This is a genomic window from Flavobacterium erciyesense (assembly GCF_018069925.1).
Lineage (GTDB): Bacteria > Bacteroidota > Bacteroidia > Flavobacteriales > Flavobacteriaceae > Flavobacterium > Flavobacterium erciyesense.
Genome location: NZ_JAGPXB010000001.1, coordinates 573,462 through 658,422, shown reverse-complemented (window position 1 = coordinate 658,422; position 84,961 = coordinate 573,462). Strand labels below are relative to the sequence as shown.

General features: G+C 36.0%; 77 protein-coding genes and 2 pseudogenes. 48 read left to right on the top strand and 31 right to left on the bottom strand.

Features of this window, described 5'->3' with window-relative positions; all coding sequences use genetic code 11:
* A pseudogene (locus KBJ98_RS03030) lies at positions 1 to 270 on the top strand (serine hydrolase); the annotation flags it as partial.
* A 66-nt stretch (positions 271 to 336) separates the two neighbouring features.
* On the opposite strand, the gene sufD reads toward KBJ98_RS03030, so the two are convergent.
* The 6 genes and pseudogenes from sufD to KBJ98_RS03000 form a co-directional block, all read right to left on the bottom strand.
* On the bottom strand, positions 337 to 1,653 hold the full coding sequence (gene sufD, locus KBJ98_RS03025) for a Fe-S cluster assembly protein SufD (RefSeq protein WP_210788194.1): 1,317 nt from the start codon (positions 1,651 to 1,653) through the stop codon (positions 337 to 339).
* Between the two features lie 81 nt (positions 1,654 to 1,734).
* Positions 1,735 to 2,487 (bottom strand): Fe-S cluster assembly ATPase SufC, encoded by a 753-nt coding sequence (gene sufC, locus KBJ98_RS03020; protein ID WP_210788193.1) that lies wholly within the window; start codon positions 2,485 to 2,487, stop codon positions 1,735 to 1,737.
* A 40-nt stretch (positions 2,488 to 2,527) separates the two neighbouring features.
* Positions 2,528 to 2,918, bottom strand: a pseudogene (locus KBJ98_RS03015) (four helix bundle protein).
* 70 nt (positions 2,919 to 2,988) lie between these two features.
* A complete protein-coding gene (sufB, locus tag KBJ98_RS03010; RefSeq protein ID WP_210788192.1) occupies positions 2,989 to 4,437 on the bottom strand; it encodes a Fe-S cluster assembly protein SufB in 1,449 nt (482 codons plus the stop codon).
* Between the two features lie 43 nt (positions 4,438 to 4,480).
* Positions 4,481 to 4,849 carry a four helix bundle protein gene (locus KBJ98_RS03005; RefSeq protein WP_166132708.1) on the bottom strand — a complete coding sequence of 123 codons (369 nt, stop codon included), beginning with the start codon at positions 4,847 to 4,849 and terminating at the stop codon, positions 4,481 to 4,483.
* Positions 4,850 to 4,885: 36 nt separating this feature from the next.
* Complete coding sequence (locus KBJ98_RS03000; protein WP_166132709.1) at positions 4,886 to 5,215, bottom strand: HesB/IscA family protein; 330 nt, start codon at positions 5,213 to 5,215, stop codon at positions 4,886 to 4,888.
* A gap of 175 nt (positions 5,216 to 5,390) precedes the next feature.
* On the opposite strand from KBJ98_RS03000, the gene KBJ98_RS02995 reads away from it, so the two are divergent.
* The 6 genes from KBJ98_RS02995 to KBJ98_RS02970 all read left to right on the top strand — a co-directional run bounded on the left by KBJ98_RS02995 (position 5,391) and on the right by KBJ98_RS02970 (position 12,460).
* Positions 5,391 to 6,350, top strand: coding sequence for a YjgN family protein (locus KBJ98_RS02995; protein WP_210788191.1), 960 nt, complete (start codon positions 5,391 to 5,393; stop codon positions 6,348 to 6,350).
* Positions 6,351 to 6,353: 3 nt separating this feature from the next.
* Positions 6,354 to 7,424 (top strand): M48 family metallopeptidase, encoded by a 1,071-nt coding sequence (locus KBJ98_RS02990; protein ID WP_210788190.1) that lies wholly within the window; start codon positions 6,354 to 6,356, stop codon positions 7,422 to 7,424.
* 131 nt (positions 7,425 to 7,555) lie between these two features.
* Positions 7,556 to 8,416: an MBL fold metallo-hydrolase gene (locus KBJ98_RS02985; protein WP_210788189.1), complete on the top strand. Its 861-nt coding sequence runs from the start codon at positions 7,556 to 7,558 to the stop codon at positions 8,414 to 8,416.
* Between the two features lie 77 nt (positions 8,417 to 8,493).
* Entirely contained in the window at positions 8,494 to 10,122 is a 1,629-nt protein-coding gene (locus KBJ98_RS02980; protein ID WP_210788188.1) for a S8 family peptidase, read from the top strand.
* 62 nt (positions 10,123 to 10,184) lie between these two features.
* Positions 10,185 to 12,056, top strand: coding sequence for a M1 family metallopeptidase (locus KBJ98_RS02975; RefSeq protein ID WP_210788187.1), 1,872 nt, complete (start codon positions 10,185 to 10,187; stop codon positions 12,054 to 12,056).
* Positions 12,057 to 12,067: 11 nt separating this feature from the next.
* On the top strand, positions 12,068 to 12,460 hold the full coding sequence (locus KBJ98_RS02970; RefSeq protein ID WP_210788186.1) for a hypothetical protein: 393 nt from the start codon (positions 12,068 to 12,070) through the stop codon (positions 12,458 to 12,460).
* A gap of 77 nt (positions 12,461 to 12,537) precedes the next feature.
* Here KBJ98_RS02970 and KBJ98_RS02965 read toward each other — a convergent pair whose 3' ends face one another.
* Positions 12,538 to 13,743 (bottom strand): NAD(P)/FAD-dependent oxidoreductase, encoded by a 1,206-nt coding sequence (locus tag KBJ98_RS02965; protein WP_210788185.1) that lies wholly within the window; start codon positions 13,741 to 13,743, stop codon positions 12,538 to 12,540.
* Between the two features lie 273 nt (positions 13,744 to 14,016).
* On the opposite strand from KBJ98_RS02965, the gene KBJ98_RS02960 reads away from it, so the two are divergent.
* From KBJ98_RS02960 to KBJ98_RS02935, 6 genes are all read left to right on the top strand, one after another.
* Complete coding sequence (locus KBJ98_RS02960; protein ID WP_210788184.1) at positions 14,017 to 15,354, top strand: hypothetical protein; 1,338 nt, start codon at positions 14,017 to 14,019, stop codon at positions 15,352 to 15,354.
* A 6-nt stretch (positions 15,355 to 15,360) separates the two neighbouring features.
* Entirely contained in the window at positions 15,361 to 15,813 is a 453-nt protein-coding gene (locus KBJ98_RS02955) for a hypothetical protein (protein ID WP_210788183.1), read from the top strand.
* Between the two features lie 196 nt (positions 15,814 to 16,009).
* Positions 16,010 to 16,186, top strand: a complete 177-nt coding sequence (locus KBJ98_RS02950; RefSeq protein WP_210788182.1) for a hypothetical protein — start codon at positions 16,010 to 16,012, stop codon at positions 16,184 to 16,186.
* Between the two features lie 154 nt (positions 16,187 to 16,340).
* Complete coding sequence (locus tag KBJ98_RS02945; protein WP_210788181.1) at positions 16,341 to 17,081, top strand: hypothetical protein; 741 nt, start codon at positions 16,341 to 16,343, stop codon at positions 17,079 to 17,081.
* Positions 17,082 to 17,086: 5 nt separating this feature from the next.
* On the top strand, positions 17,087 to 17,674 hold the full coding sequence (locus KBJ98_RS02940; protein ID WP_210788180.1) for a hypothetical protein: 588 nt from the start codon (positions 17,087 to 17,089) through the stop codon (positions 17,672 to 17,674).
* A gap of 25 nt (positions 17,675 to 17,699) precedes the next feature.
* Positions 17,700 to 18,269, top strand: a complete 570-nt coding sequence (locus KBJ98_RS02935) for a hypothetical protein (RefSeq protein ID WP_210788179.1) — start codon at positions 17,700 to 17,702, stop codon at positions 18,267 to 18,269.
* A gap of 112 nt (positions 18,270 to 18,381) precedes the next feature.
* Here KBJ98_RS02935 and KBJ98_RS02930 read toward each other — a convergent pair whose 3' ends face one another.
* The gene (locus tag KBJ98_RS02930) at positions 18,382 to 19,320 is read right to left on the bottom strand and encodes an L-threonine 3-dehydrogenase (RefSeq protein WP_210788178.1); all 939 of its coding nucleotides are present in this window, start codon (positions 19,318 to 19,320) and stop codon (positions 18,382 to 18,384) included.
* A 350-nt stretch (positions 19,321 to 19,670) separates the two neighbouring features.
* On the opposite strand from KBJ98_RS02930, the gene KBJ98_RS02925 reads away from it, so the two are divergent.
* Together KBJ98_RS02925 and mfd are read left to right on the top strand one after the other, a co-directional pair.
* Entirely contained in the window at positions 19,671 to 20,276 is a 606-nt protein-coding gene (locus KBJ98_RS02925) for a hypothetical protein (protein ID WP_210788177.1), read from the top strand.
* Positions 20,269 to 23,637 (top strand): transcription-repair coupling factor, encoded by a 3,369-nt coding sequence (gene mfd, locus KBJ98_RS02920; RefSeq protein WP_210788176.1) that lies wholly within the window; start codon positions 20,269 to 20,271, stop codon positions 23,635 to 23,637. The genes KBJ98_RS02925 and mfd overlap by 8 nt, the downstream gene beginning before the upstream one ends.
* Before the next feature lie 60 nt (positions 23,638 to 23,697).
* Here mfd and KBJ98_RS02915 read toward each other — a convergent pair whose 3' ends face one another.
* The 3 genes from KBJ98_RS02915 to KBJ98_RS02905 all read right to left on the bottom strand — a co-directional run bounded on the left by KBJ98_RS02915 (position 23,698) and on the right by KBJ98_RS02905 (position 25,981).
* Positions 23,698 to 24,354 (bottom strand): aspartate kinase, encoded by a 657-nt coding sequence (locus KBJ98_RS02915; RefSeq protein ID WP_166132728.1) that lies wholly within the window; start codon positions 24,352 to 24,354, stop codon positions 23,698 to 23,700.
* Between the two features lie 109 nt (positions 24,355 to 24,463).
* Positions 24,464 to 24,823 (bottom strand): YraN family protein, encoded by a 360-nt coding sequence (locus tag KBJ98_RS02910; RefSeq protein ID WP_166132729.1) that lies wholly within the window; start codon positions 24,821 to 24,823, stop codon positions 24,464 to 24,466.
* A 156-nt stretch (positions 24,824 to 24,979) separates the two neighbouring features.
* On the bottom strand, positions 24,980 to 25,981 hold the full coding sequence (locus KBJ98_RS02905) for a S66 peptidase family protein (protein ID WP_394369360.1): 1,002 nt from the start codon (positions 25,979 to 25,981) through the stop codon (positions 24,980 to 24,982).
* Between the two features lie 142 nt (positions 25,982 to 26,123).
* Here KBJ98_RS02905 and KBJ98_RS02900 point away from each other — a divergent pair, with 142 nt between their 5' ends.
* The 3 genes from KBJ98_RS02900 (at position 26,124) to amaB (ending at position 29,613) form a co-directional block, all read left to right on the top strand.
* Complete coding sequence (locus KBJ98_RS02900; RefSeq protein WP_210788175.1) at positions 26,124 to 27,224, top strand: endonuclease/exonuclease/phosphatase family protein; 1,101 nt, start codon at positions 26,124 to 26,126, stop codon at positions 27,222 to 27,224.
* A gap of 98 nt (positions 27,225 to 27,322) precedes the next feature.
* Positions 27,323 to 27,862, top strand: coding sequence for a 3-hydroxyanthranilate 3,4-dioxygenase (locus KBJ98_RS02895; protein WP_210788174.1), 540 nt, complete (start codon positions 27,323 to 27,325; stop codon positions 27,860 to 27,862).
* Between the two features lie 197 nt (positions 27,863 to 28,059).
* Entirely contained in the window at positions 28,060 to 29,613 is a 1,554-nt protein-coding gene (gene amaB / locus KBJ98_RS02890) for an L-piperidine-6-carboxylate dehydrogenase (protein WP_210788173.1), read from the top strand.
* Positions 29,614 to 29,689: 76 nt separating this feature from the next.
* On the opposite strand, the gene KBJ98_RS02885 is transcribed toward amaB, so the two are convergent.
* From KBJ98_RS02885 to KBJ98_RS02865, 5 genes are all read right to left on the bottom strand, one after another.
* On the bottom strand, positions 29,690 to 30,190 hold the full coding sequence (locus KBJ98_RS02885; protein WP_210788172.1) for a DUF6646 family protein: 501 nt from the start codon (positions 30,188 to 30,190) through the stop codon (positions 29,690 to 29,692).
* Between the two features lie 42 nt (positions 30,191 to 30,232).
* Positions 30,233 to 30,958, bottom strand: a complete 726-nt coding sequence (locus tag KBJ98_RS02880) for a metallophosphoesterase (protein ID WP_210788171.1) — start codon at positions 30,956 to 30,958, stop codon at positions 30,233 to 30,235.
* A 491-nt stretch (positions 30,959 to 31,449) separates the two neighbouring features.
* Positions 31,450 to 32,586 (bottom strand): ATP-binding protein, encoded by a 1,137-nt coding sequence (locus KBJ98_RS02875; RefSeq protein WP_210788170.1) that lies wholly within the window; start codon positions 32,584 to 32,586, stop codon positions 31,450 to 31,452.
* Positions 32,587 to 32,745: 159 nt separating this feature from the next.
* Entirely contained in the window at positions 32,746 to 33,498 is a 753-nt protein-coding gene (locus KBJ98_RS02870) for an SDR family NAD(P)-dependent oxidoreductase (RefSeq protein WP_210788169.1), read from the bottom strand.
* Positions 33,499 to 33,538: 40 nt separating this feature from the next.
* Complete coding sequence (locus tag KBJ98_RS02865) at positions 33,539 to 34,411, bottom strand: aldo/keto reductase (RefSeq protein WP_210788168.1); 873 nt, start codon at positions 34,409 to 34,411, stop codon at positions 33,539 to 33,541.
* Between the two features lie 212 nt (positions 34,412 to 34,623).
* On the opposite strand from KBJ98_RS02865, the gene KBJ98_RS02860 reads away from it, so the two are divergent.
* The 8 genes from KBJ98_RS02860 to KBJ98_RS02825 all read left to right on the top strand — a co-directional run bounded on the left by KBJ98_RS02860 (position 34,624) and on the right by KBJ98_RS02825 (position 43,737).
* The gene (locus KBJ98_RS02860; RefSeq protein ID WP_210788167.1) at positions 34,624 to 35,628 is read left to right on the top strand and encodes an AAA family ATPase; all 1,005 of its coding nucleotides are present in this window, start codon (positions 34,624 to 34,626) and stop codon (positions 35,626 to 35,628) included.
* An 83-nt stretch (positions 35,629 to 35,711) separates the two neighbouring features.
* On the top strand, positions 35,712 to 36,575 hold the full coding sequence (locus KBJ98_RS02855; RefSeq protein ID WP_210788166.1) for a DUF58 domain-containing protein: 864 nt from the start codon (positions 35,712 to 35,714) through the stop codon (positions 36,573 to 36,575).
* 71 nt (positions 36,576 to 36,646) lie between these two features.
* Positions 36,647 to 38,278, top strand: a complete 1,632-nt coding sequence (locus KBJ98_RS02850; RefSeq protein WP_210788165.1) for a hypothetical protein — start codon at positions 36,647 to 36,649, stop codon at positions 38,276 to 38,278.
* On the top strand, positions 38,278 to 39,279 hold the full coding sequence (locus KBJ98_RS02845; protein WP_210788164.1) for a vWA domain-containing protein: 1,002 nt from the start codon (positions 38,278 to 38,280) through the stop codon (positions 39,277 to 39,279). The genes KBJ98_RS02850 and KBJ98_RS02845 overlap by 1 nt, the downstream gene beginning before the upstream one ends.
* Positions 39,280 to 39,327: 48 nt before the next feature.
* Positions 39,328 to 40,368, top strand: a complete 1,041-nt coding sequence (locus KBJ98_RS02840) for a VWA domain-containing protein (RefSeq protein ID WP_210788163.1) — start codon at positions 39,328 to 39,330, stop codon at positions 40,366 to 40,368.
* Positions 40,369 to 40,398: 30 nt separating this feature from the next.
* A complete protein-coding gene (locus KBJ98_RS02835; RefSeq protein WP_210788162.1) occupies positions 40,399 to 41,157 on the top strand; it encodes a tetratricopeptide repeat protein in 759 nt (252 codons plus the stop codon).
* 20 nt (positions 41,158 to 41,177) lie between these two features.
* A complete protein-coding gene (locus KBJ98_RS02830; protein WP_210788161.1) occupies positions 41,178 to 42,926 on the top strand; it encodes a BatD family protein in 1,749 nt (582 codons plus the stop codon).
* 64 nt (positions 42,927 to 42,990) lie between these two features.
* Positions 42,991 to 43,737 (top strand): tetratricopeptide repeat protein, encoded by a 747-nt coding sequence (locus KBJ98_RS02825; RefSeq protein ID WP_210788160.1) that lies wholly within the window; start codon positions 42,991 to 42,993, stop codon positions 43,735 to 43,737.
* Here KBJ98_RS02825 and KBJ98_RS02820 read toward each other — a convergent pair.
* Positions 43,734 to 44,333: a CvpA family protein gene (locus tag KBJ98_RS02820; protein ID WP_317192471.1), complete on the bottom strand. Its 600-nt coding sequence runs from the start codon at positions 44,331 to 44,333 to the stop codon at positions 43,734 to 43,736. The genes KBJ98_RS02825 and KBJ98_RS02820 overlap by 4 nt on opposite strands.
* 76 nt (positions 44,334 to 44,409) lie before the next feature.
* Between KBJ98_RS02820 and KBJ98_RS02815 the strand changes: the two genes are divergently transcribed.
* From KBJ98_RS02815 to KBJ98_RS02805, 3 genes are all read left to right on the top strand, one after another.
* Complete coding sequence (locus KBJ98_RS02815; protein WP_210788159.1) at positions 44,410 to 44,766, top strand: hypothetical protein; 357 nt, start codon at positions 44,410 to 44,412, stop codon at positions 44,764 to 44,766.
* A 101-nt stretch (positions 44,767 to 44,867) separates the two neighbouring features.
* The gene (pheS, locus tag KBJ98_RS02810) at positions 44,868 to 45,887 is read left to right on the top strand and encodes a phenylalanine--tRNA ligase subunit alpha (RefSeq protein WP_210788158.1); all 1,020 of its coding nucleotides are present in this window, start codon (positions 44,868 to 44,870) and stop codon (positions 45,885 to 45,887) included.
* A gap of 85 nt (positions 45,888 to 45,972) precedes the next feature.
* On the top strand, positions 45,973 to 46,380 hold the full coding sequence (locus KBJ98_RS02805) for a hypothetical protein (protein ID WP_166132749.1): 408 nt from the start codon (positions 45,973 to 45,975) through the stop codon (positions 46,378 to 46,380).
* Between the two features lie 201 nt (positions 46,381 to 46,581).
* On the opposite strand, the gene KBJ98_RS02800 is transcribed toward KBJ98_RS02805, so the two are convergent.
* The 4 genes from KBJ98_RS02800 to KBJ98_RS02785 all read right to left on the bottom strand — a co-directional run bounded on the left by KBJ98_RS02800 (position 46,582) and on the right by KBJ98_RS02785 (position 50,142).
* The gene (locus tag KBJ98_RS02800) at positions 46,582 to 46,794 is read right to left on the bottom strand and encodes a hypothetical protein (RefSeq protein ID WP_210788157.1); all 213 of its coding nucleotides are present in this window, start codon (positions 46,792 to 46,794) and stop codon (positions 46,582 to 46,584) included.
* A 34-nt stretch (positions 46,795 to 46,828) separates the two neighbouring features.
* A complete protein-coding gene (locus KBJ98_RS02795; protein ID WP_210788156.1) occupies positions 46,829 to 47,824 on the bottom strand; it encodes an NAD(P)H-dependent glycerol-3-phosphate dehydrogenase in 996 nt (331 codons plus the stop codon).
* Between the two features lie 290 nt (positions 47,825 to 48,114).
* The gene (locus tag KBJ98_RS02790) at positions 48,115 to 49,278 is read right to left on the bottom strand and encodes an iron-containing alcohol dehydrogenase (RefSeq protein WP_210788155.1); all 1,164 of its coding nucleotides are present in this window, start codon (positions 49,276 to 49,278) and stop codon (positions 48,115 to 48,117) included.
* Between the two features lie 93 nt (positions 49,279 to 49,371).
* A complete protein-coding gene (locus KBJ98_RS02785) occupies positions 49,372 to 50,142 on the bottom strand; it encodes a type 1 glutamine amidotransferase domain-containing protein (protein WP_210788154.1) in 771 nt (256 codons plus the stop codon).
* Between KBJ98_RS02785 and KBJ98_RS02780 the strand changes: the two genes are divergently transcribed.
* Positions 50,127 to 51,122, top strand: coding sequence for a LysR family transcriptional regulator (locus tag KBJ98_RS02780; protein WP_225899046.1), 996 nt, complete (start codon positions 50,127 to 50,129; stop codon positions 51,120 to 51,122). The genes KBJ98_RS02785 and KBJ98_RS02780 overlap by 16 nt on opposite strands.
* Before the next feature lie 2 nt (positions 51,123 to 51,124).
* On the opposite strand, the gene nadD is transcribed toward KBJ98_RS02780, so the two are convergent.
* The 6 genes from nadD to KBJ98_RS02750 form a co-directional block, all read right to left on the bottom strand.
* On the bottom strand, positions 51,125 to 51,706 hold the full coding sequence (gene nadD / locus KBJ98_RS02775; RefSeq protein WP_210788153.1) for a nicotinate (nicotinamide) nucleotide adenylyltransferase: 582 nt from the start codon (positions 51,704 to 51,706) through the stop codon (positions 51,125 to 51,127).
* A 145-nt stretch (positions 51,707 to 51,851) separates the two neighbouring features.
* The gene (locus KBJ98_RS02770) at positions 51,852 to 52,214 is read right to left on the bottom strand and encodes a four helix bundle protein (protein ID WP_210788152.1); all 363 of its coding nucleotides are present in this window, start codon (positions 52,212 to 52,214) and stop codon (positions 51,852 to 51,854) included.
* 100 nt (positions 52,215 to 52,314) lie between these two features.
* Complete coding sequence (gmk, locus tag KBJ98_RS02765) at positions 52,315 to 52,887, bottom strand: guanylate kinase (RefSeq protein ID WP_210788151.1); 573 nt, start codon at positions 52,885 to 52,887, stop codon at positions 52,315 to 52,317.
* Between the two features lie 84 nt (positions 52,888 to 52,971).
* Positions 52,972 to 53,832 carry a YicC/YloC family endoribonuclease gene (locus KBJ98_RS02760; RefSeq protein ID WP_166132756.1) on the bottom strand — a complete coding sequence of 287 codons (861 nt, stop codon included), beginning with the start codon at positions 53,830 to 53,832 and terminating at the stop codon, positions 52,972 to 52,974.
* Between the two features lie 185 nt (positions 53,833 to 54,017).
* The gene (locus KBJ98_RS02755; RefSeq protein WP_210788150.1) at positions 54,018 to 54,899 is read right to left on the bottom strand and encodes a DMT family transporter; all 882 of its coding nucleotides are present in this window, start codon (positions 54,897 to 54,899) and stop codon (positions 54,018 to 54,020) included.
* Positions 54,892 to 55,248 (bottom strand): arsenate reductase family protein, encoded by a 357-nt coding sequence (locus KBJ98_RS02750; protein WP_210788149.1) that lies wholly within the window; start codon positions 55,246 to 55,248, stop codon positions 54,892 to 54,894. Before KBJ98_RS02750 ends, KBJ98_RS02755 begins: the two co-directional genes overlap by 8 nt.
* A gap of 77 nt (positions 55,249 to 55,325) precedes the next feature.
* Here KBJ98_RS02750 and KBJ98_RS02745 point away from each other — a divergent pair, with 77 nt between their 5' ends.
* On the top strand, positions 55,326 to 55,784 hold the full coding sequence (locus KBJ98_RS02745) for a DinB family protein (protein ID WP_210788148.1): 459 nt from the start codon (positions 55,326 to 55,328) through the stop codon (positions 55,782 to 55,784).
* Between the two features lie 190 nt (positions 55,785 to 55,974).
* On the opposite strand, the gene KBJ98_RS02740 is transcribed toward KBJ98_RS02745, so the two are convergent.
* The gene (locus KBJ98_RS02740; protein WP_210788147.1) at positions 55,975 to 56,718 is read right to left on the bottom strand and encodes a DUF3298 and DUF4163 domain-containing protein; all 744 of its coding nucleotides are present in this window, start codon (positions 56,716 to 56,718) and stop codon (positions 55,975 to 55,977) included.
* A 138-nt stretch (positions 56,719 to 56,856) separates the two neighbouring features.
* Here KBJ98_RS02740 and KBJ98_RS02735 point away from each other — a divergent pair, with 138 nt between their 5' ends.
* Positions 56,857 to 58,032 (top strand): cystathionine gamma-synthase, encoded by a 1,176-nt coding sequence (locus tag KBJ98_RS02735; RefSeq protein WP_317192473.1) that lies wholly within the window; start codon positions 56,857 to 56,859, stop codon positions 58,030 to 58,032.
* A gap of 64 nt (positions 58,033 to 58,096) precedes the next feature.
* On the opposite strand, the gene KBJ98_RS02730 is transcribed toward KBJ98_RS02735, so the two are convergent.
* Positions 58,097 to 58,903: a THC0290_0291 family protein gene (locus KBJ98_RS02730; protein ID WP_210788145.1), complete on the bottom strand. Its 807-nt coding sequence runs from the start codon at positions 58,901 to 58,903 to the stop codon at positions 58,097 to 58,099.
* Positions 58,904 to 59,180: 277 nt separating this feature from the next.
* On the opposite strand from KBJ98_RS02730, the gene gdhA reads away from it, so the two are divergent.
* The 8 genes from gdhA (at position 59,181) to KBJ98_RS02690 (ending at position 70,991) form a co-directional block, all read left to right on the top strand.
* Entirely contained in the window at positions 59,181 to 60,524 is a 1,344-nt protein-coding gene (gene gdhA, locus KBJ98_RS02725; RefSeq protein WP_210788144.1) for an NADP-specific glutamate dehydrogenase, read from the top strand.
* Positions 60,525 to 60,643: 119 nt separating this feature from the next.
* Positions 60,644 to 62,932 (top strand): type IX secretion system anionic LPS delivery protein PorZ, encoded by a 2,289-nt coding sequence (gene porZ / locus KBJ98_RS02720; protein WP_210788143.1) that lies wholly within the window; start codon positions 60,644 to 60,646, stop codon positions 62,930 to 62,932.
* 106 nt (positions 62,933 to 63,038) lie between these two features.
* Positions 63,039 to 63,764, top strand: coding sequence for a DNA repair protein RecO (recO, locus tag KBJ98_RS02715; RefSeq protein ID WP_210788142.1), 726 nt, complete (start codon positions 63,039 to 63,041; stop codon positions 63,762 to 63,764).
* Between the two features lie 307 nt (positions 63,765 to 64,071).
* Positions 64,072 to 65,520, top strand: coding sequence for a DUF4041 domain-containing protein (locus KBJ98_RS02710; protein WP_210788141.1), 1,449 nt, complete (start codon positions 64,072 to 64,074; stop codon positions 65,518 to 65,520).
* Between the two features lie 168 nt (positions 65,521 to 65,688).
* On the top strand, positions 65,689 to 66,207 hold the full coding sequence (locus KBJ98_RS02705; protein ID WP_210788140.1) for a hypothetical protein: 519 nt from the start codon (positions 65,689 to 65,691) through the stop codon (positions 66,205 to 66,207).
* Between the two features lie 261 nt (positions 66,208 to 66,468).
* Positions 66,469 to 69,888 carry an isoleucine--tRNA ligase gene (gene ileS / locus KBJ98_RS02700; RefSeq protein ID WP_210788139.1) on the top strand — a complete coding sequence of 1,140 codons (3,420 nt, stop codon included), beginning with the start codon at positions 66,469 to 66,471 and terminating at the stop codon, positions 69,886 to 69,888.
* A gap of 9 nt (positions 69,889 to 69,897) precedes the next feature.
* Positions 69,898 to 70,278, top strand: coding sequence for a TraR/DksA family transcriptional regulator (locus KBJ98_RS02695; protein WP_166132771.1), 381 nt, complete (start codon positions 69,898 to 69,900; stop codon positions 70,276 to 70,278).
* A gap of 116 nt (positions 70,279 to 70,394) precedes the next feature.
* A complete protein-coding gene (locus tag KBJ98_RS02690; protein WP_210788138.1) occupies positions 70,395 to 70,991 on the top strand; it encodes a lipoprotein signal peptidase in 597 nt (198 codons plus the stop codon).
* 139 nt (positions 70,992 to 71,130) lie between these two features.
* Here the strand turns inward: KBJ98_RS02690 and KBJ98_RS02685 are convergent, their stop codons facing one another.
* Both KBJ98_RS02685 and KBJ98_RS02680 read right to left on the bottom strand, forming a co-directional pair.
* The gene (locus KBJ98_RS02685; RefSeq protein WP_210788137.1) at positions 71,131 to 71,694 is read right to left on the bottom strand and encodes a 5-formyltetrahydrofolate cyclo-ligase; all 564 of its coding nucleotides are present in this window, start codon (positions 71,692 to 71,694) and stop codon (positions 71,131 to 71,133) included.
* Between the two features lie 9 nt (positions 71,695 to 71,703).
* Positions 71,704 to 72,681, bottom strand: coding sequence for a succinylglutamate desuccinylase/aspartoacylase family protein (locus KBJ98_RS02680; RefSeq protein ID WP_210788136.1), 978 nt, complete (start codon positions 72,679 to 72,681; stop codon positions 71,704 to 71,706).
* A gap of 136 nt (positions 72,682 to 72,817) precedes the next feature.
* Here KBJ98_RS02680 and uvrC point away from each other — a divergent pair, with 136 nt between their 5' ends.
* From uvrC to pgi, 8 genes are all read left to right on the top strand, one after another.
* Positions 72,818 to 74,614: an excinuclease ABC subunit UvrC gene (gene uvrC / locus KBJ98_RS02675; protein WP_210788135.1), complete on the top strand. Its 1,797-nt coding sequence runs from the start codon at positions 72,818 to 72,820 to the stop codon at positions 74,612 to 74,614.
* Between the two features lie 7 nt (positions 74,615 to 74,621).
* Complete coding sequence (locus tag KBJ98_RS02670; protein ID WP_210788134.1) at positions 74,622 to 76,976, top strand: patatin-like phospholipase family protein; 2,355 nt, start codon at positions 74,622 to 74,624, stop codon at positions 76,974 to 76,976.
* Between the two features lie 183 nt (positions 76,977 to 77,159).
* Complete coding sequence (locus KBJ98_RS02665; protein WP_210788133.1) at positions 77,160 to 78,317, top strand: homogentisate 1,2-dioxygenase; 1,158 nt, start codon at positions 77,160 to 77,162, stop codon at positions 78,315 to 78,317.
* A 193-nt stretch (positions 78,318 to 78,510) separates the two neighbouring features.
* Positions 78,511 to 79,671 carry a 4-hydroxyphenylpyruvate dioxygenase gene (gene hppD, locus KBJ98_RS02660; RefSeq protein WP_210788213.1) on the top strand — a complete coding sequence of 387 codons (1,161 nt, stop codon included), beginning with the start codon at positions 78,511 to 78,513 and terminating at the stop codon, positions 79,669 to 79,671.
* A 287-nt stretch (positions 79,672 to 79,958) separates the two neighbouring features.
* The gene (locus KBJ98_RS02655) at positions 79,959 to 80,729 is read left to right on the top strand and encodes a DUF3108 domain-containing protein (RefSeq protein ID WP_210788132.1); all 771 of its coding nucleotides are present in this window, start codon (positions 79,959 to 79,961) and stop codon (positions 80,727 to 80,729) included.
* Positions 80,729 to 81,664 (top strand): tryptophan 2,3-dioxygenase family protein, encoded by a 936-nt coding sequence (locus tag KBJ98_RS02650; protein WP_210788131.1) that lies wholly within the window; start codon positions 80,729 to 80,731, stop codon positions 81,662 to 81,664. The genes KBJ98_RS02655 and KBJ98_RS02650 overlap by 1 nt, the downstream gene beginning before the upstream one ends.
* A gap of 59 nt (positions 81,665 to 81,723) precedes the next feature.
* A complete protein-coding gene (locus KBJ98_RS02645) occupies positions 81,724 to 82,905 on the top strand; it encodes a M23 family metallopeptidase (RefSeq protein ID WP_370637573.1) in 1,182 nt (393 codons plus the stop codon).
* A 158-nt stretch (positions 82,906 to 83,063) separates the two neighbouring features.
* Entirely contained in the window at positions 83,064 to 84,716 is a 1,653-nt protein-coding gene (gene pgi / locus KBJ98_RS02640) for a glucose-6-phosphate isomerase (protein WP_210788129.1), read from the top strand.
* Positions 84,717 to 84,961: the final 245 nt, after the last annotated feature.

Here is an 84,961-nt window from a genome sequence, read left to right as displayed (position 1 = left end):
ATTTTTAATGAAGGTTGGGCAAAATACACCGCAACACCTACGAATACCTCAGATGGAAAATATGGTGCTCATTTTTGGCTTAATGCTAGTGGCACCTTTCAAGATGTTCCAAGGGATATGTATTTTTGTAGTGGCTATCAAGGTCAAATGATTTTGATTATTCCGTCACTTGACTTAGTTGTGGTGCGAATGGGTTTAAAAGAATCTCCAGAATTTAATTTTAATGAAATCATGAAGGGGATAATTTCATCTATTAATCACAAGAAGTAAAAATAGAAAGGGCGCAAAGTTGTAAAACTCTGCGCCCTTTGTGTATAGCGAAGCTTGTGGTTAAAACTACAAATCAAATCCCATTTTTACACCAAGTTTGTTGGCAATGATTTTGGTGATGCGTTGTTTTAATTCTGGTATTTTAATGCTTTCGATTACTGCATTAGAGAATGCGTACATCAATAAAGCTTTGGCTTCTTTAACAGGAATTCCGCGTTGTTGCATATAGAACAATGCTGTTTCATCTAATTGCCCGATGGTGCAACCATGAGAACATTTCACATCATCAGCAAAAATTTCTAGTTGCGGTTTAGCATTGATGGTAGCCTTGTCGCTCAATAAAATATTATTGCTTTTTTGAAAAGCATTTGTTTTTTGAGCTTCTTTTTCTACAAAGATTTTTCCGTTAAATACACCAGTCGATTTATCATTAAAAATTCCTTTATAATCTTGATGGCTTTCACAGTTAGGAGTAGCGTGGTGAACCAATGTGTAGTGATCTACGTGCTGTTTATCGCCAATAATGGTAATTCCGTTCAAGTAGCTTACGATATGCTCTCCGAAATGGTAAAAATTAAGATTATTACGAGTCATGTTTCCTCCAAAACTGAAGGTATTTACAGCAACACTGCTTTCTTCTTGCTGAGATACATATGTGTTATCAACTAAATTAGCAGCTTCGTTATCGTTTTGAATTTTATAAACATCTACAAAGGCTCTTTTTTGTGCAAAAATCTCAGTAACCGAATTGGTTAATACTGCATTTTCGTTCAAGCTTTGATGACGCTCTATGATTTGCACTTGCGCGTTCTCGCCCACAACAATCAAGTTACGCGGTTGTACTAGCATTGCCGCTTCATTACCAGTCGATAAATACATGATTTCGATCGGTTTGTCTGCCACTTTTCCTTTCGGAATGTTGATGTACGCTCCTTCATTGGCGAAAGCCGTGTTTAATGAAGTCAACGTTTCTTCTTTGTTGACAACTTGATTAAAATACGCGTCAATAACGGTTTTGTATTTTGGTTTTGTCAAAGCAGAAGAAAGTAAGCAAACATCAATTCCTTCGTGAGTTGTAGCTGATAAATGCGAACTAAAAACACCATCAATAAAAACTACTTTGTAGGTATCTACTTCATGTAAAAAGTATTTTTTTACATCAGAATATTGTACTGCGTTTTCCTGTTTTGGAAAAACGGTAAAGTCATTTTTAAGAATTGCGTTAAGCGATGTATATTTCCATGCTTCCTCTTTTTTAGTTGGGAAACCTTTGGTTTCAAAGTTCTTTAGGGCAGCGGTACGCAAGTCGTGTAGTTCAGTGTGAACATCAACGCGCTCCTCAAAAGCCATAAAAGACGATATTAATTTTTCTTTTAAATCCATTTTTATATTGTTTAAAGTTTAAGGTTTAAAAGTTTAAAGTTATCATGAGGCAACTTTAAACTTTAAACTTCAAACAAAATTTTAAGCTTCTTGTTCTTGTTTAATCCAGTCGTACCCTTTTTCTTCTAGCTCGTGCGCCAATTCTTTACCGCCAGATTTTACAATTTTTCCGTTGTACAGAACGTGAACAAAATCAGGAACGATGTAATCAAGTAATCTTTGGTAATGCGTGATCACCACTATAGCATTTTTATCGCTTTTTAGTTTGTTAACACCATTGGCAACAATTCTCAAAGCATCAATATCTAGTCCAGAATCGGTTTCGTCAAGGATGGCTAATTTTGGTTCTAGCATAGCCATTTGAAAAATTTCATTACGCTTTTTTTCTCCACCCGAAAAACCTTCGTTTAAAGAACGTGACAAAAATTTACGGTCAATTTCTAGTAATTCTGATTTTTCACGAATCACTTTCAGCATTTCGTTGGCAGGCATTTCTTCCTGACCGTTTGCTTTACGCGTTTCGTTGATAGCTGTTCTCATGAAGTTAGTTACTGAAACACCCGGGATTTCAACAGGATATTGAAACGAAAGGAAAACACCTTTGTGTGCTCTTTCTTCTGGAGCCAATTCTGAAATGTCTTCGTTATCCAAAAAGATTTCTCCTTCGGTCACTTCATAATTTTCATTTCCTGCAATAATCGCCGAAAGGGTACTTTTTCCAGCACCGTTTGGTCCCATTATCGCGTGAATTTCTCCCGCTTTTACTTCAAGGTTAATTCCCTTTAATATTTCTTTGTCACCTATTGAGGCGTGTAAATTTTTTATACTTAACATGTTTTTTTTGTTTAAGGTTTAAAGTTTAAAGTTCTCGTGTTTACTGAAACTTGGTGCCTTTAAAATCTTTCTTGTTTAAATATGATATAAAATTGTTTATTTTTCCACTTAAATTTTCGAAGTCAGTTTTTAAAATTTCAAACTTTTCTTCACTGATTATAATTATAATCCAAAACGCGGTATAATTGAGATCGTGTTTCTACAGCGGATCCTTTTGCGATAGATAAAAATTGTCTAAATTCTAAATTTCCGTTTCTTTCAAAACCTTCAGCAATATTGTCCATTACTGAGCCAGATGATGCTTTTATTTGATCCTTAAATCTGAAATCATTTTTTAAATCTGATTCTACAGCAATAATATGAATTTCTTTGGCCAGTCGTCGAGCCTCTTTCCAAATTTCTAAATCTTCAAACCTAGTTATTGTCGCCATTCATTTTTGTTTAAGGTTTAAAGTTAGTGATAAGTTGCTCAACTTTAAACCTTAAACTTTAAACATTTTCTTATCCCACCGAACCTTCAAGAGAAATTTCCAATAATTTTTGTGCTTCTACCGCAAATTCCATTGGCAACTTATTCAATACATCTTTACTGAAACCGTTTACAATTAATGCAATTGCTTTTTCAGTTGGAATACCACGTTGGTTGCAATAAAAAACTTGGTCTTCACCAATTTTACTTGTCGTAGCCTCGTGTTCAATTTTCGCCGTTGGATTTTTACTCTCAATGTACGGAAATGTATGTGCTCCACACTTGTTCCCCATTAATAAAGAGTCGCATTGCGAGAAATTACGAGCATTTTCGGCATTGGCACTAATTCGAACCAAACCACGGTAACTGTTTTGTGATTTTCCAGCTGAAATTCCTTTCGAGATAATAGTCGATTTAGTGTTTTTACCAAGGTGAACCATTTTAGTACCCGTATCAGCTTGCTGGAAATTATTAGTTACCGCAATTGAATAAAACTCACCAACTGAATTATCCCCTTTTAAAACTACCGATGGATATTTCCAAGTTACTGCTGAGCCAGTTTCTACTTGTGTCCAAGAAATTTTTGCGTTTTTCTCGCAAATTCCTCTTTTAGTTACAAAATTATACACACCACCTTTTCCTTCTTTGTTACCAGGATACCAGTTTTGTACGGTTGAATATTTTATTTCGGCATCGTCAAGAGCAATCAGCTCAACTACTGCAGCGTGTAATTGGTTTTCATCACGACTAGGAGCAGTACAACCTTCAAGGTATGATACGTAGCTTCCTTCATCAGCAATAAGTAAGGTTCTTTCAAATTGTCCGGTACCGGCTTGATTGATACGGAAATAAGTAGAAAGTTCCATTGGGCAACGAACGCCTTTTGGGATGTAACAAAAAGATCCATCAGAGAATACGGCCGAGTTTAAGGCAGCGTAAAAGTTGTCTTTTTGTGGCACTACAGTTCCTAAATATTTGCGAACTAATTCTGGATATTCTTTAATGGCTTCAGAAATACTCATGAAAATAATTCCTTTTTCGCCTAATGTTTTCTTGAATGTTGTTGCAACTGATACCGAGTCAACTACGATATCCATGGCCACATTATTCATCATTTTTTGCTCATCAACAGAGATACCTAACTTTTTGTACATTTCCAAAAGTTCCGGATCTACATCATCTAATGTTTTGTTAGGATCAACTGCTTTTGGTGCAGAGTAGTATGATATGGCTTGAAAATCTGGTTTTTCATAACGTACGTTAGCCCATTCTGGTTCTACCATTTGCTCCCAAGCACGAAAAGCCTCAAGGCGCCAATCGGTCATCCATTGTGGTTCTTCTTTTTTAAGTGAAATGGCACGAACAATATCTTCATTTAAACCAATAGGAAACGTTTCGGCTTCCAACTCGGTATAAAATCCGTATTCGTATTCTTTATTTTCGAGTTCGATTTTTAAATCGTCTTCTGTGTATTTACTCATTGTGATTTAAAGATTTAAAGATTTAAAGATTCAAAATTGAACATTAACCTTTATTATTTGTGTCTAAATATTTAATAAAATTAGAAAGGTTTTGAGAAATTTCAATTGTTAAATTATAACCTATCTGAATCTCCTCTTGATTGCAAAAACCTAACTCTCTTGCTAATATCAACATATTTCTAACCTCAGCGCAACTGCCTTTGGAGATTTTTAAATATCTTGTAAATTGTCTATTACTGTTGTATTCTGAACCTTCGGCAATATTATTTGTAATCGAAACTACAGCTCTTTTTATTTGGTCTTTAAAACCAAATTCCTTTTCTAAAGATTTATTATTTAATAATTGAAAAACTAATTTGGTCAAGACAACACCTTTTTTATGAACATCAAATTCTTCAAATGATTTTGCCATGCTTTCATTAATCTTTTAATTTTTCAATCTTTAAATTTAAAGAGAGAAACTCTCGCCACAACCGCAAGTTCTTGTTGCATTCGGATTGTTAAATACAAAACCTTTTCCGTTTAATCCACCAGAAAACTCTAAAATAGTTCCTGCTAGGTATAGAAAAGATTTTTTTTCAACCGCTATAGTTATGTCGTTGTCAATGAATATTTTATCATCGTCTCCTTTGTTTTTGTCAAATTTTAAATCATATGACAATCCAGAGCAGCCGCCGCTTTTTACACCTACTCGTACATAATCTGTAGCAGCATTAAAACCATCGTCTTGCATTAAGTCGATAATTTTCTTTTTGGCAGTGTCAGATACCTTTATCATGTTTATATTGATTTTGTCTAAATTAAACGCAAAGATAGTGTTTAAAATACTTTTTCCATAATTGATAACATTATTATAACTAATGCAAAAATAGAATTTAGTTATTTGCGCATTTTAATTTTATTATATTACTTTTAACGCTTTATAACTTACAAACAAACAAAAAAAACTATTTATGGAAGAAAATGTACCAAGCAAAATGCACTATCAACTCGATTTTAAAGGAAAAGGGGAGACTTTTTTCGGTATCGTAATTGTCAATTGGCTCTTAACTATCGTTACTTTAGGACTTTATTATCCATGGGCTAAGGCCAAAACGCTACAATTTTTATTCGGTCAAACCACTTTAAATGATGATGCCTTTGCTTTTCATGGAACGGGTAAAGAGATGTTCAAAGGATTTTTAAAAGCTTTATTAGTCTTTGCTGTTTTGTTTGGAATAATGGGTGCACTTACCTACTTAGGTCATCAAGGTATTGGTATTTTGGTTCTTTATTTAGGGATTTTTGCTATTATGCCATTGGCCATTCACGGATCGTACCGTTACAGAATGTCCCGCACCACATGGAGAGGAATTCGTTTTGGTTACCGAGGTGATCAAGCAGAATTAGTTAAACTTTTTTTCAAGTGGGTTTTCTTTACAATTATTACTTTGGGGATATACAGCTCGTGGTTTCAAATGAATTTACGCAGATACGTTATCGGTAATATTCGTTTTGGTGATGCCGAGATGAATTATGATGGAGATGGTGGCGATTATTTATTAATGAATATCAAAGGATATTTTTTGACAATTTTTACTTTCGGAATTTACTCCTTCTGGTGGCAAAAAGAAATTTTTGAATACTATGTGAACAATTTGTCTTTGCATAAAGATGATAAACGTATCGAGTTTACATCGACTGCTAGTGGTGCTGATTTTATTGGCCTGATCGTAATTAATATGTTGCTAATTGTGTTTACATTAGGATTGGGTTACTCTTGGGTTGTGACGCGTACCATGAAATTTATTTTTGACCACATTCAATTAGACGGTAACATTGATTTGAATACATTACACCAAACCGAAGAAAACTATAAAGATGCTACCGGCGAAGACGTGAGTGACTTTTTAGATATGGATTTTATCGTTTAAAATATGAACCAAGAAGCCGCAGGAATTTATTTTGATGGCAAGTCAGCCGCCCCGCAAGCAGTAACTATTGTTTTGAACACACTAAATGGTGTTCTTCAGTTTCAAACCGAAACAGCTACAGTAGAGCGCTGGTTGCTGGGTGAACTGAGTTTTGAAAACGTGGGCACAACCCTACAATTGCAAAAACAGCAACCAGACGGCATAGCAATTTTAAAAATCACAGACTCTACATTTGCAGCTGCTATTTTAAAATTTCGTAAAGAAAACAAGCAAATAGGTTGGTACGAAAAAATGCTAGCATCGGGCATGAAATTTCATCTTGTTTTGGGACTTGTGATTTTGGGTTTAATTGGCCTGACCTATGTTTACGCGATTCCGTGGGTGGGCGAAAAATCAGTAGCGCTAATTCCTGAGAGTTTTGATGATACCATGAGCGGAACGTTTATCAGCGATAATTTACTGTTCTCAGATGTAGCTTCGGATAAATCTAAAGTCTTAAACGCTTTCGCAAAAGAGTTACAACTGAACAATAAAAAGAAATTGAAATTCATTTTTGTTGAAGAGGATATTGTAAACGCTTTTGCTTTGCCTGATGGTACCATTGTGGTATATTCCGGAATTGTAGACAAGATGCAAAATTACGATGAGTTAGTTGCACTTTTAGGCCACGAAGCCGCGCACGTTAACAATCGCCATTCGATGAAAATGCTTTGTCGCAACTTGTCTGGTTATTTGTTTATCTCCGCAATTTTAGGTGATGCCAATGGAATCATGGCTACAATAGGTGATAACGTAAATAGTTTTCAATCATTGTCGTTTTCTCGTGAGTTCGAACAAGAAGCTGATCGTGAAGGTTTCGCGATTGTTGTCAAAAACAAAGTAGATCCAAACGGAATGTTGAATTTATTTAAAAGACTACAAGACGAAGGTGATTCTATTATCCCAGAATTTTTAAGTTCGCACCCTGTTACAAAGCAGCGCATTGCAACCACTAGACAGTTGGTTAAATCTACTCCGCAGCAAGTTGAGGCAAACAGTAAGCTGCAACAGTTATTTCAACAATTAAAAAAATAATCTAAAATCAAATTGCATTTAAACCATTGCGCATCAGTTGTGTATTGGTTTGGGTGCAATTTGTTTTTACATACTTTTAGTTCGGTATCAATAAATATGCTTAATTTTAGAGCTTACAATTTTGATACATTATGAAACTATATCCAATAGAAACGGGTAATTTTAAATTAGATGGCGGTGCTATGTTTGGCGTGGTTCCCAAAACCATCTGGAACAAAACCAATCCTGCTGATGCCAATAACCTCATTGATATTGCGGCACGTTGTTTACTAATTGAAGAGGAAAATCGCTTGATTTTGATAGACACCGGAATGGGAAACAAACAATCTGATAAGTTTTTCGGATACTATTCTTTATGGGGTTCTCATTCTTTAGATAAATCTTTGGCAAAATACGGTTTTCACCGCGACGATATTACGGATGTGTTTATGACGCATTTGCATTTTGACCATTGTGGTGGAAGTGTACAATGGAATAAAGACAAAACGGGTTACGAACCAGCCTTTAAAAACGCTAAATTTTGGACCAACGAAAATCATTGGGAATGGGCTACAAAACCAAACCCGAGGGAGAAAGCTTCGTTTTTGTCTGAGAATATCTTGCCCATGCAAGAAAGTGGTCAATTGCATTTTATAAAAAGACCTGAAGGTGATTTTCTTGAAAAATCTGAATTAGGATTTGGAATCTTTTTTGTAGATGGACATACCGAAAAACAGATGATTCCGCACATTCAATATAAAGGTAAAACCATCGTTTTTTGCGCCGATTTATTGGCTACAGCCGGGCATATTCCAATTCCGTATGTGATGGGATATGATACCAGACCATTATTGACAATGCCGGAAAAGAGTAAATTATTGACTACAGCCGCAAACCAAGAATACTATTTGTTTTTAGAGCATGATGCCCACAATGAAATAGTTACTGTAGTACAAACTGAAAAAGGAGTTCGACTACAACAAGTTTATAGTTGTGATGAAATCTTAACGTAGTGTTAATCCTTTTATTTGTGTAACAAAATCAATTATTTTAGACCAATATTTTATAAAATTTTTAAAAGTAAATATCCATGAATACCATCAAACCTATCTACATTTCTGCTTTTGCCATGCTTGCTTTAGTAGGATGTGGCGCTGCAAAACAAGTTTCGAGTACTGCGACAGCTAATTTGGCTCCAATTTCTGCACCGTTAAATGTACAGAAGAAAGCGGCTTTAACAGAAAACGAATTGAAACGTTGGAGTCACCTTGATATTGTAAGCGACACCATTCCTGGAATGAGTGTTGATAAAGCTTATGCTGAATTGTTAAAAGGTAAAAAAGGAGTACCTGTTATTGTAGGTATTGTAGACTCAGGTGTTGATATCGAGCATGAAGATTTAAAATCGGTTTTGTGGACCAATGCTAAGGAAATTGCAGGAAACGGAATCGACGACGATAAAAATGGTTACGTAGATGATATTCACGGTTGGAATTTCTTGGGTGATATCACCAAAGAAAATGTTGAATACGAAAGAATCATTAGAGACAAAAATTTGGTTGACGAAAAAACATTTCAAGAAGCCAAAGCAGTAAATGATAAAAAAGTAGCCGAAGCAGCAACAATAAAAGCACGCTCGGAGCAAATGATTAGCACATTAACCACAAGCGATGCTGCAATTGCGAAGCATTTAGGTAAAGCTGTTTATACCGCAGAAGAGGTAAAAGCAATTACAACTCAAGATGCTGATTTACTAAAAAGCAAAACTACAATGCAACAAATGTTGGGTTATGGTTTACCAGTTGCTGAGTTGAAAGTTGCAGTTCAAAAACAAAAAGATGCTCAAGATGCACTTATTAATGGTGACAACCTGAAAACGGATTATCGTAAGGTGGTTGGCGACAATCCAAACGATATTACTGATACCAAGTACGGGAACAACAACGTAATGGGTCCAGATAAAAGCGAAATTTTGCATGGTACACACGTTGCCGGAATTGTGGCTCAAGTTAGAGGTAACAATTTAGGTGGAGATGGTGTAGCAAACAATGTTCAAATTTTAACGGTTCGTGCCGTACCAGACGGAGATGAGTACGATAAAGATATTGCATTAGGTATTCGTTATGCTGTTGATAATGGCGCGAAAGTAATCAACGGAAGTTTTGGTAAGGCTTTTTCACCTCACAAGCAGTGGGTGTATGACGCGATCAAATATGCAGAGAAAAAAGACGTGCTTTTTGTACACGCAGCCGGAAACGATGCGAAAGATATTGACTTTGCCGAAAATTTCCCGAACGATTCTGATGATAAAGTAAAAGAGTTTGCTTCAAACGTAATTACAATTGGAGCATTGAATTATGAGTACGGAGAAAAAGTAGTCGCTCGTTTTTCTAACATTGGTAAATTAAATGTAGACGTTTTTGCACCAGGAGTAAAAATTTATGCAACCACTCCAAATAACGAATACCAATATTTACAAGGAACTTCAATGGCTGCACCAAACACAGCAGGAGTTGCAGCATTGATTCGTTCATACTATCCAAAATTATCAGCGAAACAAGTAAAACAAATCTTGATGGATTCAGGAGTTGCGATAACTACTGAAGTAATTGTAGGCGGAAAACCAACAGACAAACGTTCGTTTACCACACTATCACAATCAGGTAAAATTGTAAATGCTTACAATGCATTATTGATGGCTGAGAGAATGTCAAAATAACTAATAGAAACTTAATTTTATGGAAGGACAAATCGTCCTTCCATTTTTTATTTTAACCACTTATGAAAAAACTATTTTTATGCGCTCTTTTAACTACTGGTTTTGGTAGTGTTTGGGCACAAAGTAATGCGTATTGGCAGCAGCATGCAAACTACAAAATGGAAGTTGCACTCGATGTAGCTACCTATAAGTACAAAGGAGCGCAAGAGCTGGTGTACACTAACAATTCTTCGGATACGTTAAGAAAAGTGTATTACCATTTATTTAACAACGCTTTTCAGCCAGGAAGCGAAATGGATGCGCGCATTCAAAACATCAAAGATCCTGATGGCAGAATGGTGTCTAAAGTAAAAGTAGGTGACAAAGAAGTAAAAGAAAGTCGCATCAAAAATTTGAAACCTAACGAAATTGGATTTCTACACGTAACTAATTTCAAACAAGATGGTATTGCCGCTACTGCAAAAGAGGTGGGAACCATACTCGAAGTAACTTTGGCTAAGCCTATTTTACCGAATTCTAAAACTACTTTTACACTAGATTTTGACGGTCAAGTTCCGGTACAAATTCGTCGTTCAGGACGCAATAATGCTGAAGGAGTTGAATTGTCAATGGCACAATGGTATCCTAAATTAGCCGAATTTGATTTTGAAGGTTGGCACGCAGATCCGTATATCGCAAGAGAATTTCACGGAGTTTGGGGCGACTTTGATGTAAAAATTACTATCGATAAAAACTATGTTTTAGGTGGAACAGGTTACTTGCAAAATCCAAATGAAATTGGTCACGGTTACCAAGCTCAAGGCACAGTGGTTACCATTCCTAAAAAAGCAAAAACACTTACATGGCATTTTAAAGCACCAATGGTTCACGACTTTACTTGGGCAGCTGACAAAAACTATATTCATGATATTGCCAAAGGTCCAAATGGTGTTGACATTCACTTTTTGTACAAAAACAATCCGCAATACATTGAAAACTGGAAAAATTTACAGCCGTTGACTGTAAAATTGATGGAGTTTTACAACAAAACTGTGGGTGAGTATCCGTACAAACAATATTCCGTTATTCAAGGTGGCGATGGCGGAATGGAGTATGCCATGTGTACTTTGATTTTGGGGCAAGGTAAATTTGAAGGATTGTTGGGCGTAACGGCTCACGAAATGGCGCACTCTTGGTTCCAACATGTATTAGCCTCAAACGAGTCTAAACACGGCTGGATGGATGAAGGTTTTACATCGTTTTTAGAAGACTTAGGAATGAATGAACTTGCAGAGAAAAAAGCACAAAACCCATTTGCGGGAGGTTATGCAGGATATTTTTCTATGGTAAATTCAGGTAAAGAATTGCCTCAAAGTACGCATGCGGATCGTTTTGATGAGAACAGAGTGTACAGTATTAGTTCGTACAGCAAAGGAGAACTTTTCTTGACACAATTAGTTTATTTGATCGGGAAAGACAATTTGATGAAGACTTTGAAAAAGTATTATAGCGATTTCAAATTCAAGCATCCTACGCCTAATGATATTAAAAGAACTGCTGAGAGAGTTTCAGGAGCTAACTTAGATTGGTATTTAACAGATTGGACACAAACAACCAACACGATTGATTACGGAATTAAAGAAGTAACTGAAAATGCGGGTCAAACCAAAGTAGTTTTGGAGAGAATTGGCAGAATGCCAATGCCAATTGATTTGCTTGTAGAATATACAGATGGAACAGTAGAAACTTTTTACGTGCCTTTGCGCATGATGAGTTTTGAAAAAGAAAATCCGTATCCGGCAATTAAAAGAACCGTACTTTCTGATTGGGCTTGGGCATACCCAACTTACGAGTTGAATCTTCCTAAAGCAAAATCAGCTATAAAAAGTATTACCATTGACCCAAGCAGTTTAATGGCTGATATTAAAAAAGAGAATAACGTTTTTAAACAGTAGTTAATTTTCACATGAAATTCAAATACAATGAAGCAACTGCTTCGCTTGAAATTAAAGACGGTTTAAAAAGTCACTTTTTAATTGTACGACTCTTACTCATCGTGACTTTTGTCAATGTGATATTGAACCTATCGAATTCTCAGGTAGAATTTGGTTTAATGAAACTAATTTGGTTGTTAATTGGTATGGCAGCTGCGGTGGGTTTGCGACAGTATTTTATAAAAAAAACCGGTAGCAATATTATTCCGCTGGAGCAAATTGTATCCGTGCAAGACAAGTCGACATTGGTTAGAAAAAAATATGCACTCGTACTCAAAAACGGAAAACTTCGAGATTTAATTGAATTACAATCGGAAGCAGATTACAAAGAATTACAAACGTTAATAGCAAAAAAGAAAAAGTAAGTTATTCTTTTTACGCTCCACACAAAAGCCCAAATAAACTATGGTTTACTTGGGCTTTTTGTTATTTGGAAAACAAATTAGCGTCTGAATTTAAAAGTATCTGAGAGGGAATGTTTTTTGTTTTGTAGCATATCAGCAACAAGTTCCATTCCGATGACAGAAAAGGTGATTCCGTTACCGCCAAAGCCCAAAACAAAATAAGCACCCGGGAAATTAGGATGTTCGCCTATGTAAGGCAATCCGTCTTTGGTTTCTCCAAATGTACCTGCCCAAACAAAATCTGTTTGGAAGTGGTAATCTGGCAGCATTTTTTTCAAATAGTTCTTTAGTTTGACTGATTTTTTTTCAAGTAAAGCATCACGTTTTGAAGCATCAACAAAGTCTTCATCCTCGCCACCTATCAACAACCTGTTGTCATCTGTGGTGCGCATGTACATATAAGGTTTTGCGGTGTTCCAAAAAAGAGTTTCACTCAAGTGACTTTGATCGTCTTCAAATTGTTCTCCAACCATGGCATAGGTTGACAAGAGGTTCACGAATTTATCTTTAATAATTTCAGTACTTTCAAATCCGTTGCAATAGATGATTTTTTTTGCAGTGATTGTGCTGCCATGCTCGGTTGTAACGACCACACCGCTTTTATTATAGTTTGTGTTTTTGGTATCAGTTTTGTCAAATATTTGCAAACCTTTTTTATGATTGTAGTGCAAAAGATCATGTGCCAATTGAAACGCATCAATACTGCCGCCTTGTTGTGATAAAATACCGCCATGAGAATTTTTTATTTTAAAACGTTTTTCAATGTCAGCAGCTTCGAGCCATTGCACAGGAAGTCCTATTTGTTTTCGGGCCTCAAATTCATCTTTCAGCCAAGCAACATCTTTTTTATAAGCAGCAAAGTAAAGGGAATCCTTTTTCTTGAATCCGCAGTCAGATTTTATGGTTGAAACAATCTTTTGCAAATCGTCTATTGATTTGTAGCAAGCCCAATAACTCGCGGCTGCCTCTTCGGGACCTATCAAATCGTTGAGTTCGTGTAAGGGAACATCTATTTCATATTGTAGCATCGAGGTAGTTGCTGATGTACTGCCATGACCTATTTCTCGTCTATCAATTAAAACCGTTTTGTGACCGTCTTTGATGCATTGATGCGCAATCAAACTTCCCGTGATACCGCCACCTACTACCAAGATATCGGTAGTAATATTTTTTTGTAACGAGGGATAGGAGTGCAGAATTCCGTTTTTTACCAACCAAAAAGGTTCACTTGATTTAAGTTTCATAACGTTCTATTTTTTATCAAAAATAATGATAATCAGTGCGCTACATTTATTTTTAAATTTATAATGTTACATAATTATAGAGTGATTTCTGTTTTTTTAGGAAACGGTTGTTTTTTTAATTAGAAATGTGGGGTTTGGAAGTTTGAAATATCACAAATAAACCGCAAAATATAATTTTGCGGGATTTTTAAAATAGTCAAATATCACCAAAAGTGGGTATTGTGAGGCTTCTTAAATTCATTACTTTTATTTTCTGTTAATCAAAAAAAAAATATGAAAACAAACAAACAAACAAACAAACAAACAAACAAACAAACAAACAAACAAACAAATAATTTAAAGCGCATAATTGGTTGCTTTTTTATGGCTTTATTATTTGGTATTAATCAATCTTGTAATACCGAAGATCAAGCTTTTGAGCCGCAATCTTCAATTGAAACGGTTGCCAAAAGCGATGCAATAAGTTTTGTAAGAAACCTCAATCATTCTCCAAAAACCACAGCTAAGATTAGTGGTGAGCAAAACCAATTTGAATTTGATAAGGTAACACAAGAAAAACTTACCAATACAAGTGAATTATTGACTGTTATTCCTATGAAAACAAAAGCACACAACCAACGTCGCCGTGCTCTTTTTTTGCGGGTAGGAACACAAATTGAATCAATGATTTATCATGAGTTTTCAGATGATTCATTTACCCATAATACGTTTAGCGGTATTGTACTAATGACAAGATTAAATGGTGACTTTATTAGAGCCTATCGTTTAAAAAACAACGAATACGTAATTGATTTGGTTCCTTCCAAAAAGCCTAAATTTGGGCAAAAAACAGCTTTAAGAACTAATGAATCTGTTGAACCAATTGAGTTGGATGAAGTTGTTGTTTATAATCGCTTTAAAGTTTCACCTGGATTTGTTTCATTAACTAACCTAGCAAATGAAGTACCTATCTCAATAAACTGGGATCCAAATTATAATGGTGGCGGAGGGTCTAGTGGTGGTGCTATTGTTGGACCTGTTGAAGAAAAGGATGTCGTTGTAATTGGTCCCGATCCAGAAAAGGTAATTGATAAAATAAATGAATATTTAAAATGTTTTGATCTTAGTAAGTCAGCTGAAGTCATAATATATGTAGATCAACCATTATCAAATAATTCAAAAGCTTGGTCAGGTACAGATGTAGGCCATACTTTTATTGCTATTCAGCAAGGTCTTACAAGACGTGTTTTTGGATACTGGCCAGCTACTAGTATATACCCGGCGCCCGGATATTCAACTGATAATATGGTGTTTGGGAATGATGAAAATCACCATTTTGATGTAAGTTTATCTACCCCAGTAGATGCTAACAAATTGTTTAGTATTATTGCCTATGCAAGTAATGCCCCAAAAGTATATGATTTGGATAATTATAATTGTACTGATTTTGCAATAGAAGTGGGTAAGATAGCTGGCTTACCTTTGTCAGATTCTTATGGCAGCTGGCCTGGTGGTGCTGGCAGTAACCCAGGTCAATTAGGTCAGGATATAAGAAATATGACACTACCAGCAAATTCTCAGCGACAAACAACAGAAGCTAACGCAGCTAGTAATAAAGGGATTTGTAATTAAAAAATTATGAAAAAAAATATTCTAATAATATTGTTAATTGCAATATCAATTGTTGTAATTTATTATAATTCAAAAAGAGATGAAAATATAGTAAAGAATTTTGCTCTTGAACTTGTTGATGAATCCATGCCTTTAGAGCAAATTTTAAAAACTAAAATTAACTATTCTAAAAAACAAAAGGATGTATGTTTATTTTTTTTAAAGACTGTTCGAGAGGAGTATAATAAAAATCCCGAAAAAATAGTAATTACGCAATCTGCGAACAGTAATGTGGATGTTAAAAGTGATGCAGTTAAATTGAACTCAGGTGAACATTTATTTTATGTGCAGTTTAATAAATCATTGACAGTACCTTTTATACTAAACAACAAATCAGAAATAATTATTTTGTTTAACCTTACAAAAGGTGGAGGGGGGAACTTAAATAACTCTCGATCAGATGAAACAATGTCTAAATGATTTTTTATTTAAAAATTTACAAATGAAAAAACCTCGGCTAGCGCGAGCACCGTACACGCATATTTAAATACCTACTTTTTTGGTTATCCTGATTTTAAAGATAAGCCTTTTCAAACTCAATTGAGAAATTATGCGGCTGAAAACGGATTCACGGATATGAATACTTTTCATCATAACTTTATGAGTAAATATATAGATGCGATGGCATACTCATTATTATGAATGGGATAAAAAATTCGGAACAGGTGGAAATTTAGGTTGGGAATATTATAAATCCATGGCGTTTTCAAGGATGTTTCAAACAGATCCAAATGGCACTATTGTTGCAGAAACAGATACCTTTAAAGAAATTGTACCCAATGCAAATGACTGACAAGCAATAGCAAACATAATACTAAACGAACAAAATGGAAACAATCAATCTAAAGGGACAAAATGTGATTAAGTATTTATTATTTATTGTTACTGTATTTTTATCAAATTATGTATTTTGTCAACAACAGATAGTTGGGAGATATAGTAGTTTAATGCCAAATCAGGAGTATTATAATTATTTTGATTTAAATGCAAACGGAACCTTTGAGTATCATTCAGGAGCTTGTTTAGGAGATGATGAATTTGGTAAAGGTCATTATCAAATAAAAAAGGACTCATTATTTTTAAATTATGATTTGACTGAGTTGGAATATAAAAGTTATTATAAGTCAAAGGAGTATTTTAATGCAGATGATTGGGCCCAAACAACTAAAGCTGCTAGTTCCGCCACAGATGTAAATATGGTTTTTAATGAAGACTACATTAAAGGAACTTTATTTGGTACAAGACCTACTGACCTATCAGTAGCAACTACAATGGCACATGAAATTATTCATGCTTACCTCATAAGTTTACTAGAAGATCACTTAAAAAACAGCACTGTGGGAATAAATGATTTCCCAACTATTTTTGATGCTTATGTACAACAGCAAGCTACTAAAAATACTTCAATTTTACCAGATGCGCATCATGAATTGATTGCTGGGAAATACGTTAATGTAATAGCCACCACCATTGAACAATTTCATCTTGGTGATACGTTTCATTCAGGTTATCCAAGTCAAGTTTATCTTGATATGGCATGGGGAGGACTCACAGGAACTAAAATATTTAATAAAACCTATCCAGAGGGATCTGCAGATAGAGAGAGGATTTTAGACCGCATTAATACAGAAATGAAAGGAACACCATATCAAGGGTATACGCCTTTAGGAACTCCATGTAAAAATTAGTGAATATGAAACACATAAAAAAAGTAGCACTGCTAATTCCGTTTTTTATCTTGTCATGTAACAGCAGTAAATATCTTACTACTTATGAGCCTATCAATGTGTTTCTAGAAACTCAAAAAATTGATAAAAGCAAAGTACATATTCTACAAAGTGATAAAGAAGAAAATCGACAGGCATTACGAATCTTTAATGGTGGCGAGGGTGCCGAACGTTATATAGATCCTACCGACCCCACGGATTATACTGACGGTTTATATGTAAAAAAACACTGGAAAAAATTGTACAAACAGTATGTAAATGACACCATAAAGCGACATTGGAAAAAAGAAGACTTTCCTAATTACAATTTTATCTTAGAGAAAGGTACCGGTTTAATGCTAACTCGCATAGTTATTGATAAATATGCCGGAACCGGAATTCGTGAATGGTTCACGATTTCAGAGCCGATGTATTATTTTAATAGAAAATACATTTTGTTTTTATTTGAAACAAAACATTCTGCAAGAAGTAGATCTTCAAATCTTGTCATTATGAAAAAAGAGAAAAATCAATGGCAAGTAGTCAGGGTCATGAGGGATTACATTTATAATTAGTCTTAAAAACTGTGATGTAATTGTAATGAAGCACATAAAAAAAGTAGCACTGCTAATCCCGTTTTTCATCTTGTCTTGTAACAGCAGTAAATATCTCGCTAGTTATGAGCCAATCAAAACATTCTTAATTTCACAAAAATTAAACAAGACATACATTCTTCAACAAGAAAAAATTAGCAACAAACAAGTTCTTCGTATTTTTAATGGAAGTGAAGGTTCAAATCATCTACTGCCGCAAACAGATACTCATGCGTATTTTAATTTAAAGCATTGGAAAAAAATGTATCTGGAATATAAAAATGACACATTACCGCAAGAATGGAAAAAAAGTGATTTCAATGATTTCAAGTTTTTACATGAAAGTAAGAAAGTACTCTTTGGTGAAGCATTTACCCAAAAAATAGCAATGGGGACAGGTAACTATGAAATAATTTTTCTTTCTGAACCACTTTATTATTGGAAAAAAAAATATGTTTTATTTTATTATCAAAAAGCATTTCTTTTTGGAGGCGGAAATGCAAGAATTGTAATTATGAAAAGGAAGAAAAATCATTGGAAAGTTGAAAAGGAAATAGGTGATTACATCTATAATTAGTCTTGAATACCTCGAAGCCCTTGAATAGTCCTAAAATAGGTTGACAAGTTTTACAAATGAAAAAACGCCGCAAAAAAACAATTTTGCGGCGTTTTATTTATGTTCAAAAATTTTACTTTAAATGCTCTAGCATATCAATTGTCATGCTTGCTAAATCAAACTCATGATTCCAATTCCAGTCTTTGCGGGCGCTGCTATCATCAATACTGGCAGGCCAGCTATCGGCAATTTTTTGACGGAAATCCGGTTCGTAAGTAATGGTAAATTCAGGAATGTGTTTCTTGATTTCGGCAGCAATTTCTGTTGGGGTAAAGCTCATAGCAGCCAAATTGTATGAGGAACGAATTTTAATTTCTTCAACAGGCGCTTGCATGATTTTGATGGTTGCCGCAATAGCATCATCCATGTACATCATTGGCATTTTAGTTTCTGAGGATAAAAAACACTCGTATTTTTGATCGGCTAGTGCTTTGTGATAAATGTCTACAGCATAATCTGTAGTTCCGCCACCAGGAGGCGATGACCAGCTGATCAAACCAGGATAACGAATACTACGCACATCAACACCAAACACATTATGGTAGTATTCACACCATCTTTCGCCTGCTTGCTTACTGATTCCGTAGACCGTTGATGGCTCCATAACCGTGTATTGTGGTGTGTTTTCTTTGGGTGTTGTAGGTCCAAAAACCGCGATGCTTGATGGCCAAAATATCTTTTTTATTTTTCCGGCTTTCGCCAAATTCAAAACATGAAATAAAGAGTTCATATTCAAGTCCCATGCAAAGGCAGGGTTTTTCTCAGCTGTAGCCGATAATAGTGCAGCCATTAAATATACATCGGTAATTTGATGTACTTCAACTAAATGCTCAATCTGATTAAAATCTAAAGCATTCACCACTTCAAATGGTCCCGAATTTACTACATCAACGTTCAGTTTTCTGATGTCAGAGGCAATCACATTTTCCGTTCCGTAAATCGAGCGTAACTTTTGCGTAAGCTCTGTTCCTATTTGGCCGCAAGCGCCTATAATCAATATTTTAGTACTCATCTTTTTCTGTTTTGAAAAACAAAGATAACGTTTTCGCAAATAGTACAACTTTTGATAAAAACAGCAATAAAAACCACAAAACAATAAATAAAATTCAATCTAAAACGAAAATACTGGTTTTATTAGTGGTGAATTTCATTTGGTTGTTGTCAAAATGGCAAAGTAAGAGCCATTATTTTTAAAACAAATTTATTTCAGATCGTATTTGATAGATTATGCAGAGTCAAAAAGCAGTTTTTTAAACCAATAAATCGAATGTTAAATGGTTTCAAGCGAGATTGACATTCCCCAAACCCACCATTCGATATTGCCAATTTAGTTTGTAACTTTGTACTTTAATGACACAAAAAATGAAATACAATTTTGCTCTTTGCTGTTGCCTCGTTTTGTTCTTGTTTTCTTGTAAAAATGAGGATGACAATCGTTTGGCAGACACACAAAAGGAGGTTCAAAAAAAAGAAGTTTTAGTAAAAAGTTTGCAAAAGGCTTGGGACTTTTACGATACACCACTTACCGAAGCTTCTGAAACGAGTATAGCCTCTTGGAACGAATTGCGCCTTTTTTTGGATGCCTTGGCACAAAAACCGCAAGCATCTGTTCGTGCGTATCAACGCAAATCGGCAGAATTATCTAAAAAAGTAATGGCGCTGGGCGAACGCATACCGTACCAATACGACAAACCACAAATACGTAGCCGCATTGCAGCTCTAACAACCAAGGTGCGGATGTTGGATTTATTTATGCACTTAGACGTTATTCCAGACAAAAAAGTGAGTGCTTTGGTAGCCGAAATTAATCTCGAATTACTTTCCGTTCAAAGACAAATGGACGAAATTGTTGAAAAAAGTAAAATCCAGTTAGAAGAAGGTGAGTCTGATTTGCTACGTATGCTAGACAGCAGCAGAGCCATTCCTAATACGCCTATTGTAGATCCAAATATTCCACGCGTTGAGTAAATCAGTTTTATACCAAACCTACGATACTGCTCCCAAAACCATACAAATTGCAGCGCGCTTACTCGAAAAAAATCAGGTAAAAATGCAGCTTTCGGGCTTGGTGGGATCATCTCTTTCCTTTGTTTTGCGTGCTGTTTTTAAAAAGGCGGAGCTTCCGTTTTTAGTAGTGCTCAATGACAAAGAAGAAGCAGCTTATTATTTGAATGATCTGGAACAAATGGTGGGCGAGCAAGATGTGTTGTTTTATCCCGCGTCGTTTCGTAGGCCATACGAGCTTGAGGATACCGATAATGCCAATGTTTTGCTTAGAGCTGAAGTTTTGAACCGCATCAACTCTCGTAAAAAACCAGCGCTAATTGTTACCTATCCGGAGGCTTTGTTTGAAAAGGTAGTGACTAGAAAGCAATTAGACACTAATACTTTAAAAGTGGCGGTGGGTGACAAAATTTCTATCGATTTTATAAACGAAGTTTTATTTGAATACGAATTCAAAAGAGTCGATTTTATTACCGAACCGGGCGAGTTTTCTGTTCGTGGCGGTATCGTCGATGTGTTTTCTTTCTCGAATGATAATCCGTACCGAATTGAATTTTTTGGTGATGAGGTCGAGAGCATTCGTACTTTTGATGTAGCGACGCAGTTATCTATTTTGCCGCAGAAAAAAATTGCTATTATTCCCAATGTCGAAAACAAAGTCTTTCAAGAAAACCGTGAAAGTTTTCTAGATTATATCTCAGAGCAAACGGTTATTTGTATTCAAAACACTGAAAATTTATGCACAGAGTTAGACAAACAATTTGCTCGTGCCGAAACCGCTTTTGCTAAATTATCGCAAGAAATTAAACGCAGTGAGCCGGAGCAATTGTTTTTGAACCAAACGCAATTCATCAAGCGCTCGCTGGATTTTTCGATTATTGAGTTCAATACTAAGGCTATTTTTAGAACTACTCAAAAATGGGAATTCCATATCAAGCCACAACCATCGTTTAATAAACAATTTGATTTGTTGCTGAATAATTTGAATGAAAATCATTTTAACGGTTTCAAAAATTATTTGTTTTGTTCAAATGATGCGCAAGCCAAGCGTTTTCACGATATCTTCGAAACCTTAGACGAAGCCAATTCTGAGAATATCCGTAAGCAATACAATACTGTTGTTTTGCCCTTGTATCAAGGTTTTATTGACGAAGAAAACCAAATTACGTGCTACACAGACCATCAAATTTTTGAACGCTACCATAAATTCAACATCAAAAATGGCTATTCAAAAAAGCAAAATATAACTTTAAAAGAACTGACAACACTTTCGGTAGGCGATTATGTTACGCATATTGACCACGGAATAGGCCGTTTTGGAGGTTTGCAAAAAATACAAGTAGAAGGTAAAACACAAGAAGCCATCAAGCTCGTGTATGCAGATAATGACATTGTGTACGTAAGCATTCACTCGCTCCATAAAATTTCAAAATACAACGGAAAAGACGGAACGCCACCCAAAATTTATAAGCTAGGCTCTAACGCTTGGAAGGTTTTAAAACAAAAAACCAAAGCGCGTGTCAAACATATTGCCTTCAATTTGATTCAGCTTTACGCCAAAAGAAGACTCGAAAAAGGGTTTCAATACGCGCCTGACAGTTACTTGCAAAATGAGTTAGAAAGCTCGTTCATTTACGAAGATACGCCCGACCAAACTAAATCAACGGCTGAGGTAAAAGCAGATATGGAAAGCGACCGTCCGATGGATCGCTTGGTTTGTGGTGATGTTGGTTTTGGTAAAACCGAAGTAGCTATTCGAGCGGCTTTCAAAGCAGTTGATAATAGCAAACAAGTTGCTGTTTTGGTTCCTACAACCATTTTGGCTTACCAACATTATAGAACTTTTAGCGAGCGATTGAAAGATATGCCGGTATCAATTGGGTATTTAAACCGTTTTAGAACTGCCAAACAAAAAGCCGAAACACTAAAATTATTAGCCGAAGGAAAACTTGATATTGTCATAGGAACTCATCAATTGGTTAACAAAAATGTAGTTTTTAAAGACCTTGGACTGTTAATTGTAGATGAGGAACAAAAATTTGGTGTCAACGTAAAAGACAAACTGAAAACCATTGCTGCGAATGTTGATACCTTAACACTAACAGCAACGCCAATCCCGAGAACCTTACAGTTTTCATTGATGGCAGCCCGAGATTTATCGGTGATTACGACTCCGCCGCCTAATAGATATCCTATTGAAACGAATGTGGTTGGCTTTAGCGAAGAGACTATTCGAGATGCTATTTCGTATGAAATTCAGCGTAACGGACAGGTTTTCTTTATCAATAACCGAATAGAAAATATTAAGGAAGTAGCCGGAATGATTCAGCGTTTGGTTCCCAATGCCAGAGTAGGAATAGGTCACGGTCAAATGGATGGTAAAAAACTTGAAGAATTGATGTTGGCTTTCATGAACGGTGAATTTGATGTTTTAGTAGCAACAACCATTATCGAAAGCGGATTGGATGTTCCAAATGCGAACACGATTTTTATCAATAATGCCAATAATTTCGGACTGTCTGATTTGCATCAAATGCGTGGTCGAGTAGGGCGTAGCAACAAGAAAGCGTTTTGTTATTTTATCTGTCCGCCTTATTCAAGTATGACCGAAGATGCTCGTAAACGTATTCAAGCCTTGGAACAGTTTAGTGAATTGGGCAGCGGATTTAACATTGCCATGAAAGATTTAGAGATTCGTGGTGCAGGAGATTTATTGGGCGGTGAACAAAGCGGTTTCATTAACGAAATTGGTTTTGATACGTATCAAAAAATCATGAACGAGGCTATCGATGAGTTGAAAGAAAACGAATTCAAAGATTTATATCCAGAAGAAAATAATATTGAAACCAAGGAATATGTAAAAGACCTTCAAATAGATACTGATTTTGAATTGTTGTTTTCCGATGAATACATCAATAATGTATCGGAACGTTTGAGTCTATACAATGAGTTGGGAGCCATCAAAAATGAAGAAGAATTAATTATATTTCAAAATAAATTGATTGATCGTTTTGGACCTATGCCTCCACGTGCCAAAGCGTTGATGAATAGTATTCGTATTAAATGGATCGCTACACGAATAGGAATTGAGAAATTGGTATTGAAGCAAGGTAAGATGATTGGTTATTTTGTTTCTGATCAACAATCGGATTATTACCAATCCAAGCGATTTATGCAAGTTGTGAATTTTGTTCAAAAAAATAGCGCTATTTGTCGAATGAAAGAAAAGCAAACTCCAGCAGGATTACGTTTGCTCTTAACCTTTGATGACGCTAAAACCACTCGCAAGTGCTTGGAATTGATGGAGATGTTGGGTGGGGAGTAAAAAATTTTCAAAGCTTCCAGCCTTCCAAAGGCTGGAAGCTTTAATTATTGTAGAATGTTTTTAATTCTTCAAATCCTTTATCACTTTAAAAGCCACATCCACTTGTTCTTCACTTACTAAAATAGTGAACTCGTTTGATGTCGAAATTACCTCGTTGATAATAATTCCTTCCCAAGCCAAGCGCTGAAAAATGAAATAGTAAATTCCAGGAACTACAATGTTTTCTTTAGGTAATTTTACAGTAATCGAGGCCAGATCATCTAGTTTCTGGATCAGTTTTTCGTTTGCAAAATGTTTGTCTACAAGATGATTGATGCTGTTGCTCACTACAATATTTGTTTCGTTTACTCCTCTTGATGAAGTATAAAAAATATCTGGTAATGCGTTGATATCCGCAATTAAATCAGCCTGTTTGTTCAAAACTGTTTCTGAGGCTGCAAAAGTATAATCCGTAAGAGCTGATCGCACGGTGATTTCGCCAATATTTTTGATGACTTTATTAATCTTGTGGTTGAGTCTAAAATCCAATTCCTCTGTTAATCTTTTTAATGCCATAACTACAGCACCTTGCTTCACTTCTTTACCAAAATCAGCTTCTAATTCTGTCATGATATTACGTGATAACGAAGTCAAATTGATAATACCTAGTGATAAAGCATTTAGTAAAAAAGGTTTTGTTTTGATGTAATTTTCAACAATTGAAGAAACAGTTTTCATGGTGGATTTTTTTAATTTGTAGTTGCGTTGTATGTAGTTACTGTGTAATTTGAACGCAAAGATAAATAAAAAAACAATTTGTTACAAATATAACAAAGTAAAAAAGTGATTAAAAATGATAAAAGGCATCGGTAAGATGCTCAATAACAAAAGATTTATCGTTTTTATGAATGGCGATGATATCAAAACGTACCTCTAGGTCAAGATCATTTTGAGTGACAAAAGCATCGACAGCCTTTACTAGTAGTTGTATTTTTTTTGGCTTCACAAAATCCTGAGGTAATCCAAAATCTAGGGAAGATCTTGTTTTTACTTCGACTACAGCAAGAACACCTGCTTTTTGAGCGAGGATGTCAATTTCTGCTTTTTGAAACGTATAATTGGTTTGTAAAATAGTATAGCCTTCCTTTTGCAGGAATTCAACAGCCATTTCTTCGCCAAGTTTACCAAGTTCGTTGTGTTCAGCCATTTAAAAATTTTGTTTCAAGTTTGAGGTTTAAAGTTTTTAACTTCTGCAACTAAAATTCATCAATGAAAAAAACAGAATTTAATGTACTGCATAAGTCCTCAAACTTCTTTCGTATAGGCTTCCACTCCTTCAAAAAAGATTAGGGTGGAATTTTTTTTATTCAAATGTAAGCGTTCCCCCTTTTTCCTGTACGTCTAGTGTAACCTTCTTTCCTAAAATCAAGGCTCTATTATCTTGAATGTGCCCGGCTGGGAAATTGTACAAAATCGGAATGTTGTATTTTTGCGTTACATCTTCAATAATTTCGATCGCATTTTTCCCCCACGGAATATCGTTGTCTTTCATTTTGGTCATTGATCCTACAACAATTCCTTTGATGCTTTCGAGGCAACCATTGCGTTTTAAGTTCATCATCATGCGGTCTATATGATACAAATATTCGTCAAGATCTTCGATAAACAAAATTTTATCGGTGCAATCAATTGCTGATGCTGAACCAAACAAACTGTAGAGTATCGATAAATTTCCGCCCACCAATCGTCCTGTTGCAGTTCCTATTTTGTTTTTACTAAAAGCGGCAACTTGGTAAGAAAGTGATTCGCCAAAAAGCGCTTTTTTAAGTGATTCTATGGCTTGCGGCGTTGCTCGTGGCGCAGTAAGTGGCATGATGGCGTGAAGCGATTGAAAACCTAAGGTGTTCAAGTGACTATGCAAAACAGTTACATCGCTAAAACCTACAATCCATTTCGGATTCATTTTAAACTTTGTAAAATCTAATAAATCAACCATTCTAACCGTACCATAACCGCCTTTTACGCACCAAATTGCTTTGATGTTTGGGTTGTCTAATTGTGCTTGAAAATCGGCTGCGCGTTGTTCATCAGTTCCTGCAAGTTGATTGTTATCCAAGCCAATGGTCTTTCCAATGACAACCTCAAGTCCCCAACTATGTAATAAATCAATAGCAGGTTGCAGGTTGTTGTCAATGTTTTTTCGAGCTGTAGCTACAAGAGCAACGGTATCTCCTTTTTGCAAATAAGGTGGTGTAATCATAGTGGTTTGAGCTTGACTGTATGATGTTTCAAAAACAAAAATAAGAAATAGCAACCAATAAAAAATAGAATGTCTTGTGGGTTGCTTGAATGTATAATAGGTCATGAATTGGCGTTAACTGAAAAAAGGGCTTGTTTATAATTTCAAAGATAGTCATTTCTAAAACAATGCGAAATTCAATACAAATTACTACTTTTAACCTAAAGTAATTGATTATCGGTACGTTGTAACTCAAAAAAACAAAACAATGAAGTTTAGAATTCTGTTGCTCCTTCTTCTCGGCCTGCCTATAATTGCTTCATCTCAAACTAAAAAATACAGCATTCACACCGTAGCTTTTTATAATTTCGAAAATTTATTCGACACGATTAACGACCCAGATACTTTTGATGAGGAATGGACACCGAAAGGTTTGCAACGTTGGACCTATGACAAATACCAAAAAAAATTATCTAATCTAGCTCGTGTTCTTTCTTCAATTGGAAACGGAGAGCATGCAGATTCACCAACTCTTATTGGAGGTTGCGAAATTGAAAATAGAGCTGTTCTTGAAGATCTAGTCAAACAGCCACTTTTGCTAGAGAAAGAATATGGCATTGTACATTTTGATTCGCCCGATAAACGCGGAATCGATGTAGCACTTTTGTATCAAAAAAGTAAATTCCAACCCACAAGTTCCAGCAACATCCCGTTATACATTTACAAAAAAGGAAATGTGACAAAAGATGAGGTTGCCGATAAAACAGCTGAAATCACGGATGATAATCCTGAGGTAAATACCAAAAATTACAGAGTATACACGCGTGATCAGTTGTTAGTGACGGGATTTCTTGAGGGCGAAGAAATTCATATTATTGTAAACCATTGGCCATCGCGTTCTGGTGGAGAAAAAAAATCAAGTCCGTATCGCGAGGCAGCAGGTTTGCTAAACAGGAAAATAATCGATTCGTTGCAGCGTATTAATCCCGAAGCAAAAATCATCACCATGGGCGATCTCAATGACGGACCCTACAATAAAAGCGTAAAAATTGGGCTTGGCGCCAAAGCCAAAAAAGCGTTCGTAGCAGAGTTTGGCATCTTTAACCCTTTTGACGAAATGGCTCAAAAAGGCCAAGGAACCATCGCGCATCGTGATGCATGGGACATTTTCGATCAAATAATGGTTTCTGAGACTTTAATTCGTTCCGATTTTTCTAGCTATCGTTTCTGGAAAGCGGGCATTTACAACAAACCTTTTCTCATTCAAAATAGTGGTCAGTTTAAAGGATATCCGCTCCGACATTCATCCTCTGAAATTGGTTTTAGCGACCATTTTCCCGTTTATATTTATTTGATCAAGCAAAAATAATACATGGGCGTCTTCGCTTTTTTGGTAAAAATTAGTCGCTTGATTCATTTAAAATCTTAGTACCTTAGTGGCTTAGTAACTTTGAAACTCATACTAAAATGGCAATCGCAAAACCCTTCAACCTCAATAAGTGGATTGATGAAAATCGTCACCTACTCAAACCGCCCGTAGGCAACAAAAATTTATACCAAGAATCAGGAGATTACATCGTTATGGTAGTGGCTGGCCCAAACGCCCGCAAAGACTACCATTACAATGAAACCGAAGAACTATTTTACCAACTCGAAGGTTCTATAAAAGTAATTATTCAGGAAGATGGAGAGCGCCGCGAAATGGAATTAAATCCTGGCGATATGTATCTCAATCCTGCCAAAACGCCACATTCACCGGTTCGCTCTGAGGGTTCTATTGGGCTGGTTATTGAACGCAAACGAGCGGGTCAGGGTTTTACCGATGGCTTACTGTGGTTTTGTGATAACTGCAATCATAAATTGCACGAGGTTTATTTTGAACTCTACAATATCGAAAAAGATTTCTTGCCGCATTTCAAACATTTCTATAATTCAGAAAGCTTGCGCACTTGCGATTCATGTGGCACAGTCATGCAGGCCGATCCTAAATTTGTTTCTAAAGACTAGTTTTTTTTAGGAGCTTTTTCCCGTCATCCGCTGTATTCCCGATTAAAAAAACTACGGCCAAAAAAGCCTTGCTTTTTAAAATCGGGAGATGCCGCTACTACCGGGGCTAGAACAAAATAAAATACCAAAGTGTATTTTTCAAGCTGAAATCAATATATTTGTAAATAAATATAACAATTTTAATCAAAAAAGTTAGAATGATAACAATAGCCAATCAATTCGGAATGAACGAAGCCTTGAAGCAATTGGGCATAAAAGATATAAACGAAGGAAGTTCAACCGGACAAAACTCCTTTTCAAATGGTGAAATTTTAGAAAGTTTTTCGCCTGTTGACGGGCAATTAATAGGTAAAGTAAAAACATCTACTGCCGCTGATTACGAAAAAGTATTGCAAACAGCGACAGAGGCTTTTAAAACTTTTAAAACAATGCCAGCGCCACAACGCGGTGAAATTGTACGCCAGTTTGGTGAAAAATTACGTAAAAATAAAGAAGCTCTTGGTAAGTTAGTTTCCTATGAAATGGGGAAATCATTGCAAGAAGGCTACGGCGAAGTTCAGGAAATGATCGACATCTGTGATTTTGCAGTGGGATTATCGCGTCAATTACACGGTTTAACCATGCACTCTGAGCGTCCAGGACACAGAATGTACGAGCAATACCATCCGCTAGGTGTGGTAGGAATCATTTCGGCTTTCAATTTTCCAGTAGCAGTTTGGGCTTGGAACACAGCATTAGCTTGGATTTGTGGCGATGTTTGCGTTTGGAAACCATCTGAAAAAACACCTCTTTGTGGTATTGCTTGCCAAAATATTATTGCCGAAGTAATTAAAGAAAATAATCTTCCTGAGGGAATTTCTTGTTTGATCAATGGAGATTACAAAGTAGGCGAAATGATGACTAACGATAAGCGCGTGCCTTTGGTATCTGCAACAGGTTCTACTCGTATGGGTAAAATTGTAGCGCAAGCGGTTGCTGCTCGCCTTGGAAAATCATTGTTAGAATTAGGTGGAAACAATGCTATCATTGTAACTCGAGACGCTGATATAAAAATGACCGTTATCGGCGCTGTATTTGGTGCTGTAGGAACAGCAGGTCAACGTTGTACTTCAACACGTAGATTGATCATTCACGAAAGTATTTATGATACGGTAAAAGATGCCATGGTGTCTGCTTACAAGCAATTGCGTATTGGTAATCCATTAGATGAAAATAATCATGTTGGTCCTGTAATTGACACACATGCTGTAGAAATGTATAATAAAGCGCTTGAAAAAGTAGTTGCCGAAGGCGGAAATATTCTTGTTGAAGGCGGAGTGCTTTCTGGTGAAGGATTTGAAAGTGGTTGTTATGTAAAACCAGCTATTGCTGAGGCTGATAACACTTTTGAAATTGTACAACACGAAACTTTTGCACCTGTATTGTACTTATTAAAATATTCAGGAACGGTAGAAAATGCCATTGCAATTCAAAACGGAGTAGCGCAAGGATTGTCATCTGCAATTATGACCAACAATTTGCGTGAAGCTGAATTGTTTTTATCAGTAATGGGTTCTGATTGCGGAATTGCAAACGTAAATATTGGAACTTCTGGCGCCGAAATCGGTGGTGCTTTTGGAGGAGAAAAAGAAACAGGTGGCGGTCGTGAGTCTGGCTCTGATGCTTGGAAAGTATATATGCGTCGTCAAACTAATACCATCAATTACACCACAAGTTTACCCTTAGCACAAGGAATTAAATTTGATTTGTAATCGAATAAATAGAAATACTAAAAAAGGCAATTTGAAATTTCAAATTGCCTTTTTTTATTTTCAAAATAGTTTTGTTTTACAAATTGAAAGATGCTCCAATATTAAATGTAAACTGATTGTTTAATTTGTCAAAACCAATTGGGTTTGTTTTGTAGCTAGCTACAGGAATTCCTGCTTCAGTAAAAACACCGAAACCTTCAGTAAAGAAATATCTAAAACCTAAGTGAGCTCCAAAATTTCTTAAACCTAAATCCAATCCAGGATAAATATCCATTTTTTCATCCAATTGAAATACGTTTCCTAGATTAGCGTTAAAACGTGCTTTTACATCAAAACGGTCTCCAAAATCTGGTTTGTTTCCCAAGGCATCATTTGAAACAGAAAGCAAATAAGATGTTGCAAAGCCAAATGACATATTTTCGCCCAGGCCAAAATCAGTAGCAACTCGAATGCCAGATCCGCCGTCTTGTAGTATTGCTCCAAGATCAAATTTAGTATCGGCATTACCTTTAAAAGCTTGGCCTTGAGCTATGCTAGCTGTTAGTGCAAGTGCAAAAAGTACAATGTATTTTTTCATTTTCTTTATTTTAAATTGGTAAAAATTAGTTGTTATATTTTATTAGTTTCGGCCTTTTTCGTCAAAATATAATTGATCAAGCGGTTCACTTTGCCAAAATTCTTTGGTGTCAACATCTAAAATGGTAAGCGGACCTTTAAATGCTGCTCCTGTATCTACATTCCATACGTTAGCTTTTTTAACAGGTGTTGTTTCTCCAATTCGCGTTACCGGAGTATGACCAATAAAAATTTCATGGTACATACTCAATCTTTTGGGATAAAAAGGGTGGTCTATCGCCATACGATCGTCTAAGGATAAGGCGGTTTCCCATAGAGTTCGATCCCAATAAAATTGTCCTGGGAAATATTCAAATTGTGCGCCATTCACATTCGTAAAACCGGCATGAACATACAATCTGTTGTGCTCGTCTAGGTAATAATTTTGAAGCGATTTAAGGAATTCGATATGTTTTTGTTTTTGGCCATATGTTACACTTTCGTAGGCTTTCACCGTTGCCTCGCCACCATGTTTGTACCACAAAAGGTTGTCTTTGCTCTCATCAAGCCATTCTAATAACAAGTCATCATGATTGCCGCGAATACAAATGCAATTTTGCTGTGATTGCAAATCAATAATAAAATCAAGGACTTGTGGTGATTGACTCCATCCGTCTACATAATCTCCTAAAAAAACAAGGGTGTCGTTTTTGGTAACTTTGGCGCGCTCCATGATTTGATGTAGTGCTCGCAAGCCACCGTGAATATCGCCGATAACGAGTGTTCTCATTCTGAATATTGTCTATTTGTATTTGCAAAAATAGCAGAAAAAAAGCACTATTTGTGCTAATATTGAAAACAATGAAATTTGAACCATATTGTTTTGAGCTAAATTCATTTTTTAAGGATCTAAACACTGTAATCGTAAATCGTTAAACAGTTGTGAAAAATGCACTTACAAATGATTGTGTAATTCAATTATTACAGTTATCTTTACAGAAATTTAAACCATTTTTCCCATGAGTGCACTGGTTAAAATAACGCTATTTTTAGTAAAGATGATGTGTCAATTGATTACAGATATTATAAATTATTTTTAATTCAATCTGACTTTTAGCATTAATTCAGCTTCGTTAATTGCTTTGCCTATTTTATTGTGTAAAAGAGCACTTGAAATCGACTTTAAGCAATCATCGTTCTTTTTGCGTAAGCGAAAAAAAAATCTTCCTTCTTATTTTAAGTTATCTCTATTTCATTTCCTTCACAATAAAATGTTTGAATCTAAGCATCGTATTTCATTTTTCGTAAAACTCGTAACGCTTCTTTAAACGACAAATAGACCGCTGAGAATGGTTTCAGAATTGTTTTTGCATCAATCAAGTTTTGTTTGGCATCTTCAAATCCGTTTAAATAACAAATCATAAAAGTATAAGGCAGATGTAACAAGTCTTTTTGTTCGTGTGCTGTTAATGAATGACTGGAATTCATCTTTTTGAGTAATGCCAAGTTAGAATTGTAAATGTGATACAACGTTTTTTTGTCAAATTCAGGCGGTTGGAAAAGGAATTCTGTTTCTATTTTATAGTAACCATTGTCAAAAAAATGTAACGTTTGTTTTTCTAGCGGATAATACTGCATTTGATCTCTTAATCCAAGGGGTACGTATTCAATAATGGTGAAACTGTCTTCGTCAAAGAAAATTTCTACAACATCTTGCGAGGAGTAAAATAATTTAATTTGTTCGTTTACAAGCTCAATATCTACTCGTGATAAATAGGTTTTGTTTTTAGATTTTTTAATAATTCCTGCCCAACAAATCACGAATAACTCTTTGAAAACTTTGTATTTTGGCGCCATGTCTTTATGTTTGAAATTCATAAATTCAATTACGCCATCCAAGGTATGTGCTATGCTGTTTCGGGAATTGTTTTCAATGCCAATTACGGTTTCAACGTTGGTAAAATTCAAATCCATTTTGCCCTCTAGCGGAGTGGTATTGCTACCAACACGGATAAAAATACTGTTTATCGGAATGGTATGAATGCCTTTTTTAAAACTAGAAATTTTATTTTTGGGTTTAATAGTTACCAATCCTACAACTTTATCTTTTGGTAAATTAGGAAAAGGAACATTCTCGTATTGAATTTTGGGAGGATTTTCTAAGTACGCATTTACAAGATTTTGAATTCGGCTATCGTCAAAAAAATCATCTCCTACAATTGTGTTATCTTGATCTTCGACACCAACGACTATGTAAGAATTGTTGGTAGGATTAGAGTTAGATAAGGCACAAATGTGTTTTAAAAACTTGGCTTTTCCCTCTCGAGTATGCAGGTTCAACTGCCGCTTTTTATCATAAAAACTACATTCGTCATTGTGTGCGAGTAAATTTTTAATCAAAAGGCGTTTGTTGATCATTGTTATTGATTAATGTGTATTTCCAATATCTTAAATCGTCATTGAAGAATTAATTATATTTAGATTCTTTGTAAAATAAATTACCGCAGATTCACGGACTTAAAATTAATTAAAAATCTGCGAATCTGCGGTTAATTTTTTAATCATTACAATTTTTTACTAGTCTCTCTTTAAAATAGTTGCTGCGGCTTGAGCGGTAGGTAGCACCAGTAAATCACCGATATTAACGTGGTATGGTCTTGTTACTACAAAATGAATGATATCTGCAATATCTTCGGCACGTAGCGGCTCGAATCCGTTATAAACACTAGCAGCTCTGCTGGTATCGCCCTTAAAGCGTACTTCGCTAAATTCGGTTTCAACTGCACCAGGATGTATCGCTCCAACTCGAATTCCGAACGGATTCAAATCAATTCGCATGGCTTGGTTCAAAGCATCTACCGCGTGTTTCGAGGCGCAGTAGACATTTCCGTTCGGGTAAACTTCTTTGCCTGCAATTGAACCAATATTGATGATATGACCTGATTTTTTGGCAATCATCCCCGGAATTATCGCTTTAGAAACGTATAAAAGTCCTTTTACATTAATGTCAATCATGGCGTCCCAATCGTCAAGGCTTCCTGTTTGAATCGGGTCCAGTCCGTGCGCATTTCCAGCGTTATTAATCAAAACATCGATGGTTGAAAAAGCAGCTGGCAAGGAGCTAATCTGATTTGAAACTGATTCTTTATCGCGTACATCAAAACACAATGTGTGTACTTGAGTAATACTGCCTAACTCCTGAGCAAGTTCTTCAAGGCGGTCTTCTCGACGGCCGCACAAGATCACATTAAAATTGTTTTTGGCTAAAAGTTGGGCTGTTGCCTTACCTATGCCGCTGGTAGCACCAGTTATTAATGCGGTTTTATTCATTTGTATTTTTTTAAAAATTAAAAAGGAGCTTGATCTAAAATTAAGGAACTTTATTCCCCATGCTTTCCGTCCAGATAGCAAACCAATCTTCATGATCCAATTGTAAAGCAGCAGCTTTCATCAGCGATTGAATTCGAGCCACATTTACGGTACCTGCAATTGGAATTATTTTAGAGGGATGTTGTAAAATCCAGGCAAGCAATAATGTGTCTGAACCTAATTCGTATTTAGCAACCAAAGTAGCCAATAATTTTTTCAAACGTCGGGTTTGCGCATTGTCTTCTCTAAACACAGATCCTAGCGGATTCCAAGACATTGGTCGAATGTTGTGCAGTTGCATATAATCTAAACTACCATCTAGCATAGGCTCGTGGTGCGTTGCTGAAAACTGAATTTGATTGTAAGAAACAGGTGTTTTTTGTCTGATCAATTCAGTCTGCGAATTTGTGAAATTCGAAAGTCCAAAATCAATGATTTTTCCTTGAGTTTGCAATTGAGTTACCGCCTCAGCAATTTCATCTGCCTGCATTAATGGGCTTGGTCGGTGCAATAACAATACATCTAAATAATCAGTGTGTAGGTTTTGTAAAGAGGCCTCAACAGACTGAATGATATAATCCTTAGAGTATTGATAATGCTTGATGGCGTTGTTCCTGTTGCCAGTTACCATTTGGATACCGCATTTTGAAATCAGCTGTATTTTTTCGCGCGCTATTTTGCTTGCTGCAAATGCTTTTCCAAAAGAGGCTTCGGTGGTGTAATCTCCATAAATATCAGCATGGTCAAAGGAAGAAATTTTATTCTCCAAACACACATTTATCATGTTCTCCATTTCTTTGGAAGTGAGATTTTTATCCCAAATTCCCCAATTCATTACACCAGCAATGATGGGGGATAAATTTGTTTTTATCATGTTTTTTATTTTTTGTAAAAAATGGCTTTTTTACGTTTTCGAACTTTATTATTCAAAGTTCTTAAAATTATAAAAATTGTATCACAATTAGTACTTAAAATTGCCTATTTTACTTAAGTTTTAACCATTTTTTAACATCTTACTTCTAAAAAAAAATTCAATTTGCAGCTTCAAACCAAAGGCATTTAATTCAAGTTTTTAAACATAAAATAATGGAAGAAAATACGGCGACTTTAGACATAAGAGCGATCAATGAAAAAATAGAGAGAGAGAGCGCGTTTATTGACCTTCTCGTAATGGAAATGAACAAAGTTATTGTAGGTCAAAAGCACATGGTAGAGCGCTTGTTAATTGGACTTTTGGGTCAAGGCCATATTTTGTTAGAAGGAGTGCCAGGATTGGCAAAAACTTTGGCTATCAATACTTTGTCGCAAGCTGTTCAAGGTTCGTTTAGCAGGATTCAGTTTACTCCAGATTTATTGCCTGCCGATGTGGTAGGAACCATGATTTACAATATTAAATCCAACGAATTCTCCATAAAAAAAGGGCCTATTTTTGCAAATTTTGTTCTTGCAGATGAGATCAATCGTGCGCCTGCTAAGGTACAATCGGCGCTTTTAGAGGCTATGCAAGAAAAACAAGTTACAATTGGGGACACTACTTTTAAACTAGACCGTCCATTTTTAGTTTTGGCTACTCAAAATCCAGTAGAGCAAGAAGGGACGTACCAATTACCAGAGGCGCAAGTAGATCGTTTTATGCTAAAAACGGTTATTGATTATCCTAAAATGGAAGACGAGCGCATGGTAATTCGTCAAAATTTGAAAGGTAGCTTCGAAAAAGTAAATGCAGTTGTCTCTGTAGAGCAAATTTTGCGTGCGCAAGAAGCTGTTCGTGAGGTTTACATGGATGAAAAAATAGAGAAATACATTCTCGATATTATATTTGCTACCCGTTATCCTGAAAAATACAAATTAGCTGATTTGAAACCTTTAATCAGTTTTGGAGCATCACCTCGTGGTAGTATCAACTTGGCTAATGCGGCTAAATGTTATGCTTTTATCAAGCGCCGTGGCTATGTAATTCCTGAAGATGTACGTGCGGTAGTTCACGATGTATTACGCCACAGAATTGGAGTTACTTACGAGGCAGAGGCTGAAAACATTACATCTGTTGACATTATCAACAAAATCGTAAACGAAGTAGAAGTACCTTAAAAATTAGTTTTCAGTTTTCAGTAACGGTGTACATGAACTATCTTGTCACTGCAACTGAAAACTGCGACTGAAAACTAAAAAAAATGGATACAAAAGAGCTTTTAAAAAAGGTACGTAAAATAGAAATTAAGACTCGAAGATTGAGTGATCACATCTTTTCGGGTGAATACCATACATCTTTTAAAGGACGTGGAATGACCTTTAGCGAGGTACGCCAATACCAATACGGTGACGATATTCGCGCTATTGATTGGAATGTTACCGCACGCTACAACGAGGCACACGTAAAGGTTTTTGAAGAGGAGCGCGAACTCACCATGATGCTAATGGTTGACATTTCGGGTTCGGAAAGTTTTGGTTCTAAAAATCAGTTTAAAAAAGATATCGTTACTGAAATTGCTGCTACAATGGCTTTTTCGGCTACGCAAAACAACGATAAAATTGGATTGATTTTATTCTCAGATGCAATCGAATTGTACATTCCGCCCAAAAAAGGACGCTCTCATGTATTGAGAATTATTCGAGAACTTTTAGAATTTGAACCTAAAAGTAAAAAAACCGATATTGCTCAAGCTTTGAAATTTTTATCTGGAACTCAAAAAAAGAAAGCCATTGTTTTTGTAATTTCTGATTTTATGGCGCACGGCTATGAGCAAACCTTGAAAATTGCAGCAAAAAAGCACGATATAACCGGAATTCGAGTTTACGACAGTCGAGAGGAAAAAATGCCCGATTTAGGTATGGTCCCGATGCTAGATGCTGAAACAGGTGCCATTGATTTGATTAATACAGGATCAAAACAGTTGCGTTTGCAATATGAAAAGCAGTACCATGAAAAAGTTGATTATTTTAAAGAAACTTTCAGTAAATCAGGATCTGGAGTAGTACACACAAGAGTTGATGAAAGTTACGTAACTAAATTATTAAGCTATTTCAAGTCAAGGTAACCAACTTTTTCAAAGCAAATCAAAAATCGTTAGTCCTCCATCAAAAATCGAGAAAGGTTCAATACTAAAACATGAAAAAACAACTCTACATATTATTAATACTGATTTCTACCACCGTTTTTGCACAACAAAAACAAGTAGTAACCAGCCTTGATACTATCAAAAATAAAATAGGAGCCGAGTTCAAGTTGTCTATCAAAACGACGGTAGATACTTCGGCTAAAGTCGTGTTTCCAAATTTTAGAAACATTGGCGCGCTTGAGGTGATTCAATCGTATCCCATCGACACAATTCGAATGGATAGCAAATACGAGTTAATCAAAAAATACGGCTTAACGCAGTTTGATTCCGGTAGGTATGTTATTCCTCGCGTGAAAATCTTCATCAATAGCAAACCGTTTTTTACTGATTCGCTTCTTGTTGAGGTAGCCAATGTGCAAGTAGACACTTTAAAGCAAAAAATGTTTGATATCAAAGACATAGCTCCTGCAGAGGATGCTATTGGCGATTGGTGGAAATATCTTTTGGGCTTTTTGCTTTTAGCCGGAATTGGAGCGGGAGTGTATTGGTTTGTAAAACGAAGACAACGCCATAAAATTGCCGAAGAGGTTTACAAAACGCCAATCGAAAAAGCGACCAACCTGCTAGATACGCTGGAGAAAAAGGAGTTATGGCAAAAAGGAGAAGTAAAAGCTTATTACAGTGAGCTTACTGATATTGCCCGTAATTATATTGAAGAGGCGATTGAAATTCCAGCTATGGAAAGCACTACATCAGAGTTGATTCAAGGTTTAAAAGCAGCATCTCTTAAAAAGAAAATGAAGCTTTCAAAAGACATTATTGAAAATTTAGAGCGTGTTCTAAAACAAGCCGATTTGGTGAAATTTGCTAAGGTAAAACCCCTTGATTTTGAAATTACAGAAGATCGCAACAAGATTCAAAAAGTGATTTTAACATTGGATAAATCCATTCCAGTTGAGGTTCCTGACCAAGAAGAATTGCTACTGAATGAAGCGCAAAGACAAAAACAAATTGAATTACAATTGCGCAAAGAACGCAAAAAAAGAATCAGTTTGGCAGTTGCAGCTGTTGCCTTTGTTTTGGTTGCCACAACAGTTTATTTTTCTGTAACCAAAGGATTCGATTATGTGAAAGACACGATTCTCGGACACCCAACCAAAGAACTTTTAGAGGGCGAATGGGTGAAAAGTGAATACGGAAATCCAGGCGTGATTATTGAAACTCCTAAAGTTTTAAAAAGAGTAGATTTGACCAAAAGCCTTCCTAAAAACGGAATGGCGTTGATTAAAGAGATGCAATCATTTGGCTACGGAAGCCTTATAGATCGTTTTTATATCTTAGTTTCTACCTTTAAATACAAAGCTGAAACGCAAATTGATTTGGCCAAATCTATGGATGGAGCTTTGCAATCGCTTGAGGCACAAGGCGCGCAGAACATGATCGTAAAACAGGAGGAATTTGAAACGCCCGAAGGTGTTAAGGGTTTAAAAGCCTACGGTACTTTTTCGCAATTGGATAGCAATAATAAAACTACAGCCAAAATGTATTACGAGGCACTTATTTTTAGTCAAGATGGTGGTTTGCAACAATTACTCATTTTCCATGAAGAAGGAGATACCTACGGCAATACCATTGCAGAGCGTGTTTTGAATACTGTTGAATTAAAACAAGCGAGCAACTAATGGAGAAATTAACATTTTTAAACCCAGAATTTTTTTGGTTGTTTCTTTTAATTCCAGTAGTGGTATTTTGGTTTTGGAAGAAAAAAAACCAACAATCGGCTACCCTAAAAATGAGCTCACTCGATGGTTTCAAGGGAACAAAATCCGTGATTACAAAACTAAAACCTATTTTGAATGTGTTTCGTGTTTTGGCGCTTTGTTCTCTTATCATTGCATTAGCAAGGCCAAGAACGGTTGATGTGAGTAACAAAACAAAAATTACAAAGGGTGTTGATATCGTAATGGCAATTGACGTATCAGGTAGTATGTTGGCCAAGGATTTAAAACCGAATCGTATGGAAGCGCTAAAGCGCGTTGCAGCCGATTTTGTTCAAGAACGCCCAAACGACCGAATTGGTTTGGTGGTTTATGCATCTGAAGCGTACACCAAAACTCCCGTAACTAGCGATAAAGCGATTATTTTAGATGCGATCAACAGTATCAAATACGACAATGTGCTGCAAGATGGTACCGGAATTGGTATGGGACTAGCTACCGCTGTGAACCGATTGAAAGACAGTCAAGCTAAAAGTAAAGTAATTATTCTGTTGACCGATGGAGTGAATAACTCTGGTTTTATTGAGCCTGAAACCGCATCAGATATTGCCAAACAATACGGCATAAAAGTATATACGATTGGTATTGGAACAAACGGAATGGCGATGTTTCCATACGCGGTTGCGCCAAATGGTGAGTTTTTGTTTCAAATGATGAAAGTAGAAATTGACGAGCAATTGATGAAAAATATTGCCAAAAAAACCGAAGGTCAGTATTTTAGAGCAACGAGCAATTCAAAATTAGCGGAAATCTATGCGTCGATCAATAAGCTAGAAACTACTGAAATCGAGGAACTCAAGTTTTATGATTACGACGAAAAATTCAGACTATTTGTCTGGATTGCTGGTTTTTTACTGTTAGCTGAATTTGGTTTACGAAATACAGTTTTCAAAAGCTTTGTATAATAAAAGTCGAATTCTTAGTAAAAGAGAATACCGACTAAAAGAAATAAAATGGAATTAGACGAAAAAAAATATTTATACCTATTAGTAATCCTGCCTTTGGTGGTGCTTGTTTTTATGGCCAATTTGTATTGGAAACGAAAAAAACAGCGCGAGTTTGGTGACCTTGAAATGGTTAAAAAACTAAGTCCAGATGCGTCGATTTTCAAGCCAGTTGCTAAATTGGTTTTATTACTTGTAGCCCTTTTGGCACTGGTTTTTGCTTTGGTTAATCCAAAAATTGGAACCAAGATGGAAACCGTAAAACGAGAAGGTATTGATATTGTTTTTGCCATGGACGTGTCCAAAAGTATGTTGGCCGAAGACGTAGCTCCCAATCGTTTAGACAAAAGCAAACAATTGGTATCGCAAATCATCAAGCAATTAGGCAGTGACCGAATTGGTATTGTGGCTTACGCAGGCAGTGCATTTCCGGTATTGCCTATCACTACAGATTATGGTGTAGCGCGCATGTTTTTGCAAAGTATGAATACGGGAATGGTCTCTTCACAAGGAACTTCGCTTGACGAGGCTATTAAATTATCGGCTACTTATTTTGACGAAAAAAGCAAAACTAGCAAGTTACTTATTCTAATTTCGGATGGAGAAGATCATTCTGAAGGTGCAGAAAGTGCTGCAGAAGAAGCGAACAAACTCGGTTTGAAAATCATCACTATTGGAGTTGGTACCGAAAAAGGAGCTAATATTCCTCTGAAACGTAACGGTGTGGTTGAAGGTTATCAAAAAGACAACAACAATGAAATTGTAATTACCAAACTGAATAAAGCCAGTTTAGAAGTGATTGCAAAAACAACAAAAGGCAGTTATGTTAGCGGTAACAATACCAAGGAAGTTGTAGAACACATCAAGAATACACTCAATAACATTCAAAAAACAGAGTTTGAGGCAACTGAAATGGCCGAATTCCAATCGCAATTTCAATGGTTTTTAGGTTTAGGTTTCTTGTTGTTGTTGATCGATGTATTTGTATTGGATAGAAAAACAAGTTGGGTTAATAAATTAGATTTGTTCAACGAAAAAGCATCAATGTAATCGCACGATTGATTCTGTTAAAAATAAAAAATGAAAACAATTCAAAATAGATGTCTTTTATTGTTGCTCTTTGTGGGGTTAAGCTGCTTTGCGCAACAAAAAGATCGAATTTTACCAAAAGCAAACCAAGAATATACAGACAGTAAGTTTGTAGAAGCTGAAGCAATGTATCGTATTTCGGATTCTAAATTTCCAAACAAAGCGACTGCACCTTTCAATCTTGGGAACTCCATTTACAAACAAAAACAATCTTCTGAGGCTAAATTCGCTTTTGCAAAAGCATTAAAAAACTCTAAAACACGTCCTGAAAAGCACCGAGCGCTGCATAACTTGGGTAATGTTTTTATGAATGAGAAAGATTACACAAAGGCAGTTGAGGCCTACAAAAACGCTTTGCGCAATGATCCTACAGATGAGGAAACGCGTTATAATTATGCTTTGGCAAAAAAAATGTTAAAAGACAATCCGCCTAAAGACGACAAGAAAAAAGACGATAAAAAAGATAAGGACAAGAAAGACGATAAAAAGGACGATAAAAAAGACGGGGATCAAGATAAAAAGGATGATCCAAATAAAGATAAAAAAGACGACCAAGGCGACAAGGACAAACAAAACAAAAAACCGGATCCTAACGAAAAGGGAGAACCAAAACCTGCTCCGGGAGGAATTTCAAAAGAGCGTTTAGAGAATTTATTAGACGCAGTAAATAAAGAAGAAAAGAAAATTCAAGATAAAGTAAACGCCAAAAAAGTAAAAGGTAAACCAGTTAAAACTGAAAAAGATTGGTAATGCAATTACAGAGTGTGAAGATGAAAAGATATATAGCGGCAATTGTTTTATTGGTATGCAGTACGCTCAGTGCACAAGTGCAGTTTGAGGCGCGTGTGAGTAAAACAACTTTGGGTTTGAACGAGCGTTTGCGAATTGACTTTATGATGAATGTAGATGGCGACAACTTTGTGCAGCCTTCATTTGACGGTTTTCGTATTATAGCTGGTCCTAGTCAACAAGTAAGCCAATCTTGGGTTAACGGCCGTAGTTCATTTGAAAAAGCGTATTCTTATTTTTTGTCGCCCACTAAAAAAGGGACGTTTGTAATTAAGTCTGCAGCTATTGAGTACAATGGTCAAATTTATAAAACCGCTCCCATAAAAATCACAGTCACTGCCCCAACAGAGCAGCCTAGAGATCCTAGCGATCCTCAGATTAACGTAGATGAAAATTTGTATTTGGTTGCTGATGTCTCGAAAACCAATCCGTACGTTAACGAACCTATAACGGTGGTTTATAAGTTGTACTTCAGTTTTAATATTGGAATGTCAAATTTAGGTGAAGCTAGCAAACCAAAATACAATGATTTTTGGAGCCAAAACATCGAAATCAAGCAGTTAGTAGCCCAAGAAGGCATTTTTAAAGGACAAAACTTTAGGTATATTGTGCTTAAAAAAGTAGTGCTGTATCCGCAAAAGTCAGGAAAACTAAAAATTGAACCGCTATCACTTTCTGTTGATGTGCAATTACCAACCAATCGTAGGGATATGTTTGGTCGTATGCTAGTAGTAGATGATACAAAAACAGTATCGGCTGGAGCCAAAACCATCAATGTAAAACCATTGCCTGAGTCTGGAAAACCAGATGATTTTACTGGAGCCGTTGGTAATTTTGATTTTAAAGTTACGCCTTCTAAAACCACATTGAAACACGGAGAAAGTTTAGATTTGGTCGTAAGCGTTAGCGGAAAAGGAAACTTGAAACTCTTTAGTTTGCCTAAACCGGTTGTGCCAAACGCACTCGAAATGTATGATCCTGTTCATAGTGAGTCCATCAACACACCACTTTCTGGTATGGCCGGAAAATCAACGGATAGTTACACCATTATTCCGCAATACAAAGGCAATTATCCCGTAAAACCAATGCAGTTCTCTTATTTTGATTTGAACTCTGGAACTTATAAAACTATAAAAACGCCTGAGGTGATGATCAATGTGATTGATGGGCCATCACCAGTTGATTCTACTGCTGTTGCTGGCAATAAAAACAAAGCGGTCGTTGTAAAAGAATTCAAAAATATCCAAACTAAAACGGAGTTAGTGCCGGTAAGTTCAGATAGATTTTTTGGTTCGAACCGCTTTTTAGGTCTGTTGCTATTGCCATTTTTGTTAATTCCGATTGTCATTTTGGTGCAAAACAAACGCGAAACACTTGCCGGAGATGTTACTGGAAACAGAATCCGCATGAACAACAAATTGGCTAAAAAATATTTGTCGGAAGCGAAGAAACAAATCAAAAACAAAGAATTGTTCTACGTGGCTTTGGAAAAAGCAATGCATAATTTCTTAAAAGCCAAATTGCGTATTGAAACCTCTGAAATGAGTAAAGAAAATATTCAAGAGTTGTTATTGTCTAAAAACGTAAATCCAGCGGTAGTAACTGATTTTATAACGCTTACTGAAAATTGCGAAATAGCGCGATATGCGCCCTCGTCAAGTGTCACGATTCAACAAGATTTTGATAAAGCGGTCGCAATTATTTCTGATTTAGAGAAACAAATTAGCTAGCATGATTGCTAAATTAATTTTTAAGTAAAAGGACCTTGTACCTCTAAAGCAAATAAATATTATAATGAGAAACATATTATATCTACTTTTATTTTCAACTCAACTTTTCTTTGCCCAAAGCGGTTTCGAAAACGGTAACGCTTTGTATGCAAAAGGTAAATATACCGAAGCGGTTGCAGCTTATGAAAGTGTATTAAGCCAAAAACAACATTCATCCGAGTTGTATTTTAACTTAGCCAATGCACACTATAAATTGAACGCGGTGGCACCGGCTATTTACAATTACGAAAAGGCATTGGTGCTGAATCCTGAAAATACAGCTGCTGCTAATAATTTAAAATTTGCACAAAAAAGAACAATTGACGAAATCAAAGTAGTTCCCAAAGTTGGGCTCGCAGCACTTTTACATAACATCACAGGTAAGTTGCATTATGATACTTGGGCTTGGTCTGCGGTAGGATTTTCGGGCTTGGTTTTTTTGGTGTTTTTAGGGTATTACTTTTCGAGAAATACTGTAGTGAAAAGAATTTTCTTTGGAAGTATCTTCGTGATGATTGCTGGGATATTGATTTGTGTAACCGCTGCAAATATTGAAAAAAATCATTTTGACAATGACAGACCAGCTATCGTTTTTGCAGAAAGAACAGCAGTTACAAGTCTGCCTCGAAATGGAGACAAACCACTATTGGTTTTGCATGAAGGCGCAAAAGTTTACGTGTTTGAAACCAAATCACAATGGACCAAAATTGAACTTACTGATGGCACCGAAGGATGGATTGAAAGTAGTGCAATTAAGGAAGTGAAGGATTAATTTTTCTTTTCTGGAGCAGTTTTTGAATCATTATTTTTCAACCCATCATACCATTTTTCGATGGAAGGAAAAATAAATTTAGCCGTTCTCTGGATAGGATTGTAAAAAAGCGAATTGTCTAAAGTTTCTTTTTTAGCTAAAAAATTATGGTAGTTTATTTTTTCAAATATTGAGAACACAACTCCCAAAATAAGAACTGTTTTTAAAATTCTAAAAAATCCGCCACCAAGCGTATTGGCCCAACCTAAAAAAGCCAAATCAGCAATTCCGGTTAAAATTTTCCCAAGCAAAGAAACAGCAACAACCACTGCAGCAAAAGTGAGCATAAAGGCTATGACTTGTACGGTATTCGGATTCCATTTGACAAAGCCAAGAAGTAGGTTTTTTACAGCTGCCGAAAATTGTATGGCTAAATACACACCAAGTAATAGCGATAGTAAAGAAGCCAATTCTGCAAAAAGTCCATTTTTTAAACCTTTGTAAGCCGCAAAAACCAGCAAAACGCCTACTACAATATCAATAAATCCCATTTGATTGTTGTTAAATTTCTGATGGCAAATATAAATGATTTGTTCTGTACCATTGTCAATTTTCAAGTTCTTATCTTTGCCTGATACAATTGTAAAGGTGATGACTTACTAGTTCGTAACCTATAATTCATAATTCAAAAAAATGTCAAGAGACGCACAATTAAAAGAACGCTGGGAACAGCTTGTCAAGATACTGTCTGATCAATTTTCGCAAGGCGAAGATTTAGATTTAGATGCCATAATTTATTTGATTGGAGTACAAGAATTAGGAAAAGTACACCAAGAATTCAAAAAAGACGAGAAAGTAAACCTCATGCACATTGCTATTTGCAGGTTGCTAGAACCTTATGGTTTTTACGAATTTGATTTTTTTGATAAAGACGGCTGGCCACATTATACCGTAAAAGAAGAATTGCCACCGCTAAAGGCAGGAGAACAATCGGTTTTGATGAAAGAAGCCATTGTAAATTATTTTTTAGAACGTGAAGTAATTTCGTAGTTGACAGTCACAGTCACAGTTTTCAGAATGATTCTACTAGAAACTGCGACTGAAAACTGAAAACTTTTACCTAAATTTGCACTCTCAAGTACCGATGGAAAATGATAGATAAGATAAAAGAATATATTGGCGAAGCACAAGCTTTTTCAACGCAAAATGCAGGAGAATTAGAGGCATTCCGAATTAAATTTTTAGGAAGCAAAGGTCTTTTAAAAGATTTGTTTGCTGAGTTCAAAAATGTGCCAAACGATCAGAAAAAGGAGTTTGGGCAAATTATGAATTTGCTAAAAACTACTGCTGAAGAAAAGGTAAAATCTATTCAAGAAGCATTAGAAAGTAAGGAAGAAAGTAAAGGTTTTTATGGTGATTTAACGCGTGCTGCCGAGCCGCTTGTTATAGGTTCGCGTCACCCAATTTCATTGGTAAAAAACCAAATTATTGATATCTTTTCAACCATTGGTTTCAACGTTTCTGAAGGTCCAGAAATCGAAGACGATTGGCATAATTTTACCGCTTTGAACTTGCCAGAATACCATCCGGCGCGTGACATGCAAGACACGTTTTTCATTCAAACAAATCCTGATATTTTGTTGCGTACGCATACGTCATCAGTGCAAGTGCGTTACATGGAAAACAACAAACCGCCAATTCGTACCATCTCGCCAGGGCGCGTTTTCCGTAATGAGGCAGTTTCGTCACGTTCGCACTGTATTTTCCATCAAGTGGAAGGCTTGTACATTGATAAAGATGTATCGTTTGCCGACTTAAAACAAACCTTGTTGTATTTCACCAAAGAAATGTTCGGGAAATCAAAAATCCGTTTGCGTCCATCTTATTTTCCGTTTACAGAACCAAGTGCCGAAATTGATATTTACTGGGGTTTAAAAACCGAAACAGATTATAGAATCACCAAAGGAACAGGCTGGCTAGAAATTGGTGGTTGTGGTATGGTTGATCCTAATGTATTAAAAAATTGCAACATTAATTCTGATGAACATACCGGATTTGCATTCGGAATGGGAATCGAGCGTATTGCGATGTTGTTGTATCAAATAGGCGATATTCGTATGTTTTACGAAAATGACGTTCGTTTCTTAGAGCAATTTAAAGCAAGTATATAAAAATGTAAATAGTTAGTAGTGAAAAGGAAATGTTTTTTTATTACCTCTTACTACTAACTATTCACTTCTCACCACTCACTAAATAATGAAAAAAGACATCATCATCCCAGAAGTAGAAAACGTTTTTTTTGCAGCAGTGCAAGAATGGAGCGACGATTTTATGGAGAAAGTATGGTACGCTTATTTGGTAAACGATAGCGATTACCTCATAGAAAGTGTGATGGTTGTTTCTAAAGCTTTTGGTACCATTGATGGCGAAATGAAAAAAACATCATTATTGCGCCATGCCTTTATGGAAGTGCCAGCAGTTTCTGTAGTTAAGGTTGAAATGATCGAAAAAAGTGTTTTAGCGCTTAACAATGAATTCATGCTCACGTTTTTCATGGATGGAAAATTATACGATAAAAAATTCATTTTCAAAGCTAACTCCATCAATGAAACTGAGGTAGAAGAAGTACCAATTTTATTTGTTGATGGTGTTATAGTAAGGTAGTTTGCTTTTTGTAAAAAGCATTTAAGTCTAAATTAAATATAGTGATACAAAAAAAGCAGTCGAGAGACTGCTTTTTTTGTTTGAAACTCTTTGAGTACTATTGTTAAATGCCTGAAATGAGCCGTTAATTATTTAAAGTATTAATTCTTAATCCATCCAGCTTTAAACTGGCATTTTCATCTTTCTTTTTTTATTCAAAAATTATAGGTTTTGTTTTTGTTTGGATTTCCAGGTGTAATACCCCAAAACAAATACGCCTACCAAAATATAAGCCAAGGCTTTAAAATAAAACGCAGGAGCGGCAACTTGTGCTGCTAATGGAGTATCTTTTATGTCAAACAGTACATTGAAAACCGTCATAAATAAGCCCCAAATACTACCCATTTTAATCTGATATTTCCATCTTTCGCTCATAGGTGTTTTTTAAATTATGAATATTGATGATTTTCTAGTCGAGTTTGTCGGTTAGTTTTTTAAATACTGCTTTAGCATCTTGCCCTTCGTACAAAATACTGTGCACGGCATCAATTATTGGTGTTTTAGCACCATAGGCTTGATTGAGTTTGTAGGCGCTCTTGGCAGCATAATAACCTTCAGCAACCATACTCATCTCCATCATTGCTGATTTTACGGTGTAACCTTTACCAATCATGTTACCAAACATTCTATTTCTAGAAAAAACAGAATAACCAGTAACCAACAAATCGCCTAAATAAGCAGAGTCATTAATATTGCGTTTCATGCGGTGTACTTTTCGGATGAATTTTTTCATCTCGCGAATTCCGTTACTCATTAAAACTGATTGAAAGTTATCACCATAACCCAATCCATGCGCAATTCCGGCAGCAATAGCATAGATGTTTTTTAACATGGCTGCATATTCTGTTCCTATAATGTCATCGGTAATTTTTGTTTTAATGTAATTGCCTGAAAGATTTTTGGCAACCAATTTGGCTTTGTCTGGATCGCCACAAGCAATGGTTAGGTAAGATAGGCGCTCCATAGCTACTTCTTCTGCATGACAAGGACCCGTGATTACGCCGATGTTGTAATATGGAATGTCGTATTTTACATGAAAATGTTCTCCAACTATTAAACTTGTCTCAGGAACGATTCCTTTGATGGCTGAAAATATAATTTTGTTTTCAAGTGAAACAGTGAGTTTTTCTAATTCGGCACCCACAAAAGCAGAAGGTATAGCAAAAATGATATAATCGGCGTAAGCCACTGCCTTATTGATATCGCTTGTTAATTTTAATTTTTTAACGTCAAACTCAACTGAACTCAAATAGTTAGGATTGTGTTTGTATTTTTTAATATGTTCAATTGCAGCTTCATTACGCATATACCACGACATTTCGTCAAGATTTACACAAAGCATTTTTGCGATTGCTGTAGCCCAACTCCCACCACCAATTACTGCAAACTTTTTATTTTCGGTCATTTTTTACTGAATTTAATCAAAAGTACTTAAAAAAGAAGTAATGAAGCAAATTTAATTATACGATACCATTCCTTTGAAAATGTGGTTTTGCAGGTCTTTTTCTTAAATAAATAAAAAATAAATATATTTTTTTCGATAGTAGTACAATATTATTATTTAATTTTCGTTGTACTTAATTAATAAGCAGTATTTTAACAAATGTATGTATTGAGTGAGTTAGTTATTTTAGAATGTAAAAAGGCGTTCCCTTATTTGGAGAACGCCTTTTTTTATGTTTGTAACTAGTTTTTTTAGTAACTCAGCTCTACAATTGCTTTTACTTTTTCAAGTGTTACCAATTGTTTTTCGCCTAAGCCTAACCAGCCTCTTTCTTTGAAACGGTCTACTATGAAACTCGCTGTATTGTCAAACTCTTTTGTGTAGTCTGACAATTTAGTGTCCATTCCCATTGTATGAAAAAAGGCTACTGTTTTGTTTATCGCTTCGTTTGCAATCTCGTCATCTGATCCGGTTAAATTGAAAATACGTTTGCCGTATTGTGCTAATTTCCCTTTTTTGGTTTCAAACATGACGCGGTACAAATTTGGACCAACTACAGCTAACGTTCTAGCATGATCAATTCCGTACAAAGCCGTAAGCTCGTGACCAATCATGTGCGTAGCCCAATCAGATGGCACTCCTTTTTGAATTAAACCGTTCAATGCCATGGTACAACTCCACATAAAGTTAGAAGCCAAGGCGTAATCTGATGGATTTTCTACAACTTCAGGACCTACTTGAATTAAGGTTTGCAAAATACTTTCGGCAATACGATCTTGTAAAAAACCTTCGTGCGGATAAGTTAAATATTGTTCCAAGACATGAGTATAAGCATCAACGACACCATTTTGCAATTGTCTTTTTGGCAAAGATTGAATGACCGTTGGATCACAGATAGAAAATTTTGGGAATAATGCCGAACCTCCAAAAGCCAATTTCTCTTGGGTAGCTTGGATAGTAACTACTGAACCAGAGTTCATCTCGCTTCCTGTTGCTGGCAAAGTAAGAACTGTTCCAAAAGGTACTACTTTAGACAAATCCTTAATCAACAATCTTTTTTGCAGAATTTCCATTGGATTTCCCTCAAAATGAACGGCTGCCGAAATGAATTTTACCCCATCAATTACAGAACCTCCACCAACGGCAAGGATGAAATCAATGTTTTGTTCTTTAATAACGTCAACCGCTTTCATCAAAGTTTCAAAATGCGGATTGGGTTCGATTCCACCAAATTCAACAATTGTAAAATCTTTTAGATTGTTGATTACCTGCTCGTGAATACCATTTTTGAAAATACTTCCACCGCCGTACGCCAAAAGAATTTTAGCTCCTTGAGGCACTAGCGTGGATAGTTTTTCTATCTGTCCTTTTCCAAAAACTAAATTGGTAGGATTGTATAATTCGAAGTTTAACATGATATTTTTATTTTTAAAGAGTTACTAAGATGCTGATATTCTGAGTTTTTAAACCTTAGCAACTTAGCTTCTCAGTATCTTAGCGACTTTCTCTTATTTTTTTGAATTCAATTGAGCCAATAATTTTTCAGCAACTAATTTAGACGAAGCTGGATTTTGACCTGTAATTAACAAACCATCTTCTACTGCGTATGGATTCCAATCTGCTACTTTAGAGTAAATAGCTCCGTTGGCTTGCAAAGCATCTTCTAATAAAAAAGGAACAACTTTAGTCAATCCAACCGCTTCTTCTTCGGTGTTTGAAAAACCAGTTACTTTTTTGCCTTTTACTAAAAATTCTCCATTTACTTTTACGTTTTTCAACACTGCTGGTGAGTGACATACAAAAGCTACAGGTTTGTTATTAGTGTAAAAAGACTCAATCAAAGCGCTAGAATTAGCATCAGTAGCTAAATCCCATAAAGGACCGTGGCCACCTGGATAAAAAACAGCATCGTAATCAGACTCTTTCACATCGCTTAATTTATGCGTATTTTTTAGTTTTGTTAGCAATTCAGTATCAGCATCAAAACGTTTTGTGTCTTCTGTAGCTGCAGATGGGTCTTCACTTTTTGGGTCAATTGGTGGTTGTCCACCTTTTGGTGTAGCGATATCAATTTGAACACCTTTGTCTAGTAATTCATAATAAGGAGCAGCAAATTCTTCTGTCCAAAATCCTGTTTTTTCTCCTGTGTTTCCTAGTTCAGAATGACTGGTAACAACAAATAATACTTTTTTCATCTTAGTTTTTTTTGTTTTTTGTGCCGTTGCTGATAAGCAACCCACGGTTAATACTAGTAATGTAAATAATGCGATCTTTTTCATCTTGTAAATTCTTTGTACAAATTTACGGCGATTATGTTATCAGTAAAAATAATTTAAATTATGTTTGTGATAAATATATTTATATCATGGTCAATCTAGAATGGTACCGAACCTTTAAATCAGTGTATAAAAACGGAAATTTTTCGGCTGCTGCCAAAGAGTTGTTTATTAGTCAACCCGCTGTTAGTCAGCAAATATCTATGCTCGAAGCGCACGTGGGGTACAAGCTTTTCACTAGAAAGTCAAAAGGAGTAGAAGCCACTGAATACGCTAAGTTACTCAATAATTTAATCATTGAAGCATTAGACCGATTGGAAAATGTCGAAAATGGTTTCAGAGCTAAAGCATTCAACGCCAATCGTTTAATTTCGGTAGGAATTTCGAAACATTTAATGTCTAGTTTGGGTAGCGCCTTGGTATCAAAGTTCGAGTATATTGACTTTAGTTTCTACGATAATGACACGTTGTTTGAATTGGTGAACGAAAAAAAACTAGATTTTGCGGTCGTTACTAAACAATTTGACACTTTTGATACCATTCAGAAAAAAGTAGGTGAGATCAAGCAGGTTATTGTAGGATCGCCAGAAATTGATGCGGCGCCATTAAAAACAAGTATAAAACTTAAAGATTTTGCGGCCATTGAACATTGGTTGAATGATCAAAAATGGTACAGCCACAATGCTCAAATTCCGCATATCAAATTATTTTGGTTGCATGTCTTTAATAAAAAAAGGCCGTCGATGGTTCCTAACTATATCATTCCGTCTGAATATGAAATGCTCGAAATCATTTCGAGAAATACAGGAATAGGAGTAGTTTGGGATATTAATGCAAAAAAGTTACTAGCCGAAAACAAAATTCAAATGTTGTGGAATAGTAAACAAATGCCTAGCACAGCTGTTTATGTCTTGTCAGGTAAAAATGATAATTTGAGTACTATTTTTGAGAATATTCAAGTAGAGTTGAAAAAGGTTTTTTGATTTTATTTCTTATAAAAATTATTATGATCAATATACTCCCAAACTTTTGCAGGCAACAGCGGTTGAATGTTTTTGCCTTTTTTGATATTGTCACGTATGAAAGTTGATGAAATCTCTACAACCGGCGCATCAATTAAGTGAATTTTTGGGTGATTTTTAAACTCCAAGTTTTCCTCTTCAGTTGAGATTCGTGGGTACACATAAATGTCATGACGTTCCAGGATTACTTCGTAGTTTTTCCATTTGTGTAAGGACTTCAAATTGTCTTCTCCCATGATTAAAGAGAATTCGTGATTAGGATATTTGTCTTCTAAATGAGCGAGTGTATTTACCGTATAATTTGGTTGTGGTAATTTAAATTCAATATCCGATGGCTTGATTTTCGGGAAATCCTCAGTAGCTAGAAACACCATTTGCAAACGGTGATAATCATCAAGTAGTGTGCTTTTTTTCTTCAAAGGATTATGTGGCGTAACCACCATCCAAACCTGATCTAAATCAGAGTGCTCTGCCATGTGATTGGCAATGATAAGATGCCCAACATGAATGGGATTAAACGTTCCGAAATAAAGTCCGATTTTCATTTTTTTTTGGTCCTTAGTTTTATGTTTTAGTCCTTAGTCCTTAGTCCTTAGTCCTTAGTCCTTAGTCCTTAGTCCTTAGTTCTTAGTTCTTAGTGTATAGTCATTAGTGTTTTTAAAAGGGGGTAAAGTCTTTATATGGTGCAAATTACTTTAAGTTTTTTGCAAAAGCATTAATCATTTTACTTTCTTCTTCAATTAAAGACATAATTTCAGTAATCAAGTTGTCATCGGTAATAAATCCTAATTCTTTACCGATGATTAGTTGGGTTTCTATTTCGTTTAATGAACCTCTAGCAATATTTAAAAAATGATTGAATGACTTGTCTGTTTGACGTCCAAAACCTTCTGCAATATTTGAAGGAACTGATACACTTGCTCTTTTCAACTGGCTAGTAAGAGCGTATATTTCGTCTTTTGGAAAATCTTTTGTAAGCTTATAAACCAAAACCACAATTTTAATTCCTTTTTGCCAAATAAGTAATTCTTTATATGATTTAACTCCACTCATATATAAATGATCTAATAATTGTTTTTTTTCGAACTACAATTTACAAAAAAACTAATTACTAATAACTTAGGACTAATGACTAGGTGCTTGGGACTAAGAACTACTCAGCTACAAAATCCTTCACCAATTGATAGGCTTCCTCAAGTGCAACAGGCAAATCATAGTTCTTGATAATTACATCAAATTGTGGTGCAGTTGCTAGTTCTACAGATGCTTTAGCGATACGCATATTGATTTTGTCATCGCTCTCGGTACTGCGTTCCTTTAATCGTCTTTTAAGTTCATCCACGCTTGGTGGTTTTACAAAAACAGCAAGAGTTTCTTCAGGAAATTTATGTTTAATGCGCAATCCGCCTGCTACATCAATATCAAAAATTACATTTTTACCAAGTGCCCAGATACGCTCTACCTCACTTTTTAAAGTTCCGTAAAAATTGTCTCTGTAGACTTCTTCCCATTCTACGAAATCTTCGTTTTTAATGTGCGTTTTAAAATCTTTTAATGACATAAAATAGTAATCCTTGCCACTTACTTCTTCACCACGAGCCTCGCGCGTAGCTGCTGATATCGAAAACTCTAAATTCAAGTCTTCTTGCTTTAATAAATGCCTAACTATAGTAGTTTTTCCTGATCCTGACGGTGCCGAGAATACGATTAATTTTCCTTTTTTCATCTTTATAATGATTAGTCCAAAGTTCTAGGTCCTTAGTCCTTTGTTGTTGAATACAAAGGACTAACGACTAAGTACTAATTACTTTTATAACACATTCAATACCTGTTCCTTAATTTTTTCCAATTCGTCTTTCATCTGAACGACTAATTTTTGCATTTGTGCGTGATTTGATTTGGACCCCATGGTGTTGATTTCACGTCCCATTTCTTGAGTGATAAAACCTAATTTTCTACCGTTAGCTTCGGTTCCGTTGATGGTTTCTAGGAAATAATCTAGGTGATTCGTCAAACGTACTTTTTCTTCGGTGATGTCTAGTTTCTCTAGGTAATAAATCAATTCTTGTTCAAATCGATTTTCATCAACATTCACTTTCAATTCTGCAATAGCAGTTTGCAGACGGTCTTTTATGGCTTGAACACGCTCTGGATCAAGCGCTAGTGCCTCAGTCATGTATTGACGAATGTTACCAATACGCAATTGAAATTCTTTTTCAAGTGACATGCCTTCATCTTGTCTGAAGTTCAAGATGTTTTGCAACGCTTCTTCGATAACGGTTTGAATTTGAATCCAATCGTTTTCATCAATTTCCTCACGTTCTATTTTCATGGTATCCGGCATGCGAACAGCCATTTTCATCAATTCGGTTTCATCAGCTTGTGGATATACTTCACGCAACTGGCTGATGTATGCTTTTACAATAGGTACGTTTACTTTGGTAGAAGTTTGCTCAGCAGTACTCTCCATAAAAATAGAAAAATCAACTTTGCCTCGCTCGAGTTTCAGTGCAATTTGGTTTCGAAGTCCCAATTCCATTTCGCGGTAAAGCGATGGCATGCGAACATTTAGATCTAGTCCTTTACTGTTTAATGATTTAACTTCTACTGTTATTTTTTTGGTTGGCAATTGCAAAGTAGCTTTACCAAAACCGGTCATTGATTGTATCATATTGTTTTCTAAAAGAGGGCAAAGATAAGGAAAAAGTGTTCAGTGATTCGTTTTTAGTCTCAGTCTCAGTTTTTAGGATGTAGTGTCCAGTTTTTAGTCTCAGTTTTCAGTAATCAAATTCGTAACCAAATCTCATTTTTGTAAACTACTTTTCATAACTGCCAACTGCAACTGTCCACTGTAAACTAATTCTTTTTCATAGTCACCAAATAAACGCCAGTAAATATTAAGAGAGCCGACCCAATTTTGACCAAACTCAATTCGTCTTTACCTAATCCAATAGCGAATACAGTTGCAAAAAAGGGTTGCAAATAAATAAAAACAGCAACCGTAGTTGGTTTTAATTCTTTCATCGAAAGTAAGTTCAACAAGTACGTCAAAAAGGTCGAAAAAATCACTACAAATCCTATTTTCCAGCCAATAGCCTCAGGTACCGTTACCCAGTTAACCGCCTGAAATTCGTTCCAACCAAAAGGTAATACCATCAAAAAGCCAAACAAATAAATCCATTTTACAAAAGTAAAAGCATTGTACTTATCCATTAATTTCTTGACTACAATCAGGTAAAATCCGTAAGAAATAGCATTGACCAAAACGAGGAAATTCCCCAATCCAGCATTGGTAGCATTACCGATAGATTTTCCATACAGAATAAGAAACGCTGTTCCTATGAGTCCGAGTACAATTCCAAAAACTTTTCGTTTTTGCATGCGCTCCTTCATAATTATGGCCGAAAGTGTCAACACAATCATTGGGGTCGATACCATAATTACCGCTGCACTAATGGGCGATGTCAAGCTCAATCCTTTAAAAAAAGTAAGCATATTAAAGGCCACGCCAAAAAAAGCGGCGGCTATAATTCTAGGAAAATCACCTATTTCAATTTTTTCTTTTGGCATAAACAACCAAACCAACCAAAAAAGCAATACAGAGCCACCCACCCGAAGCAAAATAAATCCATACGCATCAATGTATGCAGGCATTACATCCTTGGCAATGGTAAAAGTGACACCATAAATAATCGATACCAGTGTGGCGCCAATCAGCGCAAGATTGCGTTTAGACATTTGCAAAGGCAAGCATTACTTGGTGCATGTTTTGTTGGCTGTTGCCAATGTAAATCTTGTTTTTAATGATAAAAACAGGACGACTCAAAAACGTATAATGCTCCAAAATGTATTTCTTATAATCGTCTTCGGTCAAGTTTTTATTTTTCAAATCCATCGATTTGTAAAGCTGTGCTTTTTTACTAAACAGTGCTTCGTAGCTACCCGAAAGCTCGTGCATTTGCTCCAATTCAGTTTCGGTAATCGGATTTTGTTTGATGTCGTGAAAACTCAAATTGTGGTTTTCTGGCAATGATTTAATGATTTTTCTGCAAGTGTCGCAAGAGGCGAGATAGTATATTTTGTCCATGAATCGTATAATTTCTTTCTGCAAAGAAAATTCATTTGCCACGTAAATTGATTATTTTTATCAAAAAATATAAAAAAATGAAGCAAGTATTTGACGTTACAACCACAAGCAGAAAAATGATTTCTACTTTTCTTGAAAACTATTCCTTGGCGCAACTCAATACCATTCCGCCGGGATTCAACAATAATTTGATTTGGAACATCGGGCACATTATCGTTTCGCAGCAAATTTTGGTTTACAAACTATCAGGTTTACCACTTTTGGTCTCTAATGAATTGGTCGAAAAGTACATGAAAGGAACCCGCCCTGAAACCGATGCGTCACAAGCTGAAGTAGATGAAATTAAACATCTTTTAACGCATACGTTGCAGCAAACTCAAGCAGATTTTGAGCAAAATCGCTTTCAAAATTATACGCCATACACCACTTCAACTGGCGGTCATGTATTGAACAATGCAATCGATGCTATGGCTTTTAGTAATTTTCACGAAGGGCTTCACATAGGTTGCATGCTCATGATTCGCAAATTTATTTAAGCAAATAATTCGGGATTTCAGGAGCTATTTCCTGCCATTCGTTACAATCTGTGGGTCCAAAACCATTTTTTCTAAGGCATAAAAGGAGCTTCCTGCGGCCGCTCTTTTCTATCAAGAAAAAATAGGGTTTTGGGCCCACAGGATTTTCACTGCTGTCAGGGCTAGTGCGAGTAGTGGTTCTAAGTGAATTTTATTTTAGTGACAAGTACTCGTCAATAGTGTCGTAAGGCAGGAGTAATTCTTTCGGTCCGTCGGCGTAAGAGGCGGCTTCGTAAGAGTTGTAATAAAGGAGCAATCCTTTGTCGGTGTATAAGATAGTTTGCGGAAGCGCAAATTGATCTTCTTCAAACATCAGTCCAGTTGAATTGATCGATGCTGAACTCGGAATTTTGTACTTGGCTCTGAATTTTTTTTCGGCGAAAGCCTTAAAACCAGCTACATCATTAAATATTGTTTCATTTGTCAAAGCTTTTCCAGTTGTGGGGTCAAACAATAAAGAGCGCAATCCTTGGTAGCCGTGAGCGCCTCCTGTATAGGTGTAATGATTAATTTCAATATTGAGCACCGCTGCTGATTGGTATTTTAGTTTACCCGAAACAGTAGCTTCCCAACCCATTGTTTCTCCTGGAAAATCTTTCTGCAATGCCTCATACGAATCGATAAAAGCCTTTGTTAATCCATCATAGGTGGTTGCTTCGTATGGTTTTTCGCCAAAATAAACGATCTCTTTTAAAACCGAAAATACTTTTTTATTAATGCTATCAGCTACCACATCTTTGTTGCTGGCTACTGGGATTTTTATGTCAATTTGTGGGCAATTTTCTGTACAAGCAATTTTAGATTTTTTCTGATACGTTTCGGTCACAAATTGAAGGTCCTTGGTGCAACCACTTAATAAAAGCAAGAGCGCGGCAAAAAAGAAATAGGGTTTCATGAGGCAATTGTTAATTAAATACAAAGGTATCAAGTTGTGACTTGCCAAGTATAAATTAAAGGGTAAATTTGTGAAACTTTTAGGTAATAAAATCAAACGATAGGAGATGAGCAGGACTTTCAATTTGTCGCATCAAATATCAATTTTAAAAATAATAAATTTAGACATATGAAATTCAATACTAAAGCAATTCACGGTGGGCAACACCATGATCCTAGCACCGGAGCAGTAATGCCGCCCGTATACCAAACTTCTACGTTTGTACAAACTAGTCCGGGGCAGCCGTTAAATCCAGATTATGAGTATAGTAGAGCCGCAAATCCTACACGTTCAGCACTTGAAAACGCATTGGCAAGTATCGAAAACGGAACTCGTGGATTGGCTTTTTCGTCAGGATTAGCAGCTACAGATTGTGTGTTGCGTTCGTTTAAAGCAGGTGATGAAATCATTGCAATGGATGATTTGTACGGCGGAACGTACCGCATGTTCACACGTGTATACAAGGATTCTGGAATAAAATTTCATTTTGTAGATATGAATGACTTGGATAAATTCAAGTCGTTAATCAATGAAAACACCAAAATGGTTTGGGTAGAAACACCTACCAACCCTTTGATGAAATTAGCTGATATTCAAGAAATTGCAAAAATAACTAAGGAACACAACATACTTTTTGCTGTTGATAATACTTTTGCAACGCCATATTTGCAAAAACCATTAGACTTAGGAGCTGATATTGTAATGCACTCAGCAACAAAATATTTAGGTGGGCACTCAGATGTAATTGCGGGAGCTTTAATCGTAAAAGACGAAGCTTTGGGAGCACAGTTGCATTTTCAACAATTTGCAACCGGCGCTACACTTGGGCCAATGGATAGTTTTTTAGTACTTCGAGGAATTAAAACTTTGCATTTACGCGTACAAAGACATTGTGAAAATGGCGCTAAAGTGGTGGAGTTTTTGAGTAATCATCCAAAAATTAAAACGGTTTACTATCCTGGATTGCCTAGTCATCCGTTTCATGAAATTGCCAAAAAACAAATGAGCGGTTTTGGCGGAATGGTATCTTTTACATTTGTATCTGGTAAAAAAGAGGATGCCATTGACTTTCTTGAAAAAGTGCAGGTGTTTACTTTGGCTGAATCTCTTGGTGGCGTAGAATCTTTAGCGAATCATCCCGCTTTGATGACACACGCATCTATCCCTGAAGACAAACGAAAAGAAATAGGAATCACCGATGATTTAGTGCGATTAAGCGTTGGTATTGAAGATGCTGAAGATTTAATCGACGATTTAAAGCAAGCACTCGCTTAATTCTAAAAAGAAACCCCAATACTGTTGAGTGTTGAGGTTTCTTTTTTTTTAAATCAAAGTGTAATTAATCTAAGTAATAAATGTATCCGACGTTGAACCAAACCAACCAATCGTTTGCTTTGTTTTCTTTATAAATAGCTGGGTTAGGATTTAAGCCATCTACCCAATTTGAAAAGTAATATTGAAAGCGCAAATCAACCATTAAATCGCGCAATGGACTCAGTTTATAACGTGTTCCCACACTGGTAACTACCGACCAAACCGTGCCACTTTCTGTAGAAAAACCATACGGTCTTCCTTCAGATGGAGTAAGGTATTTTGGAAAAGTAGTGAGTGGTGTTCCAAGTGCTCCTAATGATGACGATGCTTCGGCGTTGTAATAACTAAACTGTCCACCCAAACTCACAAAAGGACCAAAACTTCCATCTCTTGCAGAGAAATCACGAATGCTCCAAGGGAAAAACTCCAATTGCATTCCTAAATTTGTCACAGCAGTACTTCCTTCCATGGCTCTTAATTGCTGTGCTCCGAGTGAGGTAATGCTTGGATCAACATATTGACCAAAATGCTTCAAGTTGGTTTTGTTGAACGATAATTCAGATCTTAATTTGAAGTGATCGTTAAAATAAGTTTCAGGAGTGTAGCAATTACAATCTGCTTTGTATGAAAAATTGAGATAGTGTATAAGTCCAATTCCAATTCCAGTATTACCTGCATTAGTTGAAAAATCATAACGCTCACCGTAGTCAGATTGAAATGCAACTGGACCAGCAATAACTCCCACCTCGTGTGAAAATCCGCCAAATTGTGCGTTGGAATTTACGGAAAATCCAAGTAATATTCCTAGAAGTGGTAGCAGCTTTTTGATCATTAGGAAGTGATATTTTCAAATCATGACAAATATATAAAAACATAGCTCATTTCTAAAAATAATTTAAAATTAAAAAAAAGCAGATAATTTAGTATTTAGTTACGAAAGTTGCAGTGATTTGGATTAAATGGAGAAGTACTAAATGCAAATTTTTATAGAAGGTTAAAAAAAAGATAATTCGGAAGATAAAATAAAAAAACTAAGTTTGGATATTTTTATAAGATGTATCTTTGTAAATTATAACGAAATCGTTTTCTTAATTAATCACATTAAATCTATGTTACTAAAAATAAATGATTTTATGGCTCAAGTAGAGGCCAAAAATCCAAATGAACCTGAATTTATTCAAGCTGTTAGGGAGTTTGCAGAGACTGTAATTCCATTTATTGCAGAGCAAAAAAAATACGATGGTAAGAACCTACTTTTAAGAATTGCTGAACCAGAACGTTCTATTATTTTTCGCGTTCCATGGGTTGACGATTCAGGAGAAATTCAAGTTAACAGAGGTTTCAGAATTCAAATGAACTCTGCAATTGGACCATATAAAGGAGGAATCCGTTTTCATCATTCAGTAAACTTGTCAGTTTTAAAGTTCTTGGCTTTCGAACAAGTTTTCAAAAATAGTTTAACAACATTACCAATGGGTGGTGGTAAAGGAGGTTCTGATTTTGACCCACAAGGTAAATCAGATGCTGAAGTAATGCGTTTTTGCCAATCGTTTATGACAGAATTGTGCAGACACATTGGACCACAATTAGACGTTCCAGCTGGTGATATTGGTGTTGGGGCTAGAGAAATTGGTTATTTATTTGGTCAATACAAAAGAATCCGCAACGAGTTTACAGGTGTGTTAACTGGTAAAGGATTGGCTTACGGAGGATCTTTGATCAGACCAGAAGCAACAGGATACGGTGTGGTGTATTTTGCAGAGCAAATGTTGAACACTATTGGGCAAAATATCGCAGGTAAAACGGTTTCTATTTCAGGTTTCGGAAACGTAGCTTGGGGTGTAGCATTAAAAGTAAATGATCTAGGAGGGAAAGTAGTTACTATTTCTGGTCCTGATGGATATATTTATGATGCAGAAGGAATTTCTGGAGATAAAATTGACTTCATGCTTGAAATGAGAGCAAGAGGCGATAACAGAGCCGAAGCTTACCTTGAAAAATATCCAAATGCAGAATTCCACAAAGGAAAAAGTGTTTGGGAAGTAAAAGTTGATGTGGCTATTCCTTGTGCTACTCAAAACGAATTGAACGAAGAAGATGCTAAAAAATTGATTGCTAATGGTGTAATTTGCGTTACCGAAGCAGCAAACATGCCATGTACTTTAGAGGCTATCAAAGAATTCTTGAACGCAAAAGTACTTTTTGCTCCAGGAAAAGCAGCTAATGCTGGTGGTGTAGCAGCATCTGGTTTAGAGATGACTCAAAACTCTATTCGTTTGAACTGGACAAGTGAAGAAGTTGACAGTAGATTAAAAGAAATCATGGTTGGTATTCACAATCAATGTAAACAATACGGGACTGACGCAGACGGTTATGTGAACTACGTAAAAGGGGCTAACATTGCAGGATTTGTAAAAGTAGCCGATGCTATGCTTGCTCAAGGGGTAGTATAAATTGTTACAACCTAGTACGAAAATGCCTTTTATCATTGCGATAAAAGGCATTTTTTTTTGGCAACAAAATTATAAGAGTTTCGTTTGTTTTATATTTGTAAGCCTTAGGCGCGTTACTTATGAAAAAACAATTTTTTACCATTCTTTTCGTCCTTATAAGCTGGGCTATTTTTGCTCAAAATAACTTGTCGTGGCAGGGATATTTTTCGTACTCGCAAATCAATGCTATCACCGAAACGAATTCTGCAGTAATTGCGGCTTCAGAGAATGCTTTATTTGCTAGAAACGCAGTTAGTAACGAAATAAAAACGACCACCACAATTGACGGTCTTTCGGGTCAAACGATTTCGGCTTTGTTTTATAGTAAAACAGCGAACAAAACCTTAATTGGCTATGAAAACGGTTTATTAATTGTAGTGAACGAAGTCGATGGAAGCAAGTTGAATCTAGTAGACATCATTAACAAACAACTGGCTCCTAATCTCAAAAAAATAAATCACTTTTTTGAACACCTAGGAATTGTTTATGTTGCCTGTAATTTTGGGATTGTTCAATTCAATTTAACAACGCTTCAGTTTGGCGATACTTATTTTATTGGTGATAATGGTGCCGAGATTGCAATTTATCAAACCACTGTTCATAACGGATTTATTTATGCAGCCACCGCTGCAGGCATACGCAGCGCTGCCATTAACAATCCAAATTTAAACGACTTTCAACAATGGCAAACGAGAGCTTCAGGTTCGTGGTTAGGAATTGCCGCGTTTGCTGCTGATTTGTATGCCGTTTCGTCTTCCGGAAATATTCAGAGATACAATCCAGCAACAACTTCATTTACATCTTTTGCACAGCTTCCTGCTGCGGCTGTCAATATGCGTGCACTTTCGGAGTATTTAGTGTTTACAACTGCTAATTCAGTAAGTGTTTACAACAGTCAAATGGTGATGATTCGTCAAATTAATAGCAATCAAATTCCAGATATTCAGAGTTCTTTTACATGTGCAACGGTGCTGAATAATCAAGTTTATATCGGGACCACAGCAAATGGTTTGTACCGTACTTTGATAACGGCAGGTGGAAATTTTGAAAACACAACTCCTATTGGTCCGTCTCGAAATAATATTTTCTCAATGCAGGTTACACCATCTTCGGTGTGGACTGTTTATGGCGATTATGCCGCTGATTATAATCCTTATCCATTAGATAGTTTTGGAATAAGTAAATACAATTCAGAGGGATGGAACAACATTCCTTACGACCGAGTTTTAGGAGCGCAATCCATGACAAAAATTATCGTAAATCCAGCCAATGAAGATGAGGTTTATGCTAGTTCGTTTTTCTCGGGATTATTAAAAATAGTAAAAGAAGTCCCTACCGTTTTGTTCAATCAAACCAATAGCGGCTTGGAGTCGCTTACTTTTGGCGGACCCAATTATATTGATATCCGAATCAACGGAACCGCATTTGATAAAACCGGAAATTTATGGGTAACCAATAGCCGAATCAATAACGGAATCAAAGTACTACGTCCCAACGGACAATGGCAAAGCTTTGATATGAGAAGTATTTTGTCAGCTCCGCAAGAAAATAATTTTGCAAACATTGCTATTGATCGCAACGGTGTAAAATGGTTGCCTACCAGTGGTGATGGTGTGATTGGCTTTAGCGAAAATCCTTTAAAATTTAAAAAAATTACTAGCGGAGCAGATACAGGCAATTTACCGGTTGCTAATGTTCGAACGGCAGTTATTGACAATCGCAATCAATTGTGGATTGGTACTGCCAAGGGTTTGCGAGTTGTTTCAAACCTTGCTGCCTTTCAGGATGAGGAACAAATCAAAGCCAATCCGATTATTATTGAAGAAGATAATTTGGCCCAAGAGTTATTGTTTGAGCAATTCATCACAGCCATAGCCGTTGATGGCGCCAATAATAAATGGATTGGCACTGCCGATTCGGGTTTGTTTTTAGTATCTCCCAATGGTCAAGAAACCAAGTACCATTTTACTATTAACAATTCGCCGCTACCAAGCAATACCATCAACGATGTTGGTATCAACGCTACCACGGGCGAAGTATTTATAGCCACAAGCAAAGGAATGATTTCGTTCAAAGGCACTGCTACCGGTGCGGCTGATGATTTGAGTAATGCTTACGTGTACCCAAATCCAGTGCGACCTGAGTTTACCGGTACTGTAAAAGTAGCTGGACTGATTGATCGCGCTTCGGTAAAAATCACTGATGTGGCTGGTAATTTGGTACACGAAACCATCGCACAAGGCGGTACTATTGAGTGGGATACCACTGCGTTTGGGAAATACAAAGTAGCCTCAGGTGTATATTTAATCTTTATTGCAGCACCAGACGGAGCCGAAACCAAAGTGAAAAAAGTAATGATCATTAGATAATTCGACGCTAAAATTAAATCCTGCAATCTTTTAATCTTTCAATCTTCAAATCCTTCAATCTTTAAATCTTTAAATTTTTCAATTTTTAAATCTTTAATCTAAAACCGTGCAAGTCAAAACCAGAGCTATCGTGCTTTCCTCTTTAAAATTTCAAGAAAAAAGCTTGATCGTAAAATGTTTTACACTTTCGCATGGACTCAAATCCTACTTTGTGCGTGATGCTTTTTCGAGTCGAAAAGCCAATCAAAAAATCGCTTATTTTCAACCCTTGACGATACTCGAAATAGAGGCTGTTCATAAAAACAAAGGCACTTTAGAAAATTTCAAAGAGATAAAAATCGGCACGGCATTTCACTCCATACATTCCGATATTTACAAGAGCACGATGGCCATGTTTATTTCCGAGATGCTGCACCATTCCATTCATGAAGAGGAAGAAAACGAAGCCCTTTTTACATTTTTAGAAACAGCCTTGCACTGGCTAGACAACCACGATGAAATAGCTAATTTCCATTTAATTTTATTACTAGAAACCACTAAATACCTGGGTTTTTACCCAGATACTTCAGATGTTGATATGGCTTTTTTCGAAATGAACGAAGGCATCTTCACACCCTTTCACGCCATGAGTTCACTCACGGAGCACGAAACCAATTTGTTCAAAAAACTACTTGATTTAAAATTCGATAACTCCCGAAACGTCGGGGAAAAAGTCTTTCATGTCATCGAGCGCCAAATATTACTCCGCATCTTGATTGATTATTACAGCATCCACCTCCACGGATTCAGAAAACCCAAATCACTCGATGTTTTAATAGAGGTTTTCTCCTAAAATATTGGGCGTGCCCCTGCGTGAAAACTCCGGGTCAGGCTGTCCGCTGTATCTTTTATTCCGTAAACTCCATAAAAGGATGCCGCTTCCATCCTTCACGCGAAACCTCACGATAATTGACACGTAAGTGCAATTTTTGTAAGATTTATTTATATATTAGCTGAAATTAATGCTGCTGTTTGGAAGATTGGGCAACTTGTTTTGGGTATATATTTAAAATTGGGTTGTGTTTATTTGCAGGAGATATTGCGACCAAAATTGTGCAAAAAATGAAGTGAAATAAAAACCTTATCGTAAACTTTTAATTATGGGATTATTCGATTTTCTAAAAAAGAAAGAATTTGAAGAAATAAGAACTCTTCAAGAAAGACTTGAAAAGTATAAATCTATTACTGATATTCAAAATGAAGTTGATAATAAAAAGAAAGAATTAGAATTACTAATCCAGAACAAAATAATTGAAATTTCGGACAAAGAAAAAGAGCTTAATAAAGTTATTTCACACAAAGAAATTGAATTAAATTCAACTATTGATAACAAAAAACAATCGATAAATTATTTGCAAAAAGATTTTGACGAATTAAATCAGAAATATCAAAATTCTCTTGAAACTTATACTCGACTTCGAAAAGATGTAAGTTTATACGAATCAAAATTAGATTTAATTGAATTTGGTATATATGAACCTATTTACGATTTTGACAAGTCAGAAGATTATAGAAATGAGCAAAATAGGATTATTGAACAACAAAAATTGATGATTCAATCAGAAACGGCTGCAACTTGTAGAACAGAATGGACAATAGATGGAAGTGTTGCAAAAGGTAGAGCAACTACTAAAAAATATATAAAGTTAGTGCTTCGTGCTTTCAATGGTGAATGTAATTCTCAACTTGCTAAAGTTAAATGGAATAACGTAAATCAGATGAAAGAACGCATTCGTAAATCATATGAAACTTTGAATAAACTTGCTGATGGTTATTCTGTTAGTATTTCTTATGAATTTCTTGAACTAAAATTAAAAGAAATCACTCTTGAATACGAGTTCCAAGTAAAACGTCAGAAAGAGAAAGAAGAAATGCGAGCTATTCAAGAAGAATTGCGAGAGGAAGAAAAAGCAAGACGTGAATTTGAACAAGCTCAAAAACAAGCGGAAAAAGAGGAGGAAACTTATCAAAAAGCCTTACTCAAAGCAAGAAAAGAAGTAGAAAAAGCGACAGGCGTATTACAAGAAGAACTTAACAACAAAATTTTAATTCTTGAACAAGAATTATTATTGGCACAAGAAAAGAAAGAACGCGCAATGTCAATGGCTCAACAAACAAAACGTGGACACGTCTATATAATCTCAAATATTGGTTCGTTTGGTGAAAACGTTTACAAAATAGGTATGACAAGAAGACTGGAACCTCTAGACAGGGTCAAAGAACTCGGAGACGCTTCAGTTCCATTTCAATTTGATGTTCATGCTATGATTTATTCAGACGAAGCGAGAACTTTAGAAAATGAACTTCATAAAGCATTTTCAAATAAAAAAGTAAATATGTTGAACTACAGAAAAGAATTTTTCAATGTTAGTTTAGAAGAAATTGAGCTAAAAATAGACGAATTAGGATTTGAAGCCGAATTTACAATTCTACCTGAAGCAATGCAATATAGGGAAACATTAGCTTTATTAGAAAAAATGAATTCTACTGAAGGGATTAAAACAATTGAAGACTTAATAGCTGATGAATATCCAACTACTTTAAATTAGGTGGTACCTTGGATAGATAATAAACTAAAATAATTAATAATCGGTTAGTTAGCTTTTTATGTTTGAGGTAATAGCGAAAATCCGAAAGTTTACGCATTTTCAATAATAAATTTTTATTGTTCCTAGATGTGATAGCTAAGTTTAAAGAACCGAAAAGAACCTATAATTATGAAATTTTTAATTCCAAAGTCGCATAGAATCAAACATAAAATTTTAGAATTTCTATCAAAAGAAAGAATGAAAAATGGAGGTTTAAACCAAACTAAAGATTTTACATTTCCATTAAAAGAAATTTCTACAAGAATAGGCGAAAGATTTAGTGATGTGTATACCGTATCTGATTATTTATTCTACAAAAAATTAGTATACTTTACTAAAAACGGTGAAGATGTTGAAAATCCGAAATGCTGGGTTTCAGATGACGGAATTGAGTTATACACTTCATTTTCTTTAATAAATGATGGTAAAATTTTAAATACTACTCTGTACAGTAACCTTACTTCAATTATTTTTACCATTATTTTAGGTTCAATTACTATGTTTACAGTTTATTCAAGTGATAAAAACACTAAAGAAATTGAGAAAAAAGTAAATGAATTAGAAAAGAGAAATTTACTAAATGAACAAAGATTATTAAACCTCTCCAAAGCATTGTTAAATGAAAAAAAATCGGGGATGTCAAGATAAATTATCAAATCCGATAGAGATGATTTGCAATCCGTACCTATAAGTATTAGCTACTTTGTCCAATCGAGCGCAGTCGAGATTGCGCTTTTGTTCTCGACTGCGCTCGAACTGACAATGAACCAACTTAAACTTGTATTCTAGTTTGTCAAATCGAGTGCAGTTGAGATTCAGTTTTGTCCCAGCGTGTAACTTTCGACCTACGCCTTTCAACTTTCAACTTTAATTTACTACTTTCGCATTTCGATTAAAGAAAAGGATAAAATGAGCACAAAATTTACTGAATACAAAGGACTTGACTTACCAACAGTAGCATCAGAAGTACTTGATTTTTGGAAAAAAGAAAATATATTTGAAAAGAGCGTTTCTACGCGCGAAGGCAATCAACCATTCGTGTTTTTTGAAGGACCGCCATCAGCAAACGGATTACCAGGAATTCATCACGTAATGGCACGCGCCATTAAAGATATTTTTTGCCGTTATAAAACTCAAAAAGGGTTCCAAGTAAAGCGTAAAGCCGGCTGGGATACGCACGGTTTACCTGTTGAACTTGGAACCGAAAAAGAACTCGGAATTACCAAAGAAGATATCGGGAAAACCATTTCGATCGAAGAATACAACGAAGCGTGTAAAAAAACAGTTATGCGCTACACGGATGTGTGGAACGATTTGACCGAAAAAATGGGTTACTGGGTTGATATGGAAGATCCATATGTAACCTACAAATCCAAGTACATGGAAACCGTTTGGTGGATTTTAAAACAAATCTACAACAAGGATTTGATGTACAAAGGCTACACTATTCAGCCGTATTCGCCAAAAGCGGGAACAGGATTGTCATCGCATGAGGTAAACCAACCTGGAAGTTACCGTGATGTGACGGATACTACTGTGGTAGCACAATTCAAAGTAAAAGAGGACAACTTGCCTCAATTGCAACGTATTTTTGAGATAGGTCATATTTTCGAGGATACTTTCTTTTTGGCTTGGACCACCACACCTTGGACTTTGCCAAGTAACACTGCACTTACCGTAGGGCCAAAAATTGACTATGTTTTAGTGAGTACCTACAATCAATATACATTTAAACCTGTCAATGTAATTTTAGCAAAGGCATTGGTGGCAAAACAATTTGCTGGAAAATTTACTGAGGTAACTGAAGTAAGCGAATTATTGAATTACAAAGAAGAAGATAAAAAAATACCATTTTTTGTTACCGCAGCTTGTAAAGGTGCCGATTTAGTTAACATTGAATACGAACAATTAATGGAATTGGTATTGCCGTACCAAAACCCTGAAAATGCTTTTAGAGTAATTACAGGTGATTTTGTTACTACCGAAGATGGTACAGGAATTGTACATACCTCTCCAACTTTTGGTGCAGATGATGCTAAGGTAGCCAAAGAGGCTTCACCTGAAATTCCGCCAATGTTGGTTCTAGACGAAAACGGAATTCCGGTTCCATTGGTAGATTTGCAAGGACGTTTTGTACAAGGTCTTGGCGCACTTTCTGGCAAATATGTGAAAAACGAATACTACAACGAAGGCGAAGCTCCGGAGCGTTCGGTTGATGTTGAAATTGCAATTCAATTAAAGGAAGAAAACAAAGCGTTTAAAGTAGAGAAATACGTCCACAGTTACCCACATTGTTGGAGAACTGACAAACCTATTTTGTACTATCCTTTAGATTCTTGGTTCATCAAAATATCAGAGGTTAAAGACAGAATGTTTGACCTGAACGAAACCATTAACTGGAAGCCGAAAGCAACTGGTGAAGGTCGTTTTGGAAACTGGTTGAAAAACGCTAACGACTGGAATTTATCACGTTCTAGATATTGGGGAATTCCATTGCCAATTTGGAGAACTGATGATAAGCAAGAGGAAATTTTAATTGGTTCGGTTGAAGAACTGTATAACGAAATAGAAAAATCAATCGCAGCTGGTTTCCAAAAAGAAAATCCTTTTAAAGGTTTTGAAATCGGAAACATGAGCGAAGAAAATTACGATTTAATTGATTTGCATAAAAATGTAGTCGATGAAATCACTTTGGTTTCGGCATCGGGTAAACCAATGACACGCGAAACCGACTTAATTGATGTTTGGTTCGATTCAGGTTCTATGCCGTATGCACAATGGCATTATCCTTTTGAAAACAAAGAAAAAATAGATCAAAACCAAGATTTCCCTGCTGATTTTATTGCTGAAGGTGTCGATCAAACCCGCGGATGGTTTTATACCTTACACGCTATTGGGACTTTGGTTTTTGATAAAGTGGCCTATAAAAATGTCGTTTCAAACGGACTGGTTTTAGACAAAAACGGACAAAAAATGTCCAAACGTTTGGGCAATGCTGCAGATCCTTTTGATACTTTAAAAGAGTACGGACCTGATGCTACACGTTGGTACATGATTTCAAATGCTAACCCTTGGGATAACTTGAAATTTGACCTTGAAGGAATTGCTGAGGTGCGTAGAAAATTCTTCGGGACTTTATACAATACGTATTCTTTCTTTAGTTTGTATGCTAATATCGATGGATTTACTTTTGAAGAAGCGGAGATTCCAGTACAAGAAAGACCAGAAATTGACCAATGGATCATTTCTGAACTGAATACTTTGATAAAAGAAGTAGATGGTTTTTATGCCGATTATGAGCCTACAAAAGCAGCGCGAGCCATATCTGAATTTGTTCAAGAAAACCTGAGTAACTGGTACGTTCGTTTGTGCAGAAGACGTTTTTGGAAAGGCGAGTATGCGCAAGATAAAATTGCTGCGTACCAAACATTATACAGCTGTTTGTTGGCCGTAAGTAAGTTAAGTGCACCAATTGCACCGTTCTTTATGGACAAACTTTACAGAGATTTAACACAAGCAACACAGACAGAAAAGTTTGACAGTGTACATTTGGCGGAGTTCCCGGTAGCGGTTGACAACTATGTTAATAAATCGTTGGAGAGCAAAATGGAGAAAGCACAAACCATTTCATCATTGGTATTATCACTCCGTAAAAAGGAAATGATTAAAGTGCGCCAACCATTGCAAAAGGTAATGATTCCGGTACTTGACGAGGCACAAAGAGCCGAAATCGAAGCGGTTTCTGACCTGATAAAAGCAGAGGTAAACGTAAAAGAAATTGTGCTTTTGGATGATGCTTCTGGAGTTTTGGTAAAGCAAATTAAACCAAATTTCAAGGCGCTCGGACCGCGTTTTGGAAAAGATATGGGATTGATTTCCAAAGAGATACAAGGGTTTTCGAAAGAGCAAATTGCACAATTGGATAGAGAAGGAAGTCTAGATATTGTAATTGCAGGAAATACCGTAACTTTAACCTTAGAAGATGTGGAGATTACTTCGCAAGATATCGAAGGCTGGTTGGTTGCAAATGCGAACGGAATTACGGTGGCGCTTGACATCACGATATCGCCAGAATTGAAGCAAGAAGGAATTGCGAGAGAGTTGGTAAACAGAATTCAAAACATTCGTAAAGATTCTGGATTTGAAGTTACAGATAAAATTAAAGTCTATTTGCAAACAGAAACAACTTTGCAAGAAGCGGTACAAAATAATGAAGCATACATAAAATCAGAGACATTGACTGAAGTGCTTCTTTTTGAAGATAATTTGGAAAATGGAACTGCTATTGAATTTGACGAAATAACAACCAAAATAGTAATTACTAAATAAAAAAAAACCATGGTAGATGAAGCAACACGATACTCTGACGCTGATTTAGCAGAGTTCAAAGATTTGATTCTAAAAAAAATTGAGAAAGCGCAATACGATTTGGATTTGATTAAAAGTGCTTATATGAACGATTTGAATAACGGTACTGATGATACTTCACCTACATTCAAAGCTTTTGAAGAAGGCAGTGAAACCATGTCAAAAGAAGCCAATTCTCAATTGGCTATTCGCCAAGAGAAATTTATTCGTGACCTTAAAAATGCACTTTTCCGTGTTGAGAACAAAACATACGGTGTATGTAAAGTAACTGGAAAATTGATCAGCAAAGAACGATTGATGATTGTTCCTCATGCTACAATGAGTATCGAAGCAAAAAATTTACAGCGCTAGTTCGAAACGAAATACAAACTATTAATTCCAAATTCCAACACTAATTGTATCAATTATTGGAATTTGGAATTTAATTTTTAGATTTTGCCTATTTTTGGCAGCATAAAACTTTTAAAATGTCATTACAAAGAGCCTATTTACTTATTTTTATCTTGTTGCTAGTTGATCAAGCTTCAAAAATTTATATCAAAACCAATTTTCTATTAGGTCAAGAAGTAGAAGTGTTTTCATGGTTTAAAATACTTTTCATCGAAAATGAAGGTATGGCGTGGGGTGTTCGAATTCCAGGTGCGTACGGAAAATTATTTTTGACTCTTTTTAGAATTGGAGCTGTTGTTGGAATTGGATATTGGTTGTGGGATTCGATTAAGAAAAAAAGTTCTAACTATTTAGTTGTTGCTATTGCTTTAATTTTGGTAGGAGCATTTGGAAATATTTTAGATTCTGTGTTTTACGGCGTGGTCTTCAACGACAGTCATCAACAATTGGCTACGGCATTTTCTGATCAACCTTACGGAACTTGGTTTCACGGTAAAGTAGTTGATATGTTTTATTTTCCGATTTGGCATGGTAATTTACCTAGTTGGTTGCCAATTTGGGGAGGTAAAGAATTTACTTTTTTCAATGCTATTTTTAACGTAGCTGACATGGCCATTTCAACAGGAGTGGGAATCTTGATTTTCTTCAATAAAAAAGCATTTCAAAACAGCTAGAACTAAAGCTGTTCAAACCATAAAAAAAGACCTGTTCATAATTTGAACAGGTCTTTTTTATTAGTTTATATTTTGTCCAAGAGCATAACACTTTCGACAAATCTTGAATCTTACCTTTTGCTAGAGTAATGATTGAAAATTAAAATGAGTGAATACTATTCGGAGTCACACAATAGTTGAGTTGTACGTCGGCTTCAAAAACATCTGCAATAATTTCCTCCGGTTCAAAAAACGACAATCCGATTTTGATTACATCGGGTTTACATTCCGCTAGGAATTTATCGTAAAAGCCTTTTCCGTATCCCACACGATTTCCTTTTTTGTCGTAAGCTAAAAGGGGAACAAAAACTATATCAATTTTATGGGAAGGAACTTCAATTCCGTCAACAGGTTCCGGAATATTGTATTCGTTTTTCTTAATTTTGGTATTGTCAGTCAGCAGAAAATGCGTCATCGTGCGCGTTTCAAAATCAGCTTTAGAAATAATGATTTCCTTGTCTTTGCCCGCTAATGCGTGTAAAATAAATTCGGTATTCACTTCGTTTTGCTCTACAATAGGCAAAAAAACATGAAAGTAAGTGCATTCCCAAATGGGTAATTGCAATACTTTGTTGGCAATACCAAGACTCATTTCTTCCAGTTGTTCCTCTGAAAGTTGTTTTCTGAGTTCTTTATATTTTTTTCGTAAGGTAGTTTTGTTCATTGTTGTGTTTTATTCGTCTTCTTCACCAGCAACCACATTGGATAAGTGGTAAATAGCATCACCTTCGTACACAATGGGTGCGTGGTTGGCATTGATGATGTAGCCGTCGTTAGGTGCTTTTACTTCGCGTTCAAATTTTCCATAAGGGTCAGTGATGGTTGCTAAAACAGTTCCTTTTTTTACAAAAGTACCCACGGTATCAAAATCTTGTAATAGACCAGAACATTTAGCTCTAATCCATCCTGATTTGTCAATGTAAATGCTAGGCGATTTTTGTGGGGTCACGCGGTGTTTTGGATTTAACATATTCAAATAATGCAAAAGGCGAATAGCACCATTCACGCCTTCTGTGGCTATGCTTTTGTTAATGTCTAGAGATTTTCCGCCTTCAAAAAGCAACATTTTTACATTCATTTTATCACTCGAACTTCTAAACGATCCGGTTATATTTCGGGAATATAAAGTAAAGGGTGCGTCAAAAACATCGGCAAGAACTTTTAGCTCTGGATTGTTGGGTGCAATACGAATTTGCGGAGCGTTAAACCTACTAGCACCACCGGCATGAAAATCTACGGCATACTCAACAATAGGTAAAATCTCCTTTAGAATATGATATGCAAAACGACTGGCCAGTGATCCTGATTTGCTTCCAGGAAAAACCCGATTCAGGTCGCGCCCATCCGGAAATTCACGAGATTTATTCACAAAACCATAAACATTGATTACGGGAATACAAATAATGGTTCCTATCTTGGGTTTGTTTATTTTTTTGTGAATCAGTTGACGCACAATTTCAACCCCGTTAATTTCGTCCCCATGAATTCCTGCTGAAAATAGTACTACGGGACCTGGTATTTTAGAGCGGCGAACAATAATAGGTATATTGAGTTTGGTCGTGGTATGTAGGCGCGCAATCTCAACGTTGATCGTTTTGTTTTCTCCGGGAGCAATACTTTCGCCAAAAAGGGTAATAGAGCGTGTATTCATTGTTTATACAAATTCTTGAAAAGATAAAAATAAGGATAATAATAAGTTAAGCTCGCATTTTATTTGAATTATTTTGAGGCATGTAAATAAACTACAATGATTTCTATTTCGTAATTTTGAAGAATAAATTTGTTACATGACTCCACCTGCTTTAGCCCTTCAAATACAAACCTTGCCCGACAATCCTGGTGTATACCAATATTACGACAAGGAAGGTAAAATTTTATACGTTGGTAAAGCTAAGAATCTTAAAAAACGTGTTTCATCGTATTTTAATAAAGTACACGATGCGGCCAAAACAAATGTGCTGGTTAAGAAAATTGTAACCATCAAACACATTGTGGTTCCTACTGAGACTGATGCTTTGTTGTTAGAAAATAATCTGATCAAAACCTTGCAACCGCGCTATAACGTATTGCTGCGCGATGATAAAAGTTATCCTTGGTTGTGCATCAAAAAAGAACCTTTTTCACGCATATTTGCCACTAGAAGAATGGTGAAAGATGGCTCGGAATATTTTGGTCCTTACACCAGTTTCAAAACAGTTTCGACCATTTTAGAATTGATAAAAGAACTTTATCCATTGCGTACCTGCAATTACGATTTGAACAAAAGCAACATCGACAGCGGCAAATTTAAAGTGTGTTTAGAGTATCATATTGGCAATTGCATGGGGCCATGTGAAGGGTATGAAACCATAGAGAATTACCAAAAACAAGTAGATGCAATTCGCGAAATTTTAAAAGGAAATTTCAAAGAAAGCATGAAAGATTTTAAACGCGTCATGACCAATCTCGCCGCCGAAATGCACTTTGAAGAGGCTCAAAAAATCAAAGAAAAAATTGAAATTCTTGAGAACTACCAATCGCGCTCTACCGTGGTAAACCCCAAAATTACCAACATTGATGTTTTTTCTATCGTATCTGATGAGGCGGCGGCTTTTGTCAATTTTTTACAAATTTCGCATGGTTCCATCATTCGCTCCCACACAATGGAGATTAAAAAGAAATTAGACGAAACCGACGAAGAATTACTCGAATTGGCTATCATCGAATTAAGAGAGCGTTTCCAGTTGTTGTCTCGCGAAATAATTGTGCCGTTCCCCGTAGATCTTGGTGAAAATATAAAAATCACAGTGCCACAATTGGGCGATAAAAAGCAAATTCTGGATTTGTCAATTAGAAACGCTAAATTTTACCGCATAGAGCAACTAAAACAACTGCAAATTGTAGATCCAGACAGGCATACCAATCGCATCATGGCGCAAATGCAAAAAGATTTACGCCTGCCGGTAGAGCCTAGACATATTGAGTGTTTTGATAACTCCAACATTCAAGGAACCAATCCGGTATCTGCTTGCGTGGTGTTTAAAGACGGAAAACCCAGCAAAAAGGATTACCGCCATTTTAATATCAAAACCGTCGAAGGTCCCAACGACTTTGCCTCTATGGAAGAAGTGGTGTACCGACGCTATAAACGCCTTTTGGATGAAAACCAACCTTTGCCCAACCTAATTATTATTGATGGTGGAAAAGGGCAGTTGTCATCAGCACTAAAAAGTATTGATGATCTTGGTTTACGTGGCAAAATCGCCATCATCGGCATTGCAAAAAGACTCGAAGAATTGTTTTATCCTGGCGATTCAGTGCCTTTATACCTTGATAAAAAGTCTGAAACGCTCAAAGTTATTCAACAACTTCGCAACGAGGCGCACCGTTTTGGAATCACGCACCATCGCGATAAGCGAAGCAAAGCCGCTCTAAATTCGTCCATAGAAAGTATTCCCGGCATTGGCGAAAAAACCATGCTCACACTGATACAACATTTTAAAAGTGTAAAAAGATTAAAATTGGCTACCGAAAAAGAAATTTCTGAGGTTGTAGGAGTATCAAAAGCCAAAAAAATTACCGACTTTTACAACAACACAAAGTAGTTTCCTTATGAGCCTATTCCAGCTATTCGTTTCAAGCGCTCCGCAAAAAAGCTTTTTTTCTACTGCAAACCAAGGAGCTTCTACCGTCGCTCTTGCTCTGCAAGAAAAAATAGCTTTTTTGTCGTCGCGGCTTTACACTGCTATCTGGGGCTTTGCGTGGTCTAGTACTTTACTGCTGCTATTGTTCTCATTTTTTATCGGGAACACAAACACGTTTGCACAAAATAAAAAACCTAAAATTGGCTTGGTATTGAGTGGCGGCGGCGCCAAAGGTTTTGCGCACATCGGAGTTTTAAAAGTGTTAGAAGAAGCAGGCGTAAAAGTCGATTACATTGGCGGAACTAGTATGGGCGCTGTTATCGGAGGTTTGTATGCTTCGGGTTATAACGCGGCACAAATCGATTCGATTTTCCAAACCACTAATTTTAATGAGTTGATTAATGATTTTATTCCTCGTTCTTCAAAAAACTTTTACGAACGCAGGAATGACGAGTTGTATCCGCTTATTTTGCCTTTTAATAAACTCAAAATCGGAATTCCTGAGGCTTTGTCAAAGGGAATGTACAATTACAATTTACTAAGTCGCATTACGCGTAATGTTAGACACATTCGCGATTTTAATCAATTACCTACACCATTTATATGTATTGCAACCAATATTGAAACCGGTGACGAGGTATTACTAAACAAAGGCAATTTGGCGCAAGCCATGATTGCGAGTTCAGCTTTTCCTTCGTTGTTTTCTCCTGTTGAAATTGGTGGAAAAATTTTAATTGATGGTGGAGTTGTCAATAATTATCCAATTGAAGAAGTTCGAAAAATGGGCGCCGACATTATCATTGGTGTTGATGTGCAAGACGGTTTACTCGATCGAACTCAGCTCAAAGATGCCACGAAAATCTTAGTGCAAATTACAAGTTTGCAATCTATTGATCGCATGAAAAAAAACATCGCCAATACAGATGTCTACATCAAACCCGATATTTCGCAATACGGCGTAGTATCATTTGATAAAGGAAAAGAAATTATTCGTAAAGGCGAAGAAGCTGCTTTTGGGGTCTATGAGCAAATAAAAAAATTAGTAGCTTCAAGTCAAGTGTATCACAAACCCAAGTTGAACGTGCTTACGGATAGTCTGCAAATTGGGTCAATCAATTACGGCAAATTGACAAATTATACCAAAGAGTATGTAAGCAGTAAACTTCGTTTTAAACCCAATTCAAAAATTAGCTATGACGGTTTGCTTCGCGGTATTAACAACATCAATGCGACACAAAATTTTAGCGGTATCTCGTATTCGTTAGACAATGTTGGCGATAAAGTAAACTTAAACTTAAGTCTCAAAGAAAATCCAACCAAGACCTATTTGAAATTTGGACTGCACTATGATAATTTATTTAAGAGTGGTGTTTTGGTCAACTTAACTCGTAAAAAAGCGCTTTTAAAAAATGATGTAGCCTCGCTTGATGTGATTTTAGGAGACAACATCAGGTATAACTTCGATTATTACATCGAAAATGGCTTCAATTTAAGTTTGGGTTTTAAGTCTACTTTTACACAATTCAGTCGCAATGTAGCCGCTGCAATTAGTCCTATTGCTAGCTCTAATCCTAATATAAATACGGTAAATGTTAATTACTCTGATTTGATTAATCAACTGTATTTTCAGTCGTTATTTGTTCAAAAGTTCTTGATTGGTGGCGGTCTTGAATTGCAATACCTAAAAATCAAATCCGAAACTTTAGCGAATGTTGATCCAATAGTTGATAACAGCACTTACACCAGTTTGTTTGGTTACTTAAAATACGACTCATACGATAATAAGTATTTCCCTAAAAAAGGCTGGTTTTTTTCGGGTGATGTACAAACGTATTTCGCGTCTTCCAACTACACTGGGAATTTTCAACCATTCTCCATTGCCAAGGGTGATTTTTCCATTGTGACACCGGTTTTCAATAAAACCACTTTTAAGTTCGAGACAGATGCTGGTTTTTCGTTTGGTAAACAAAGCATTTCATTTTTTAATTTTATTTTGGGTGGCTACGGCTTTAGCACCGTCAACAATTTTAAATTTTTATACGGCTATGATTATTTGAGTGTGGTGGGTAATAGCTACATTAAATCTACGGGAACTTTTGACTATGAATTCTTGAAAAAGAACCATGTCAATTTCTCAGCTAATTTTGCTAATATTGGAGACCGAATTTTTGAATCGACTAACTGGGTATCTCTTCCTAAATATTCAGGATACGCAGTTGGTTATGGACTAGAAACCATTATCGGGCCAATAGAAGTGAAATACACTTGGTCTCCTGAATTGCCCAAAGGATTTACTTGGTTCAGTATAGGCTTTTTGTTTTAAATTTAATTTAGTTTCAAAATAATTACGATATTTGTGATAATGAAAACAAATTGGACAGGTTTATTAGAGTATCTACAATTCTTAATCAAGAGAAATCCTGAGTAGCGCACTGTTTTTTGATTTAGAATAACAAAATGAAAAGCCTCTCAGCTTGATCTAGTTGCACTTTTAAAACAAAAAATTATGCCTTTATACCATAAATTAGGGACTTTCCCTCAAAAAAGACACACACAGTTCGAAAAACCAAACGGTGGTTTTTATTACGAACAGCTATTTGGAACAGAGGGTTTTCATGGACACTCGTCCTTATCTTACCACGTTCACAGGCCTACACAGGTAAAAGAAATTTTAAATTCGTATTCAGTAGAGCCAAAAATTGCCATCGGTAAAAACATTAAATCATTACTTTTAAAAGGTTTTGAACTAAAACCAGAAGACGATTTTTTGGATAGTCGCAAAGCCTTATTGGTCAATAAGGATTGTACCATCGGCCTAGCAGCTCCGCGCAAATCACTCACACAGTATTTTTATAAAAATGCCGATGCTGATGAACTGATTTTCATCCATAAAGGAAAAGGAAAATTGCGTACCATGCTAGGCAATATTCCTTTTGAGTATGGTGATTATTTGATTATCCCGCGTGGAATCATCTATCAAATCGAATTTGATACAGAGGATAATCGCTTGTTTTACGTAGAATCATTTGCTCCGTTTTATACCCCAAAGCGCTATAAAAACGAATCGGGTCAACACCTAGAGCACTCACCATTTTGTGAGCGTGATTTTATTTTGCCAAACGAATTAGAAACGCATGATGAAAAAGGCGATTTCTTAATCAAAATCAAAAAAGAGGGCATGCTGCATGAAGTTGTTTATGCTACACATCCTTTTGATGTAGTTGGTTGGGATGGTTACAATTTTCCATACGGTTTCAGTATTCATAATTTTGAGCCTATTACAGGCCGCGTGCACCAACCGCCACCAGTGCACCAAACCTTCGAGACCAGTACTTTTGTAGTGTGCTCATTTGTACCGCGTTTGTACGATTACCACCCAAAATCAATTCCAGCACCATACAATCACAGTAATATTGATAGCGATGAGGTTTTGTACTACGTTGATGGCGATTTTATGTCGCGCAACAACATCGAGCAAGGTCATATCACGTTGCACCCAAAAGGTATTCCGCATGGTCCTGCACCAGGAGCAATGGAGCGCAGTATTGGTCACACTGGAACCGAAGAATTAGCCGTAATGGTTGATACTTTCCGACCGCTGATGGTTACAGAGGAGGCCATGGGTCTTGACGATGGTCAATACTACAAATCTTGGGTTGAATAAATAAGTTTTTACCTTGGATTTCAGGAGCTATTTCCTGCTGTACGCTATATCTTTTCCTGGCTAAAGAAGCCAGAAAAAGGATGCCGCTCCCATCAGGGCTAGGAATACAGCATTCAAAACCATTTTAATAAAATCACAAATCAATTCTTTTATGAGATTCCCGTCTAAAAAAGAATTTAATAACAAATATACCATGTCAAAAGAAGTAAAATCAGTAGAGTACGGACTAGAAAAAATATTCGAAGGAGCGCAAGATTTCTTGCCACTTTTAGGAACCGATTATGTAGAGTTTTATGTAGGTAACGCGAAGCAATCGGCACATTATTACAAAACAGCATTTGGCTACCAATCATTGGCTTACGCCGGTCTTGAAACAGGAGTAAAAGACAGAACATCTTACGTTTTAAAACAAGATAAAATCCGTATTGTGTTAACTACGCCATTAACGCAGGATTCACCTTTGCATGATCATTTAAAAAAACATGGCGATGGTGTAAAAGTAGCAGCGCTTTGGGTTGAAGATGCAACAAGTGCTTACCAAGAAACAATGAAACGTGGTGCACGCTCTTTTATGGAACCAACTGTAGAAGAAGATGAGTTTGGTCAAGTAGTACGTTCTGGTATTTACACTTACGGCGAAACCGTGCATATTTTTGTAGAGCGTAAAAACTACAACGGTGTATTTTTACCAGGTTACAAAGAGTGGAAATCGGATTATAACCCAGAGCCAACTGGTTTAAAATACATTGATCACATGGTAGGAAATGTAGGTTGGAACGAAATGAATACTTGGGTAAAATTCTACGAAGAAGTAATGGGATTTGTGAACTTCCTTTCTTTTGATGACAAGCAAATCAATACCGAATATTCAGCCTTGATGAGTAAAGTAATGTCTAACGGAAACGGACGTATTAAATTCCCAATCAACGAACCAGCCGAAGGTAAAAAGAAATCTCAAATTGAAGAATACTTAGATTTTTACGGAGGGCCAGGAATTCAGCACATCGCTATTGCTACAGATGATATCATTAAAACCGTAAGCCAATTAAAAGCAAGAGGTGTTGAGTTTTTATCAGCGCCGCCTCATACCTATTATGAAGCAATTCCAGAGCGTTTGGGTGCTCACATGGGAATGATGAAAGAAGACATCAATGAAATCGAAAAATTAGCCATCATGGTTGATGCCGATGAAGATGGGTATTTGTTGCAAATTTTCACCAAACCAGTTCAGGACAGACCAACCTTATTTTTTGAAATAATTCAGCGAATGGGAGCAAAAGGCTTCGGTGCAGGTAATTTTAAAGCCCTTTTTGAGTCAATTGAACGCGAACAGCAATTGCGAGGAACGCTATAAAAGTTACTTTTTTTTACATTATACAAAAAAATAAGCAACTTTAAACACTATTCTTTATTGATGATGTGTTAAACTTTATTTTTAGCCAATATAACTGGATTTGTTAGCTACCTTTGCACTCGCAAAACGGAAGGGGTGGTTTCCTTCCGAGTTGATATAAATTTCATAGTTTATAGTTTTTTGGTTAGTTAATAGCATAAAAACTCAGTCTTTATTGGCTGAGTTTTTTTGTTTTGATATATTTGGAATAAAATTTGCACAAGCAGTTCTAAACGATACATCAAGTAATGAAAAAACTAATACTAATCTTTGTACTGCTACTGTCTTTAAGTTTTGATACGCCTCAAGAAGATGCCTACACCACTGGTGAATGGTTTAAATTAAGAATCCATTACGGATTTGTAAATGCCGGATATGCTACACTCGAAGTAAAAGATGCTACGCTCAACTCCAAAAAAACACATCATATTATAGGTAAAGGGTATACGGTAGGAATGTCTCGCTTTTTCTTTAAAGTCGATGACTTATATGAAACCTATATTGACAAAGAAACTCGCAATCCGTACCAATTTGTTCGAAAAATAAACGAGGGTGGTTACACTAAAAACCAAGAGGGTTTTATCAATCAAACCGCTAACAAGGTTACGGTTAAAGACTATAAAAATAAGACTGAAAAAACCTTTAGCATTCCCAAAAACACACAGGACATTTTATCTACCTTTTATTATTTAAGGAATCATCCTAATATTGATAAGTTAAATGTAGGCGAGTCTATCGCAATCGATATGTTTTTTGATGACGAAACTACTAAATTCAGGCTAAAGTTCATTGGTCGAGAAAATATAAATACTAAATTTGGCGTCGTGCCTGCCATGATTTTTAGACCGCTTGTGCAATCTGGCCGTGTTTTTAAAGAGCAAGAAAGTGTTACCGTTTGGATTTCAGACGATGATAATAAATTACCACTTAGGGTAAAAGCTAGTCTTGCGGTAGGTTCCATCAAAGCAGATTTAGATGCATATAAAGGCTTGAAAGGAGCTTTCAAAACTAAAAAATAATGAACAATACCGATCAATCAGAATCAATTTTAGCAGCAATTGACCGTAAATACGAGGCTATAAATCAAAAAACAGAAACGCATCTCGAAGGTTTGTTGTGGTCTAAACCCATAACGTATTGGGATTACATTCAAACCGATGCCTTACTGAATTTACAAGTGCAACGTACTGTTTTGCCAGATGAAATGGTATTTATCATGTACCATCAGGTCAACGAACTTTTGTTTAAAATGATTCTTTGGGAAATCAAACAAATAGCGTATCAAGACAATATTTCAACTGCTTTTTTTACCGAAAGATTAAGTAGGGTGAGTCGTTATTTTGACATGCTTACCACTTCATTTGATATTATGGGTAACGGAATGGAGGTAGATCAATACATGAAGTTCAGAAACACACTTACACCGGCCAGTGGTTTTCAAAGTGCGCAATACCGCTTGATTGAATTTGCATCTACTGATTTGATAAATTTGATTGATGCCCGTTATCGTGAATCAATTGATCGTAATACATCCTATGAATTTGCGTTAGAACATTTGTATTGGCAAGCAGCTGGAAAAGATTATCATACCGGTAAAAAATCCTATTTATTAGAAGAATTTGAGCGTAAGTACAAAAAAGACTTTTTAGCTCACATGGAAGAATACAATACGATTAACATTTGGCAAAAATTCAAACAGTTGCCTATTGAAGATCAAAAGAATGACAAATTAGTGCAAGCCATGCGTCATTATGATCATACGGTAAACATCACATGGGTAATGCAGCACCTAAATACTGCAAAGAAATATATTGACCAAAGTGGGCAAGGAGACGGTGAAGCAACAGGTGGTAGTGATTGGAAAAAATATATGCATCCTAAATACCAAAGGAGAATTTTTTTCCCAGAGTTGTGGACTGATGTTGAGTTAGCCAATTGGGGAGTGGAAGCTTAGGTTGAATTAAAAAAGAAGGTTTGAAACAAATTTTTATAATAATATTAGTAGTGTTTACAATGGTCTCTTGTAAACAATCAGAAGAAGTAAACGAAGAAAAAAAAGTAACAATTGTTCCAAAAAAGGGAGAGTTCGGTTTTGTATACGCTGATTTTAATGTGGTACACGACACGATTCAAAAAGGAGATACTTTTGGTACTTTGTTAGAATCTCAAAATATTGGAGACCGTCAAGTATATGATATCATAGCTAAAGTAAAAGATAGTTTTGATGTGCGGTCCATTCGTATTAACAAGCCGTTTACTTTGCTACGTTCTAAAAACAAAAAAAACGACCTTCAGGTTTTTATCTACCAACCAGATAATTTGAGTTACTACGTTGTTGATTTTAGAGATACAGCCATTGCTGTTTATAAAAAAGTAAAACCGGTTACTATTAAACGCCGCACCATTGGTGGTGTTTTAAAAGAATCGTTATCGGAAACCTTGGGTAACGAAAAAATTGAAGGCGCGTTGGCTAGTAAAATCGCAAAAATTTACGCCTATTCTATTGATTTTATGAAATTAAAAAAAGGCGATCGTTTTGCGTTGACGTTTACTGAACGGTATATCAATGATTCCATTTATGACGGCGTCGAAGAGTTAGAAGCTTCTTTCTTTGAATACCGAGGCAAAATAATTTACGCATTCGCATTTGAACCCAATTCCAATAGTGATAAAGTAGAGTATTACGATGAACAGGGCAAAACACTCAAGAATTTCTTTTTAAAGTCGCCTATCAAATTCAGTCGTATTTCCTCTCGATTTTCATCCAGCAGATTTCATCCGGTACAACATCGTTGGAAAGCACACAAAGGAACTGATTATGCAGCACCCCGTGGCACACCTATAACTACTACCGCTGGAGGTGTGGTGGAACAAAGCGGTTACACAGCAGGTAACGGTAATTTTGTTAAGGTAAAACACAATGGTACCTATTCTACACAGTATTTGCACATGTCTAAAATTTTGGTTCGCCGAGGGCAACGTGTTACTCAAGGTCAAGTAATTGGCTTGGTTGGCAGTACAGGTTTAGCTACCGGACCGCATGTTTGTTATCGTTTCTGGAAAAATGGTGTGCAAGTCGATGCGCTTCGATTAAAATTACCTTCGGGCGAACCGATGTCAGGTGCAAATAAAGATCGTTTTATGAAGCAAATCACACCACTTAAATTCGAATTGGATAGCATTGCAAATTTATAATTTGCGGTTTTCTGAGGAGCTGATTTTAACTAGTGTTTGATTTTTTATAAAATACAGTTTTTCGCCTCATATTGTTATATCCTGATGGCGGTAGAAACGTTTCCAACATTTTTAAGTATTTTTGCAACACTTTTAATTTTACTACAAATACCAATTCAATGGCCTTACATACAATAAATCCAACGGCTACTGCTGCTTGGAAACAGTTAGAAATGCACTTTCAAACCATGAAAGAGGCAAAAATGCAAGATTTATTTCAGCAAGATGCAACCAGAACAACTCAGTTTAACTTGCAATGGAATGATTTCTTGGTAGACTTTTCTAAAAATATCATTACTAACGAAACACTTTCGTTATTGCTTGAATTAGCCAATCAAGTTGGTTTAAAAGAAGCTATCGCGGAATATTTTGGAGGTGCGATTATCAATCAAACCGAAAATAGAGCCGTACTGCATACTGCTTTGCGTGCTCCTGCGGATGCTACTGTTATGGTTGATGGTATAAATGTAATGCCAGAGGTAAATGAGGTTAAAGCCAAAATTGAATCGTTCACCAATGAAGTTACTTCTGGAGCACGAAAAGGATATACGGGTAAACCATTTACTGATGTTGTAAATATAGGAATTGGTGGATCTGATTTAGGGCCAGCGATGGTAGTAGAGGCGCTTGCGTATTACAAAAATCATTTGAATGTGCATTTTGTTTCTAATGTAGATGGTGATCATGTTCAAGAAGTAATTAAAAAACTAAATCCCGAAACAACACTTTTTGTAATTGTCTCAAAAACTTTTACCACACAAGAAACTTTAACGAATTCAGAAACTATTAAAAAGTGGTTTTTATCCGAAGAGTTTGGGACAAGTCAGGCTGATATTGCCAAACATTTTGTGGCAGTTTCAACCAATATCGAAAAAGTTACAGCTTTTGGTATTGATCCCGATGCAGTGTTCCCAATGTGGGATTGGGTTGGTGGTCGTTTTTCATTATGGAGTGCGGTAGGACTTTCTATCAGTCTATCTGTTGGATATGCTAATTTTGAGCAATTGCTTTCAGGTGCAAATGCTATGGATGAGCATTTTAAAACTACCGAGTTTGATACTAATATTCCTGTAGTTTTAGCTTTGCTAAGTGTTTGGTACAATAATTTTTTTGGTGCCGAGAGTGAAGCGCTTATTCCGTACACGCAATATTTGCAAAAATTAGCACCTTACTTACAACAAGGCACCATGGAAAGTAATGGTAAAAGTGTGGGTCGCGATGGTCAAAAAGTAAATTATCAAACCGGAACCATTATTTGGGGTGAGCCGGGCACGAATTCGCAACACGCCTTTTTTCAATTAATCCATCAAGGTACCAAATTGATTCCAGCAGATTTTATTGGATACGTTTCTTCTCTACATGGCGATGAAAATCATCATGATAAGCTAATGTCTAACTTCTTTGCACAAACAGAAGCATTGTTACACGGAAAAACGGCTGAGCAAGTGCAGGCTGAATTCGATAAACAAGGATTAAGCGAAGCCAAAGCAAATGAGTTGCGAGCTTTTAAAGTTTTTGAAGGTAATAAACCGACCAATACAATCTTAATTCAAAAATTAACTCCTGCGTCTCTTGGTTCATTGATTGCGATGTACGAGCATAAAATTTTCGTTCAAGGCGTAATTTGGAATATTTTTAGCTTTGATCAATGGGGGGTAGAATTAGGGAAACAGTTAGCAAATTCTATATTAAATGAAATAGAGAGTAAGTCTGTTAACACACATGATAGTTCTACAACGTTTTTGCTTGAATATTTTTTAAAAAACAAATAAATCAAAATTTGATTCATCAATTTGCTTGAAAACATTCTTGTTTTGAACCATTTACAAATAACAAAAGCCTCGATAAAATACATATTGAGGCTTTTTTATGGTTAATAGCCTCTTTTTAAATGATTTTAACTGAAGAACTGCATTTTTTTTCTATTATTTTTAACTCTTAATATTTGCATATAATTTATCATTTTGTCTTTTTTGTTGAGAATATTTTTAAAATATTGATCATTATGCATTAAAAT

Excerpts from the sequence above, each read along its gene's own strand:
- KBJ98_RS02930 (WP_210788178.1), bottom strand. The coding sequence starts at position 19,320 with ATGAGTACTAAAATATTGATTATAGGCGCTTGCGGCCAAATAGGAACA.
- KBJ98_RS02690 (WP_210788138.1), top strand. The coding sequence starts at position 70,395 with ATGTCATTACAAAGAGCCTATTTACTTATTTTTATCTTGTTGCTAGTT.
- amaB (WP_210788173.1), top strand. The coding sequence starts at position 28,060 with ATGATAACAATAGCCAATCAATTCGGAATGAACGAAGCCTTGAAGCAA.
- KBJ98_RS02905 (WP_394369360.1), bottom strand. The coding sequence starts at position 25,981 with ATGACCTATTATACATTCAAGCAACCCACAAGACATTCTATTTTTTAT.
- sufD (WP_210788194.1), bottom strand. The coding sequence starts at position 1,653 with ATGGATTTAAAAGAAAAATTAATATCGTCTTTTATGGCTTTTGAGGAG.
- KBJ98_RS02665 (WP_210788133.1), top strand. The coding sequence starts at position 77,160 with ATGCCTTTATACCATAAATTAGGGACTTTCCCTCAAAAAAGACACACA.
- nadD (WP_210788153.1), bottom strand. The coding sequence starts at position 51,706 with ATGAAAATCGGACTTTATTTCGGAACGTTTAATCCCATTCATGTTGGG.
- KBJ98_RS02855 (WP_210788166.1), top strand. The coding sequence starts at position 35,712 with ATGGATACAAAAGAGCTTTTAAAAAAGGTACGTAAAATAGAAATTAAG.
- KBJ98_RS02785 (WP_210788154.1), bottom strand. The coding sequence starts at position 50,142 with ATGAAAAAGATCGCATTATTTACATTACTAGTATTAACCGTGGGTTGC.
- KBJ98_RS02795 (WP_210788156.1), bottom strand. The coding sequence starts at position 47,824 with ATGACCGAAAATAAAAAGTTTGCAGTAATTGGTGGTGGGAGTTGGGCT.
- KBJ98_RS03005 (WP_166132708.1), bottom strand. The coding sequence starts at position 4,849 with ATGGCAAAATCATTTGAAGAATTTGATGTTCATAAAAAAGGTGTTGTC.
- KBJ98_RS02985 (WP_210788189.1), top strand. The coding sequence starts at position 7,556 with ATGAAACTATATCCAATAGAAACGGGTAATTTTAAATTAGATGGCGGT.
- KBJ98_RS02750 (WP_210788149.1), bottom strand. The coding sequence starts at position 55,248 with ATGGACAAAATATACTATCTCGCCTCTTGCGACACTTGCAGAAAAATC.
- KBJ98_RS02685 (WP_210788137.1), bottom strand. The coding sequence starts at position 71,694 with ATGAACAAAACTACCTTACGAAAAAAATATAAAGAACTCAGAAAACAA.
- KBJ98_RS02745 (WP_210788148.1), top strand. The coding sequence starts at position 55,326 with ATGAAGCAAGTATTTGACGTTACAACCACAAGCAGAAAAATGATTTCT.
- KBJ98_RS02835 (WP_210788162.1), top strand. The coding sequence starts at position 40,399 with ATGAAAACAATTCAAAATAGATGTCTTTTATTGTTGCTCTTTGTGGGG.
- hppD (WP_210788213.1), top strand. The coding sequence starts at position 78,511 with ATGTCAAAAGAAGTAAAATCAGTAGAGTACGGACTAGAAAAAATATTC.
- ileS (WP_210788139.1), top strand. The coding sequence starts at position 66,469 with ATGAGCACAAAATTTACTGAATACAAAGGACTTGACTTACCAACAGTA.
- KBJ98_RS02760 (WP_166132756.1), bottom strand. The coding sequence starts at position 53,832 with ATGATACAATCAATGACCGGTTTTGGTAAAGCTACTTTGCAATTGCCA.
- gdhA (WP_210788144.1), top strand. The coding sequence starts at position 59,181 with ATGTTACTAAAAATAAATGATTTTATGGCTCAAGTAGAGGCCAAAAAT.
- KBJ98_RS03000 (WP_166132709.1), bottom strand. The coding sequence starts at position 5,215 with ATGATAAAGGTATCTGACACTGCCAAAAAGAAAATTATCGACTTAATG.
- KBJ98_RS02780 (WP_225899046.1), top strand. The coding sequence starts at position 50,127 with ATGCGATCTTTTTCATCTTGTAAATTCTTTGTACAAATTTACGGCGAT.
- KBJ98_RS02875 (WP_210788170.1), bottom strand. The coding sequence starts at position 32,586 with ATGATCAACAAACGCCTTTTGATTAAAAATTTACTCGCACACAATGAC.
- sufB (WP_210788192.1), bottom strand. The coding sequence starts at position 4,437 with ATGAGTAAATACACAGAAGACGATTTAAAAATCGAACTCGAAAATAAA.
- KBJ98_RS02755 (WP_210788150.1), bottom strand. The coding sequence starts at position 54,899 with ATGTCTAAACGCAATCTTGCGCTGATTGGCGCCACACTGGTATCGATT.
- KBJ98_RS02995 (WP_210788191.1), top strand. The coding sequence starts at position 5,391 with ATGGAAGAAAATGTACCAAGCAAAATGCACTATCAACTCGATTTTAAA.
- KBJ98_RS02965 (WP_210788185.1), bottom strand. The coding sequence starts at position 13,743 with ATGAAACTTAAATCAAGTGAACCTTTTTGGTTGGTAAAAAACGGAATT.
- KBJ98_RS02910 (WP_166132729.1), bottom strand. The coding sequence starts at position 24,823 with ATGGCTGAACACAACGAACTTGGTAAACTTGGCGAAGAAATGGCTGTT.
- KBJ98_RS02805 (WP_166132749.1), top strand. The coding sequence starts at position 45,973 with ATGAAAAAAGACATCATCATCCCAGAAGTAGAAAACGTTTTTTTTGCA.
- KBJ98_RS02865 (WP_210788168.1), bottom strand. The coding sequence starts at position 34,411 with ATGATAAAAACAAATTTATCCCCCATCATTGCTGGTGTAATGAATTGG.
- KBJ98_RS02670 (WP_210788134.1), top strand. The coding sequence starts at position 74,622 with ATGAGCCTATTCCAGCTATTCGTTTCAAGCGCTCCGCAAAAAAGCTTT.
- KBJ98_RS02900 (WP_210788175.1), top strand. The coding sequence starts at position 26,124 with ATGAAGTTTAGAATTCTGTTGCTCCTTCTTCTCGGCCTGCCTATAATT.
- KBJ98_RS02825 (WP_210788160.1), top strand. The coding sequence starts at position 42,991 with ATGAGAAACATATTATATCTACTTTTATTTTCAACTCAACTTTTCTTT.
- KBJ98_RS02925 (WP_210788177.1), top strand. The coding sequence starts at position 19,671 with ATGAAATACAATTTTGCTCTTTGCTGTTGCCTCGTTTTGTTCTTGTTT.
- pgi (WP_210788129.1), top strand. The coding sequence starts at position 83,064 with ATGGCCTTACATACAATAAATCCAACGGCTACTGCTGCTTGGAAACAG.
- KBJ98_RS02800 (WP_210788157.1), bottom strand. The coding sequence starts at position 46,794 with ATGAGCGAAAGATGGAAATATCAGATTAAAATGGGTAGTATTTGGGGC.
- KBJ98_RS02935 (WP_210788179.1), top strand. The coding sequence starts at position 17,700 with ATGAAGCACATAAAAAAAGTAGCACTGCTAATCCCGTTTTTCATCTTG.
- gmk (WP_210788151.1), bottom strand. The coding sequence starts at position 52,887 with ATGAAAAAAGGAAAATTAATCGTATTCTCGGCACCGTCAGGATCAGGA.
- porZ (WP_210788143.1), top strand. The coding sequence starts at position 60,644 with ATGAAAAAACAATTTTTTACCATTCTTTTCGTCCTTATAAGCTGGGCT.
- KBJ98_RS02770 (WP_210788152.1), bottom strand. The coding sequence starts at position 52,214 with ATGAGTGGAGTTAAATCATATAAAGAATTACTTATTTGGCAAAAAGGA.
- KBJ98_RS02650 (WP_210788131.1), top strand. The coding sequence starts at position 80,729 with ATGAACAATACCGATCAATCAGAATCAATTTTAGCAGCAATTGACCGT.
- KBJ98_RS02680 (WP_210788136.1), bottom strand. The coding sequence starts at position 72,681 with ATGAATACACGCTCTATTACCCTTTTTGGCGAAAGTATTGCTCCCGGA.
- KBJ98_RS02975 (WP_210788187.1), top strand. The coding sequence starts at position 10,185 with ATGAAAAAACTATTTTTATGCGCTCTTTTAACTACTGGTTTTGGTAGT.
- KBJ98_RS02860 (WP_210788167.1), top strand. The coding sequence starts at position 34,624 with ATGGAAGAAAATACGGCGACTTTAGACATAAGAGCGATCAATGAAAAA.
- KBJ98_RS02790 (WP_210788155.1), bottom strand. The coding sequence starts at position 49,278 with ATGTTAAACTTCGAATTATACAATCCTACCAATTTAGTTTTTGGAAAA.
- uvrC (WP_210788135.1), top strand. The coding sequence starts at position 72,818 with ATGACTCCACCTGCTTTAGCCCTTCAAATACAAACCTTGCCCGACAAT.
- KBJ98_RS02980 (WP_210788188.1), top strand. The coding sequence starts at position 8,494 with ATGAATACCATCAAACCTATCTACATTTCTGCTTTTGCCATGCTTGCT.
- KBJ98_RS02955 (WP_210788183.1), top strand. The coding sequence starts at position 15,361 with ATGAAAAAAAATATTCTAATAATATTGTTAATTGCAATATCAATTGTT.
- KBJ98_RS02840 (WP_210788163.1), top strand. The coding sequence starts at position 39,328 with ATGGAATTAGACGAAAAAAAATATTTATACCTATTAGTAATCCTGCCT.
- KBJ98_RS02960 (WP_210788184.1), top strand. The coding sequence starts at position 14,017 with ATGAAAACAAACAAACAAACAAACAAACAAACAAACAAACAAACAAAC.
- KBJ98_RS02870 (WP_210788169.1), bottom strand. The coding sequence starts at position 33,498 with ATGAATAAAACCGCATTAATAACTGGTGCTACCAGCGGCATAGGTAAG.
- KBJ98_RS02655 (WP_210788132.1), top strand. The coding sequence starts at position 79,959 with ATGAAAAAACTAATACTAATCTTTGTACTGCTACTGTCTTTAAGTTTT.
- KBJ98_RS02730 (WP_210788145.1), bottom strand. The coding sequence starts at position 58,903 with ATGATCAAAAAGCTGCTACCACTTCTAGGAATATTACTTGGATTTTCC.
- KBJ98_RS02895 (WP_210788174.1), top strand. The coding sequence starts at position 27,323 with ATGGCAATCGCAAAACCCTTCAACCTCAATAAGTGGATTGATGAAAAT.
- KBJ98_RS02815 (WP_210788159.1), top strand. The coding sequence starts at position 44,410 with ATGTCAAGAGACGCACAATTAAAAGAACGCTGGGAACAGCTTGTCAAG.
- KBJ98_RS02845 (WP_210788164.1), top strand. The coding sequence starts at position 38,278 with ATGGAGAAATTAACATTTTTAAACCCAGAATTTTTTTGGTTGTTTCTT.
- KBJ98_RS02970 (WP_210788186.1), top strand. The coding sequence starts at position 12,068 with ATGAAATTCAAATACAATGAAGCAACTGCTTCGCTTGAAATTAAAGAC.
- KBJ98_RS02830 (WP_210788161.1), top strand. The coding sequence starts at position 41,178 with ATGAAAAGATATATAGCGGCAATTGTTTTATTGGTATGCAGTACGCTC.
- sufC (WP_210788193.1), bottom strand. The coding sequence starts at position 2,487 with ATGTTAAGTATAAAAAATTTACACGCCTCAATAGGTGACAAAGAAATA.
- KBJ98_RS02705 (WP_210788140.1), top strand. The coding sequence starts at position 65,689 with ATGAAATTTTTAATTCCAAAGTCGCATAGAATCAAACATAAAATTTTA.
- KBJ98_RS02710 (WP_210788141.1), top strand. The coding sequence starts at position 64,072 with ATGGGATTATTCGATTTTCTAAAAAAGAAAGAATTTGAAGAAATAAGA.
- KBJ98_RS02940 (WP_210788180.1), top strand. The coding sequence starts at position 17,087 with ATGAAACACATAAAAAAAGTAGCACTGCTAATTCCGTTTTTTATCTTG.
- KBJ98_RS02945 (WP_210788181.1), top strand. The coding sequence starts at position 16,341 with ATGCCAAATCAGGAGTATTATAATTATTTTGATTTAAATGCAAACGGA.
- KBJ98_RS02990 (WP_210788190.1), top strand. The coding sequence starts at position 6,354 with ATGAACCAAGAAGCCGCAGGAATTTATTTTGATGGCAAGTCAGCCGCC.
- KBJ98_RS02645 (WP_370637573.1), top strand. The coding sequence starts at position 81,724 with ATGGTCTCTTGTAAACAATCAGAAGAAGTAAACGAAGAAAAAAAAGTA.
- KBJ98_RS02885 (WP_210788172.1), bottom strand. The coding sequence starts at position 30,190 with ATGAAAAAATACATTGTACTTTTTGCACTTGCACTAACAGCTAGCATA.
- pheS (WP_210788158.1), top strand. The coding sequence starts at position 44,868 with ATGATAGATAAGATAAAAGAATATATTGGCGAAGCACAAGCTTTTTCA.
- KBJ98_RS02695 (WP_166132771.1), top strand. The coding sequence starts at position 69,898 with ATGGTAGATGAAGCAACACGATACTCTGACGCTGATTTAGCAGAGTTC.
- KBJ98_RS02740 (WP_210788147.1), bottom strand. The coding sequence starts at position 56,718 with ATGAAACCCTATTTCTTTTTTGCCGCGCTCTTGCTTTTATTAAGTGGT.
- KBJ98_RS02850 (WP_210788165.1), top strand. The coding sequence starts at position 36,647 with ATGAAAAAACAACTCTACATATTATTAATACTGATTTCTACCACCGTT.
- KBJ98_RS02915 (WP_166132728.1), bottom strand. The coding sequence starts at position 24,354 with ATGAAAACTGTTTCTTCAATTGTTGAAAATTACATCAAAACAAAACCT.
- KBJ98_RS02950 (WP_210788182.1), top strand. The coding sequence starts at position 16,010 with ATGCGATGGCATACTCATTATTATGAATGGGATAAAAAATTCGGAACA.
- KBJ98_RS02880 (WP_210788171.1), bottom strand. The coding sequence starts at position 30,958 with ATGAGAACACTCGTTATCGGCGATATTCACGGTGGCTTGCGAGCACTA.